The following is an 88,020-nucleotide window of genomic DNA, read 5'->3' as shown; positions in this document are numbered from 1 at the left end:
CAGGGTGGACGACGGACGTATCGCCGGCACGATCGTCGAGATCGTGCTCACCGAGTCGGAGCCGGACGCCATCGTGATGCACCTCAATCTGCCCGCCATCGTGCCGTTCGCGAACGAGATAGGCGTCGACCTGCTGGACAATCTCATCCGGTCGGCACTCGACGCCGTGTCCGCGCACCGGAAGAACACCCACTTCGTCTTGGTCCTCCGATCGAACGGACATCCCGACATCGACCGGCGAAAACTCGACGAGCGACAGCGTGCCGCGGACCTGGGCATCCCGGTCTTCGACGAATACACGAATGCCGCCAGAGCGCTCGCGGCGCTGGGAACCTACGAGGCACGTCGACAGCTGCTCGACACCGGAACAGCGGAACAGCAATGAACGACCACCCGAGGGCCGCGGTCGAATGAGAGCGACCTACGACTACTCGGGCGCCGTGGTCTTCGTGACCGGCAGCACGTCGGGAATCGGATACGAGATCGCCCGAGGCTTCGCCGCCAGCGGAGCCTCGGGTCGTGATCAACGGTCGCGACGAGGACCGCCTCGACCAGGCGGCGCGCTCTCTCCGGGACACCGGCGCCGAGATCCTGCGGCTGCGAGGGGACGTCCGCGACTGGGCGCAGGTGACCACGATGGTCGCCTCGATCGACGAGTGCTACGGCACACTGGACGTACTCGTGAACAACGCCGGCGGCCACTTCGCCAGCCCGCTCGAGGAAATCAGCCCGAACGGCTGGCATGCGGTGGTCGATCTCAACCTCACCAGCGTCTTCTACTGCTCGAAGGCCTGCCTGCCCGTTTTCAGGAAGCAAGGTCGTGGCGCCATCCTGAACATCGGTTCCATCGCAGCTTTCGGTGCCCACCCGCACCGGGCACACGCGGGTGCAGCGAAGGGTGCCGTGGTATCGCTGACGATGACGATGGCCTACGAATGGGCACCGTACGGCGTCAGGGTGAACTGCATAGCCCCGGGCGCGATATTGACGGATGCCTCCCCCACCTCCAACGACGCGAAGCGAAGCGCAGAGGTAGAGGAACGAGTCCCGATGGGACGCGCAGGTCGCCCCGAGGAAGTGGCCCAGGCATGCCTGTTCCTGGCCTCGGACAGCGCGACCTACATCACCGGGGAGACGATCCGGGTCGACGGCGGTCCCCGTCGGGCGGTGTAGTCGCACGACGACAGCGGGCTGGATGTGACTCGAAAGCTGGCCGGCACAGAAAGGAAGAAGAGTGGCGGATGTCGAAGTGCTGTCGGAGATTACGGGCTCGGTCTGGAAGATCGAGGTCCAGGTGGGCTCCGAGGTGACGGAGGAAGACCCAGTCGCCGTCCTGGAGACCATGAAGATGGAGATCCCCGTGTTGGCTCCGCAGCCAGGCACGGTGAAGGAACTCCGTGTCGAGCACGGCCAATCCGTCGCGGAGGGGGACGTGCTCATGGTCTTGGCTACGTAACGCCCGCCCGAAGAGCAGCGATTCCGCGGCATTTGCGCTGGTGAAGGGCGCGTGCCTTGTGGTCGATACGACCGTCGGACGCCCACGCTCATGGCGACGCTTTCGGCGACCCCGCTTGTCATTGGTGAGGCTGGCCTCCATCCGGCCCGGAGGTCGCCGGCACCCGTACCACGGCACGGGCGGTTACCTCGCGCGGCGTAGTGGTCGACCTAGCGGTCCATTGACACGTTTCAGAAATCGATTACTGTGGCGCTCTGGGACGTGCACTGGAGCGCGGGTGACCCGGTCCATGCACAACTCTGTCGACCTCGGGAGTTGTACGGATGAGCCACCACAGCAGTGACGTCTCAGCAGTCAGCAGGCGCAGCTTCCTTGCGCTTACCGGCGGTCTCGGCGCCGCCGTGGCCGGCCTGGCCGGTTGCGATACCGGGTACCGCGATCGCTCCGGTGCAGAGGGCACGTTCCACATCCCGGATCCCAGGAAGTCGCTGCCTAGCAAGGACGTCACGTTCCGTCTGGTCGACAGCGGTGACACCAAGAAGCCCTTCTGGGACGCGTTCTTCGAGGCCTACCAGAAGAAGCACCAGAACGTCACCGTCAAGTACGACGGCATGCTGGTGAACCGGATGGACGAGGCGATCCCGCTCGGCATCCGCAACGGCACGGCCCACGACGTGTTCCAGCTGCCGCCGTCGATCACCATCCAGAAGGCCGTCGCCGAGGGGTGGGTAGCGCCGTTCGACGACCTGGTGCCGGACGTCGAGGCGTGGAAGAAGAAGTTCCCCGACGGCACCTTCGCCGAGGGACAACAGATCTACGCCGGCAAGCTCTACATGGTGCCGCTCGGCACCGAGCAGCGCCACTTCTGCCTCCTGCACTACAACAAGCAGCTGATGGACGAGGCCGGCTACGACCCGGCGGAGAAACCGCTCACCGTCGACGAGTACCGCGACGCGGCACGGAAGATGACGAAGAAGATCGATCAGGTCTACGGCGTGGTGCTCGAGATCGGCCAACCCAACCGGCTGACGAGCTCGGTCGAGTACATGGCACGAAAGGCCGGCCTCGGCATCGACACCGGCGACGGCATCGATGGCCGCACCGGGGAGTTCTTCTTCACCAAGCCTGAGGTGCTCGAGGCGATCGACGTGGTACTCGCGCTACGTAAGGACGGCAGCCTGTTCCCAGGTTCGAACTCGCTGTCCGCGCCGGAAGCATGGCCACGCGTGGTGCGCGGCGGTGCCGGCATGGTGTCCGGTGGGCCGTGGGTCGCCGCCCAGTGGCAGAACGACAACCCGGACTTCGAGTTCGGCGTCGCTGACCATCCGACACCGGTCGAAGACCCACTCCCGCTCGGTTACACCCGCTTCGGCTCAGACTCCGTGTGCATCTACGCGAAGAGCGAGCTCAAAGGCGGTGGCCGGCGACGTGCTGTCGTACGTGCTCAGCGACGAAGGCCAGACCCGCTGGGGAGAGATCGTCAACTGCGGGAACCCGCCGATCTTCGAGAAGGCCAGAGCGACGGCCGCCAAGGACTACACCGCCGAGGGGAAGCGGTGCGTGGAGATCGCCGACGCGATGGTCGCCAACCCGCAGCCGGTTGTCGCGAACCCCGATGTCGCGCTGGCCAACCAGGAGCTGAAAACGCCGGTGGTGGAGGACTTCGGCGCGGTCATCCAGGCGATCATGGTCGGCGAGGAGACGAACCCGAAGAAGGCGCTCGCCGACCTGGCCGGTAGGCGCAACCAGATGCTCGACGACGCGATCGCCGCGGTGCAGAAGAAGGGTGCGAAGGTCAGCCGCGAGGACTGGGTGTTCGAGAACTGGGACCCACGCAAGGACTACCTGCCGGCCGACTACAAGGGCCGGTGATCCGTGGCGGTCGTCGGACAGGCCGCCCGCCTGGGAGGCACCGGGCAGGAGCACGGCGCCACGTTGCGCGCGCGGTTGTGGAATGCGCGCTGGTGCTACGTTTTCATGTTGCCGACCCTCGTGCTCGGTACGGTGTTCACGTTCTACCCGATGGTCGCGTCGTGGCACATCTCGCTGCTCGACTGGTCGGGACTCGACACCGACCGCATCTTCGTCGGCCTGGCCAACTACCGCGAGGCGGTCACCGATCCCGCGTTCTGGGACGCGTTCGGGCGCACCTTCCTCTTCACCGCGGCGGCGGTGCCGGTGATGCTGGTGCTCGCGCTGCTCGCCGCGATCGTCCTCAACGACCAGGCACTGCGGATGCGTGCGGTGTTCCGCACCATGTTCTTCCTGCCTGTGGTGACGACCACGGCGATCGTCGGTGTCGTGATGTCGATGATCATGAACCCATTCGACGGTCCGCTGAACCAGGCGCTGCTCGACGTCGGCGCAGTGAACCAGCCGATCGACTTCCTCGGCGATCCCAACCTCTCCCTGTGGTCGGTCGCCGGTGTGTTCGTGTGGAAGTGGATGGGCATGGCCATGATCTACTGGCTCGTCGCCCTGCAGACCGTGCCCCACGACCTGTACGAGGCAGCGCGCGTCGACGGCGCCGGGTGGTGGGCCTTACAGCGACACATCACGCTGCCGATGATCACGCCGTTCGCTGTCATCATCGTGCTGGTGACGTTCGTCGGTGCGCTGCAGACGTTCCCGCTCGTGCAGTCGATGACCCAGGGTGGACCGGCGTATTCGTCCGAGCTCGTCGAGCTCTATATCTACCGGCTCGCGTTCGCCAGCCAGGGTACGCCCCGGCTGGGCTACGCGTCGGCGGTCGCCGTCTTCTTCGGCATCACGGTACTCGCGCTCACCCTGGTACAGGCGTGGGGCGTCCGCAGGGCGGGCGCGTTCCGGCGGGACGTCAGGGATGCCCGATGACCGTCGGCACCGGCATCGCCGTACCGGACGCGGAGCCAGCGGTGACCACACGCCGGCTGCGCCCGCGCACCTCGGTCCGCGGCTGGACCCGCGAGATCGTGGTGAGCCTGGTGCTCCTGCCGATCTGCCTGCTGTGGATCTATCCGTTCCTGTGGATGGTCGGTGCCTCACTCAAGTCGGAGACGGAGATCTACGGCAGCGTCGGCATCCTGCCAGAACAACCTGTCTGGGAGAACTACGCGCGGGCGTGGTACGAGGCCAACATCGGGCCCTACTTCTGGAATACGTTGATCGTGACGGCTGCGACCGTCGCGATCGTCACCATCACCACGGCGATGATCGGCTACGTGATCGGCCGGTACGCGTTCCCCGGCAAGAAGGTGCTGGTTGCCGTGTTCGTCGCGTCGCTGTTCCTGCCGGAGGGCTACACGATCATCCCGATCTTCGACGTCGTCGACTCGCTCGGGCTCGCCGGCTCGCTGTGGGGCATCATCCTCGCCGAGTCAGGCGGCGCACACGTCATCCAGATCATGTTGTTCGCCGGCTACTTCAGACAGCTGCCCAGGGAGCTCGAGGAAGCCGCGCGGATCGACGGCGCCGGCTTCGTCCGCACGTTCTGGCAGGTGATGCTGCCGCTGGCCAAACCCGCGATCGCGACGGCGATCATCATGACGCTGATGCGGGTGTGGAACAGCTTCCTGATCCCGCTGGTGCTGACCCTCCCCGCCCGGAGCTGCGCACCCTGGCCGTCGGCATCTACTCCTTCCAGGGCGAGAACTTCACCGACTGGCCCGGCATGGCCGCGGCGTCGACCATCGCGTTGCTGCCGATCATCGTCGTGTTCCTGGCGCTGCAGCGCTACTTCGTCGAAGGCGTAGCCGGAGCCGTGCGCGCCTGACCTGACCGCCCAACCAGCCAACCGACCCATACCTGGAGTGTTTGCGCGTGCTGTTCGGAGTCTCCTACTACCACGAGTACCAGCCGTACGACCGGCTCGACGAGGACGTCAGGCTGATGCGGGAAGCAGGCATCAACTACGCCAGGGTCGGCGACTCGATCTGGTCGCTGTGCGAGCCGACCGAAGGCCGATTCGAGCTGGACTGGCTGCAACGGGTGCTCGACGCATTGCACGAGGCGCGGATCCGCGTCGTGCTGGTGACGCCGACGTACGCCATCCCGCCGTGGCTGGCCAGACGGTACCGGGAGGTGATGGCACAGACCGCCGGCGGCGCACCGCGGCCGTTCGGCGCACGGCAGAACACCGACGTCACCAACCCGACCTACCGGTTCTACGCCGAGCGGATCACCCGCAAGGTGCTCGAGCGGTACGCCGACCACCCGAGCGTCGTCGGGTTCCAGGTGGACAACGAGACGGGCAACGTAGACGCGCACAACCGGAGCGTCTTCGACGCGTTCGTCGCGTGGTTGCAGGCGAAGTACGGGTCGGTGGCGGCAGTCAACGAGACCTGGGGACTCGCCTACTGGTCGCATCGGATCACCGAATGGGCCGACCTGTGGCCGCCGGTGGGCAACACCAACCCCGGGTACGACCTGGACTGGCGGCGGTTCCAGGCAGCCACGGTCACGGAGTTCCTCACCTGGCAGGCCGGCATCGTCCGCGAGTACGCGCGGGAGGGACAGTTCGTCACCCACGACGTGGTGGGCTCGCACGGCCGTGCGCACGCCGACAGGTACCGGATCGCGGCCGCGATGGACGTGCACGCGGAGAACCTCCCCCATGCGCCCCAGGACGGCCTGCTGCACCCGCCGGTGGAGCGGACGGCGATGAATCCCTACACCAGGTCGGGCGCGGGGCCGGCGCAGCTGTACCAGCGCTGCGACATGGCGTACGGCGCGAAGCGGTCGAACTTCCTCATCACGGAGATGAACCCGCTGAGCGTCGGCGGCTCGGACAACAACTTCCCCCAGTACGACGGCCAGTGGCGGATGGCTGCGTTCGCCACCATCTCCCGCGGCGCCGACATGGTCGCCTACTGGCACTGGCACAGCCTGCACTACGGCAACGAGACCTACTCACACGGCATCCTCAACCACGACCTGGAGCCCAACAGGTGCTACGCCGAGCTGGCCACCGTCGGTGCCGACCTGCGCGACCACGGCGACCGGCTCACCGGGCTCACCCCGGACGCCGACGTGGCGTTCGTGTACTCGTACGACAGCAAGTACGCGCTGGAGTTCCAGCCGTGTCTGAAGACGCCCGACGCGCGGCCGGACCGGGAAGCGTACGCACGGATCTTCGACGCCTGCTACCGGGGCTTCTTCGACGCCCGTGCGCAGGCGGTGGTGCTCGACGCGGGTAGCGACGTCACGGACTTCCCCGTCGCCGTGGCACCCGCGCTCTACGCCGCAGACGAGGAGACGTTGCACACGCTGACCCGGTACGCGGAGCACGGTGGCCACCTGGTGCTCACCTTCCGGTCGGGGTACGCGGACGAGTTCGCACGGGCCCGCTGGCAACGGGCACCCGGTCCGCTGCGGGCGGCCGCAGGTATCGGCTACCAGCTCTACTCCAACCTGGCGACACCGCTGGGTGTGCGAGCCGACGAGGCCGACCTCGAGCTGCCCACGGAAGCGCGGGCGACCGGTTGGGCGGACGAGCTGGTGCTCGAGGGTGCCCAACCGTTGGTGACCTACGACCACCCACACTTCGGGCGGTTCCCCGCGATCACCAGCCACCGGTTCGGTTCCGGGCGCGTCACGTACGTCGGCACGTTGCCGAACCCGGCCATGGTCGAGGCGATCGCCGCCTGGGTGTTGCGGCAAGCTGACATCGAGCCGCCGGGCGTGGGTCAGCCGGATGCGGTGCGGATCACTACCGCTCGGACGTCGACCGGACTGCGGCTTGCGTTTGCCAGCAACTGGTCCTTCGAGGAGCACACGGTCAGCGACCCCGCTCTCGCCGGGCACGACCTGCTCGCCGGCGCCGCGGTGCCGGCCGACGGTGTGCGCCTAGGGCCCTGGGACATCAAGGTGATCGCCGGCGACTGACCCCACGCATGTCGGCAGTCGGCTGAACTGTCGACACTCGTACGGACGTTCGACCTGCTGAATCCTAAGCTTTGAGATTGCGCCATTGACTGCCGGAACCGGATCGGCCTATCGTCACAGCGACTTGCGGTATATCGACCACTGTGCGGTGTACCGAACGGGAGCGCAGCATGACGTACACCGGGGCAGCGGCCGAACGGGGTCGGTCCATCTCGACCTCGAGGTCGGCAGGTACGCGGAAGTCGAGCGCTAGCAACTGTCATTGCACCGGATCAGCCAAGGCAGCGTAGTGGCGATGGCCACTGCATTGCGTACGCGCGAGCGGCCAGCTGTCGGCCGAACTCCGGGTGCAGGCGTCGCCGGTGTCGAGCCCGCGATGGACGTCCCCTAGGAGAGATGCCGATGAACCCGACGGACGAAGTTGTCTTCGAAGTACGTGACCGCGTCGCCTACGTGACCATCGACAGACCGGAACGCCGTAACGCGCTCAGCCAGGCGGTCACCGCCTCCCTGATCGACTACTTCTGCAAAGCACAGGAAGACCCCGACGTCTGGGCCGTCGCCCTCACCGGCAGCGGCGACCGAGCCTTCTGCGCGGGAGCCGACCTGAAGGAGTTCGACGAGATGGCCCGCCGGGGCGAGCAGATCCCGGTCCCGATGCGCGGCCCGCAACGCAACCTCTTCGAGGTCGTACTCGAGACGTACAAACCCACGATCGCCGTGCTCAACGGGCCCGCAGTCGCAGGCGGTTGCGAGCTCGCGCTCGCCTGCGACATCAGGATCGCCGCCGAACACGCGTCACTCGGCATGCCCGAGGCCAAGCGCGGCATGGGCGCGAACTTCGCCACCGCCATGCTGCCGCGGCTCATCCCCCGCAACATCGCACTCGAGATGCTCTACACCGGAGAGCCGCTGACCGCCGAAGAGGCGCTACGCCTTCGCCTGTACAACCACGTCGTACCGGCGGCGGAGCTGCCTGAAGCAGCGGAAAAGCTCGTCCGTTCGATCGTCGCCAACGCGCCGTTGTCGCTCCGCCGATACAAGGAGATGACCACCAAGGGTTGGGAGCTGCCCGTGCAGTCCGCAGTGCGCCTCGACGTCGGCCCGAACCCCTACCTCACCGAGGACCGCGCGGAAGGCATCCGCGCCTACCTGGAGAAGCGTCCGCCCGAGTGGAAGGGGCGCTGACGAGCAACCGGAAGCTGTCGGACCACAAGACCCACAACTCGATGGGAGGCGGCCGGATGACCGGCATCCCTGGCGAGCTCACAGCCGACCAGTTGGCCATCAAGGAGGCCGTGAGCGAACTCTGTGCGTCGTACCCGCCGGAGTACTGGCGAGAGAAGGACGCCGAGCTCGCGTACCCGGAGGAGTTCGTCGACGCGCTCGCGAAAGCTGGCTGGCTGGCCGTACTCATTCCCGCGGAGTACGGCGGTGGCGGAGGTACCGTCGCGGATGCTTCGCTCGTCCTCGAGACCATCAACAGGTCGGGTTGCTCCGGAGTGCCCGCCCACGCGCAGATGTACACGATGGGCACCGTGCTCCGACACGGCAGCGACGAGCAGAAGCGACAGCTACTGCCGCTCATCGCCTCGAACGAGGTCCGGCTCCAGGCTTTCGGGGTCACCGAGCCCGACGCCGGGTCCGACACGACCCGCATCCGCACCTTCGCCGAGCGAGACGGCGACGAGTACGTCGTCAACGGGTCGAAGATCTGGACATCGCGATTCCAGCACTCCGACTACATGCTGCTACTGTGCCGCACCACGCGGTACGAAGACGTCGCCAAGAAGTCCGACGGGCTGTCGATCCTGCTCGTCGACCTGCGCAAGGCCGGCGACTCGATCACCCATCGACCGATCAGGACGATGACCAGCCACGAGACCAACGAGGTGCACTTCAACAACGCGCGAGTGCCGGTGGCGAACCGTGTCGGTGAGGAAGGCAAGGGTTTCCGTTACATCCTCTCCGGGATGAACGCCGAGCGGATACTCGTCGCGTCGGAGGTGCTCGGTGACGGGTTCTGGTTCATCGACAAGGCATCCGCGTACGCCAGTCAGCGGGAGGTGTTCGGTCGGCCGATCGGCGTCAACCAAGGGGTTCAGTTCCCACTCGCCCAGGCGTACGCGGATCTGCACGCGGCAAGTCTCGTGCGGTGGCAGGCAGCGGCGAAGTTCGACGCGGGTGAGCAACCGGGATTCGAGGCCAATGCAGCGAAACTGCTGGCGTCGAAGGCAACGTGGGCGGCCGCCAACGCCGCCATGGACTCCTTCGGCGGCTACGGCCTCGCGGCAGAGTTCGACGTGGAGCGGAAGTTCCGGGAAGCTCGCCTGCCGCTCGTCGCACCAGTAAACAACAACCTGATCCTCGCGTACATAGGTCACCAGGTGCTCGGCATGCCCAAGTCCTACTGAGCGGTGCGCCAAGGCTACGAGAAAGGTGAGTGCCCGATGGTCGGCTCGCTGTCTGGCATCAGAGTCATCGACGTGACCACCAGCGTGGCCGGTCCGTTCGCCACGCAGATCCTCGCCGACCTCGGTGCCGACGTGATCAAGGTGGAGCGTCCGGGTACCGGCGACGACACCAGGCGATGGGGACCGCCGTTCTGGGAAGGCGCGAACGGGCGCGAAGGCTGTACGTTCACCGCGCTGAACCGTAACAAGCGTAGCTGCGTGCTCGACCTGAAGGACGCGACCGACGCAGCGCGGTTCCGTGAGCTGCTCGACTCCGCCGACGTGCTCGTGCAGAACCTGCGACCGGGAACACTCGCGAACCTGGGGTTCGGGTACGAGGAGGTGTTCGCGACTAACCCGGGCATCATCTACTGCGACATGACCGGGTACGGACCGGACGGCTCGTTGGCCGACTCCCCCGCGTACGACCCGCTCATGCAGGCGTTCGGCGGGTTGATGAGCCTCAACGGTGAGACTGGACGACCACCTGTCCGAGTACCCGCATCGATCCTCGACCAAGGCACCGGCATGTGGACGGTGATCGCTGCACTGGACGCGCTGCGCGCCCGGGAGAAGACCGGCAGCGGAGCTCACGTCCACACGTCGTTGCTCAACACGGCGTTGATGTGGCTGCCCACCCAGTTCCTCGGCTACTTCGCCGACGGTTCCGTCCCACCGCGGTTCGGTTCAGGCGCCATCGGCATCTACCCGTACGCTGCGTTCCCGACTGCGGACCGGTACATCATCATCGCGGCAGGCAACCAGAACCTCTGGACGCGTCTCTGCAAGGCGATCGGGCGGGAAGACCTGCTCGACGACCCGCGTTTCGCGCAGAACCCGGACCGGGTCACCCACCGCGACGAGCTCGCCGAGGAGCTTTCCGCCACATTGCGCGAGGTGCCGAGCCGGGAATGGCTCGTGCGGCTCGAGGAGGTTGGCGTGCCGAGCACGCCGATCCAGACCATCGACGAGGTCGTCGTACACGACCAAGTGCAGGCGATCGGCGGCTTCGCCGACGTACCGCACCCCAGGATCGACGACTTTCGGGTGATCAACCTGCCTATCCAGATCGACGGAGCCTATCCATCGACCCGCCTGGTGCCACCCGAGCTCGGCGAGCACACCGCGGAGATCTTCGCCGAGCTGGACGCACACCGGGAGTCGCAAGCAACCTAGGAGGCTGTCGAATGACCGTGAGCGAACACACGACATCGACCATGCCGCAGGTGGCACACGGCCCGCCCGGATACCCGGCCGTAGCCCTCGTCGAGGAAGGCATGCGGGAAGGCCTGCAGATCGAAGACGCCGACATTCCCGTAGACGACAAGGTGCGGCTGCTCGACGCGCTGTCGAACACCGGCCTGCGTCGGATCGTCGTCGGCAGCTTCGTCAGCCCCAAGTGGACGCCGCAGATGCGGCACATCGACGAGATCGTAGAGAAGTTCACCCCGAGTCCGAACGTGATCTACACGGCGCTCGCGTTGAACCAGAAGGGGGTCGAGCGGCGCGCCGCGCACATCCCTCCGCTGTCGACCGATGGTGCACTGCCCGCGACGCTCGTCCACCTCTGCGACGTCTTCGTCCGCCGCAACACCAACCGTTCCCAGCAGGACGAGATCGACAGCTGGGAACGGGTGGTGCGGCAGGCGGTGGTCAATGGCGCCGAGCAGGCGCAGATCGGGGTGAACGCCGCCTGGGGTTCGAACTGGCTCGGTCCGTTCGACCACCAGGCCCGGATGGACCTGCTCGACCGGCAGATCAGGCTCTGGGAAGAAGCCGAGATCCCGGTGACGAAGGTCTTCATGGGCGATCCGATGGGCTGGCACATGCCGGACCAGGTAGAGGAGGATCTCACCGAGATCCAACGGCGCTGGCCGGGGATCACGACGTTCCACCTGCACCTGCACAACACGCGCGGCACAGCGCCGATCACCGCGTACTCGGCACTGCGAGTGCTCCGCGAGGAGCACACGCTGGTGCTCGACTCCAGCATCGGCGGCATGGCCGGCTGTCCGTACTGCGGCAACGGCCGGGCGGCGAACCTGATGCCGACCGAGGATCTCGTCTACCTGCTGGAGGAACTCGGCTTCGACACCGGCGTCGATCTGCGCGCGCTCGTCGACACCGTCGCGCTCGCCGAGGAGATCCTCGGCCACCGCCTGTACGGGCACGTGTCGAAGGCGGGTGGCCGACCACGGGGAGACGACCTGTACCCGATGGACCTGCCGTTCATCGAGACGCTCGACCAGGCGCAGCACTTCCGACTCGGCCCAACGGCGTACGAAGGCGCCATGTCGCCGTGGAAGGAGCCGATTCAGTCACCGGCCAGGCGGCAGCCCTGATGAGTGGGTACGGCGCTACCGAGACGGGCACGGTCCACGCAGTGGACGCGGTGCGCACCATGCTCAATGCGCGCTCGGTAGCGCTCGTCGGCGCCAGCGCGGACGAGTCCAAGTTCTCCGGACAACCGCTGCGGAACCTGCGAAACGCCGGCTACGGCGGGGACATCCACGTCGTGAACAAGAGCGGCGGTGAGGTGCTCGGCGTCCGTGCGCTGTCGTCGGCCACCGAGCTGCCGACCGGCGTGGACGTCGGTTTCGTCATGGTGCCCGCACGCCATGTCGCGGACACCGTGGCAGATCTCGGCCGAGCAGGCGTACCAACCGCGGTCGTCGCGGTCAGCGGCTTCGCCGAGATGGGCACCGCAGAGAGCACCGAGCTGCAGGACCGGCTGGCGGAGACGGCGCGGACGCATGGTGTCCGCGTGCTCGGCCCGAACTGCAACGGCATCTACAACGCCACCGCCGGTCTGCCGCTCGGTTACAACTACACGCACTCGCGGCGGCTTGCCCCCGGGTCGGTGGGGCTCGTCTCGCACAGTGGCGCGATGCTCGGTGGGTTCGCCCCGAGACTGCAGGAGTACGGGCAGGGCCTCAGCTGCTTCGCCTCCACGGGCAACGAAGTCGACCTCACCTTGGTGGACGTCCTCGAGTACCTCGTCGACGACCCGGCCACGGACGTGATCGCGCTCATCCTCGACAGTGTCGGTGACGGCGCACGGTTCCGCGAGCTCGTGCGTGCGGCGAGGAAGCGCGGGAAGCAGGTAGCAGCGCTCAAGCTCGGCAACTCGCCCGGCGGAGTGAGCGCCACCGAGGCGCACTCGTCCCGGCTGGCCGGGTCGAGATCCGCCTACCGCGCCGTCTTCGCCGCGGATGGCGTCGTGGACGTACCGTCGTTGGAGACGCTGGCACTCACCTGCGCGCTGCTCGGTGCGGGCCGGTCACCGCGCCACGACGGAGTCGTCGTGACAAGTACGTCGGGAGCGGGCGGGATACTCGCGGCCGACGCGCTGTCCGAGGTCGGCATCCCGCCGCCCGCGCTCACCGAACGGACCGTAACCGGCATGCGCCCGACGGCTGGGTTCGCTCGGGTGCAGAACCCGTTCGATATCGGTGCAGCGGGCAACGCCACCATCGACGTGAACCTCCGTGCCCTCGCCGGCGACCCGGCAGCGGGCAGTCTCGTCGCTTACCTGACGCCGGCGCCCACGTCGTCATGGCGGCTCGCGCTCGCCCGTGCCACGGCCGACGTCGCCGACGAGCACCCGGCGACGCCCATCGTCGTGGTGAGTCCGGCTCTACCGGACGAAGACGAACGGCACGTCTATGCTGCCGCCGGCGTTCCGGTGGTCGGCTCACTGCTCGACGCGGTCGCGGTCGTCCGGGCCATCAGCGACGTGAGCCCGCGATACGAACGGTCAGCGGCCGTCGACCCACCGACCGATCCGGCACCGCACGTCCGTAGCCTCTCCGAGCCGGCGAGCAAACGGCTGCTCGCCGGCTACGGGATCACGTTCCCCGACGAGGTGCTGGCGCACGACGTCGACGACGCGGTCGCCGCAGCACGCGACCTCGGCTACCCGGTCGTGCTCAAGGCGGCGGGCTCCGACTTCGTGCACAAGACCGACCAGGAGCTAGTCGTACTCGACGTACCCGACCACGACTCGCTGCGCCAGCACTACCTCGACCTGGCGGAACGGGCGCGTCGACTCGGCGACCTCGAAGGTGTACTCGTCGCGCAGCAGGTCCCCGAGGGGGTGGACGTGATGCTGGGAGTCACCGTCGACCCCGAGTTCGGGCCGCTCGTGGTCTGCGGCGTCGGAGGGACGATGACCGAGCTGGTCGCCGACGTCGCAGCCGCGCCGGTCCCCCTCGCTCGACCGGACGCCGAGCGGCTGCTCGACTCCACGCGCGTAGGTCGGCTGCTCGGCGGGTATCGGGGAAGGCCGAACCACGACAGGGACGCGCTCGTCACCCAGCTGTTGCGTCTCTCCGCAGCCGCCGGCGACCTGCCCGACGAAGTGACTGCCGTAGACCTGAACCCCGTGCGGGTCCTGCCGGGACGAGGCGGCACGGTCGCACTCGACGCGGTCGTGATGCGGAGTCCGTCCCCCGCACGCCCTGCTACCTGGAGGTGAACCGATGTCCGATACCGAGTCAGTCGCGGTGACGAGGTCTCTCGCGGAGTATGCAAGCTCAGCGGACCTCTGCGACATGCCCGAGGACGTGGCCGAGATCGCACGTCGGTCGCTGGTGGACACCGTCGGCGTCACCATCGCCGCGCGCGGCGACGACGCGGTCGGCATCCTGCGCACCACCCTCGGCGGCGAGCTGCCACCGGGAGACGCCACAGTCCTCACCGACGGCACCCTGACGAACGCGCGGACCGCCGCTCTGGTCAATGCCACGGCCGGTCACGCGCTCGACTACGACGACGTCACCGACCTCACCTACGGGCATCCGAGCGTCGTGCTCTGGCCGGCGTTGCTCGCTGCCGCGGAAACCGGCCGGCGCACCGGTCGCGAGCTGCTCGAAGCGTTCGTGATCGGCTTCCAGGTGCAGTGCGCGGTCGCATCGGGCATGGCAGTGCGCACGCACTACGGTCGCGGCTGGCACTCGACGGCGACGATCGGCGTGCTCGGCGCAGCCGCCGGCGTGGCCAGGTTGCACGGGCTCGACGTCGACCAGACCAGGTGCGCGCTCGGCCTCGCCGCGTCGATGGCCGGCGGCAGCCGACAGAACTTCGGCACCATGACCAAGCCACTGCACCCCGGCCTTGCCGCGCGCGACGCCGTCTTCGCGGCCGACCTGGCCGGCAACGGTTTCACCGCGGATCCCGACCAGCTGGAGTCGGCACTCGGCTACTTCGCGATGTTCGGCGACAGCAACGATCTGACAGCAGTCGAGAAGACCCTGCAGACACCGTGGGCGCTGACTGCTGAAGGGCTCAGCGTGAAGAAGTACGCCTGTTGCTACTGCACGCACCGCACCGCGGACGCGACCATCGACCTCGTTCACGAGGACGGCGTCGACGCGGGCGAAGTGCGCAGCGTGCAGCTCACCCTCGAACCCGCCGGCTTCGACCCGCTCATCCACCACCGGCCGACGACCGGCCTGCAAGGCAAGTTCAGCGCGGAGTACGTGATCGCCGCGGCACTGCTCGACAAGCGAGTCACCCTGGCCACGTTCACCGACGACGCGGTACAACGTCCCGAGGCGCAGCAGTTGTTGCGGAAGGTGGAGGTAGACGAGCAAGAGCGCCCACCGGTAGGGCCAGCGCAGTGGGAGCAGGCGTACGCCGTCGTCCAGGTCGACACGGCGCGCGGACCTGTGACCAAACGCGTCGACGTACCTCGCGGAGACCGGCGTGCGCCGCTGGACCGCGACGGCATCGAGGTGAAGTTCAGGGACTGCGTCGAGTTCTCCGGGTCCGGCATCGACGCGGATGCCCTACTGACCCAACTCTGGAACTTCGACACCTCGACCGCGTTCCGCGGCTTCGACGCGGTCCGGTCCGCCGGGACGGCAGCGTGAGCGGCGACATCAGCACGAAGAACGACGCCGCCGAGTCAGTCAAGTTCGGTATCGCCCTGACCAACCAGCATCCCGTCGGGCGAGACCAGCGGGAGGCACTCGACGAGCAGCTGCAGCTGCTGCGCAGCGCCCGCGATTCTGGGTGGGACTCGGTATTCGCGGCGCAACACTACCTATCCGACCCGCTCACCCACATCCAGCCGTTGCCGTACCTCGCGCGGCTGGCTGCGGAGGCCGGCGAGATGGAGGTGGGCATCGGCATCCTGCTGCTCGCGTTGCACAACCCGATCGAGGTGGCCGAGAACTACGCATCGCTCGACGTGGTGTGCGGCGGCAGGCTCATCTTCGGGGTCGGCCTCGGCTACCGACAGGAGGAGTACGACGCGTTCGGGATCTCGGTTCGAGAGCGGGTGCGGCGGCTGGAGCACAACCTGGACCTGGTGCGACGGCTGTGGGCGGGTGAAACGGTCGACGCGGACCTGCCGTGGTGTCGACTGCGCGGCGCGCGGCTGACGCTGCGCCCGGTCAACGAATCCGGCCCGCCCGTGTGGATGGCGGCGAACAACGACGGCGCGGTGGAACGAGCCGGTCGCCTGGCCGACACCTGGATGATCAACCCGCACGCGACCGCGGCGACGATCGAGCGGCAGATCGCGTTGTTCAGGCAGGCCCGAAGGGACGCCTGCCGCCCCGAGCACGTCGGGCTGCCGCTGTCCCGCGAGATCTTCTGCGCGCCGACCAGAGCGGAGGCCACGGAGCGCGCACGGCCCTTCCTGCAGCGCAAGTACGAGACGTACAGCGCCTGGGGGCAGGACCAGGTGATGCCGGCCAACGAGTCGTTCGACCTGCCGTTCGAGCAACTGGCGGACGACCGGTTCGTCATCGGTACGCCCGACGACTGCATCCGACTGCTGTTGCCCTGGCGACAGCTCGGTGTCGACCACTTCGTGTTGCGCACCTGCTGGTCGGGGATGCCGGTTGCCGATGCACTGCATTCGATCGACCTGCTCACCCGCGAGGTCCTCCCGGCCCTCCGCTACGGCTAGACCGGGGTTTGCGCATCGACTGGGCGGGCAGATAACTTGTCCGCAACACGGCACATTTGACTCCTGAGCCGAAGGTGCATGCCGATATCGGGAGATAACCTGGCTTGCAGAATGTGATCAACTGCTTTCGTGTGCTCGAGGCGGTCGCAGAACACCAGCCGGTCGGTGTATCCGAGCTAGCGCGGCTCCTCGGCATGCCCCGCACGAGCGTCTTCCGCTGCCTGCAGACACTTCAACAGGCCGAGTGGCTGGCGCCCCTGGGGCATGACGACACGCGATGGCGTGTCACGGCGCGAGCACTGACGATCGCCCGGGCCTCTCCGGAGCGAGGACTGCGGGAGGCCGCCCTGCCCGTGTTGCAGCGCCTCCGTGACGAAACCGACGAGACCGTCTACCTCACCGTTCGAGATGGGTACGGCGCGGTGCTCGTCGAACGACTCGACAGCAACAGGTCGGTACGAACGTTCTACCCGCTCTACGGCCGGATGCCGCTGCACGGCCCGTCCAACGCCAAGGCAATCCTTGCCCATCTCAGCGAGGAAGAGATCGACGAAGTCATGACCGCAGGCCTGGATCGGTACACCGACACTACCCAGTGCCAACCTGATGCGCTCCGCGCCGACATCACCGCCACCCGCGAGCGCGGCTACTCCATCAATCTCGCCGAGTGGCGACCCGAGGTTTGCGGAATCGGCGCCGCCATCCTGGACCCGACCATGCGTCCTGTCGGCGGCACCAGCATCTCCATGCCTGCCTTCCGGTTCGACGAAGACGACATCGCCCGGTACGGCAGCCTGGTCGCAGCGGCCGCGGCGGAAATCGCCCACCGCCTGTACAGCGTATGACGACCGGCCCTCATCTGCCGACCAGACTCAGCGCGATGTCCGGGATGTAGGTCACGAGTGCGAGCGCGAGCAGCAGCACGCATGCCCAGGGGACCGCGGCACGCGCGACACGGAGAACCGGCATTCCCGATATCCCGCTGGCCACGAAGAGGTTGATTCCCAGCGGCGGGGTAATGGCGCCGATCTCGAAGTTCATGACGATGATGATTCCGAAGTGGACGGGGTCGACTCCCAACTTCATGGCTATCGGGTACAGGATCGGCGCAAGGATCAGGATGGCACCGATGGCATCCATGAAGACACCCACCGCAATGAACAGCAGGTTGACCATCAGGAGGAAGAGCCAGGGCGAGAGGTCGAGGTCGATCAGAAATGCCGCTATCTTGCCCGGGATCCGCTCGAGCGACAGCACGAACGTGAACAGGATGGCGTTCGCTATGATGAACATGACCATGGCCGACATGCGGGCCGAACGCACCAGAATCGCGCCGACGTCCTTGAAGCTGATCTCCCGGTAAACGAACTTCGATACCACGAAGGTGTAGCAGACAGCCATCGCCGCAGCCTCGGTCGGCGTGAAGATGCCTCCATAGATCCCGCCGAGCACGAAGATCGGGAGCAGCATCCCGAGAAAGGCGTCACGCAGTGCCTTCACCCGCTCCGATCTGCTGATCGAGAGTGTGTCGGCGGCCAGCTTGCGTCTCCACGCCAGGAATATGACAAGCGCGATGAGCAAGACACCAGTGAGGAGCCCAGGCACCACCCCGGCCAGGAAGAGGTCCCCGATACTCGTCTCGGTGACGACGCCGTACACGATCAAGGGCACGGAAGGCGGGATCAGGATGCCGAGCCCGCCGCTGGTGGCGACGAGTCCGGTCGAGAAAGGCTTGGGGTAGCCGGCTCGGATCATGCTCGGTATGAGGAGCGTACCGACGGCCACCACCGTCGCAGCGCTGGAGCCCGAGATGGCAGCGAAAAAGATGCAGCTCGCAACCGCTGTTACGCCGAGGCCGCCGGGAAAGCGACCGACCACAGCGTTCGCCGCTGCCACCAATCGTCGCGCGATCCCACCTTCGACCATCAGGTTGGCGGCCAGGATGAAGAACGGTATCGCCATCAGCGGAAACGAGTTGATCCCATTGAACAACGTGTCGCTGATCTGCGGCATCGGCAGCGTCGTGAAGTAGAAGATGTAAAGGAGCGTGGTGAGTCCCAGCGCAATGGAGATGGGCACCGAGGTCAGGAGGAGGAGAAAGAGAGTCACGAACAGCGCGATCGCGGAGAACTCCATCAGCGCACGTCCTCCCCGTGCTCCTCCTTCTCCGCTTCGGGCCTACCTCGCCCGTATCGGAGGACGCGGTACACCATCTCCAGCGCGCGTGCGAACATCAGCGTGAGACCAACTGGCAACGCCAGCTGAACGACCCAGATCGGCATCTTCATCGCAGGCGTGACCAGATTCTGCGACGAAGTCTCAGTGATCATCGACCAGCCGAGCACTGCGAACACTCCACAGTAGAGAGCCACGAGCAGACCGGCCACGGCGGCCAGAACCCTTCTTCCACGCTCCTTGAGAATCACCGTGAAGAGGTTCACGCCCACGTGTTCATTGTGGCGCAGCGCTACGACGGCTCCGACAAATGTGGAGAGAATGACCAGATAGATGACCACCTCCTCCGACCAGAAGATGATCTCGTTGAATCCGTAACGCAGAACCACTTGTACTATCGCTACGACGGCGGCGCCCCCGATCGCCCCTCCGGCAATGCCGTTCTCGATCCACGTCAAGACCCGATCGAACCGGGACATGGCGCCTCCATTGCAGTGCAGTACACCGCTCGCTCGGGTTGAGCGAGGCCCTAGCTCTACCGGCTCAGCAGCTCATCGATGATGTCTTCACCTATGACGTCGGCAAACTCGTTCCAGACGCTGGGAACGACGGCGTCCTTGAAGACCTTCCGTTCCTCGGCCGACAGCTCGATGATCTCAGTGGTGCCAGCGTCTTCGATGTCTTTCCTGGCCTTTTCGTTCACCTTGTCCGCTATCTCCCGGTTGTAGGTGGAAGCCTCGGCCGCGGCGTCCACGACTGCCTTCTGAAGATCGTCGGGCAGCTTCTCGAAGAACTTGTTGTTGATCGCGAGTGGATAGGTCAGATAACCGTGCTCCGACACCGTCAGATACTTCTGGACCTCGTGGAATCGCTCGGCCTCGATGTTGGAGTAAGGGTTGAACTGCCCGTCCACGGTCCCTTGCTGCAAAGCGGTGAACACCTCTGCGAAGTCCATGGGTGTGGTCTTTGCTCCCCACTTCTTCCAGCATGCCTGGATGAGGTCCGAGGGGGTGATGCGGATGCGCTGTCCACGCAGATCGTCCGGGGTTCGTACAGCCTTGTTCGAGGTTATCTGGTACAGGCCGTTGTCCCAGAGGCCCAGTACCTTGATGTTGTTGTCGGCGAGATCCTTGTTCGTGTAGATGCTCTTGCCCACCGAAGAGTCCCGCGCCGTTATCTTTGGTACGTCGGCGCTGCCGTCGACGAGGAAGGGCAAGTCGAGCACCAGGAGCTGCGGTGCGATGTCCGTGAGCTTCGAGCTCGCCGGCGCGATCATCTCCACGCCCCCGCTCTTCAGCGCCTTCAGCTCGTCCGGGTCACCGTAGAGCTCCGAGTTGGGGTGTACCTCGACGGTAATCCGCCCGTCTGTGCTCTTTTCGAGGACTTCCTTGAACTTCAGGGATGCCTTGCCTTTGGGCGTCTTCGGTGTGACGACGTGGGACAGCCGAATGGTGAACTCGCCGGCGGCGTCCTGGCCCGCGCCCCGAGCACCACATCCTGTCGTGCCAAGTAGCGCCGCCCCGGCAGCCCCGGCGCCGAGCTTCAGGAAGTCTTGGCGGGTGAGACGGGCTGGATTCCTCTTCATACTTCCTCCAAGCAAGCTTGTCCGCTAGCTGCTCGCCCCCGCCGCCGCGCTCAAAGCAGCCAATGCGGCCGCTGGGATGACCTGACAGGCCGGGCGGTGAGCGCGGTGGGCATGCGACGAACTCCTCTCCGCTCCAACCATGTCGTCGACTCATGTCGCTGACATCGCCGGTGCTCTGCCGTCGCCTCTCGCTGCCGCGAAACGCTTCACCCGTACCAGGTCCCGTCCGCTATACGGAACAGACATCTACGCTACGGACGGGGTACATGCTGTCTTGAGTACGGCGGAACCGTCAAGACCTCCTTCGCAGTGATGCACGAAGTGTCGACAGCACTGCGATGGCAGGTCCATAATGGTCCTGGCACAGCCTCTGCTGGTGGCACTAGACAGTGCGCGCCAGTGCCACCGCATGGTCGACGACGCGGTCCAGGGAGTCTGCGGCGAAGCGGCCGGGCAGGCCGTAGAAGCGGTGCGCCTCCTGCACCTCGTAACCGCCGTAGGTGTACTCCTCGCGGGCGGGTAGGTAGCCGGGGCAGCCACCGGAGTAGCCGACGACGAAGATTACCCCGGTGTCGGCCAGCGCGGCGCGTACGGACAGCGCGGCCGCGGCGAACGGTTCGCCCGGCAGGGCCACCACACGCAGCTCGCCCCAGCGCAGTACCGTCACGGGGCCGGTCCAGTCCGAGTACGTGTCGACGCCGCGTGCCCAGCTCAGCCAGTGCTCGAGCAGCACCGCGCGGGTGGGCTCACAGCGCGCCAGCTCCGCCTCCCACCGTTGCGCCGCCCCCTGCAACTGCGCGGATGTGAACACATCGAGATCCAGCCGGACGTCGCCGCTCGCCGCGCGCACCTCACCAGGCAGGTGCCGGCACGGCGCGCTGGCTACTGTCGCCGCCACCAGGCGGCCGACCCGGCTCGCCTCGGCGAAGGTGCGGGTCGGCGACGCTGCCGTGCTGACCGACGCCTGTGCCGAGTGGCCGTGGTTGGCATCGCCGGCGCAGCCGGTGACGAACAGTGCGACCGCACCCGGATGGCAGGCCTCCAGCTCGGCACGCACGACACCCGGGTAGTCGGCTGTCCAGGAGGTGTTGTCCGCGCCGAGCACCACCGGATGGCAGGCGTACGACGCGACGGCCGCGAGTACATCGCCTGACTCGCTCGTGAACCAGGCAACCGGAACCAGCCCGTCCACCGGACCGTCGGGTCGCCGGCGGTTGCGGGCCACGCTGGGGTCGGCGCCGTACCCGGCCCGCAGCGTCGCCGGTTGCTGCCGCTCCAGTGCCCGTGCTAGCGCGGCGATGCACGTATCCACGACATCCGTCAGCCAGCCGGGGTCGGGGTCGTGCCCCAGCCGGCCTGGCATGCTGGCCGGACCGCCGTGGGTGTGGGTGGCGTGCACGACCACGCGGTCGGCCGGCAGTGGGCAACAGCGGCGCACCTCGGCGCACGTGTCCTCGTGCAGGCCGACGACGTCCACCGTGACGAGTGCGGTGTCGTCGACGCACACCGCGCGCACGGTGAGCGGGTCGTGCGTCCCTGTCGCCGGCGACGTACGGGCGGCGAATCCCGCCATCGGCGGTCCGGCAGGCGGCGTGACGTCCACGACCGCGGCGCCGACCCTCACGTGACCAGCCGCCCACTGCGCACTACGTCGACGAGAGCGAGCGTCTCTTCGCTCGGCGACCAGGTGAACCTGACCAGGTCGGCCGGGTCGCCGGGTCGCAACGTACCGCGCCCGCCCGCGAACCGGCCGGGCAGCGACGTCGCCATCCGGACGGCGTCGGCAAGGCCCAACCTGCCGAGACGCACGGCGCCTGCGACTCCGTCCGCGAGCGTACGGGCCGCGCCGGCGAGGTACGGCGTACCGGCGACGGCGAGTCGACCGTCCGCGGAGAGCTCGACGGTCCCGCCCACTGGCGTCGAGTACGTGCCGGGCGCCAGCCCGCCGAGCGCGGCGGAGTCGGACACCAGGAAGCTGCGCTCGACGCCCTTCGCGCGCACCATGGCGGTCAGCGTGTCCGCCGGAAGGTGGTGGCCGTCGGCGATGAACCCGGCGGACAGCCGGTCGTCCGCGAGCTGGGTCCAGAGGTGGTTCGGGTGCCGCGCCAGCACGCCGTCCGCACCGTTCCCGAGGTGCGTCGACAGCACCGCGCCTGCGTCGGCGACCGCGGTGACCTGATGCGGTTCCGCGCGGGTGTGCCCGATCGACACCCACACACCCGCGGCGGTCAGTGCCCGCGTGTACGCAACCGCACCGTCGTAATGCGGCGACAGCGTCACCATCCCCACGACACCGGAGGCCGCCTGCTGCCACCGCTCGAACTCCGCGACGTCGGGCGGCCTGACGTGCTCGACCGGATGTGCGCCGCGCGGGCCGTCCTCCGGGCTGATGTGCGGCCCCTCGACGTGCGCGTACGGGATGGCCCGCGCGGTGTCCGGGTCGGCGGCGCGGGCGGCGGCGATGGCGCGCAACGACCTCACGATGGTGCTCGGACGCCGTGATCACCGTGGGGACGAACGTGGTGGTGCCGGCCCTGGCGAGGACGCGGCCGAGCTCGACGACCGTCTCCGCGGTGACGTCGACGCCGTTCACGTCGAACCCGCCGTATCCGTTGACCTGCAGGTCGACGAGCCCCGGTGCCAGCCAGCACTCCGCCGCGCTTGAGTCGGGCAAGGAACGGACGGCGGCGACGCGACCGTCGTCGACGGTCACCTCGCACAACCGGCCGGTCGCCGGGTCGCGGCCCCTTGTCCTCACAGCGTCCTGATCCTCGACCTGAACCCGTCCACGAACCTCGCGTTCGCCTCGTCGCCGCCTGGCGCGTTGCCGCTGCGCCACACCGGCGGCTGCACGCCGCGGCGCAGCAGCTCTTCCACCGTACGGATGAGCAGACAGTTCAGCGTGAACGCGTTCGTGAACGTTGACACCGCGGCGACCCGCTCCGTCATGCCGGGCACTTCCACGACGGCGTCGCCGACCGGCACCTTGCAGTCGACGGCTACGTCGACGAGGTCGTGCAGGTCGTGCCGCTGCGGGTGTCGCGCCGGGTGGTCGAGCGCGGTCTGCTCCGCATGCGCGTGCGAGCTGATGCCGATGAGCCGCACGCCGCGCTCCCGCGCCGTCAGGGCGGCGTCGATCAGCGCGGCGTTGATGCCGTACGCGTTGACGAGCACGAGCAGGTCGCCTTCGCCGAGGTCCCAGTCCTCGACGACGACACGGCCGTACTCCGGCGTCCGCTCGACGGCCATCGACCGCAGCGCACCGTTCGACAACAACGTGCCCTCGTCGAGGATTTGCCGCGAAGTGTATCAAACCGCCGGCGCGGAAGAACACCTCCTGCGCGGCGAGGTTGGAGTGCCCACCTGGCCCGTACACGTGCACCAGCCGGTCTGCGGCAACCTGGTCGGCGATGACCTCGGCCGCGCGCGCGAGCGCGTCCCGCTCCTCGCCTGCGATGCGGGCAAGGAGCGCGTGCACCGTCTCCAGGTACTGGTCGCACAGCTGGTCGGCGTCAGACGTCATCGGGTGCCGCCTCCTCGTCCAGGTACAGCATGCAGTCGGGATGGGTACGCAGCGCCGTGGCCGGGCACTGCGCACCGATCGGGCCGGTGAGAGCCTGCCGCACAGCATGCCGTTTGCCGCGACCTGGCACCATGCAGAACAGCCGGTCCGCCGCGAGCAGTCGCGGGACGGTGAGCGTGACCGCGGCGTGCGGCACCTCGTCGAGCGTGTCGAAGCACTCGTCGGTCACCTGCTGCATCCGGCACTCGTGGTCGAGCTCCACGACCTTCACGTCCAGCGGGTCGGCGAGGTCGGCGACCGGCGGGTCGTTGAACGCGAGGTGCCCGTTGACGCCGATGCCGATGCATACCACGTCGATCGGCGCCTCGGCGAGCAGCTCCGCGTACCGCCGCGCGCAACCGTCCGGGTCGGTGCCTGGCTCGATCAGATGCGCGGCGCGCAGCGGCACGTGGTCGAAGAACGTGTGGCGCAGCCAGTTGCCGAACCGTTCCGGGGCCTCGGGCGACAGCTCGAGGTACTCGTCCATGTGGAACGAGGTGACCCGGGTCCAGTCGATACCCGGCTCGTCGCGCAGTCGCAGCAGCGTCTCCTGCTGGCTTGGCGCAGCGGCGAGCACCATGCGCACCTGCTCCTGGCCGGCGAGCCGCTGCCTGATCTCGGCGGCGACGTCGTGCGCCGCGACCCTGCCGAGCTCGTCCCTGTCGGCGAGCACCCGCACTCGCGGGGACTGCAGGGTGGCTTCCCCCGTCATCGAACCTCCGTCGTCTCGTCGTGCAACATCTGGACGAGCAGCAGCAGTGCCCTCGCCACGTGGAACGGGTCCTTCACCGGCAGCGCCACGGTCTCCGCCAACGGCTCTCCCCTGCGGTTCCTGATCTGCACCCACTCCTGCCCCGGGCCCGCCGGGAAGGTGCCGAACGTGTACGCGCGCAGCCGCTCGTGCCACTCCCACAGGCCAAGCAGGGCGGTGGTGTAGAGCGCTTCGGCGTGCGGCCACCACAGCTTGATGTCCCAGGTACGAATCACCAGGGCCTCGTACCCGTCATCGGTCCTGGCACCGCGCGGCTCGCCACCGTCGCGGTCTGTGTACCTCAGCAGGCCGCCGTGTGTGGTGTCCCAGCCGAGTGTCAGGGCGTGCGCGGCGACGTCGGCCAGGTCCGCCGGTAGCCAGCCGTCGACCAGGTCACCGGCGTGGTGCAGGAACCACAGCGCTTCGAGCACGTGCCCCGGCGTGCGGTGCCTGGTGAGCAGGCCACCGGCCGGTCCTGGCATCTCCACGATGTCGGCGCCGTCGCGGAACGTACGGGCGACCTCGGCCGCCGCGTCGCGCACCACGTCCGCGGACGCTGCGGAGCCGGTGGCGCGGTGCACGTTCTCGCCGACACCGACGAGGATCATCGGCAGTGCGAACGACCGGTGTCCCTGCGGCACCGGGTACGGCTCGGCACGGTAGCTGCCCGCACGGATCCGCTCCGCCGCCGAGGCAAGCACGTCGTCGGCGAGCTCACCCCACGCCGGGTCGCCGAGCCGTGCGACCCCGGCGAAGCCGAGCGCGGCGAACAGGTCGGCGAACACACTCAGGTGCTCACCCGGCGTGCCCTGCCTGTCAGTCACGTACGCGCTGGTGCCGTCGGGCAGCAACGCGTGCCGCATGACGAACTCGGCGGTACGCACCGCCGTGTCGCGGTACGGCTGCGGGTCGACGTCCAGCACACCCTCGTCCGCAGCGCGTGCCACCGCGGTCGCGAGCCACGCCCACCGGCCCTGCGACCAGGTGTACTTGTCCGTCGAGACCAGTCGCTCGCCGGCGTTGTCCCAGCAGGTGAGCACGCCACCATGGTCGGGGTCAGGACCGTTCGCGAGCCACCACGCGAGCACGTCGTCGCACAGGTGCCGCTGGTACGTCTCCCGCAGCGCGCGGAGGTCAGCCACTCGTCGCAGCCTCGACCGGTTCCGGCTTCGCGGCGGCGGCCTCGTCGCTCGACAGGGCGTCCACGATCGCGTCGGAGTCCGCGTCGTGCCACGGCCGCACTGCGCCGAGCACGACGAAGACCACGAGCGCCACGAGGACCGGCCCTGCGACGGAGATGGCCGTCACCATGTCCGGCGCGAGCGCGGCGATCGCACCCTTGAGCACGAAGTTGATGAGCACGAACACCGCCACACCGGCCGCCCAGGACGAGATCGCCGCGCTCGGACCGCACCGGCGGAACACCGGCAGCATGCCGAACAGCATCGGCACCGCGATCGGCCCGACGAGGCCGCCGAACCACAGGATGATCAGGCCGAGCACACCGCCGAAGCTGTCCGCCGTCAACGCGATCACCATGCTCGCCGCGATGAACGTGAACACCGAGACCCGGCCGAGGATCAGCTCGGCACGCGACGTCATCCGCTTCGCACCCTTCCACAGCGCGGGCACGATGTCCCTCGTCACCACCGACGAGATGGCGTTCGCGTCGGACCCCGTCATCGCCATCGTGTGCGAGAAGAGGCCGGCGAGCACGAGTCCGACCAGACCGTCGGGCAGCAGGTCCTGGGTCAGCAACGCGTAGGACTGCTCCGGGTCGTCCAGGTTCGGCAGCAGCAGCGGCGCCGCCCACATCGGGAAGAACATCACCAGCGGCCACACCAGGTAGAGACCCGCGGAGAACAGCGCCGCCCGCTTGGCGGCCGAGCCGGTCGGCGCGGCGATGAAGCGCTGCGCGAGGTTCCAGGTGCCGCCGTTGTACGAGAGCGTGTTGATGATCAGGTAGGCGCCGACGAACAGCACCGTGTACTGGCCGTTGAACGGCGCCGCGTGCCCTTCAGGCAGCCGGTCCCACACCGTCCACAGCGACGAAACGCCGCCGAGCGTGGTGAGCGTCGCGACGAACAGCACGATGCCGGCGACGAGCTGGATGAGGAACTGCCCCAGGTCGGTGAGCGCGTCCGCCCACAGGCCGCCGATGGTCGAGTAGACAAGCGTGACGCCGCCGGTCAGCAGTACGCCCCACACCAACGGCACACCGGCGAACACGTTCAACAGCAACGCGATGGCGGTCCACTTCGCGCCGACGTCGAACACCTTCAGCACCGTCCCGCTCCAGGCGAGCAGCTGCTGCGTCGGCAATCCGTACCTCACCCGCAGGTACTCGAGCGGCGAGATGATGCCGAGCCGCTGCCGCAGCCGCGGCCAGCGGGGCGCGAACAGGAACGACCCGGCGATCATCGCGAACGTGATGCCGATCGCCCACCACACGTAGAGCACGAACCCTTCGGTGTACGCGATCGCCGCGTAGCCGACGAAGACGGCCGAGCTGTACCCGGACATGTGGTGGGAGATCCCGGACAGCCACCACGGCATCTTGCCGCCGGCGGTGAAGAAGTCGCTCGCGTCGCGGATCCGTGCCTTGGCCCACAGCCCGATACCGAGCATGACCAGGAAGTACCCACCGACGACCGACCAGTCGAGTGTGCTCATCTCATCGCTCCCGCACCCGCGAAGGTGGCACCCCGCCTGCTAGCGGCGCGCCGGACTGGAGCCAGAGACTGGTGTGCAACCGGTTGCATGTCAACCACCACTCCCCTGCCGCCAGTTTCGTTGCGGAGGCGGATGTGCACACACTCGGGCGGTCCAGGCGCCTGATCGGCTAACCTCGGCGTGCAACCGCTTGCACCACCGAGGAGCACGATGGGCCGCCCGACGATCTACTCCATCGCGAAGGCGTGCGGGGTCTCCGCGTCCACGGTGTCGCGCGCCTTCAACAAGCCGCACGTGATCAGCGACGCGGTACGTGCGCGCATCCTCGCCGTCGCCGCGGAGATGGACTACCGGCCGAACCCGGCGGCCCGCGGCCTGGTCACCGGACGCACCGACATGCTCGGGTTGTTGGTCCCCGACATCACCAACCCGTTCTTCCCGCCGATCGTGCGCGCCATCCAGCAGACCGCCTGGGAGATCGGCTACTCGGTGCTGCTCGTCCACGCGGACGAGTCGACGGTGGCCGAGCCGCGACTGATGCGCCGGCTCCGCGGTCACGTGGACGGGCTCATCCTCTGCTCGCCGCGAACCCCGCCCAAGGCACTGCGCGAGGCGACCGAGGGCATCCCGACCGTGCTGATCAACCGGGTGCTGCCCGGCCTGCCCGCGGTGGTGTGCGACGACAGCACCGCGTTCGTCGAGGGTGGCCGGCACCTGCAGGAGCTCGGCCACCGTACGGTCGCGCTGCTGCGCGGCCCCGCTGCGTCCTGGGTCGCAGCACAGCGGGCGAACGCCGTACGGGGCTGGGCCGGCGAGTCTGGCACGGAGCTGATCGAGCTCGGCCCGTTCACCGCGTCGTTCGACGGCGGCGTGACGGCGGCGCAGGCCCTGCTCGACACACCCGCGACCGCGGCGTTCGCGTTCGACGACCTGATGGCCTGCGGTCTGCTCGCCGAGCTGGCCAGGCACGGCCTGACCGTCCCCGGCCACACCAGCGTCATCGGCTGCGACGACGTGCTGCTCGCCAGCACGGCGACCCCGAGCCTCACCACGGTCACCGCCATGCCGGAGGAGATCGGCGCGACCACCGTGACACTGCTGCGCCGTGAGATCACCGGCGCAACCCGGGCGGCGAAGGTCGTCAGGTACGACGGTGAGTTCACCGTCCGTGCGTCTACCGGGCCGCCTGCCCCGGCCCGCGTCCGTCGGTGAGGCGGTAGAGCAGCTCGCCGGCCTTGGGGATCACGAGCGTGTCCGGGTCGCCGGTCAGCGCGCCCACGTCGGACAGCGGACGCCACGACAGGTTCACCGCCTCGCACTCCTCGCGGCCGATGCCGGTGGCGAGGGTGACCGCGATCCGGCAGCGTTCCACGCCCGCCGCTGCGTCGTACGTGCCGGCGCCGCGCAGGTGCGTGGAGTGGGCGAGCACACCGCGCGGGACGTCGGCGAACGACGGCAGCTGCGCCAGGAAGTAGTCGCGACAGTGGTAGCCGATGCGACGCAGGTGCTCGTCGTGCGTCACGGAGAACGTGGCGATGTGCGGTGCGACGATGACGACCTCGCCGCCGTCGGCGACGACGGGCTCCACCTTGTACATGCCCTTCGCCGCGGTCCAGATGTCGTCGTACATCGACGGCATGACCGACACCACCCGGTGCACGGGACGGTCGAGGTAGCGCACGTGCACGTGTGCCGACAGCTCGGCTGCCGCGGCCCACGCGTCGTCGCAGCCGCCGACGTAGACACCGTGCACGCCCATGCCCGCGCCGTGGTGGTCCGGCGCGACCACCGTGGCAGCGCACAGCCGGCGCAGTGGGAGGTACGCGGCGGCACGGTCGACGAGCGCGCGAACCGGTGTGGTTCCCGGGGTTCCGATGATCTCCGCGGACGTCAGCAGCGCGCCGAGCCAGTGCGACACGTCGATGACCTCGGGCCCGGAGATGCCGGGGAAGAAGTACTTGTTGCCGCCGGAGAAGCCGACCACCTCGTGCGGGAACACCGGGCCGAGCACGAGCGCTGCGTCGTACTCGGTCACCAGCCGGTTGACCCGGACGGGGACGTCCGCGGCGAGCATGCCGTTCGACAGCGCCGCGAGCTCGTCCGCGGGGATCCTGCCGAGGTCGACGAATGCCGCGGGATCCGCCCACTCGTGGTTGTGGAAGGTCACGTCCGGATAGCGCCCGGCGAGTGCGGACGCGTCGGCGAAACCGAACCTGGCGGCGATCTGGCCGGGCGTCATCGGCTGGTGCGTACCGAGCGCGACGAGGACGTCGACCGTGGCGGCGCGGCCGGCGAGCGTGTCGTGGACGGTGGCGAACAGCTCGCCGAGCGGCACCGACCTGGTGGCGTCCGGCACGACCACGAGGACGCGCTCGCCGTCGAGACCGAGCTTGACGACGCCGTCGGCCAGCGTGTCGAGCACGAGCTCGTCGGCGAGCGGCGCGCTGCGGTCGCCGGCGCCGATCACCGCGCCTCCACGCGCTCGCACGCGTCGGCGACTGCGGCGACCAGATCGGTGTCGTCGGCGAGGTCGGACGCGATGACACCCAGGACACCGCGTGCGGCTGCGTCGGTGGCACCACCGGCGTCGGCTGCCAACTGCGACGCCAACGGGTCGACGACGTCCCCACCGGCACCGCGCAGGTGTGCGAGCCAGGCGCCGACAGCGAACACGGCGCCTGTCGGCAGCCGGCCGGCCGCACGCTCGGCGCGTACGACGGGCAGCACGCGGATCGGCAGCTTCTGCGAGCCGTCCATGGCCACCTGCTGCAGCAGGTGGCGTAGCGCAGGATTCGCGAAGCGCGACAGCAGTGCCTCGGTGTACGTGGCCAGCTCCGCCGCCGGCAGCGGCAGCTGGCCGCTCGCCTCGGCCCACCACCGCTCGACGTGCTCGCGGAGACCGTCCTCGGCCACCGCCTCCGCCATCGTGGCGTGGCCGTGCGCGAGGCCGGCGTACGCGAGCATGCTGTGTGCGCCGTTGAGCAGGTACAGCTTGCGCTGCTCGAACGGTTCGACGTCGGCGACGAACCGCGCGCCTGCCGCCTCCCAGCCCGGCCGACCCGCGGGGAACTCGCCGGCGAGCACCCACTCGGTGAACGGCTCGGTGACCACGGCGGCCTCGTCGACGAGGCCGAGACGCTCGCCGACGGCGTGCTTGTCGGCGTCGATGGTGGCGGGGGTGATCCGGTCGACGGTCGTCGAGACGAACCGGACCGACTCGTCCAGGTAGCTGGCGAGCGCCGGGTCGACCAGGTCGGCGAGCTCACGCATTACGGCATGCACCGTGGGCCCGTTCGCCGGCAGGTTGTCGCACGGCACGACCGCGATCGGTCCCGCGTCGGCGGCCCGCCTTGCCCGCAGGGCGGCGAGCAGCCGCGCCGGCGCCGTGTGCAGTGCGTCGCCACCGCTGCGCATGGTCTCGATGTCCGCGGCTACGGCGTCGTCAGCGACGTCGAGACCGCCGCCGGCGGCGCGCCGGTAGCCGGCCTCGGTGACGGTGAGCGTGACGACGCCGACCTGCGGGTCGGCCAGGTACCTGACCATCTCGTCCACGCGGCTGCCGTCATGCGCGGCGCTGATGCTGGTGACGACCTCGACCTCGTCGCCGTCCGCACCGCGTACGAGCAACCCGTACAAGCCGTTCTGCTCGGTGAGCCGGCGTCCGGCGTCGGGCCGGCGCCCGGTGAACGCCGCGATGCCGGCCTGCTCGGCGCCGGCGAGGTTGGCCCGGTGCGTGTACCAGGCCTGATGGGCCCGGTGGAACGCGCCGAGCCCGAGATGCACGACCCGGACGGGAGCCGGCGGCCCCGCCGCCGGCCAGGACGAACGGCTCAGCCCACGCAGCACGGTCGGTACCTCCTCGGCCGGTCGTACGGAATCCGCGTCGGTGGGTCGAGGCGGCCCGGCCATAGCCTAGACACTCGCCGGAGCACCCATGCCGTCGGCCGGGCGGCGACTAGCCGTGCAGGTCGGCGGCCACCCGGCGCCAGGCGTCCAGTGCGGTGTCGACGTCCGCGGGGGCTACGTCCCTGTGGGTGAGCATGCGCAGCTTGCCGGTCACGGTCGTCACCAGGACCCCCGCGTCGGCGAGCGCGTCGACCCAGTCCGCGAGCGGGCGGGCGGTGGCGGAGATGTCGACGAACACGATGTTCGTGCGCACACCGTCGAGGTCGACGGCGCTGGGCAGGATCTCCGCGACACCAACGGCTAGGCGGCGGGCGTTGGCGTGGTCCTCGTGCAATCGGCCCGGTCCTTCGTCGAGAGCGACCAGGCCGGCGGCGGCGAGCACACCGGCCTGCCGCCAGCCGGCGCCTAGGAGCACCTTGAGCCGGCGTGCCTCGGCGATGAAGTAGGTGTCGCCGACCAGCATCGAGCCGACCGGGGCGCCGAGCCCCTTGGACAGGCAGAACATCATCGCGTCGGCAGCAGCTGCGTAGTCGGCGACGGTCGTGCCGGTGACGGTGCACGCGTTGAAGATCCGCGCGCCGTCCAAGTAGAGCGGCACGTCATCGCCCGCGCACACCTTGGCGATCGCGCGCAGGTCGTCGAGGGCCATCGGCGTGCCACCGCCGACCTGGTGGGTGTTCTCCACGGTCACCAGGTCGACGACGGTCATGCCGTAAGGGTCGGGCACCAGTGCGTCCGCGACCTGCGCCGCCGTGAGCAGCCCGCGCGACGCGCCGCGCACCTTGCGGAACGCGACACCGGAGATGAGCGCCGTCGACGCCATCTCGTGGTCACCGGTGTGCGCCGTCTCCTCGCAGACGACGACGTGCCCGGACCGCGCGTACACGTGCATGGCGATCTGGTTGCACAGCGACCCGGTCGGCAGGAACAGCGCCGCCTGCTTGCCGGTGAGCTCGGCGACCCGTTCCTGCAGCCGAATGACCGTCGGGTCGTCCCCGAACAGGTCGTCCCCCACCTCGGCGTCGGCCATCGCCTGCCGCATCGCCGGTGACGGTCGCGTCACCGTGTCCGACCGCAGGTCCACGTGCCGTCCAGTCACGATCCGAGCTCCTCTTCAGCCGACTTCGGCGACAGTACCGTGACGACGCTGGAGTCGTCGGCCGCACCGAGGCCCGCGCGCTCGCCGAGCAGGTAGAGCTGCTGCGCAGCCGAGGCGAGCGGCAACGGGAGGTGCGCGTCCCTCGCGATGTCGGTGACGATGCCCAGGTCCTTGACGAAGATGTCCAGCCGGGAGCGGACCTCAGCGCCTGCACCGTAGGTCTCGGCCATGCGCGGGCCACGGTCGGCCAGCATGAACGAGGCGGCGGCGCCCTGCGAGAGCACATCCACCACGGTTGCCGGGTCGAGCTCCAGGCTGCGCGCCATCGCCACCGCCTCCGCGGCCGCGGCGATGTGCACCCCGGCGAGCAGCTGGTTGATGGCCTTGAGCGCCTGCCCGTCGCCGGGGCGCGGGCCGACCACCGTGATGTTGGACGCCAGCCGGTCCAACACCGGACGGACCGCGTCGAGCACCGCTGGGTCGCCACCGACGATAGCCAGCAGGTCGCCCGTGTCGGCACGGCCGGGGCCGCCGCTGATCGGCGCGTCCACGAGCACGAGCTCGCGCTCGGCCAGCTCCGCGGCCGTCTGCGTCGCCGCGGCCGGCCCAATGGTGCTGGTGAGTACGACGATGGCGCCCGGACGCAGCTGGCCGGCCGCGCCGTCGGCACCGAACAGCGCGTCCTCGACCTGCGCGTGGTCGCGTACGGCCAGCAGCACGATGTCCGCGTTCGCCGCCGCGGCGGCCGGGGTGTCAGCCGCAGTGACGCCCACGCTCGCGCTGCGCACGCGATCGACGTCGAACACCGTTACGGGGAACGTCTCGGCGAGGCGGCGGGCCATCGGCAGGCCCATCGCGCCGAGCCCGAGCACGGCGATCTTGGTTTGCTCGTCAGCGACAACGTGTTCCGGCATGTTCGTCCTCACGGGGTCGGGGTACCTGGGCCTCGCCCTCAGGCGTCCAGGACGATATCGGTGGTAGGGGTTGCGCAACAGGTGAGGCAGATGCCGTCGTCCACGTCGTCGGTGGCGGTGTGGTGGACGGAGCCTGACCTCAGGGGCACCGCGCAGCTCTCGCACTGCCCGACTCGGCATCCGCTCGGCAGCCGCAGGCCTACGCGCTGGGCGGCGTCGAGGAGGTAGCCGTCCTCGGCGTGCCAGGTCACGGCCTTCCCCGACTTGGCGAACCGCACCTGGTGGCTGCCCGCCACTGCCGGCGGTGCCGCCGCGGAGAACGCCTCGGTGAAGATGTCGAAGCCGGGGACGCCCCGCTCGCGCAGCCCCGTACGCAGGTCGCGCACCATCGCGTCCGGCCCGCACAGGTAGAACCTGGCGCGCTGGTCGAGCAGCTCGGCCGGGATCGACTCGGCAGTGATCCGGCCGTGGTGGTCGTAGTCGCGGCCGAGCACGTCGTCGGCGGCGGGACGGCTGTAGTACGTGACCACCTCGAGGCCGTCCACCTGCGCGGCCAGCTCGGCGAGCCGTCGCGCGAACAGGTGCCGCGCCCCGTTGCGCACGCCGTAGTACAGCGTGACCCGCGTCGGCTTCCCGGCCTCCCGCAACGCCTCGAGGAACGAGAGGAACGGTGTGCTGCCGACGCCACCCGCGACGAGCACCACCGGCAGGTCGGCGTCGACCGGGAGCGTGAAGCGGCCGGTCGGAGCACTCAGGTAGACGGTGTCGCCGACGTCGAGCGTGTCGTGCACATGTCCGGAGAACGCGCCGGCCGCCAACCGCTGGATGGTCACCCGGTACTCGTCGCCGTGCGGCGCGTCGGAGAGGGAGTAGTTGCGCTCCAGCGTGAGATCTCCGGCGTCGGAAGGGAGGCTCACCGTCACGTACTGGCCAGGCCGGTAGGCGGGCAGTCGACCACCGTCGGCAGCCCGCAGTGTCAGCGACAGAGCGTCGACCGCCTCGTCGTCGATGTCGACGACGGTGAACGCGCGTTGGCCGTCCCACCGGCTCTCCTCGTCGGGTGGTACGTCGAGACGCAGTTGGCAGGCGAACGACCGCAGTGGCTCCGAGCCGCTCACCGGGTCGACGTGGTCGGCGGCGATCAGGCCGTTGTAGTTCGAGCCGTCGCGCGACAGCGGGTCGTAGCCCGGCAGGCCGAGGTCGGGCTGCTCCTGCCACCAGCCGTGCTCCGCCATCACCACACCGGGGTGCAGGGTCTCGTCGAGCACCGCCTGGAACCGCGCGGAGCCGTGCCGCGTGGACACGCGCACCCAGTCGCCGTCGGCGACGTTCCTCGCCTCGGCGAGCACGGGGCTCAGCTCTACAGTGGGCTCAGGCGACTTGCGCCGCAGCGACGACACGCCGCGGTGCTGTGAGTGGCAGTATCGGCCGCTCTTCGCGCTACTGAGGACGAGCGGGAACGCGTCGCCAGGCGCGTCCGGTGGCTCGACGTACTCGGGCACCGCCGGGTAGCCGTGCCTGGCGAGCAGCGCCGAGTAGACCTCCACCCGCCCGGTCTCGGTGTCGAACCCGCGCACGGCGCCGTGCTCGTCGACGGCGGCGAACCCGCGTTCGCGCTGCGGCTGCGGGAAGGAGATGCCCTGCGGCGCCGCCCGCAGGTCGTCCACGTCGATGCCGAGCGGTGCGAGCATGTGGTTCCAGCCCGCCTCGATGTCGCCGTCGAAGAACGCGCCGCCCATGCCCAGCCGTTCGGCCAGACCGACGACGATCTCGGCGTCGGAACGCGCGTCGCCGACCGGCGGGATCATCCGCGGTCGGTGCTGTGCCAGCTCGCCGGCCGCCGCACTGATGTCGAAGCCGACGCGCACCGCCTCACGCTCCCACGGGGTGGTCACGGGGAGCACGATGTCCGCGTACTGTGCGCTGGGGTTCAGGTAGAGGTCGGCGTGCACGGCGAACTCGACCCGTTCCAACGCCTGCCGGCTCTGCTGCGGATCCGCGTGCGAGAGCAGCAGGTTCGTCCCGAAGCTCAGCAACGCGCGCACGGGGTACGGGCGGTGCTCGAGGATGGCCAGGCTCAGGTCGTTCACCGTCACCCAGCCGTGCCGCGCCGGTCCGAGCGGACGCTCGTCGAGCCCGAGTGCCAAGGCCTGCTGCTCGGGTGCCAGCTGGTCGAAGCTGGTCAGCGGGTTCACCGGCGGTCTCGCATAGTTGCGGTTCCCGCCGACCGCGTCGTAGGCGCCGGTCAACGCGTACAGCAGCGAGATCGCGCGATCGGTCTGGGTGGCGCCGGTGTGCTGGCCGACGCCTGACCACGAGTAGTACGCGACGCTACCCGCCTCGGCCAGGTCGCGCGCGAGTCCGCGCACCTCCGACCGCGGCACCCAGGTGACCTGCTCGACCCGCTCCGGCGTCCACGGCTCGCACGCGGCGGCGTAGTGGTCGAACGCCGGCCGACACGCCACCGTGCCGTCGTCGGACGAGACCTCCACGGTGCCGCGCAGGCGCAGGGCGTCCGGCCGCACCGAGCCCGGATGGCGCGGGTCGTAGCCGACCGCGCCGAGCGTCTCGTCGTACACGACGAACGCACCGGCGGGATCGCGCAGGAACTCCCCTGTGTCGCAGCGCACCAGGTACGCGGCGTTCGTCCAGCGCCTGAGGAAGTCGTCGTCCTGGCCACCGATGGCGAGCAGCTCCCGTGCCACCCCGAGGGCCAGCGCGGCGTCGGTGCCGGGCCGCACCCGCAACCAGCGGTCCGCGCCGAGCCCCGACCCCGCGTTGCGGGGGTCGACGACCGCGACCCGCGCACCCCGCAGCTTCGCCTCCGCGATCGCCGTCGACTGCGACAGCCACACCCTCGCCGGGTTGTGGCCCCAGAGCAGCACCAGGTCGGTGTGCGCGTAGTCGGGCGTGGCCAGCGCCTGGCCGAACGTGAACGCGTGCGCGAAGTCCTTGTGCCAGTTGCAGATCTCCGTGGCGTACGCGATGTTCGGGCTGCCGTAGAGCCGGATGAACCGCTCCACCCAGTCGATCGAGTCCGACATGGAGGTGCCGCTCGGGCTGGTCAACGCGAACGCGACGGACTCAGGCCCGTCCTCCCTGCCGATCCGGTCGAGCCGGCCGGCGATCTCCGCCAGCGCGGTGTCCCAGTCGACCTCCACCCAGCCAGGATCGGCGGCGCTCTTGGGCGCGGTACGGCGCATCGGCCTGCGCAGCCGTCGCGGACCGTGCGCGATCTCCGGCGCCGCTCGGCCCTTCGGGCACAGCGCACCACCGGTCGGATGCCACGGCGCGGGCTCGACGCCCACCAGCCGGTCGCCTGCGACCTCGTACACCGCACCACAACGGGACCTACACAGCGTGCAGTACCCGTTCCGCTTCTCCACCGGCATCCCGCCTCCGTCCACCAACTCCCGGCCTATCACAACCCGACCATCCCGCGGTAGAACGGACGGATGAGTGAAGCCACGGACACGTACACCCACGGCGCGGTCGAGTTCGCCGACCGGATCACCGCCGACCCGCGTAGCACCTGGCCGGTGGAGGCCGGTCGGTACCGGTTGGTGGCGTCGCTGGCGTGCCCGTGGGCGAGCCGAGCGGTGATCGTGCGCCGGCTGCTCGGCCTGGAGGACGCGCTCGGCCTCGCGGTCGTCGACCCCATCCAGGACGAGCGGAGCTGGCGGTTCACCCTCGACCCCGGCGGCCGCGACCCCGTTCTCGGCATCGGTTTCCTGCACGAGGCGTACGACGCGACCGGCGTCGACTACGTCAACGGCGTCAGCGTGCCGGCAGTCGTCGACGTACCGTCCGGGCGGCTGGTGACGAACGACTTCCACCGCATCACCCTCGACCTGCAGACCGAATGGACGGCACACCACCGCGCCGGCGCACCGGACCTCTGGCCGCAGCCGTTGCGGGACGAGATGGACCAGGTGATGTCGCGGCTCTACCACGAGCTGAACGACGCCGTCTACGGCGCGGGCTTCGGTGCCGGCCAGTCGGCGTACGAAGCGGCGTACGAGAAGGTCTTCGGCTGCCTCGACTGGCTGAGCGACCGCCTGCGCGAGCGGCGATACCTGGTCGGCGACCACATCACGGAGGCGGACGTCCGGCTGTTCACCACCCTCGTCAGGTTCGACCCCGTCTACCACGGCCACTTCAAGTGCAACCGCAACAAGATCGCCGAAGACCCCGTGCTCTGGGCGTACCTGCGTGACCTCTACCAGACCCCCGGTTTCGGCGACACGGTCAACATGACCCACATCAAGCGGCACTACCACGAGGTACTCGACACCATCAACCCGAGCCGCATCGTGCCACGAGGTCCGCAACTCGCCTGGAACGCGCCACACGGTCGTGCAGAGCTCGGCGGCACCCCATTCGGGGGCGGCAGCCCGCCCACGCGACCCAGCGACCTCGCCACCTACCCCGACCTACCGCAGGCCTGACTGGCCGTGCGTCGCTCGCGCACGGGTGGCGCGGGGGTGGCCGCGGGTGTTCGGGAGAAGCGGGGTGCCGGGCTCGCCTGTGGCACACCGGCCAGCTCTTGCAGGGTGGCGCGTGCGGCGAGATGCTCGTCGGCTACCGCCTCGGCGAACGTCAGCACGGGGGTGACGCAGGCATCGGTACCGGCGAAGACGGCGTCCCACTCGGCGCGCGTGCGGGTGGCGAACACCTCGGTGAACCGCTGCCGCAGGACGGGCCAGCCGTCGCGGTCCATCTGCTCCGGAAGTTCTTCTACCACGAGACCGAGGCCGTCGAGCAGCTGCGCGTAGAACTTCGGTTCGAGTGCACCGACAGCGACCCAGCGCCCGTCCGCGCAGGCGTACGTGTCGTAGAACGGCGCTCCCCCGTCGAGCAGGTTCGCTGCCCGGTCGTCGCGCCAGGCGCCGGCGCCGCGGAACGCCCAGACGAGTTGTGCGAGCACGCTGGTGCCGTCGACGATGGCGGCATCGACGACCTGCCCCTGACCGGAGCGCTCCCGCTCCCAGAGCGCGGCCAGGACGCCGGTGACGAGGAACATCGATCCGCCGCCGAAGTCGCCCAAGAGGTTCAGTGGCACTGCCGGTCGCTCGGCGGCGTGCCCGATCGCGTGCAACACGCCGGTACGCGCGATGTAGTTGATGTCGTGCCCGGCCCGTTGCGCCAGCGGCCCGTCCTGTCCCCAACCGGTCATCCGGCCGTACACCAGTCTCGGGTTGTGGGCAAGGCATTCCGCCGGGCCGAGGCCGAGCCGCTCGGTGACTCCCGGACGGTGCCCTTCCAGCAGTACATCGGCCCGCGCTACGAGAGACATCACATGCGCGCGGTCGTCGGCTGTCTTGAGATCCGCGACGACCACGGAGCTTCGCCCGCGCAGCAGGTGGTCCGGGTGCTCACCGGTGGGGTCGGGCCGCTCGACCCGTACGACGTCTGCACCGAGGTCGGCGAGCACCATCGCGGCGTGCGGGCAGGGACCGATCCCCGCCAGCTCGACGACGCGTAGGCCCGCGAGGGGTCCGAACACACTGCCTCCTCCGTCAGCTGGGGCTGCGCAGCTGCACCCGCTGCAGCTTGCCGACCTCGTTGCGGGGCAGGGCGTCCACGTAGTCGAACAGCCGTGGGCTGGCGTGTTTGCCGACGCGGTGAGCTACCTCGGCACGCAGTTGCCGTTCGAGCTCGCCGACGTCGCCGCTGCCGTCGCCGCGCACGACGACAGCACGAACCACGGTGCCGCCGCGGTCGCCGGATCCTGCGACCGCGGCGGCTTCGAGCACGCCCGGGTGTTCGGAGAGCACTCGTTCGACCTCCACCGGACTGACGTTGTATCCGGACGTGATGATCATGTCGTCCTCGCGGCCGAGGAAGCACCATCGTCCGTCGGGCCGGGCGCGTGCGCGGTCGTCGGTGACGAACAGGTCGCCACGCCAGCGCGCCTGCCATTCCGCAGGACGATTCTCGTACCCGTTGCTCAGCTGGTATCTCGGGCTGTGAACCGCGATGAGCCCGCTCTCCCCGGCACCGACGGGGTTTCCTTCACGGTCGACGAGCTCCACGTCGAACCCGGGGACCGGACCGGCGAGGCTGCCAGGTTCGGGCTCCGCGCCGACTGCCGGGTCGGCGAGCACCATGCCGACCTCGCTGAGCCCGTAGCCGTCGCGAATGGCCGGCGCACCCGCCTCCGACCACCGGCTGGTCGTGTCGGCGTCGAGTGGCTCACCGGCCGCTGCCACGCGTCGGAGCTCCGCGGGTGGCCCGTTGCGTAACAGCGGCGCGAGGAGCTTGCGGTACGCGCTGGGCGCCGTGGCGATGCAGCTGACACCCTCCTCGTCCAGCACCTGCCACCATGCGTTCGTGTCGAAGTCGCCGCTGTAGATGACCCGCGGCACACCGAGCGCCATGGGCACGGCGCCCGTTGTGTAGAGGCCGTAAGCCCATCCCGGGTCGGCGGTGTTGAACAACAGGTCCGCCGTCGTCACCGCCAACGAGTACTCCACGAACGGGATCAGCGACAGCAGACCGGAGTGCGGCATCACGCACGACTTCGGCTCCCCCGTGGTGCCACTGGTGAACAGCAGCGTGGCCGCGTCGCTGCCGCTGGTGTACGCCTCCGGCCCGTCGGGTGCGCTGCGCTCCCACTCGGCCCAGAAGCTGTGGTCCCCGGCGATCAAACCGGTCCCGCCCGGCCCGGTCACCGTGACCACCGTCAGATCGCCGGCGTCGAGCTCGGACAGGGCGCCATCGAGGGTGTCCCGCCAGCTGTGGTCGACGACGACCAGCCGGGCATGCGAGGAACGCAGCCGGTATCGCAGGGCGTCGGTGCCGAACCCGCAGAACAGCGGCACGTAGACGAGCCCGCTGCGCCAGGCAGCGAGTGCCACGATCCAGCTCTCCACCTGACGGGACAACAGCCCGGCCACCCGGTCGCCGCGCCTCAGCCCGGCGCGGGCGAACATGCGGGCGGCCTTGGCCGCCGCCTTGTCCAGCTCGTAGTACGTCCACCGCTGGCTGCTGCCGTCCGGATGGCGGACCACCAAGGCGAGCCTGCCACGGTCGGCCGCGTACCGACCGCACACCTCGGTCGCAGTGTTGAGACCCGCTGCGGGATCTCGCGACAAGCTCGCCTCGACCCGCGCCCAGACATCGTCCGCCGGCACCGCCGGCTCGTTCACCGCGGGGCTTCCTTCCCGCCGAGCAGCGCGACGAAGGTGACCAGGCAGCCGAGAACGATGTACGCGGAGATCGCCCACGAGCCGCCGGTGGCCGCCAGCAGGGCCGCGGCGATGAACGGCGCGGTGCCGCCGGTGATCGCGCCACCGACCTGGTAGGTGACCGAAGCTCCCGTGTAGCGCAGGTTGGCCGGGAACAGCTCGGCCAGGTAGCCGGCGACAGCGCTGTAGGTGACGGCGTGGCCGATGGGGATGGCCAGGATCATCGCGACCACGATCAGCCACGGCGTTCCGGTGTCGAACAGCCAGAAGAAGGGGAAGGCGATCGCACCCATGTAGACGGAACCGACCAGCAACACGTTGCGCCGGCCGAACTTGTCGGCCAGCACTGCAGCTGCCGGCAGGGTCACCAAGTCCAGCGTGAACCCTGCGATCACCGCCAGCAGGATCACGTTGCCGGAGATACCCAGCTGCTGCGGCCCGTACGAGAGGACGAACACCGTGACCAGGTAGAACGGGATGAAGGCGGCGGCCTGGGTGCAGGCACCGATCACCAGCGGCCGCTTGGCGCCGCGCAGCACATCGGCCAACGGGAACCTCGACACCGACTTGGCCTCGCGGACGGCACGGAAGTCCGGAGACTCGATGACCTGCAGGCGAATGTAGAGCCCGACGGCCAGCAGGACCGCACTGGCGAGGAACGGCACGCGCCAACCCCACGACAGCATCTGTGCCTCGGGCAGCTGTCCGACGAGGAAGAACGCGCCAGTAGAGAGAATCATGCCCACCGGCACGCCGGCCTGCGGCCAGCTCCCGTAGAAGGCGCGCCGTCCTGGCGGTGCGTGTTCGACCGCCATCAGCACGGCACCACCCCACTCGCCGCCGACCGCGAAGCCCTGCGTCAACCGGGCCAGCACGAGGAGGATCGGCGCGAGGATGCCGACCTGGTCATAAGTGGGCAGCAGCCCGATGGCGACGGTGCCGGCTCCCATCGTCATCAGGGAGAACACCAGCATGTTCTTGCGGCCGATTCGATCACCGAAGTGGCCGAACACGATACCGCCGAACGGGCGCGCTACGAACGCCACGCCGAACGTGGCGAACGCGGCCAACGTCCCGGCGACGGGGCTCAGCGAGGGAAAGAACTTGCCGCTGAACACCAGCGCAGCGGCCGTACCGAAGATGAAGAAGTCGTACCACTCGATCGCGGTACCGATGAAGCTGGCCAACGCGACCTTGACCGGGCTCATGGGCCTGGCGGCGACGTCGGCAGGTGAAGTCAGATTTTCGCTACTCACGGTCGCTCCCAACGGCAGTGGTGGGTAGTCGAATCCTGCACACGAACGCGGCAAACGCGGCTCCTGTGCGCTTGGTCACACAGCAAACCATGCGTCGACTCGATGCACAAGGTTTTGTGTACCGATCGTTCCAATTGCCATCACCGTCCAGCTATGGCTCTCTACCCAGCTTCGTGGACCGACCGGTACAGTCAGGGCATGACGACAATTCCCCGCTGCCAGCAAGGTTCGGCACGTCGGACGGTGCTCGTCACAGGGGGTGCCAGGGGCATCGGCGCGGGCATCACGCGGCAACTCGAGGCCAGAGGGCGCAACGTCGCGTGCGGCTACCGGCGTAGCCGAACGGCAGCGCAGAGACTCGCCGCCGAAGCGCCCGAGCGTGTCCTACCCGTCCATTACGACTCCGGTTCGGCAGCGACGGCGGACGCCGCGGTCGGAGCCGTTCTCGCGCGCTGGGGCCGGCTCGACGCACTGATCCTGAACGCCGGCAGCTGGGACGGCGGCCGGCTCACGGCGATGGACCCGGCTGCCTGGTGGCAGGTCGTCGAGCTCAATCTCAGAGGCGTCGCCGACCTGGTCAGAGCCGCCCTTCCCGTGGTCGCGAGGTCGGCGGATCCGAGTATCGTTCTCGTCTCTTCGGTGGTCGGTGTCATCGGCCACGCCGGTGACACCGCCTACGCCAGCGCGAAAGCCGGGATGATCGGCTTCGCCCGGTCCCTCGCCAAGGAAGCCAGCCGCGACGGCGTACGGGTCAACGTGCTCGCGCCTGGATTCGTCGACACGGACATGACTGCCGCCGTCCCCGCCAAGGCACGCGCACACATCGCGGACGCCTCGCTGCTCGGCCGGTTCGGCACGGTCGACGAGATCGCCAGAGCGGCCGTCTTCCTCGCCGAGGACGCCACGTACTGCACCGGATCGGTGCTGGCCGCCGACGGCGGCTGGTCGTTGTGACCGCGGCCCCACGCTGCTGTGCCAGCAGAAGGAGGACATCGTGACCGCAGGCATGAACGACGCCGAGTACCGGAGGCTGCGCGACCGCATCACCACCGCGATCTGGGACGAGCTCGACCCGCTGGAGCAACAGATCGAGGACTCCGAGCGGATTCCCTACGACATCGTACTCCCCGTGCTCCGCGAGTGCGGCGCGTTCGGACTGCTCGTCCCCCGCGAGTACGGCGGCGCCGGCCTGTCCGTCCGACAGTACCTACCCATCATCGCCGAGTTCGCGAAGATCCAGGGCGGGATCCGGGTCATCGTGCACGTCCACAACTCGTTCGCCCACGCGCTGTCGGAGATCGGGGACGACCAACAGCGGCGCGCGTTGTTGCCCGGTGCCGCGACCGGCGAGCGATCACTGGCCTTCGCCCTCACCGAACCCGACTACGGAACGGGCGCCGACCTCGGCACCACTGCAGAACGCAACGGCACCAGCTACGTCCTCAGCGGCCGCAAGTGGCTGATCACGAACTCCGACATCGCCAGCCACTTCCTGGTCTTCGCCAAGACCGACGCCAGGCAGGTCTCCGCCTTCCTCGTCGAGCGGGAGGCCGCCGGGCTCAGTATCGAGCCGCTGCCCGAGACGATGGGCTGCAAGGGTGGCGAGCACGGGGTCATCACGTTGACCGACGTGACCGTCGCACCGTCCGCACTCGTCGGGGCCGAGGGAGACGGCAACGCACATCTGGAGCGGGCGCTGGAGGTCAGCCGCGTGTTCATCGCTGCCAGCTCGCTCGGCACGTCGGAACGTTGCCTCGACCTCTCGTTGGCGCATGCTCGGCAGCGGGTCACCTTCGGCAAGCCCATCGCTCACCGCCAGGCCGTTCAGCGCTACCTCGCCGAGATGGCGACCGACATCCACGCACTACGCGGGATGTTGGCCGATGCCGCGGAGAAGTGGGATGCCGGCCAACGCATTCCCGCGGAGTCCGCCATGTGCAAACAGTTCGGCCTGGAAGCCGTCGGCCGCGTCACCGATCGGGCTCTACTCGTCCACGGTGGCATAGGCTACACGCGTAAGCACTCCATCGAACGGCTTTACCGCGACGCACGCCTGAACTGGCTCGAAGAGGGCACACCCACCATCCAGTACCTCGTCACCAGCCGGGAGCTTCTCGACGGCTACCGCTTCGCCGACCGCTTCGATCCGACCCAACAACTGACCACGACGTCCTGAGACAGAAGCAAGACCCATGAGCACGACGACCGCCAACGCCAAGCACGGGCGCCGCGAGGTGAACCGCGAGCGCGTCGCCAAGTTGGCCGCCGAACTCTGGGCTCGCAACAGCTATCACGGTACCGGCATCGCGGAACTCTCCGACGCCGTCGGCCTCGGCCGAGGCGCGCTCTACCACTACATCGGGAGTAAGGAGAGTCTCCTCTACCGCATCAGCAAGACCCAGGTCGACCGGATGAACGACCATGCAGAAGAGCTACTCCACGCCGATCTACCCACCGAGGACCTGCTACGCGGAATGGCTCGCGGCCTGATCCGTAACATCGCCAGCCATCGCGCCGAGTGGACCGTGTTCTTCCGCGAGTACACGGCACTGACCGGCGATAAGCGCGATCGGGTCGTCGGCGCGCGCGAGCGCTACGAGGGCTACTGGCGGCAGGCGCTCGACCGCGGTGTCGCCGACGGCACACTCAAGCCGCACCCTCGGCTCCTCATCAAGGGCATCCTCGGCATGCTCAACTACACCTACCTGTGGTTCGACGCCGACGGCGCGGTGAGCCCTGAGGAGCTCGCCGACGACTTCCTCGCCGCCCTTCTCGACGGCATGCGGGGTCCTTCAGCGTCGTCAGCGTGACGACTCGGGTCCGTCAGCCCACCGAGGGGCCCATGCCGAGCGACTGTGGTGTGCTGGCGTCCGGGGACGGTTGGTGCAGGCCCTCGTCGAGGGGGCCGAACTCGGTCATCAGCGCTCTGCTGCCTCCCCACGGAGTCTGCTCCTCGGCGATCAGCGCGTTCGTGGTGAGCAACAGGCCGGCCACCGACGCCCCGTTCTGCAGCGCCGACCTGCTTACGCGCAGCGGGTCGATGATGCCCAGCTCGACCAGGTTGCCGAAGTGCCCGTGCAGGGCATCGAACCCCTCGTCGTCGCCGAGTGGCCTGGTCTGCTCGACGACGTCGGCCGCCGGATGTCCGGCGTTCGCCGCGATCAGGAACGCCGGCTCGCTCAGTGCCTTGCCGACGATCTCGACGCCGTCGGCGAAGTCCCCCTCCACCCCGAGGTCGGCGAGGACCGGCTCCGCGTGCAGCAGCGAGGCACCGCCGCCGGCGACGACTCCCTCTGCCATTGCCGCTCTCGTCGCCGAGAGTGCGTCCTCCACCCGGTGCTGCAGCTCCTTCAGCTCCGCCGGTGTAGCGGCGCCGACCCGGATCACCGCGACCCGGCCGGTCAGCGCGCCGAGCCGTTCGGTGAGCACGTCCTCGTCCACGCCGAACTGCGCGCGGTCGAGCTCGGAGCGCAGCTGTTTGACGCGGAACTCCACGTCGCCGGCCGTCCCCGCTCCGTCGATGATGGTGGTGCTGTTCTCGGTGACACGAACCTGGCGCGCACGCCCGAGGTGCTCGAGGGTCATCGTCTCCATGCTGAACCCGGACTGGCGCGACAGCACAGATCCGCCGACGACCGCGGCGATGTCCTCGAGCTTGTGCAGCCGTCTGTCACCGAACCCGGGCGCGCGCACCGCGACGGCTTGGAAGGTACCGTTGGTGTGGTTGTGCACGAGCATGCTCAGTGCGGTGCCTTCCACCGTCTCGGCGATGAGCACCAGCGGCCTCGGCGCGCGCATGATCTTGTCGAGCACCGGCATCAGCTGCTGCACCTGCGACACCTTCTCGCTGCACAGCAGGATGTACGGGTCGTCGACCACGGACTCCAACCGGCCGGGGTCGGTCACCAGGTACGGCGACAGGTAGCCGTTGTCGAACTCGAAGCCCTCGACGAACTCGACGGACATGCCAATCCGTGGCGACTCCTCGACCGTGACCACGCCGCCCTCACCGACCGCGTGCAGCGCCTTGCCGACCACGGCGCCGACCGCGTCGTCGTCGTTCGCGGAGATGGCCGCGACGCGCGCCAGGTCACGTTCTTCTGTGACGGGATGCGCCACCTTCTCCAGGTGCTCGACGAGCCGGCCGACCGCCATGTCGATGCCGCGTTTGATCAGCACCGGGTTGCCGCCCCTGGTGATCTTCTGCATCCCTTCCCTGATGACCGCCTGCGCGATGACCGTCGCCGTGGTCGTGCCGTCGCCGACCACGTCGTTGGTCTTTATCGCTGCCTCTTTCACCAGTTGCGCGCCCATGTTCTCGAACTGGTCCGGCAGGTGGATCTCGCGAGCGATCGTCACGCCGTCGTTGGTGACGACGGGCGAACCGGTGATCTTCTCGATGATGACGTTGCGCCCCTTCGGGCCCAGCGTCGACTTCACCGTGTCGGCGAGCTTGTCGACGCCCACGAGCAACAGGTCGCGGGCGTCCGATCCGAACCGCAGTTCCTTCGCCATGACTGTGCTCCTCGTGCTCGTCGTTCAGGGGATGAGGATCGCGCGGCCGCGTACCCGGCCCGCGTCCAGATCGGCCAACGCGTCCAGCGCGGCGTCCAACGGGTACGCCCTTGTATGCAGCGTGACCTTGCCCGCCTGGGCAAGGACCATCAGCTCTGCCAGATCGTTGTAGGTACCGACAAGGTTGCCGATCACGTTGCGCTCCGTGGAGATGATGTCGATGGTCGGGACGTCGATGTTGCTGCCGTAGCCGATGACGTAGTGCGAGCCGCCGCGACGCGTCATAGCGAACGCGTCCTGCTGCGCACCCTGCTCCGCGACGAAGTCGAGCACGACCTCGGCGCCGTTGCCTCCGGTCAGGTCGAGCACAGCGTCCACCTGCTTGCCGTCGGCGAGCACCGTGTAGTCCGCGCCGAGTGTGGCGGCCAGTTCGAGCGCGTCCGGGTTGCGGTCGATGGCTACGACGGTCGTCGCGGTCAGTGCGGACAACACCTGGAGGCCGACGTGGCCGAGGCCGCCGACGCCGTTCACCACACACACGGTGCCGGGGAACAGCGACGGCACCGCCTTGCGCACTGCGTGGTACGCGGTAATGCCCGCGTCCGCCAATGCGGCCACGTCAGCCGGCTTTGTGCTCGGGTTCAGCAGGATGCAGGCGCGGGCCGAGGTCAGCAGGTACTCGGCCATGCCGCCGTCGCTGTTGATGCCTGGGAACGTGCTTGCGGCGCAATGCATGTCGTCGCCGGCCCGACAGGCGCGGCACAGGCCGCAGGTCGGCGTCGGATGCAGGATCACCGTGTCGCCGACGGCGACGTTGGTGACGGCGCTGCCCGTCTCGTGCACCCAGCCCGCGTTCTCGTGCCCGATCGTGTACGGCAGGCGCACACCGGACTTCTCCGCCCACTGCTCCTCGATGATGTGCAGGTCGGTACGGCAGACCCCGGCACCGCCGACCTTCACCACGACGTCGAACGGCTCCAGTGCCTTCGGCTCGGGCACGTCCTCGACGACCGGCTGACGGTGGTACTCATGCAGCCGAACGGCCTTCATGTCGTCACCTCGTTCCCGTAGCGAGCCCGCAGCATGCCGATGCACACTCCGGTGTTCGCCTCCTGACTCACCCTGGTCAACCTGGCCCGGCCCAGATACGTACGCAGCTCCGCCGCCTCTACCGCCGCACCTGTCGTGGCGTCGACGAGCAACGGATCGGTGTCCGCCGCAGGCAGTCCGAGCTCGGTCCTGCGTGCGCGCAGGCGGTCGGTGTCCGGGCCGGCGGGAGCGTCACCGAGGGTCAGGTCTGCGAGCCGGGACGGGTCGGTGCCCGCGGCCACCATCGCCCTGGACACCCGGTCGGCCCCTGCCAGCACCGCCTTGCGCAGGAAGTCGGCCCGCAGCTCGTCCAGCTCGCCCGCCGCCTCGTCGGCGAAGGACGCAACGAAGCCGGACCGTGCCGCGACTCCCGCGTTGATCACGTCGGCGGCGAAGTGGTCCACGAGCTGGACGTCCGCGCCCGTCACCTCGGGTACTCCGCGCACCGCGTCGTCGGCATCCGCCACCATCAGGAAGGCGAAGTTCGGCGCGCAGAAGTACGTGGGCAGGCGCAGGCGCACCCGTGCCACACCGGTTTCCGTCACCGTGCAGTGCGCGACGAACCCGAGCTCGGTCACCGGGCGGTCCAGCTCCGGATCGCGCACTGCGGCCAGGGCCGACAGGACGGCGTGCGCAACCGCCGCCCTGTCAGCCTGGGGCCGGACCGCCGAGGTGTTCGTCACTGCCCTGGAACGCCGACCGGCGTCTCCGTCGGTACCGCCTCGGGGCGGAGCTCTGCCGGGATCTCGATGTCGTAGAGGCGCGCGGCGTTCAGACCGAGGATCTTCTTCTTCGCCGTAACACTCAACGGCGAATAGTCGGCGAACTCCTCACTGTCCGGCATCTGCCAGTCCACGAAGCCCTCGACCTGCCAGCGTGGCTCCCAGATGGCGTAGTCCGCGCCGAACACCAGCTTGTCCTCCCCCAGCCAGAACATCAGCTCACCCATGACCTTGGCGAAGAACCGCGGCCTGGCGTGCATCAGCCCACCGACCACGACGGCGAGACCGGCATAGACGTTGGGCTCCTGGGTCGCCATGAAGCAGAAGTCCTCGATCCTCGGCAGACCGACGTGCTCGACGACGAAGTTCAGCTCAGGGAAGTTCGTCGCCGCGAAGTCGATGTCCGACACGTCGAAGGCATCCTTGTCGAGCGGCCAGATCGTCGGACCCTTGTGCACGTGGATGTTCGTCACCCCGAGCGCCTGGCACTTCGCCAGGTAACGGGCGGACTCGTCGCTCTTCAGGCTCCAGCCACGTGAGTCGCCCTTCCACTCCGCCGTGTAGAGCTTGACGCCCTTGCAACCCCAACGCTCGACGTTCTCCTCCAGCACGTCCAGGCCGCGGTCGCCGTCGCGCGGGTCCCACGTGGTGTTCACGACGAACCGGCCGGGGTGCTTCTCGGCCAGTGCGCCATCGACCTCCGTCGTGTTGAACCCGTTCTTGTACCACTGCCTTAGGTTCGTCGGCTGGAAGATGGCGACGTCGACGTGCCCGTCCTCGAAGACGTCCTTCATCATCCTTTCTTCCGAGTACTTCTGGAACTCCTCCAGCGACCAGTGCGTCTCGGGCGGACCGAGACCCTGGTAGGCGTGGAAGCACTCGATCCAGCCCTTCGCGTATTGCTCCTGGCCGGGGATCCAGTTGGCCGGGCTGGCGTCCCAGAAGTGGGTGTGGCCGTCGACCACGAAGTACTTCTCGCCGTCCTTCTCGTACACGGCAACCTCCCTGCTACGAGCGAGCCACGAGATCGAAGTCGAGGAACTCGGCGGCGTCTTCGGGGTTCGCGAACATGATGGTGCGGTCGTCCTGGTGGATCATGCGCCCGTAGTGGGTGGACATGCTCTCCTCGAACTCCGCCGCGTTGAACCAGCCGTCCTCCTCGCCCGCAGCCTCGTCGATCTCGCTGTAGACGACGTCCATCCGGCCCTTGGCGTCGACCCTGATCATCGACGGCAACGGCGTGATGGTGACGTTCTCCTTGCGTCCCATCACCTCGGCGACGATCACGCCGACCTGGTTGTTCATCAGGGTGAAGCCACACTTGTTGGAGGCGGTGTTGTTGCGCTCGAACGGGCTCTCTGCCGTCTTGAAAGTCGTCACTGGGCCAGCTCCTTCGGTGTCTGCAGATCCAGTTCGGACAAGATGCCGACGAAGCGGCTCTTGGCACGGTCGAGGCCGTCCTCGAAGCGCGGTGGCTTCGCGTCCGGCAGTGACCACAGCGACTGCAGCGTCCTCGCCGCGGTGATGCACCGCGGCACCCAGTCCGCCAGCCAGCGCTGCATGATCTTCCTGTTGTGGTCGGCGAACTCCTTGTCGTCGATCAGCAGCCGGAACATCGGCTTCGTGTAGCGCAGGTCGCGTTCCGCGTAGTCGTACTCCTCCGCGCCCACCAGCGTCGGTGTGACGAAGTCCCCGTTCGCCGGTGCCGCCTGCTGGACCATGTTGCTGCGGAACAGCTCCCCGACGAGCGGCTCGAAGACGATGTTCGCGGCGAACACGGCCTCGCACCAGTCCCAGATCGTGGTCAGCTGTTCGGCCGTCTCCCTTACGCCCTGCCAGGCCGGGTCCTCGTTCCAGGTCTCGACGTGCGCCGTACCGTCGAACTCCGAGATCTCCTCGCTGAGGGTCAGGTTGTACAGCGCGAGGTCCTGGGCGGCGCGGATCCTGTGCATGCTGTTCACGGAGATCGCGTTGTTGTGCATGTTCGTCGGAGCTCTGCGGTTGGCGTTGGCGAACAGGTAGAGCCCGAGCCCGTGGTCGACGTGCATCCACGCACCGACGTGGTGCGCGACGAACTGCACCCAGTTCGGGTTCCACTGGTCGAACGCCTTGGCCTGCCGTGCCGCGTCGACGTTCTGGTTGAGCTGACGTACCACGTTGGAGTTGTAGCGGTACAGCGTCAGCTCCCACTCCTCGTTGGGGTCACGGAACTCGTGCCAGCCGAGCGCGGGCCACTCGTACCCCTGGCCACCCGAGCCCGGCGACCGCTTCGGTACCGGCCGGTCGGACCCCCAGGCCTTCAGCTCAGTCCACTCCAGCGGGTACCCGCCCTTGCCGTCGGAGAACCCGTAGAGCCAACCCTGGGCGAGGTAGTGCCTCGGGTCGGGTTGCACTTCGACGGTCACGTCCTCGTAGTGGCTCTGCTTGCGTTTCTGTGCCGTGAAGTAGTTGAACCGGCGGGCGTCCGAGTCGGGGAAGACCTTCGCGCCGGCCTCGGCGTCCGTGAAGACGGGCTTCGGCACACTTCGTTGTGTTGTCGTTGTCATCCGCTTCTTCCTTCGGTGCTAGCTCTCGTCGGCGTCACCGGTGGTGGTGAACTTGTCGTAGAAGATCCGCTTCTCCGCGACCCCGAGCGTGGGCAGCAGAGCCAGCGCGGCTTCCACCATGGGCGGCGGTCCGCACACGTAGGCGTCGGCACCGGAGAGGTCCCCCGTCATCCGCTCCAACACGTCGGTGATCAGCCCGACCTCGCCGTCCCATGCCTCCTCGTTCGCCGGCTCGGACAGGGCGGGGACGTACCGGAAGGCGGGCAGCGTCTCCGCCAGGGTGGCCAGTTCGTCCTCGAAGCACAGGTCCTGCCGGCGCCTGGCGCCGTAGTAGAACGAGGCCGGCCGGTCGATACCGCGTTCCGCCATGGAACGCAGCAGCGACAGGATCGGCGCCATCCCGGCACCCCCGCCGAGGAAGATCAGCTCCGTTTCCGGGTTGTCCCGCAACGTGAACACGCCGAAAGGCCCGGTGATCTCCAACCGGTCGCCGACGGCCAGCTGGGTGTCGAGGAAGTTGGAGAACATGCCGTCCGGGTAGATCTTTATGACGAACTCCAGCAGGCCGGTGTCCGCGCTGGATGTGTTCGCCATGGAGAACGAACGCGTTGCGTCGTGGCCGGGCACGGTGAAGTCCACGTACTGGCCGGGGAAGAACTTCAACGTCGACGGCTCCACGAGGCGCACCACGAGGTGCCTGATGTCGTGCGTCACATTGTCCTTGCTCACGACCTCCACGTCGGCGTGCTGGATGGGCAGGCCGGACTTGATCATCTCCTCGTCGTAGTTGAGCAGCTCGACGACGAGGTCCTCGTACGCGTGCGTCCGGCACAGCAGGGTGTAGCCCTCCTCCTTCTCGAAGTCGGGCAGCGCGAAGGTGGAGTACCGGTCGAGCTCGATGTCGTCACCGTCGAGTACGAACGACTTGCACGACGCGCACTGGCCCTCCTTGCAGCCGTGCATGAGCATCACGCCCTGCTCCGCGGCCGCGCGCAGGATCGTCTGCTCCTCGTCGACCTCGATGTCGATCCCGACCGGTTCGAAGGTCACCTTGTGCTTCTCGCCCATGGTCATCTCTCTACGGTCGGGATCGACGGTCGAACGGTCAGGACTTGGCCGAAGATGGTCGGCCAGCGGGGCCCTGTCGGTTGTAGTCGGCGACGAACGCGTCCCGCTCCGCGTCGGTCATCTGGTTCAGCAGGACGTTGGGGCTCTGCAGCGGCGGGCAGCGGCGCAGGTGGTCCAGCGTCCACATCTTCTTCGGGTCGAGGTCGAGGTGCGGCTGCGCGACCAGCGTCTTGCCGTCGTCACGCACGAACCCCATGTCCGAGACCACGTCCGCCCAGTTCCAGCCGTGGTAGAGCGTCTCCCACTCACGCGAACCGATGAGCTGGCCCATGTTCGGCGTCTGCCGGCCCTGGTACATCGGCCGGAACGCCTCTGCGTCGGTCCACCGGCAGGCCTCGTGGCAGTAGGTACGCCACTGCCCCTGGACCTTGTCGACGACCATGTCCTCCCGCACCAGGCACGGCACCATGCAGGTCCAGCACCTGTGTGGGTAGACGTAGTCGACGTCCTCGAGCGCGATCGGGTTGTGCCCGTTCGGATAGGACAGGCGGTTGTAGTTCTCCCACCACTTGCCGTACTTGTCGTACCAGCCCGGATACTTCTCCTCGAACCACTCGAAGTCCTTGTCCGTCATCGGGTCGATGCGCCAGTAGTTGGCGAGCCACCCGGTGGCGAAGAACTGCGCGACCTCGTGCACGTAGCCCTTGTTCCAGATCTGGTTCCACGACTCCTCGATGAGGTCGTGCGGGATGGTGAGACCGTACTTCTCCAGGGGGACGAGATAGCTGCGGTAGTAGTCGTCGTAGATCCACCGTCGCCACATCTCGGCGTAGCTCTCCCGGTCCTTGCGGCGGTCCTTCGTGCCGTACTCGATGAAGGTGCCGATCGCCGCGTCGACGACCCGGTGGTTGTTCCACCACGCGTAGCGCAGGTCCCGCTCGAGCAGCTGGTGGTTGCCCTCGTCGGACAACGCCATCAGGAGGGTGGCGTAGCCGTTGCTGATGTGCCGGGACTCGTCGGACTGCACGGAGTGGAATACCGTGGGCAGCAGGTAGTCGCCGTTGGCCGCGGCCTCGGCCGGCATGGCGACGAACAGCGTGTTGGTGAACGCGGTCTCCGCGACGATCGTCAGGTAGATGCTCGCGGCAGTGATCGCGTCACCGGTGATGAAGCCCTCCGCGAACTGGCGCCCGATGGTGCCGCAGTAGTCGTTCTGGAAGTTGCGGAGACTGCTGTTGAACCCCGCGGGGTCGATGTAGTTGTTCATGTACAGACGCTTCAGGTTCTGCTGAATCGTCGAGTGTCGGACCTCGTCGATCATCTGGATCGCTTGTCCGTTGTGCAGCTCTGGGTTCGGCACCGTACGGAACAGCAGTGGCATCGCACGTGCCGCCGAGATCTCCGGCAGCGGGATGATGCTCAGGAACAGCTTCTGCCACTCCAGCCATCGCTCCTGGACCTGCCGGAACATGTTGCCGCGGATCGCGCCGTCCTCGGCGCCGTACACCCGGTGGTCCTTCTCCTCCTGCATAGGGAAGTACGACCGCAGGACCTGCTTGAGTGGGTCCTTCTTGCTGGCCTTCTGGAACGTGTAGTCGGTCCCGTAGTGCGACACCGGCTCGTGGTACGCCGGCTCCCAGGACAGTTCTTGAATCTTCTGATGCGCTCTCGCCACGCTTTGGCGGCTCATGATGACTCCTTACCGGCCGGTTCCGGCGACCCGTACCGGTGATTACAACCCGGAACCGACCGTGCATCGGTCTCAATATGAGACAGGTTCGGATGCGCTCACGGCTCGTCGAACATGCTTGCGCGCAGGTCAGCGAGCTAGCGGTCGCGTCTGGCACGCGCGGCCTGCGCGCCGGCCTCGACGGTCGGCTGGACCCCCAGTGCGCGCAGCAGGGCCGCGGCGGGTTCGCCGGGATCGCCCGGGTCGCCGAGGGTCGGATGGCGCCCGTGCGCCACCAGGTGGTGGAACACGAGGTTGACGATGGTCCACGGGTTGTACGTCTCCGCTGACGGTTCCTCGGTCACCATCGGAGCTCCTCACGGCTCGAGGTGTTACTAACCATCAGACGGCCGTCACGGTCCGCCGGGTGTCTCAATCTGAGACACCCGGCTGCCGTCACCGCTATAGGCTGGTGTCGAGGACGACCGGTGTCCGCAGGCCGAGCTGTCCTCCGTCGGGGGTGGGAGGCCCTATGAACGACGCTTCGTTGGTCCGCGGTGACGACCCTGACCTCGCTCGGAACCGCATCCGGTTCCTCACCTCGGAACGCGTCGAGCAGGGCACGGTGCGTGACACGATCGTCGCCTCCTGGCAGCGGTCACGCGAGTTCCAGGTGCCGGCCGACCGGATCGAGCTGCCGTACGTACCCGACCAGGACCTGGAGACTCCCCTGGTTCGCGCCGCCGGCCCGGTGCTGACGAGGCTCGGCGACACGCTGGGCGGTCAGTCGATCAGCCTGATCCTCACCGACCAGACGGGGCTGGTGCTGAGCCGGCAGAGCGGCGACCCAGACCTCAACCGACATCTCGAGAGCGTCGAGCTGGCACCCGGCTTCAGCTACGGCGAACGATTCGTCGGCACCAACGGCATCGGCACCGCACTCGAGGAGGGGCGGCCGACCCACGTGTTCGGCCACGAGCACTACGCGGAGAACCTGGAGAACCTCGCCTGCGCGGGTGCGCCCATTCGGCATCCGATCACCGGCAAGACGCTCGGCGCGGTCGACTTCACCTGCTGGCGGAAGGACGCCGGGGAGCTGCTCGTGGTGCTGGCGAGGACGGCGGCCGAACAGATCCGGCAGGGCCTGTTGGCCCACACCCACGACCACGAGCTCGCCCTGTTCGAGGGGTACCTGCGGGCATGCCAGCGCAGCACCGGAGCCGTGATCGCGTTCAGCGACGACCTCGTGATGATGAACGACCGGGCACGAAAGCTGCTCGACGCCGCCGACCAGGCCGTCGTGCTCTCCCACGCGGAGCAGGCGTTGACCACGGGTGACAGTACGACGACCCGCGTCTCGCTGCCCACCGGCGGCAAGGCCCGGCTGCACTGTCGCCAGCTGCACAGCGACCGATCCGACCGGCTGCACGGTGGCGTCTTGCACGTCGACCTGATCGACGCGGACGACGTGCCTTCGGGCGCCGTGGTCGGCGGCTCGCCACCGATGTTCCTCCCCGGCGTGGTCGGGTCGACGCCGCTGTGGCTGCGGTGCTGCCGTGACGTCGACGCTGCGTACGCCCGGGGCGAATGGGTGATCCTGGCCGGCGAGCACGGCACCGGCCGCTACACGTTGGCCCGTTGCGCGCAGCAGCGACACCAGCCGACAGGGCGGCTACGGGCCGTGGACGCCGACGAGGGCGACGGCGACTGGGCGTTGCGGCTGCAGCAGGAGCTGGTCGATGACCCGGTGGACGCCTTCGTCATCAGGAACGCGGACCGGCTGTCGGGCGACCGGCTCGACGCCGTCACCACGGTCCTCGAACAGATGGTCAACGGGCACGGCGAGCACGCACCCTGGGTGGCCCTGACGCTCTCCAAGGAGGCCACGACGGACACCCGGCTGGCCGGCCTCCTCGCGCTCTTCCCCTGGACCGTCCACGTCCCGCCGCTGCGCCAGCGCTCCGAGGATCTCCGCGAGCTCGTACCGCTGCTGCTCAGCAAGCTCGGCTACGGCGGCCGGTTGACGTACTCCCCGGCCGCCATGCACCTGCTGATGCGCGCGAGCTGGCCGGGGAACGTCGCGCAGCTCTACGACCTGCTCAAGGACGTCGCGCGACGCCGGCGTGCCGGCACCATCCGCCCGACCGACCTCCCGGCCGAGTACCGAGTGTTGAACAAACGTCCACTCAACCGGCTGGAGTCCGCAGAACGCGACGCGATCGTCCAGAGCCTCGACGACGCCGAAGGCAACAAGCTCCGCGCCGCCACGCTGCTCGGCATATCCAGGGCCACCCTGTACCGCAAGATCCACGAGTACGACATCGTCCTCCCAAGTCGCTGACACCACCGCGCGCCCTCGGCACCTCGGTGGTGCTTGCGCCGACGAAGCTCCGTACCCCGGTAACGAGGACGTTGGCAGGTTGTCAGCGTGAGCAGCACGCCGACGACGAGGACCGCGCACTGGGTTCAACGGCACCCGGTGGTCAGCTTCGTCGTCCTCGCCTACGGCATCTCGTGGACCCTCTGGACGGTCGCGGCAGTGGGCGGAGGCGACGTCCCCTTCCTCTTCGGCGCGCTTGGGCCGGCGGTTGCCGCCGGCGTCGTGACCCGCCTGCGGGGAGATCGGCTGGTCGACTGGCTGCGTCCGACGTGGCGCCCTGCGAGTGGCACCAGGCTGGTGGCTCTACGCCCTGGGCCCGCCGGGGTGCTCCAGGTGCTCGGCGAGCCGGTCGACTGGAATCTCGCCGTCGAGCGCCTGCCGCGGTACGCCGGCACATCCTCTTCGTGCTCGTGCTCGGCGGGGCGCTGGAGGACCCGGGCTGGCGAGGCTTCGGGCTGCCGATGCTGCAACAGCGGTACTCACCGGTCGTCGCGACCCTCATCATCGGCCTTGCCTGGGGAGTCTGGCACGTGCCGATCTACGGCCCGGCCGGCTTCGTCGTCCCGATGGTCCTGGCCTTCCCCTACACCCTGCTGTGGAACCGGACCAGGAGCGTCGGTCTGTGCATCCTCATGCACGCAAGCTTCACACCGGCGCAGGATTACCTGATCCTCCTTGCCAGAGAGCGGGCGTACACCACGGCCTTGGACACGCCGGACTGGGCCATCCTCGGCGTCTACCTGGTGACTGCCCTGGCCCTCGTCGTGGGCACGAAAGGCCGGTTGGGACACCCGTGACCGGCACGATACGCGGCGACCGGTGGCTGGATGGTGCATTGATCGCGCTGGGTGCGGTCATCGCAGCAAGCTCGGTGCTCGGCCCGCTGGTCACCGGCGTGATCCGGTACCACACCTCGGCGACCGAGGCTGAATCAGCTCGTCGGAGGTGACGCAGCCGCGGTCGCGGTCGGGGCGCACGCTCGACGTCGACGGTTTGGCGCCCGCCTCCAGGCTGGTCGACAGGCTCGCTGCCGGGACGCTGCTCGCGGTGGCAGCGTTCCTCGTCGTCGGCCTGCACCTCGGCTCGTACCTGGACGCGCTGCGGAGCGAACCCACGCGGGTCGAATACGTATCCAGCCCCAGCGCGTTCTGGATCGTCAAGCACCGGCCAGGTCCTCGGTGAGCCCAGTCACAGACGGGGCGACAGCCGCGGGAGACGCTCGTAGTCGTGACAGTGCAGTGATGTGCCATGGCTACCCACGTAGGCCCGGCCGTCGACCTCCCGGTACCGGAGCGTACGGCAGCTCGACGGTGGTGGGAGGCGCTGCGATATGCAGCGCATGGCTGGCGAGCCAGGTGCGCAGCCCGGCCCCGGTACGCCGGTTGGCGGAGCTCGCGCCGGGTGAGCGGGTGCTGACCTACGCCTGCGATGTCGACGAGGCGTCCGTCGTCGCCACCGACGCTGCGCTGCATCGCCTCACCGGCCCGGACGGCGCCGCGGGCTGGTCGCGCTGGGGTTGGGAGCAGGTCGCCCGGGTCGACTGGGACGACCGCCACGGTGCACTCACCGTTGTCGGGCTGCTGCCGTGGCTGCCCCGCCGTACTGTGCTGCGTTTCACCGACCGGGTACCGCTGGTCGACCTGGCGGTCGAGCGGGTGGCCTGGACCCGGCAGCTGGCTACCCGGCTGATACTCACCGACGGTGTCGTCGACGTCGTGGTACGCCGGCAGCCGGGCTCCGACCGGCTCTACTGGATCGTGCAGCCGGACGGGACCGTCGACACCGACGACCCGAAGGTACGGGCGGAGCTGCACGACGAGCTGACCCGGCTGCGCCTCGACGCCGGCCTTTGACGCAGGGATGTGTGCTCGATCACTGACGGGTGCTCCGGGCGGTCCTAGGCTTGGCACCCAGGTGCGTCGATTGGGGCAGCCATGGACTTCGAGGACTTCCGCACGTCGTTCTACTACGGTGAGCACGCCGACATGCAGTTCAAGTTCCTCAAGTCGATGTCGGACGAGCTGGCGGCGGATGCTATCGCGGAGATCCTGCAGCGACTCGGGGAAGCCTTCGACACCGGTGACTACGCGCCCGTCAGGGAAGCCGTCTACGCCGCGCAGGTCGCCGCGTACGAGAAGGACGACGGGCCGACGGTGGAGGACGCGCCCTTCACCGTCGTGGACGGCGATCTTGCCGACCTGCGGCTCGCGTTGATCACCGCCGGCGGTGTCTTCCGGGTCGGCGACGACCCGATGGGTCCTGATGGTCCGACCCAGGCGGAGTCGCTGGCCCTCATCAAGCAGTTCCTGCGCGGATCGCCGACATTGTCGGAGATCCCCCGCGACACGCCGGACGCCCAGCTGACCGCGCGGCATCCCGGCTACGACGCCCTGACCGCGCAGCGCGACCCCGGCACCGTCTTTCCGCTGGCCGTCCTGCGCGACCTCGAGGCCGAGGGTCGGGTGCAGCTCGCGGACACCCACTTCGCGTTCACCGGTGCCACCTCGCAGGTCCGGCTGCGGGAGCAGACGGCCCCCGCCTGGGCGGAGCGGCTCGTCGCCGACGAGGTCGACGTGTGCCTGCTCGTCGGCACGTGACCGGTCTGTCACGAGTCGGTCGGGCTCGTCGCGAGGGCACTCGAGGCCGCAGGTATCGCCACCGTGTCGGTGTACGTACGCGCGTTCCGGCACACCGCAGGACGCCTGCGGGTTCCCCGCGTGCTCGTCACCCCGCACCTGATGGGCCGCACGATCGGTCCGGTCGGGGACACGAAGCGGCATCGGCAGGTCGTGGAGACCGCTCTGCAGCTGCTGCGCTCCGCGGAGGCGCCGGAAACCCGCTGGGACCTGTAATGCCGCGTTAGGTTGGACGACCGAGTGTTGTCAGAGGCGACGGGCACCATGAGCTCATGGCCCGCCAACGGTTGAGGTGGTCCGCATGACGACCGCCGAGCTGCTGCACACCTACGCCGACGTGCACGGCTACGTGAAGCGCATCTGCTTCAAGACCGGTCCCCCGACGTACGTCGGCGCCGAGTTGGAATGGCTCGTCGCCGATCTGGCGCAACCGCACCGACCGGTTCCGCTCGACCAGCTCAGGACACTCCTCGCAGATCACGCACCGCCACCGGCGGGCAGCACAATCACCTTCGAACCCGGCGGGCAGCTGGAGCTCAGTTCGCCGCCCACGGTAGGCCTCACCGCCTGTTGGCAGGCTCTCGCCGCCGACGTCTCGCACATCGCCGGACAGCTCCGGCCACTCGGCCTCACCCTCCTCCCCACCGCGATAGACCCGCACCGCACGCCGCGGCGGCAGCTGCGTGCGCCCCGCTACGACGCCATGGAGGCGTACTACGACCGGCTGGGCAGCACCGGCCGGCTGATGATGTGCAGCACTGCGGCGGTGCAGGTCAACCTGGACGCCGGAAGCGACGCTGCCGACGTGCGACGGCGGTGGCGGCTGCTGAACGCCGTCGGCCCGGTCTTCGTCGCGGCGTTCGCCAACTCACCGGTACATGCGGGCCGGCACACCGGGTGGAAGTCCGCCAGGCAGGCGGTCTGGCAGCGGCTCGACCCGCCGCGGACCTCCGCGCCCGTGCCGGGCGCCGACCCCGTCGTGGGCTGGGCGGAGTACGCGCTCGACGCGCCGGTGATGGTGCGCAGGCGGCCTGGCGCCTGGCGCTGCGAGCCTGAGCTCACCTTCAGGCAGTGGCTCGACAGCCGCGCACCGCCGACCACGGACGACCTGGCGTACCACCTGACCACCCTGTTCCCGCCGGTACGGCCACGAGGTTGGTTCGAGGTGCGCTACGTGGACGCACAGTCGCAGACCTGGTGGCCGGTACCGATCGCCGTGCTCACCGCCCTCGTCGACGACCCGAGGGCCGGCGACCTGGCCATGGCCGCGGCGGAGCCGGTGGCGGGCGCCTGGCAGGTCGCCGCACGCCGCGGGCTAGCCGACCCCCGACTCGCGCGCGCCGCCGCCGACTGCTTCGACGCCGCACTTGGCGCACTGTCCGCTGGGCGCGTGCATCCGCAGCTGCTCACCCTCGTCGACCGCTACCTGCACACCTACGTACGCCACGGGCGCTGCCCGGCCGACGACGTGACCACACGGGCCCAACCACTCGAGGAGGCACGGTGACAGAAGAACACGCACTCAAGACGATGGTCGCGGACGAGCTGGAACGGGTGCGGCAGCGCAGTCTCGGCCTCACCACGGAGGTGCTTGACGACGGTGAGCTGGTGGCACAGCACTCCCGGCTGATGTCGCCGCTGGTGTGGGATCTCGCGCACGTCGGCAACTACGAGGAGCTGTGGTTGCTCCGCGCCGCCGCGGGGATCGAACCCATGCGCCCTGAGATCGACGACATCTACGACGCGTTCGAGCATCCCCGCACCGAACGCCCCACGCTGCCGCTGCTCTCGCCGCGGGAGGCCGGTGACTACATCGGCCTGGTACGCCGCAAGGTGCTCGACTCGCTCGACACCGTACGGCTCACCCAGGAGAGCTCGCTGCTCGACGGCGGCTTCGTCTACCGGATGGTGGTGCAGCACGAGCACCAGCACGACGAGACGATGCTCGCCACCCACCAGCTGCGGCGCGGTCAGCCGGCGCTGCCGAGCACCGACGACCTGCCGGCGCCGCGCACGGCCCAACCCGCAGCGGAGGTGCTGGTCGAGGGTGGGCCGTTCACCATGGGCACCTCGACCGACGCGTGGGCGTACGACAACGAGCGCCCCGCACACACCGTCGACCTACCCGCGTTCTGGCTCGACACCACTCCGGTGAGCAACGAGGCGTACCGGCACTTCGTCGAGGACGGCGGTTACGACGATCGCCGCTGGTGGACCGAGCTGGGCTGGGACTGGCGCTGCCGTTCCGGCAAGCGGACACCGGCGTTCTGGGTGCACGAGGGTGGGCAGCTGCTGCGCCGCAGGTTCGGCCGCCCCGAGCCGCTGCCGATGGACGAACCGGTACAGCACGTCTGCTGGTACGAGGCGGACGCCTACGCGCGATGGGCCGGCAAGCGGCTGCCCACGGAGACGGAATGGGAGAAGGCCGCGTCGTGGGACCAGCACACCGGCACCAAGCGCAGGTTCCCGTGGGGCGACCAGCCCGGCACCGACGACACGGTCAACCTCGGCCAGCGCCGCTACCGGCCGACGCCGGCGGGTTCCTTCCCGCTCGGCGCCTCGCCCTACGGTGCACACCAGATGCTCGGCGACGTGTGGGAGTGGACGTCCACCGAGTTCACCGGCCACCCCGGCTTCTGCGTGTTCCCCTACCAGGAGTACTCGGAGGTCTTCTTCGACGGCGGTTACAAGGTGCTGCGCGGCGGTTCCTGGGCGACCGACCCGACCGCGTGCCGCGCGACCTTCCGCAACTGGGACCTGCCGATCCGGCGGCAGATCTTCGCCGGCTTCCGCTGCGCACGAGACGCTTGATCGGAGCTCACGCATGTGCCGCCATTTCGCCTACCTGGGCCCACGAGCGCCGCTGCAACAACTGGTGTTCGACGCACCGCACTCGCTCGCGATGCAGTCGTACGCGCCGCGCCGGCAAGGACACGGCACCGTCAACGTGGACGGCTTCGGCGCCGGCTGGTACGTCGACGGACACCGCCGACCGGTCAGATACCGGCGCGCACAACCGATCTGGAGCGACCAGTCGTTCGCGAGCCTCGCCCCGACCGTCGAGTCCGGCTGTGTGCTCGCGGCCGTGCGATCGGCCACGCCCGGCTACCCGGCCGACGAGTCGTGCGCGGCACCGTTCACGCACGAGGGTTGGCTGTTCAGCCACAACGGCTGTGTCTTCGACTCGCAGGCGTTGCGCAAGACGCTCCAGGACCGGGTGAGCTGGGTGCCCGACGCGCTGGCCGCAGTCGACTCCGCGTTCATGTTCGGCCTCGCCGTCACGCACTGGTCCGGCGGGGCGTCGCTCGGCGCGGGGCTGGCAAGCACCGTCACCGACGTCGCTGCCGCAGCCGACGGGCGGCTCACCACGCTGGCCACCGACGGCTCCCTGCTCGCCGGCACCACCTGGGGCGAGCCGCTCTACGTACGGCGGACGACCGACGCGGTCGTGCTCGCCGCCGAGCCCGACGACGACGGAGCCGACTGGGAGGAGGTGCCCGACCGCACACTCGTCGAAGCCGACCGCACCGGCGTGCACCTGACGTCCTTGTAGAAGGGATCCCATGAACGACTCCACGGCGACCGTGACCGTAAGCCGCTACCTCACCGACGAGCACAGCACGGCGGCACTCGCCGACGACGTCAGGTCGGGACTCACCGGCCGGCCGAAAGTGCTGCCGCCGAAACACTTCTACGACGCGCGCGGCAGCGAGCTCTTCGAATACATCACCCGACTCCCCGAGTACTACCCGACCCGCGCGGAGCGCACCATCCTCGAGGAGCACGCGGTGGAGATCGCGCGGCTGTCCGCGGCCGACACGGTCGTCGAGCTGGGCTCCGGGTCGTCGGCGAAGACCCGGCTGCTGCTCGACGGCCTGCGATCGGCGGACGGCCTGCGCCGCTACATCCCTGTGGACGTCAGCGAGAGTGCTCTCGTCGACGCGGTCCGCGCACTGCACGGCGAGTACCCGGAGCTCACCATGCACGGGGTGGTCGCGGACTTCGCGCAACAGCTGCACCTGCTGCCGCGCGAGGGTAATCGGCTGCTGGCGTTCCTCGGCGGCACGATCGGCAACCTCACCCCGGCCGAACGTGCGGACTTCCTCCGCCAGACCCGCGCACACCTGGCACCGGGCGAGACCCTGCTACTCGGCACCGACCTGGTGAAGGACACGACGCGGTTGCTCGCGGCGTACGACGACGCTGCCGGGGTCACCGCGCAGTTCAACAAGAACGTGCTGCACGTGATCAACCGCGAGCTGGACGGCCACTTCGACCCCGAGACGTTCACCCACGTCGCCGCCTGGGACGAGGAGCTCGAGCAGGTCGAGATGCGGCTGCGGTCCACCACCGACCAGACCGTGCCGATCGACGATCTCGACCTCGTTGTGCCGTTCGCCGCCGGCGAGGAGATGCGCACGGAGATCTCCGCCAAGTTCCGCAAGGAACGCGTCGCCGCCGAGTTGCGGTCCGCCGGCATGACCCTCGCACAGTGGTGGACCGACCCCGCAGGCGACTTCGCCGTGTCGCTGTCGGTCGCCACCTAGCCGAAGAGCGTCTGGCCCCAGTACTCCCCGTCGCGCCTGACACCGGGTGGGCAGGCGAAGATGCCGCTGCTCGTGTGGCGGATGTACTCGTTCAGCAGGTCGACGGACAGGCTGCGCTGTACGGGGATGAACCCGTCGGCAGGGTCGCGCTGGTAGGCGATGAAGAACAGTCCCGCGTCGAGGCGGCCGAGCTGATCCGAGCCGTCGATGAAGTTGTAGCCGCGGCGCAGGATGCGCGCACCGCCGTTGCGGGGCGAGCCCACCATCCCGGACGTGCGCCACGTCCGGGATGGTGGGCTCGCCGTCGCCGTTCTTCGCGTCGAAGTCCAGTGCGTCGAACTCGGTGTCGCCGGTCAGTGGTGCGCCCGTGCCCTTGGCCCGGCCGATGATCGTCTCCTGCTCGTCGAGCGGCGCGCGGTCCCAGGTCTCGATCATCATCCGGATCCTGCGGGTCACCAGGTAGCTGCCGCCGGCGAGCCACTCCTGGTCGTCGCCCGGCCGGACCCACAGGTGCTCGCGCAGTAGGTCGGCGTCCTCGAGCTTGAGGTTGTTCGTGCCGTCCTTGAAGCCGATCAGGTTACGTAGCGTCTGCTGCTCGCGGCTGGTCGACGAGGTCCGCCCGAAGCCCAGCTGTGACCACCGTACGGCGACCGCGCCGAACCCGATGCGCGCGAGGTTGCGGATCGCGTGCACGGCGACCTGCGGGTCGTTGGCACAGGCCTGGATCGCGATGTCGCCGCCGCAGATCGCCGGGTCGATCTCGTCGCCGACGAACCGCGGCAGGTCCTGCAGGGCGCTCGGCCTGCGGTCCGCGATGCCGAACCGGTCCCCGTCCTCCGGGTCGCGGAACAGCGTGGGGCCGAACCCGATGGTGACGGTCAGCTGGCTGGGTGGCAGGCCGAGTGCCTCGCCGGTGTCGTCGGGCGGGGCCTGCGGGAGTCCACCCACCGCCCCGCGCGGCCCGGCAGGCCGGCCCCCGGTCATCCGCTCCGCCGCCCTGGTCCACTCCTTCAGCAGCTCGACCAGCTCGTCGCGGCTGTCGGTGAGCACGTCGAACGCGACGAAGTGCAGCCGGTCCTGGGCAGGCGTGGTGATCCCCGCCTGGTGGCGACCCCGGAACGGTACGGCCCGGTCCAACCGGTCGCTCGCCGCGGTGTGCTCGGCTTCCGCGAGGTCGTGGGCCACCGCGCCGACGGCGGCCGCCCCCACGACCCCCGTGCCGGCGAACCCGAGCAGTCGGCGGCGCGACACCCGGCCGCGCTTCGTATCGGCCGAGCGCTCGCCGTCGGCCGGCTGCCCACTCATGGTCGCCCCGCTTACTTCGCGATCGCTACCGCGACCTGGCTCACCGACTCGCTCAGCGCGTTGATCGCGTTCGACATCTCCTTCAGCTCGGCGCGAGTGAGCTCGGTGTGCAGCTCGTACCCGTCGCCGGCACGGTGCTCGGCGAGGGTCTTCTCGACCTTGGCGAACTGCCTGTCGAGCTTGGTGAGCAGTTCCGGGTCACGTTCCTTCAGCGCCGGGCGCAGCGCGTCGATGGCCGCCTCCGAGCCCTCTACGTTCGCGGCGAAGTCCCACAGGTCCGTGTGTGAGTAACGGTCCTCCTCGCCGGTGATCTTCGTGGTGGCCACCTCGTCGAGCAGCGCCTTCGACCCGTTCGCGAGCTGGAGCGGCTGCAGCTCCTCGTTCTTCGCGCGCTTCACGATCGTGCGTACGTCCGCGAGCAGCTGGTCGACGACGGGACCGGACGAGGAGATGTCCTTCGTCTTCCAGAGATCCTTCTCCAGCTTGTGGAAGCCGGTGAACTTCGTACCGGGCTCGACGTCGTTCGCGCGCGCGTCGATCTTCGGGTCGAGGTCACCGAAGATCTCGGCCACCGGCTCGATCCGCTCCCAGTGCGTACGGGCCCTCGGGTACAGCCGCTTCGCCTGCTCGGCCTTCCCTGCCTTGACCAACCGGACGAACTTCTCCGTCGCGCCGACCAGCTCGTCCGCCTCCGTCGCGATGTACTTCTCGTACTCGGTAGTCGCCTCGACGAGCTTCGGGTCGGTCTTCGCCTTCGCCTTGCCCGTCACCTTTATGTCACTGCGAATGCCGTACCCCTTCATGCCTGGCTTGCACGCGCCCTCGTAGTCACCGCTGGTGAGCTCGACGGTGAGGTCGCGCGTGGTGCCGGGCGCGATGTTCTCCACCTCGCTGACCACCTTGTTGCCCGAGTAGACGTAGAACTCGGTGACCTCCTCGCCGTCGTTCGTCACGGCGAACGTGTGCGTGCCCGCCTTCAGGTCGGTGTCGGCGATGTCGCACGAGTCGTCGGTCGCGGAGACCGCGATCTTCCTGTCGTCCCCGTTGCCGTCGGACGACGAGCAGCTGGCGAGGGCGAGCAGCCCCACGGCGACGGCTGCGATCAGGCGGTGCGAGCGCATGGGTCTCCCGTTCGCTGGTGGTAGTTGGTCTAGGACTGGGCCGGCGTCTCGACCTGGCCGCCGTCGGTGCGTGCGGGGCTGCCGGCGGCCCGGCGGGGCCAGAGGAACAGCAGCAGCACCGGGACCAGGTACGCCAGGTACCCGATCACCTCCAGCCACGACGGCGCCGCGACGAAGTTGAACATCCCGGTGATCAACGAGCCGTACCAGGACTGCTCGTCGTAGTACGCGGAGACGTCGAACGCGACGGCGTTCATGCCGCCGAGCACCCCGGCTTCCTGGAAGTCGTGAATGCCGTACCGCAGGATCCCTGCGGCGACGAAGATCAGCAGCACGCCGGTCCAGGTGAAGAAGTGCCCGAGGTTGACCCGCAGTGCGCCCAGGTAGAGCAGGACCCCGAGGCCGATCGCGGTCGCCACGCCAAGCGCCAGCCCGGCAAGCGGAGCGGGCGAGTTGCCGGCTCCCTGGGCCGCGCCGAGGAACAGCACCGCCGTCTCCAGGCCCTCGCGTGCGACGGCAACGAAGCCGACCACCGCCACCGCGACCGGGCCGATCGCGACGGCCTCGTCGAGCTTGGCCTGCAGCTCGTTCTTTATGGTGCGGGCCGCCCGGCGCATCCAGAAGATCATCCACGTCACGAACGCCACCGCGACCAGCGAGATGATCGCCTCGAACAGCTCCTGCTGTCGGAACGTGTCGAGGTTGGCCCAGACGTACGTGAGCCCGGCCGCCACCAGCAAGCTGGCCAGGACCGCCACTGCCACGCCGACCCAGACCAGGCGCAACAGGTGCCGGCGGCCCGACTTCACGAGGAAGGCCACGAGGATGGTCACCACGAGCGTCGCTTCCAGGCCCTCGCGTAGACCGATGAGATAGCTGGCGAACACGGTGAACTCCCGGCGTGGGCGGCGAGATTGCTCGAGCGAGGTGTTTAGGTTAGGCAAACCTTAGCCACGACACAAGAGGGTTGCGCCGCCCGATGCGGACCGCGCCGGCCGAGCCGGCGACACAGTGCGTGCAGCCGTCTACCGTCCGCGCAAATGCCCGGAATGTACCTGTCTACGGCAGTGCCTCGACCTAGGCTCGAGACCGGGAGGCACAGTCGTGGCGGTCACCGGTGAACCTGGGCTCGTAGTGGATCGCCGCTACCTGCTCCGCGAGCAGCTAGCCCGTGAGGGGCCGGCCACCCGTTGGCGCGCCACCGACACGATCCTCGCCCACGAGGTCACCCTGTGGCTGCTGCCGGCCACCTCGGCCGAGGCACCTGCCGTGCTCGCCGCCGCGCGCCGCGCCGCCAGGGTCCAGGACGGCCGGCTGCCACAGGTCCTCGACATGGCAACGGCGGGCGACCTGACGTTCGTGGTCACCGAGTGGGTGGACGGCCCGACGCTCTCGGAGCTGGTGACGCAGGCGGGCCCACTGCGCCCGAGGCAGGCCGCCAGCCTGGTCAGGGAGGCGGCCGAGGCACTGACCGCCGCGCACCGCCAGGCCGTCTGGCACCTGCGTCTGGAGCCCGAGCACGTGGTCTCGACTCCCGATGGCGTGAAGGTGCTCGGGGTGGGCCTGGACGCAGCGCTCGCGGGTGCGCACAGCGACGACCCGACACGCACCGACGCCGAGGGACTCGGCTGGCTGTTGCAGGTGGCACTCACCGGTGCGAGCCAACGGTCCGGCATGCCCGCGGAGCTCGACGAGATCACCGTGCGCGCACTCGAGCAGCGGACCCAAGGCGGCCGGCCCGCGCTGGCGACGCCCGCGGCGGTGGCGGAAGCGCTGGCCAGGTACGGGCGCCGGCGGCCGGCGCCCGTCGCGGGGATCGCCGGCGCGCCACCGCGCCACGGCACGCGGCGGACGACGCGGCGGCGCGCGGCCGTCGCCCTGACCACCGCGGTCGTCGCGGTCGCGGCCGGCGTGGTCGGGTTGTGGGCCGGGTTGCCGACCTCGGAACAGGGGGCGTCGGCGACGCTCTCCCCCACACCGCCCCGGTCACCGTCCACGCCGTCGTCGGCATCGTCGACGGTGACGCCGTCGTCGCGGTCCACACCGGCCACGTCGAGCAGCTCGGCCACCCCGGTGGCGAAGCGGCAGGTCCCCGTCGTCGCGGCGCGCGCGTTCGACCCGGGCGGTGACGGCCACGAGCACGACGCGGAGGTGTCCAAGGCCATCGACGGCATCGCCCGTACGGCGTGGCGCAGCGACGGGTACACCACGGCGAAGCTCGGCAACCTCAAGCCCGGCGTCGGCGTCGTCCTCGACCTCGGCAAGAGCACGCAGGTCGAGAGCGTCGAGCTGCGGCTGCCCACCGGCGGCGCGGACCTGGAACTGCGGGCGGCCACCCTCCGACCCGAGGCACTGGACGACACGAAGAAGGTCGCCACCATGTCCGACGCCGGCCGCAAGGTCGAGCTCCGCCCGGACGGCGAACACGCCGCGCGCTACTGGGTCGTCTGGTTCACCTACCTCCCCCGCAACGGCGACGGCCACCGGGCCGGCCTCGCCGACGTCGCCTTCCGCCCAGCGTCCTGACGGCAGATCACCGCGCGTCGGTGCGGGTGCAGGGATGCTGGCAGGCCTGGTTGACCGCGGGCAGGGTGTGCGTAGCCACCGGTGTGACCTTCTCGACGGTGACCGCGGCGGTCCGGCCACCGACGCCGCACAGCGCGGCCGAGATGAACATGGCAGTGGCGAACCCGTCGCCGAGCGGACCGCCGCTTGTGGTGTCGAGCCCGGCGACCAGCGGCAGCACGGCGACGGAGAGCAGGCCGGCGAGCCGCGAGATCGCGTTGTTCACCCCTGAGGCCGCGCCCACGTGCCGCTCGTCGACCGCGGCGAGGACCGCGGAGGTCAGCGGTGCCACGGTGATCGCGAGCCCGAGCCCGAAGACCGTCACCCCGGGGAACACGCCGCCGAGGTACGTGGCGCCCGGCCTGGCCAGGGCCAGCAGAGCCAGCCCGGCGCCGGCCACGAGCGGCCCGACGGTCATCGGCAACCGCGGCCCGGTGCGTTGGGCGAGGCCGCCGATCCGGCCGGAGAGCAGCAGCATGATGACCGTGGTCGGTAGCGTGGCCAGCCCGGCCGCGACGGGCGAGTAGCCCATGGACAGCTGGAGCTGCAGCGCCAGCAGGAACAGCGCGCCACCGAGCGCCGCGTAGACCGTCAGCGTGGTGACGTTCGCGCCCGTGAACTGGACCGAGCGGAACAATGCGAGCGGCAGCAGCGGCGCCCGCTGCCGCAGTTCCAGCCACGGGAACGCCACCAGCGCGACCGCACCGACGACCGCCGCAGTGACGGGCAGCGCCGTCCAGCCGTGTGCCGGACCCTGGATGAGCGCGAACACGACGCCGGCGAGGCCGACGGTGATGGTCACCGCACCCGCGATGTCCGGCCGGCCGGTCGTCGTGGTGTCGCGGCTCTCCGGCACGTACCGCAGCGTCGCCGCGACCGCCACGACGGCGATCGGCACGTTGATGAAGAACACCAGCCGCCACGACACCGCGTCCACGAGCCAGCCGCCGAGGAACGGCCCGATGGCCGAGGCGACGCCGGTCAGCCCTGCCCAGGTGCCGATCGCGCGGCCACGGTCGTCCGCACGGATGGTGGCGTCGATCATCGCCAGGCTGCCAGGCACCAGCAGTGCGCCACCGACGCCCTGGGCGAGACGGGCCAGGATCAGCCCGAACGCGCTCGGTGCCAGCCCGCAGGCCAGCGACGCGACTGTGAACACCACCAGGCCGATGAGGAAGACGCGGCGCCTCCCGTACCGGTCGCCGAGCGCACCGCCGAGCAGCAGCAGCGCGCTCAGCGTGAGCAGGTAACCGTCGAGCACCCACTGCAGCACGGCGAAACCGCCGCCGACGTCGCGGCCGATGGTGGGCAGCGCGACGTTCACCACCGACCCGTCGAGGAACGCGACACCGGACCCGAGGATCGCCGCGGCGATCAGACCCCGCCCCGGCGGCGAGGCGAACGCGACCGCGGTACCGAAGGGACTGCCGGCTGGTTCGGTCACCGCATCCTCACCCGCCGCACGCGCAGGGTCACCGTAGACGGCACACGATACGCACCAGGCGCCGACGACCTAGCTGCGCCGGTACAGCGAGGCGAGGGCACTGAGGTCGGCGTCGCCCATGCCGGCGTCGAGCGCCGCCTGCACAGCCGCGCGGTTCGTCGCGAGCTGGGGCATGCGTGCCCCCACCCGCTCGGCGAGCGCGGACGCCAGGTCGAGGTCCTTCGCGACCAGGTCGAGGGCGAAGGCCACCTCGGTGTCGTCCGGGTGCTCGAAGGCCTGGCGTTTGTAGTGCACGTAGGGCGCGGCCACGGCGCTCGCTGCGATCACCTCGTACGCGGCGGCGCGGTCGACACCGGCCTTCTCGGCGAGGACGAGCGCCTCGCTCAACGCGGCGTTCAGCGCGTGCACGATGCTGTTCGCGACGAGCTTCATGGTGGCGCCGGCCCCAAGCGGTCCCAACGGGATCACCCGCGCACCGAACGCGTCGAGCGCCGGGCGCGCACGCGCCAACGCCGACTCCTCTCCCCCGGCCAGCACGAGCAGCTGACCGGACTCCACACTCGCGACGCTGCCCGACACGGGCGCGTCGACCAGCGTTGCGCCCGTGCGCGCCACTTCCGCCCCGAGCTCGCGGACGGTGGCCGGGTCGACGGTGCTGGTGTCGGTGACGACCACCCCGGGCCGGAGGCCGGCGACCAACCCGTCGCCGCCGAGGTACACCGCCCGCACGGCCGCGTCGTCGGCCAGCGAGACGAGCACCACGTCGGCCGCTGCCGCCTCCCGCGGCGTACCCGCGACGCCGAGCCCGTACCGCTTCGCCACCGCCGCTGCGCGCGACCGGGTGCGGTTGTAGACGACCACGTCATGCCCGGCGTCGACCAGCCGGCCCACCATCGCCGACCCCATCCGTCCGGCGCCCACGACGGCCACCGAGAACACCGCGCTCATGTCAGCAGCCAGCCGCCGTCCACGTACAGCTGCATCGCGTTGACCGACCGGTTGCGGAGCAGGAAGTCCACCGCGTCCACGATGTCGGCCATACTGGCCAGCCGCCCGGTGGGAGTGCGGGTGCGGTACCCCTCGAGCACCTCCGCGGGCTTGCCGGCCCAGAACGGGCTGTCGCCCACGATCCCGGGGTGGATCGCGTTCACGCGGATCGGCGCGAGCTCGTGCGCCAGCGTGTTCACCATGCCGATCACCCCGCCGTTGACGGTCGACACGGTCGTCGACCCCGGGTACGGCCGGTCCTTGGCCCGCCCGCCGAACAGCACGACGGCCGAGTCGTCGTGCATGGCCGGCAGCAGGGCGTGGACCACCTCCGTGTAGCCCACCAGCTTGACGGTCGCCAGCTCGACGGCCCGGTCCACGTCGTACGCGCGGGCGCTGTTGGTGTCGCGGTCGATCGCCGCGACCACGAGCTGGTCGACCCGCTCGATGCCGGCGAGCGCGCCCGCGATCCCGTGCGGGTCGCTCAGGTCGAGCCCGACGCCGCGCGCCTGGCCACCGAGCGACGCGGCCACCTCGGCGGCGCGGGCCCTGTCGCGCCCGGTGAGCACGACCTCGTCGCCGTGCTTGCTGCAGTTCCTCGCGATCTCGAGCCCGAGCCCGCGCGTGCCGCCGACGATCGCGCTGATCATGTGGCGCTCCCTGCGTCCAGTCGCGCGCGCAGGTAGTCCCAGTCGCGCGCGCGAAACGGTACGAGTGCGGGCCGGGTGGCTGCGGCGCCTGCGTCTCCAGCCACCGCACCGAGCCGCCACCGGCGGCGCGGAACGAGTGCACGCTGCCGGCACCGGCCCACGCGACGTCACCCGGGCCGAGTACGTACGAGGTGCCGTCGAAGGTCGCCTCCACCGAGCCGTCGAGGATGAGGTAGGTCTCCTCGAACGGGTGGTCGTGCGCGCCCGCCATGCCGCCCGGCTCGTACTGCACCATGAACATCGTGGACAGCACCGACCCCAGGTCGGAGTCGACCATCATCTTCACCGTGATGCCGCTGTACACGAGCAGCGCTGTGCGCATGCTCGCCGACACCGCGAGCAGGTCCTGCGTCTGAAGTGCAGGGTCCATGTTCGCCGGGTCGATGTGCCCGTACCGCCGGGTGCGCGGGTCCCGCGCGTCCACGCGCACCGGGTCGGTCTCGACCAGCTCGGGCACGACGTACGTGTCAAGGTCGTGCTCGGGCCGCGGCGTGGGCGCGGACATCCGCGCCCAGCGGACCTCGCCGGTGCCCGCGTTGCGCAGTGCGTGCGGCACACCGACCGGGATCCAGCCGTAGTCACCGGCGCCGAGCAGCGCCGCACCGTCGGGTGTCTGCACGACCACCTCGCCGTCGAGGACGTAGAGGCTCTCCTCGTACGAGTGGACGTGTGCCGGCAACCGGCCTCCGGGGTCGAGTGCCACCACGCCGAACCCGGTGTGCACGGCGGCGCTCGTCGCGTCCACCACCGACCAGCCCCGGTAACCCGTCGCCGCAGAAAGCGGTCCGGCCGCGGGCGCCCAGACGGCGTCGGTCTCTCGGCGGACGAGATGGTGCGTGCTCATCCGGCGGCGGCCTTCGCCTTCGCCACCGACTCGACGAGGTGGTCGCGTGCGTTCTCGACCAGGGTGCGGGCGCGCCCGACGTCGGCGAGCAGCCTGCCGTCGCGCTTGCGGAACACGCCGTCGACGAGCACGTGCTCGACGTTCGAAACGTCCGCCGAGAGCGTCACCGCGGCAGCCGGGTCGTGCACGGGAGCGACGTTGAGCGCCGTGGCGTCGATGACCACGACGTCCGCCTGCTTCCCCGGGGTGAGTGACCCGGTGCGGTCCTCGAGCCCGGCGACGTGGGCGCCGTTGCTGGTCGCCATGCTCAGCATCCGCCGCGCGGTCAGCATCGTGTCGGGGACGGTGACGTCCTGCTGCCAGCACGTCGCGTTCACCTGTGCCCGCTCGGCTGCGAACGCCGCGCGGATCTGGGTGAACATGTCGCCCGGCACGGTGGTGACGACGTCGATGGACAGGCTGGGACGCAGGCCGAACTGGTAGCTCTTGTTCACCGGCGGCCAGCCGTGACCCATCTGCAGTTCGACCTGTGCGGCGATGGAGACCGTGCCACCCGTGTCGGCCACCCGCTTCCACTCGTGGTCGCTGAAGTAGCAGCAGTGGACGTACGTGGTGTCCGGGCCGAGGAGCCCGAGCCGGTCCAGCTGCTCGACCATCGCGTACCTGCCGGCGAGCCTGCCCATCCCGACGTGGACGGTGATAGGGATGCCGAGCTCGCGTGCCAGCCCCCACTCGCTCTGCACCACCTGGTCCTGGCAGAAGCCGGGGCCGCGGGTGGCCAGCGCCATGGTGAGCAGCCCGTCCCCGGACGAGAAGTACTTGTCACGCACTCGGCGCACGTCGTCGCCGGGCACCGCCTCCGCGCTGAAGAACCAGTACTTCTCCAGCGACGTGTTGGCGCTGCCGTAGGCGTACTGCGCCCTGATCCCGGTCTCCTGCAACGCCTGGATCGCCGCGTCCGGGTGGTCGGGTGTGTTGTTGATGTGCGACCAGTCGACGAGCGTGGTGATGCCGGCGTCGAGGCACTCCAGCGAGCCGGCGAGGTTGCTGGCGTAGACGTCCTCGGCCCGGTACACGGGCGCGAACGTGTCGAGCACCTCGACGAAGTAGTCGTCGAGCGTGGCGTCGGGCGCGCAGTTGCGGAGGGCGGCTTCCCAGGTGTGCCTGTGCGTGTCGACGAAGCCGGGGATGACGATCTTCCCGGTGCAGTCCACGACCTCCGCGTCCGCTTCGATGCTGGGTTCGACGGCGACGATGTGGTCGTCCTCGATCAGCACGTCGCCCGGCGCGAGGTCGCCGACGCGTTCGTCCACCCTGATGACGGTGCCGCCCTTGAGGAGGAGCTTGCCCATGAGTGTGGTCCCTTCCGGTGTGGCTGAGGAGCCGCCTAGGCGGCGAGTTGGGGTGCCGCGCCGGCGCTCACGGCGCACCGCGTCCGAGGTCGGTGTTGAGGTGCGACTGCGACTCGCGGACCGTCGGCAGCGCGCCGCCGACCGACCAGTACCGCTGTCCCGCCACGAGCAGGTCCTCGGCGGGGAACTTCGTGATCACCTCGCACCCGTCGGCGGTGACCACGACCTCTTCCTCGATCCGCGCCGCAGACCAGCCGTCCGCCGCCGGCCAGTACGTCTCCAGCGCGAAGACCATGCCCTCCTCGAGGGTCTCCGGGTGGTCGAGCGACACCAGCCGGCTGAAGATCGGCTTCTCCCAGATCGCCAGCCCGACGCCGTGGCCGTACTGCAGCGCGAACGCCGCCTCCTCGTCCGGGAAGCCGAACTCCTCGGCGCGTGGCCACAGCGAGACGACGTCGGCCGTCGTGGCGCCCGGCCGCACCACCGCGATCGCGGCGTCCATGTACTCGCGGCAACGCACGTACGCGTCGCGCATCGCCGGCGACGCACTGCCGACCGCGAAGCACCGGTAGTAGCAGGTGCGGTAGCCGAGGTGGCTGTGCAGGATGTCGAAGAACGCCGGGTCGCCGGGCCGCACCACGCGGTCGCTGTAGACGTGCGGGTGCGGGGCGCAACGCTCCCCCGAGATCGCGTTCACACCCTCGACGTACTCGCTGCCGAGGTCGTAGAGCGCCTTGCTCACCAGGCCGACGCACTCGTTCTCGCGTACGCCGGGACGCAGGAACGTGAAGAGCTCCTCGTACGCGGCGTCCACCATCGAGCAGGCCTGGGTGAGCAGCGCGATCTCGTCGGATGTCTTGATCCGCCTGGCTTCGAGGAACACCTGCTGTCCGTCGACGACGTCGAGCCCCTCCGTCCGCAGCGCCGCGAGGATCGGCATCTCGGCCAGGTCGACGCCGAGCGGCTCGTTCGCCAGGTCGTGCTCGCGGAGCACGGCGGCCACCTTCCTGGCCACCTCCTCGGCGATGCCCGCGTCCGGGTGGAACGCACCGCGAAGCGTGGAGATGCCGGCGCGGGCGCGCTTGTCGCCGTCGAGCCAGGGGTTGAACAGCTGGTGGTGACGCGCCGCGGAGCCGAAGTCCCAGAGCACCGGGTCGCCGCCGCGCGGCAACACCGCGAACCGGATCAACTTGTCCATCGCCCACGTGCCGATGTGGGTCGCGGTGAGGTAGCGGATGTTGGAGAAGTCGAAGGCGAGCACCGCGCCGAGCGAGGACGACTCGAGTGTGGCCCGCAACCTGGCCAGCCGATCCTGGCGCAGCCGGTCGAGGTCGATCCGCTGTTCCCAGTCCACCGCATTCGGCCCGTACGTACGAATCGCCATACGCCACCGTCCTTGGTCACGCAGCCCACGTGTGAGTCAAGCAACAGTTGGGGTGGGTGTCAAGCAATACTGAACAACCATCTGTGCGCTATACCTGTACGCTCTGTCGAGGAGGTGACCACGTGGCCCCAGCCCCTGTGCCGTACGTCGGCGAGCGGCTCCGCGAGGAGCGGCTGCGCCGCGGCATCAGCGTCCGCAGCCTCGCGCGGGACCTCGGCGTCTCGGCGAGCCTGATCTCCCAGATCGAGACGGGCAAGAGCCAACCGTCGGTCAGCACCCTCTACGCGATCACCAGCGCGCTCGGCATCTCCATCGAGGACGTCTTCGACCCGCCGGACCAACCGGTTGCTGCACCGGCCGGCCCTGCCGCCGCGCCCACGACCGTACTGGAAGCGCTGGCGACGCACCGCGGCGAGCGCCTCGGGCCGCTCGTCACCCGCGCCGACCGGCAGGCGCTGCAGCTCGACTCCGGGGTCACCTGGGAGCGGCTCGGGCACCTCCCGAGCACCCACGTCGACTTCCTGCGCATCACCTACGAGCCCGGCGGTACGTCGTCGAGCACCGGCCGGCTGATGCGGCACCCCGGCACCGAGTACGGCCACCTGACCAGCGGCGAGCTGACCGTGACCGTCGGCTTCGAGGAGTACCAACTGCACCCCGGCGACTCCGTCTCGTTCCCGTCGACCACGCCGCACCGCTACCGCAACGACGGCACCGAGCCCGCGGTAGGCATCTGGTTCGTAACCGGCGGCGACTAGACCGGTACGGGCGCAGGGGTCGCCAGGCGTTGCAGCTGGCGTAGGTGCACGAAGCGCCGGAGGTCGTCGGTGGTGATGATGCCGACGAGTACGCCGGCGTCGACGACTACCGCGACCAGTGCTCCCGCCAGGGGCGGGCGGCCGACCAACGATGCCACCGGGGTGTCCGGGGCCACGGTGTGCTCAGGTGCCAGGGTGACCGCCACCGCGTCGATGCGATCGTAGGCGCGTTGGGCGGGTAGCCGGGCCAGCAGCTCGAGGGTGACGACACCCTGTGGTTCGCCGCTGAAACCGACCACGGGGAAGACCGCCTGCCGCGACCTGGTGGCCACGGTCGCGAACGCGCGCACCGTGTGCCACGCGGCCGCCACCTCGGGATGGGGCGTCATCACGTCGCCGGCGACCGCTCCCGCGGCCGCGCTGCGGACGCCGATCGCCCGCTGCTCCGTGCCCGCGGCCTGCACCAGGAACCAGCCGATGAGCATCAGCCACAACCCGTCCAACCGGCCCACGACGGCCAGCTCGAGCACGCCGAGACCAACCAGCACGACGCCGGTTACCGTGCCGGCCGTGGTGGCCGTACGGGCGGCGCGGGCGCGGTCGCCCTGGACCCGCCAGAGCACCGCGCGCAGCACGCGGCCACCGTCGAGCGGCGCCCCGGGCAGCAGGTTGAAAACGCCGAGGAGCACGTTCATCAGACCGGTCCACAACAGCGCCATGTGACGATGCCCGGCGCACCCAGCGCGTTCGCGCCCCACGCCGCGGCGAGGAACGTGCTGCCGACGGCGACGCTGGTGAGCGGGCCGGCGATGGCGATCGCCAGGTCCGCGCGCGGGCTGGGCGGTTCGTCCTCCAGCTCGGCGACGCCGCCGAGCATCCACAGCGTGATCGACCGCACGCTCATGCCCTTGCGGTGGGCGACCAGAGCGTGCGCGAGCTCGTGGGCGAGCAATGAAGCGAGGAACAGGACAGCGGTGGGCACCGCGACGAGCACGTAAACCGCCGACGGAGTGCCCGGCGCCGCCGCGGGCAGCACCGACGCGCCGAGGACCCCAGCGATCAGCGCCGTGATCACGACCACCGACCAGTGCACACCCACAGGGATCCCGGCGACCCGGCCGAGCCGAAGGCTCTGCTTCATCGCGACCCCCTCGACTCCAGTCTTGCTCGCGCTGCTCACAGCTGCAGCCGCAGCCGCCTCACTCGCGGTGTCCGTGGACCACGACCACCGGGCAGGTCGCGTGGTGCACACACCGGTAGCTCACCGACCCGAGCAGTGCACCGAAGAACGCGCCGTGCCCACGGTTGCCGACGACCAGCAGGTCCGCCCCCGCCGAGGACTCCAGCAGCGCCGTAGCCGGCTCGGCACGCAACACCCGCTGGCGCGCCTCGACGGCCGATGCGCTGCCGAGCACCTCCTCGACCCTCTTCGCCAGCGTGGTAGCCGCCTGTTCCCGTAGTGGCGCAACACCCTCGCCGGGCGCCCACCCCCAGTACATCTCCGGGTACGCCCACGCGACGACGGCGTCCAGGTCTGTTCCGACCAGCGCCGCCTGCCGGGCGGCCCAGCGCAACGCCTCCTTCGACGGCTCGGAACCGTCCACACCGACGACGATCCGCGGGTTCTTCGCACCGCTCATGATGCATCCCCTCCTCCCCAGAGCGTCGCCCGTGCGACGGGCGGCAGGCAGAGGCGCGCGGCCCACCAGGTCGGGACCTACGCCCCTGTGCAGCGGTCGCCGGCCGGGATGCACTGAAGGTGTGTCCAGACAGATCGGTCCCGAATACCAGCGACCGCCCGCAGCGGCGCTCGAGGACCGCATACGCGCGCTCGAACTGCGGATCGAGACGCTCAACGACGCCGTCACCGCCCTGCAGGAGGAGTTGTCCAGCCGACGCGAGAGCCGGCAGGTCGCCGACATCGCGAGCCGCCGCGGAGCAGTGCGTGACCGTCACTGACGGCACCGACGAACACGTCCCTGCGACCGACACCAACGTCGAAGCGGTCGTCGTCGACGTCGACAGCGTGGTGACCGACACCCAGCGGATCCACGCTGAGGCCTGGAAGGGGGTTCTCGACTCGTTCCTACGGGCGCGGGCCGGCAGACAGCGCGCCAGCTACCGCCCGTTCGACATGGGCGGCGACTACCTCGCCCACCTCGCCGGCAGACCGTCCGCGGACGGGATCCGCAGCTTCCTCGCCTCCCGCGGGATCCCGCTCACGTCCGACGACCGTGACACCGCCGGGCGACACGTCACAGAACGGCTCGGCGAGCTCAAGGACCGCTACCTGGCGTCCCAGTTGCAGCGCCGCCACGTGATCCCGTATCCGTCGACCGTGCGGTTCCTTCGCGAGCTGCGCGACCGCGGCTGCCAACTCGTCGCCGCGCCTTCCGACCGGCTGGGGCAGGCGATCGTGCGAGCCACCGGCCTCGGTGAGCTGTTCGACATCGAGGTGGCCGGACTGCGGTCACCGTCGGGGCTGCTGACGGCGGCGCTCGACCACCTCGGCCAGCTCGGTCTGCCGCCCGCCGCGGTCGCCGCGGTCTCGGCGACGCCCGAGCACGTCCGGGCGGCGCGCCAGCTCGACTTCGGCCTCGTGGTCGGCGTCGACCGCAGCGGCGTGGCCGGTACCGAGCTACGGGGATGCGGCGCCGACGTGGTCGTGCGCAGTCTCACCGACGTGCACATCGCCACCGGCGGTCGTCGAGCCATACCGTGAGTCGGTCGCTACGAGTGGTGTTCGTGCTCACCGAGCGTTCCGCCTTGCCGCGTTCTCCTCCACCTGGCTCCCCCGCGGGGCAGATTGTAAGTCCCTGCCGCGACGCCGCCGACTGGACGAATTCTGGGGCCCACGAATGCCAGGCGAGATTCTTCCGCGGGTTACCGCGGCAATCGAAGACGTCGACGGCCTATGGCTGCACGAGTCCGGCAGCAGTCGGACGATGCAACTCAAGGTACGGGCGACGAAACCGGCCTCAGTGACGGTCTCCGAGCTGATCGACCGGATATCGGACAAGGGACTGCATGTTGCGTACATGGTGCACGGCACTACGCCGTACCCATGGACGAGCATCCGGCTGTACGACGAGGATCCGCAGGAGCACTTCATCGTCACGGTGCGCTACGCCCCGGAGATCTGGCCGGTGTCGGACACCTGACCGCGGCGGTCACGACGCGAAGCGCTTGAAGGTCGCGGTGAAGGCGTAGTCGCGCTGCGGTACGCCACTGCAGGTGCTGACCGCTCGCCTGGCCCGACACGAGCCGTTGTCCCTCGCTACCGACCAGAACGCGAGGAAGCCGATGCGCTCGGACCGCGCGAACGCGAGCAGTGTCCGCGCGTCACGCAATGTGGTGATCATGCCGCTGTCGTTGCGGCCGATCATCGGCGTCAACCCCAGCATCCGGCGGATCTCGGCGGCGCCCTTGCCGGGCCAGACGGTCTCGAGCTGCCCGACGACGGCTTCCGCGGCATCCGTCATCGCGTTCCCCCAGTCGCCGGTGTGACCGAAGTTCATCACCATCGCGTTGACCGTCACGTCCAGGCGGTGCCGCGCCGCGCCGTGCAGGACGGCCATGGCGCTCGAGGTGAGTCCGGTTCGCTGGTCCTGCACCGGCAGCGTGAGGGTGATGCTCGTGCCCCGGCTGCGCTGCAGCCCGCGCAGCGCGGTGCCGACCCGCCCCATCGGCACGTCGGCCTCCAGGTCGACGTCCAGGTGGTTCGACCGCACCGCGTCGAGCGCCTGCTCGTACGCGCTCCGCAGCGCACCGGCACCGTCGCACGCGTTCTCCAGGTACGGCCCGTCCGCTCCCCCGGACGAGACGACGACCTCCCCACCCGCTGCCCGCAACGCCGCCACCTCACCGAGGATCTCGCGGTCGTCGAGCGGATGGGCGTTCCCCCACGTCGGCTCACAGCGGCGGCCATCGGCCAGGATGAACGCGAGCGTGAACGCCCGCTGCTCCGTCGCCTCCGCCACGTCGCTCAGTGCAGGCTCGCGCATGGTGACGTCGACGTAGGGGGCGAAGCGAGGCGGGTCGGCCGACGGTCTCGACGGTCGCGGCTGCGGCCCGTCCGCACATGCGGACACGGATAGTGCAGTCAGTGCCGCAGTCAGCAAAGGTACGACCACTCTCGGCACCTTCGGTACTCGCAGCACAGCGAAATTCTCCTACAGCACACCGGTGATCGGCCCCGCGACCGTCCACGGTCGAACGGCTCGCACAGTGCGTCGAACCCGACGCGGACGCATTGACACAACGTGCCGAGGAGTGCGGCATACGTCCAGTTGCCCGTGGTCCGGCGAAACTCACCGGCAGCCCACCTACGCTGGCATCCCCCGGGGGACTGCAGGCTGCAATCTGTACGGGGGCACCAATGACGGGCAATGACAAACGTGCGGTCGACGCGCCTGCGCCCGCGCAGGTGTTCGTGGACGTCACGGGCACCAGGCGACGCAGGCTCAGGCGCGCCGCCTACGCGTTCACCGTGCTCGCCGTCGGCTACGTCATGCTCCTCGCCGTCAGCCTCGGTAGCGACCCGATGACACCGCAGTCGCCGCCGTTCGCTCTGGCGAGCGAGCCGCCGGACGCGACCGAGCCCAGCAATGCCGACGCCGTCGAGCAGACGATGGAGCCCCGTGGGCTCGCCACGACCACCCAGCAGGCGTCCCGTACACCTGCGAAGAAACCGGCCGAACGCTCACCGAGCGCGCGACCGTCGACCCCGCGGTCGACCGCCCAGGACACCGGCAGCAGCCGGGCCGGCGAGCCGACCCAGGAACGGGCCAAGCGGCCGGCACGCGACACCGGTAGCGCAGCACCCACGCGGGAACGATCGGGCACCAGCTCGGCGCCGAGCACGCGGTCCACGGGTTCCGCCGAGGAACCCGACGACGAACAGGACCCGTCGCCCGAGGCGTCCCGCGACGGTGTACTCAGGCGGCTGCTCGACCGGCTGGGCGGCTCGTGACCGGACACCCCACGTCGCGTCGTTCCCTGGTCCAGCCGCGCTGGACGCTCATCACCACTGGCCTGCTCGGCCTGCTCAGCCTGTTGCTGGTCAACGGTCTGGCCCACGGGACGTTCAGTGCGGACGCTCGGGTGGCGCCGCCCGCCAGCGTGAGCCACGTTCCCGACGTCGTGCACAACGGTGGCCCGATCGTCGACACGACAGGAGGTGAGGTGCGGACGCACCACATCCCGCGCAAGACCATGATCCTCACCTTCGACGACGGCCCCGATCCCGAGTGGACGCCGCGGATCCTCGAGGTGCTGCACGACCACCACGTGCCGGGGACCTTCTTCGTCGTGGGCTCCCTCGCTTCCCGCTATCCGGGCGTCCTGGCGGACATCAGGGAGTCCGGCAGCGAGCTCGGTGTACACACCTTCTCCCACCCGGATCTCGCCTACGCCGCCAGATGGCGGATCCAGCTGGAGCTCGCCGAGACCCAGCTCGCCATCGCCGGCGGCGCAGGCGTCACCACGTCGCTGATGCGCCCGCCGTACTCGTCCGAGGCGAACGCGATCGACAACCGCGGCTGGCCGTCGATCAGGGAGATCGGGCGGCAGGGCTACACGACGGTGCTGAGCACCCTGGACACCCAGGACTGGCGGCGTCCCGGCGTGCGGGAGATCGTGCGCAGCGGCACGCCGAGGAACGGCAACGGCGAGAGCATCCTGTTGCACGACGGAGGCGGGAACCGGGCGCAGACCGTCGCGGCGCTCGAGATCCTGATCCCGCGACTGTTGCGCCAGGGCTACCGGTTCACGACGCTCGGCGAGCTGATGCACGACCAGACGGCGAACCCGGCCGCCGGCGCGCTCGAACGGCTGCGCGGCGAGGCGCTCCTGACGGTGGTCCAGGTCGCCAAGGTGATGACGAAGGCGCTGGCCGGTTTCCTCCTGGTCGCCGGTGTCCTCGTCGTCGCCCGGTTGCTCGCGATGCTCGTGCTCGCCAGGCGACATGCCGCCAGCGCGCGTCGCCGGGCGTTACGCCCGCCCACCGAGGCACCCCGCCGGACCGTCTCGGTGGTCGTGCCGGCCTACAACGAGCGCGAGTGCATCGCCGCCACCGTCCGATCGATCGTCGCGAGCGAGCACCCGGTGGAGGTGATCGTCGTGGACGACGGCTCGACCGACGGCACGGCCGAGGTCGCCGAACGGCTCGGTCTCGGCAACGTCCGGGTGATCCGCAGGGCGAACGGCGGCAAGCCGTCCGCCCTGAACGCCGGCATCGCAGCGGCGAGCAGCGATCTCATCGTGATGGTGGACGGTGACACCACCTTCGCGCCGCAGACCGTGAGCAACCTTGTACGACCGTTCGCCGACCCGCGGATCGGCGCGGTGGCGGGAAACGTCAAGGTCGGCGACCGGCGGAACATGGTCGGGCTCTGGCAACACATCGAGTACGTCATCGGCTTCAACATCGACCGCCGGGTGTACGACGTGCTGCACGCATGCCCACCGTCCCCGGCGCGGTGGGTGCCTTCAGGCGGCAGGCCCTGCTGCAGGTCGGTGGTCTCAGCGACGACACCCTCGCCGAGGACACCGACCTCACCATGGCGATCTGCCGGGCCGGCTGGCGGATCTCGTACGTCGCCGGTGCTGTGGCCCGCACCGAGGCGCCGCGCACCATGGGCCAGCTGTGGCGGCAGCGCTACCGATGGAGCTACGGCACCATGCAGTCGATGTGGAAGCACCGGCGTGCTGTGCTGGAGCGCGGCCCTTCGGGACGGTTCGGACGGTTCGGTTTGCTCAACCTCGCGCTGTTCCAGGTCATGCTGCCCGCGTTCGCACCGTTGGTGGACATCTTCCTGCTGTACGGCATCGTCTTCCTCGACCCGGCACGCACCGTGGCCGCGTGGCTGGCCGTGCTGCTCGTGCAGACGCTCGGCGGGCTGTACGCCTTCCATCTCGACAACGAACGGATGCGCTACCTGCTGGTGCTGCCGCTGCAGCAGGTGGTGTACCGACAGCTGATGTACGCGGTCATCATCCAGTCGATCGTCGCGGCGGTCGGCGGCATCCGGCTGCGTTGGCAGAAACTCGAGCGAAACGGCGACCTGGGCACACTGACCCTGGCGGACGCGCAGAGTCGCTAGCCGTGCCAACACCTGCCGGCCACCGCGAGCGGTACCTGGACGTGCTCCGCGCCGTCGCGCTGCTGCGAGTGGTCGTGTACCACACGTACGGCTATGCGTGGCTCACGTTCGTCTTCCCGTCGATGGGTGTGATGTTCGCGCTCGCGGGCTCGCTCACCGCGGCGTCGATGGAGCGGTACGCGGCCTACCGCGTGGTGTATTCGCGGGTTCGCCGCCTGCTGCCGTCCCTCTGGCTGCTCGCGCTCATCGTCGTGCCGGTCATGTTCTGGCACGGCTGGCCGCTGCTCACCGAAGGCCGCCCGTTCGACTGGCTGAACCTGGCGTACTGGATCCTCCCCGTCCTCGATCCACCGGCCAGCGCCTGGGGCGCCGCCACGACGCAGGTGCTCTGGTACGTGCGCGCCTACCTGTGGTTCGTCCTGCTGTCGCCGGCCGGACTGCTGCTGTTCCGCAGGTGGCCGGTCGCGACGACGGTGGCGCCGTTGGCGGTGGTCGTCGCGACCGCACTGCCGGTGCTGAACGTGGAGCGCCTCGGCTCCACGGGTCCCGCGCTCCTCGACTTCGGCACGTACGGCGCGTGCTGGATGCTCGGGTTCGCGCACCGCGCCGGCATGATCCGCCGCATCCCACTACCGGCGCTGTTCGGGCTCGCCGCCGGCGCGATGCTGCTCGGCGCCTCCTGGGCCCTGACCCATCCGGATCCGGTCTTCGGCTACGACCTCAACGAGATCCCGCTCGCCCAGGCACTCTGGTGCCCAGGCGCTGTACTGGTGTTGTTGCGTTGGTCGCCGGGCCTGACCTGGCTCGACCGCGTGCCCGTGCTCGGCCGACTGGTCACCGTGGTCAACGCCAGGGCGCTCACCGTCTACCTCTGGCACAACATCGCCATCGAGCTTGCGGTGCCGGTCAACGACCGGCTCGGCCTCTACGACCCCTGGCAGCTGTTCGCGACCGCCTGGGCTCTCATCGCCGTCGCGGTGCTAGCGTTCGGCTGGGTCGAGGACATCGCTGCCAGGCGCCGGCCCCGGCTACTGCCCGGCCACGGCCGCCCCGACCGGACGGTCGACCGGCGGCTCCGCCGTACCGGCGGCCTCCGGCTGGAGATGCAGGGTACATACGGTGCCACCGCCGGAGCGGCCGGCGACGGTGAACGTCCCGCCGTGCAGCCGGGCCGCCCACAGGCACATCGATAGGCCGCGTCCGACCCCGGGCGACGCCGTGCGGGCGACGCCGTAGTACAGGGCGGCGGTCACCTCCCGACCGACGCCCTGGCCCCGGTCGGAGACGGACACCCGCCCGTCCCCGTGCACCTCCACGTCGACCCGCGGCCGGCCGTGCCGCAACGCGTTCACCACCAGATGTCGTACCGCATGCTCGACGAGCGCTTCGTCCACCACCACCGTGCACGGCCGGGTGGCCAGGTCGACCTCGCCCGCGCCCAGGGAGGTGGCGATCCGGGTTACCAGGACGTCGAGGCGTACCGGCTTGCGTACCAGCCGGTACGTGCCGGCGTCGAGACGCGAGCTCAGCATGATGTCGTCGATGGTGAAGTCCAGCTGCGCGCAGACGACGACGGTCCGCGCGGGCAGCGCGTCCCGCCTCGCGGGATCACTCAACGCCGCCAGGGCAGACCGCCGCAGCTCCACGACGACGGTCCGCAGCGACCGCTCCGCACCACCGGCGAGCCGGTGCTGGCGGCGCAGTGCGTCGCGGAGCACGCGGGTGCTGCGGCGGGTCAGCAGGTACGAGCTCACGGACGCGACCAGCAACAGACCCGCACCGCCGAGGACGAGCGCGGCCAACAACCGGTTACGGCCCGCCGCGACTGCGGCCGGATCGCCGACCACCACCACGGCGCCGGCCACTTCGCCGCCGTTGTCGTAGAACGGTGTGGCCAACAACCGGCGCTCGCCGCCGTCCTCGGCCACCGCCGTACCCCGCGCCTCGGTGCTCTCGCCGACGGCGTCGGCGGCCAGCGGGAGCAGCTCGCTGTCGGCCACACGTACACCGGGGCGCTTCGTCGCGAACACGCGCCGCACCGGCGGCGTGCCGCGATACACGACGACCTGTGGGCGTCCGGACGCCACCGGGTCGGCGGCGAGCTCGGCGAGCTCGAGCCGGTTCCTCTCGAAGTAGACGAGGGCGGCCGCCGCCTCCGCCGTCGTCCGCATCGAGGCGTCCAGCCGGGCCGCCCGCTCGTCCGCGTCCGCGCGTGCGACGAGAGTGACCATCGTGCCGAAGGCCAGCACGCTCACGAACAGGTACACCACGGTCTGCTGCAGGCGCATCCGGCGAAGGGGCCTGGCGTGGTCAACCGGCGTGCTGCGCATACTCGCGGTCCCCGACCGCTGAGCCGTTCACCGCCTCGGCGTGGCTGATCGCCACGGTGTACTCGGCGAGCGGCTCGTCGACGTGGTAGACGCGCATCCTCGTCCACGGCTGGGGCGCCGCTCCGTGCACGGCGAAGACGACCCTGAGGGTGCCGGCCGCCATGATGTCCACCAGCTCGGTCACGACGTCCGTCGCCCGGCGGGGGGATATCAGCTGCACGTGCGCAGGCTCGTCGAGCTCGCACGCCTGCATCTCGACTTCGTCGAGGCGTCCCACTACGGATGCGAGGTAGTCGTAGATCTCGTCCGCCAGCGGCGCGGGCCCCAGCCTACGTCTGCTCTTCTCGGTCCGCATGCGACTCCCCCCGATGACGTTGTGCACGGACTCCCCCCGATGCAGTACCCCACAGGACGCGTCGTAACCGGTAGTTACCTACGTCCATGCACGCTTGGGACCTAAGTCCCTAGCCGGGTGACGGACACGGAGGTGGCGGTCGCGATCGTCTGGAGCACGACGCAGTAGCGCTCGGTGAGCCGCACGAGGGTGGCCAGCTCGTCCGCGGACGCGTCGGTGTCCAGGATGAAGCCGACCCGGATGCTGCGGAAGCCGACCGGCGCGTCGCGGTCGACGGCGAGCGTGCCCGTGAAGTCCAGGTCGCCCGCCACGTGCACCGCACCTGCGCGGACGTCGAGGTCCAGCGCGGTCGCGACGGCGCGCAGCGTCACTCCCGCGCACGCCGCGAGTGCCTCGAGCAGCATGTCGCCGGAGCAGACCGAGCCGCCGTCGCCGCCGGTCGCGGGATGCAGCCCCGCGTCGACCAGTGCCCTGCCGGTCGCGACCGAGCAGGTGAGGTCGTCGCCGAGTGTCCCCGTGGCCCGCAGCGTGACGACGGCCGCCGCCGGGTCGTCGCGGTACCGCGCCTTAAGTGGAGCCTGGACCTCCTGTAGTTCGGCACGCCTCACCTGGATCACCGACTACGGCTCGATGTTCTGGTTCAGGTGGAACAGGTTGCCAGGGTCGTAACTCCGCTTCACCTCGACCAGCCGGTCGTAGTTGGCGCCGTAGTTGACCCGCACCCGGTTCGCGTCGTCCGCGGCCATGAAGTTGACGTACCCGCTGTCCTCCGAGTGCGGCGCCGTGGCGGCGTAGTAGTCACGCACCCAGGAGATGGCGGCCTCGTCGTCGGCGGCATCCGGCCACATCCCGGCGATCACCGTGGCGAAGTTGGCGTCCCGCGCGGCGAACGCGGTCTCGTCCTGAGCCACCCGGTGGCACGCGCCGTTGATCGGGTAGATGTGCATCGTCGACTGCATCGCCGGCAGCTTCGGCCCGTGTTCCAGGTGCGCCGCGATGGCGTCGTCGGTGAGCTCCATGACGAAGTTGGCCTTCCAGTAATGCCGCAACCCCGGCGGCAGCAGTGCGTCGAACGCACTGTTCAGCACGGGGTACGGCATCGCTGCGACGTGCTCGGCCACGGTCGGCGCGACGTCGCGCAACGGCTTGAGCGCCTCCTCGCCCTCGTCGACCGGCCCGGACCAGCACGCGACGAACAGGGCGAACGGCTCACCCACGCGGTCCTCGGGAATGAACGGCAACGGCGGCGCGATCTGGAACGCGGGGAAACCACCCAGCTGCTCCGGGGCCGTCGCGATGAACTCGCGGTAGAACGCCAGCAGGTCCGACGCAGCGTCCAGCTCGAACACCAGCGGGCCACCATAGACGGTAGCGACGGGATGGAGCGCGAACTCCATCGAGACCACGACACCGAAGTTCCCCGTCCCCCCGCGCAGCGCCCAGTAGAGGTCGGCGTGCTCGTCGCTGCTCGCGGTGACGAACCGACCGTCGGCCGTCACGATGTCGGCCGCGAGCAGGTTGTCGCACGACAGGCCGCAGCTACGCGCAAGATGGCCGATCCCGCCGCCGAGGGTCAGACCGCCGACGCCCGTGGTGGAGATGATGCCGCCGGTGGCGGCAAGCCCGAAGGCGTGGGTCGCGCCGTCGAAGTCGCCCCAGGTGGCGCCGCCTTCGACGCGCGCACGGCGCGCGACAGGGTCGACGCGGACACCGCGCATGGCCGACAGGTCGATGACGACACCGTCGTCACACGTGCCGAACCCTGGCACGCTGTGACCACCGCCGCGTACGGCGAGGTCGAGCTCGTTCTCCCTGGCGAAGTCCACCGCGGCCATCACGTCCCCGGCGTTCACCGGCCGGACCACCACCCGGGGACGGCGATCGACCATCGCGTTGTACACCGCGCGCGCCTGGTCGTACTCGCTCATCTCGGCCGTGATCACGGCACCACGCGTTCGCTCGCGCAACCCCTCGACGGTCATGCCACCCATGTCGCCCTCCATCGGCCATCGCACCGGTACCCAGCCTCGTACCCGCGGCAGGGGCGGGCCACCGACAGCGCCCGTACGTTCGCCTGACAGCGCCCTGACAACGCGGCAGTTCAGCGGCGGGTGAGCTCGCCGTGCACGACGAGTCGCTGCGCGGCCGAGTACTCCGGGTGGCACGTGGTCAGCGTGATGAGCGCCCTGCCAGGTACGGGATGGGTGACGCCGATCTCGTCGGGTGCCACGACGCGCCTCGCGTACACCGCGTACCGGTACCGCCGGCCGTCCGCGCGGATCACGATGGCGTCGCCGCGGCGGAGCTCGTCGAGGCGGTTGAACGGTGCGCCGTAGGTGGTGCGGTGCCCGCGACGACGAAGTTGCCGGTCTGCCCCGGCAGTGCGGACCCGCGGTAGTGGCCGGGGCCGTTGCGTAGCTCCTCCGCGGACGTGCCCTCGACGATCACGTACCGGTAGTCGGCGCCGAGCGCGGGGATCCGGATCTCCGCGGTCGCATGTCCTGGACGCGGCGGCTCGGGGTGCGCTGGTTCGGGGCGGTGTAGCTCCTGGGCGAGACGCTGCTGGGCACTGTCGGTGTGGAAACCCGTTCCCCAGAGGCTGTCGCACGAATGTTGTGCCTGCTGGCTGGCCGGTCGAGGTCGGTCCGCGATTCGGGTGAGCGGTGGGGCTGTCAGGCCGTCCGGTAGGTCTTCAGCAGGTTGTGGGTGGCGTAGATGAGCTTCCATTCGCTGTCCGCCGCTGCGAGCCCTCGACGGAAGAGACTTCGGATCCTGCGGTTGTGCTTGAT

The 88,020-nt window shown here is 69.4% G+C and carries 75 protein-coding genes and 7 pseudogenes; 38 read left to right on the top strand and 44 right to left on the bottom strand.

Features of this window, described 5'->3' with window-relative positions; all coding sequences use genetic code 11:
- Positions 1–43 precede the first annotated feature (43 nt).
- The 16 genes and pseudogenes from GEV07_12030 to GEV07_11955 all read left to right on the top strand — a co-directional run bounded on the left by GEV07_12030 (position 44) and on the right by GEV07_11955 (position 17,535).
- The gene (locus tag GEV07_12030; GenBank protein ID MQA03410.1) at positions 44–385 is read left to right on the top strand and encodes a hypothetical protein; all 342 of its coding nucleotides are present in this window, start codon (positions 44–46) and stop codon (positions 383–385) included.
- Between the two features lie 134 nt (positions 386–519).
- The gene (locus tag GEV07_12025; protein ID MQA03409.1) at positions 520–1,173 is read left to right on the top strand and encodes an SDR family oxidoreductase; all 654 of its coding nucleotides are present in this window, start codon (positions 520–522) and stop codon (positions 1,171–1,173) included.
- A 61-nt stretch (positions 1,174–1,234) separates the two neighbouring features.
- The gene (locus GEV07_12020) at positions 1,235–1,456 is read left to right on the top strand and encodes a biotin/lipoyl-binding protein (GenBank protein MQA03408.1); all 222 of its coding nucleotides are present in this window, start codon (positions 1,235–1,237) and stop codon (positions 1,454–1,456) included.
- A gap of 323 nt (positions 1,457–1,779) precedes the next feature.
- Entirely contained in the window at positions 1,780–3,195 is a 1,416-nt protein-coding gene (locus tag GEV07_12015) for an extracellular solute-binding protein (GenBank protein ID MQA03407.1), read from the top strand.
- A complete protein-coding gene (locus tag GEV07_12010) occupies positions 3,107–3,328 on the top strand; it encodes a hypothetical protein (GenBank protein MQA03406.1) in 222 nt (73 codons plus the stop codon). The genes GEV07_12015 and GEV07_12010 overlap by 89 nt, the downstream gene beginning before the upstream one ends.
- 105 nt (positions 3,329–3,433) lie before the next feature.
- Positions 3,434–4,309 (top strand): ABC transporter permease subunit, encoded by an 876-nt coding sequence (locus GEV07_12005; GenBank protein ID MQA03405.1) that lies wholly within the window; start codon positions 3,434–3,436, stop codon positions 4,307–4,309.
- Positions 4,306–5,207: pseudogene (locus GEV07_12000) on the top strand (ABC transporter permease subunit). The gene GEV07_12005 and the pseudogene GEV07_12000 overlap by 4 nt, the downstream one beginning before the upstream one ends.
- A 47-nt stretch (positions 5,208–5,254) precedes the next feature.
- Positions 5,255–7,318: a beta-galactosidase gene (locus GEV07_11995; GenBank protein ID MQA03404.1), complete on the top strand. Its 2,064-nt coding sequence runs from the start codon at positions 5,255–5,257 to the stop codon at positions 7,316–7,318.
- A 402-nt stretch (positions 7,319–7,720) separates the two neighbouring features.
- A complete protein-coding gene (locus tag GEV07_11990; GenBank protein MQA03403.1) occupies positions 7,721–8,506 on the top strand; it encodes an enoyl-CoA hydratase/isomerase family protein in 786 nt (261 codons plus the stop codon).
- Positions 8,507–8,562: 56 nt separating this feature from the next.
- Complete coding sequence (locus GEV07_11985; protein ID MQA03402.1) at positions 8,563–9,732, top strand: acyl-CoA dehydrogenase; 1,170 nt, start codon at positions 8,563–8,565, stop codon at positions 9,730–9,732.
- Between the two features lie 36 nt (positions 9,733–9,768).
- Positions 9,769–10,947, top strand: a complete 1,179-nt coding sequence (locus GEV07_11980; GenBank protein MQA03401.1) for a CoA transferase — start codon at positions 9,769–9,771, stop codon at positions 10,945–10,947.
- A gap of 41 nt (positions 10,948–10,988) precedes the next feature.
- Positions 10,989–12,113: a citramalate synthase gene (locus GEV07_11975; GenBank protein MQA03400.1), complete on the top strand. Its 1,125-nt coding sequence runs from the start codon at positions 10,989–10,991 to the stop codon at positions 12,111–12,113.
- Complete coding sequence (locus tag GEV07_11970; GenBank protein MQA03399.1) at positions 12,113–14,248, top strand: hypothetical protein; 2,136 nt, start codon at positions 12,113–12,115, stop codon at positions 14,246–14,248. Before GEV07_11975 ends, GEV07_11970 begins: the two co-directional genes overlap by 1 nt.
- A gap of 4 nt (positions 14,249–14,252) precedes the next feature.
- Positions 14,253–15,644, top strand: coding sequence for an MmgE/PrpD family protein (locus tag GEV07_11965; protein ID MQA03398.1), 1,392 nt, complete (start codon positions 14,253–14,255; stop codon positions 15,642–15,644).
- Positions 15,645–15,652: 8 nt separating this feature from the next.
- Complete coding sequence (locus tag GEV07_11960) at positions 15,653–16,690, top strand: LLM class flavin-dependent oxidoreductase (protein ID MQA03397.1); 1,038 nt, start codon at positions 15,653–15,655, stop codon at positions 16,688–16,690.
- 104 nt (positions 16,691–16,794) lie between these two features.
- A complete protein-coding gene (locus tag GEV07_11955; GenBank protein MQA03396.1) occupies positions 16,795–17,535 on the top strand; it encodes a helix-turn-helix domain-containing protein in 741 nt (246 codons plus the stop codon).
- A gap of 10 nt (positions 17,536–17,545) precedes the next feature.
- Here the strand turns inward: GEV07_11955 and GEV07_11950 are convergent, their stop codons facing one another.
- From GEV07_11950 to GEV07_11910, 9 genes and pseudogenes are all read right to left on the bottom strand, one after another.
- On the bottom strand, positions 17,546–18,826 hold the full coding sequence (locus GEV07_11950) for a TRAP transporter large permease subunit (protein ID MQA03395.1): 1,281 nt from the start codon (positions 18,824–18,826) through the stop codon (positions 17,546–17,548).
- Positions 18,826–19,344 carry a TRAP transporter small permease subunit gene (locus GEV07_11945; protein MQA03394.1) on the bottom strand — a complete coding sequence of 173 codons (519 nt, stop codon included), beginning with the start codon at positions 19,342–19,344 and terminating at the stop codon, positions 18,826–18,828. The genes GEV07_11950 and GEV07_11945 overlap by 1 nt, the downstream gene beginning before the upstream one ends.
- A gap of 56 nt (positions 19,345–19,400) precedes the next feature.
- Positions 19,401–20,450 (bottom strand): DctP family TRAP transporter solute-binding subunit, encoded by a 1,050-nt coding sequence (locus tag GEV07_11940; protein MQA03393.1) that lies wholly within the window; start codon positions 20,448–20,450, stop codon positions 19,401–19,403.
- 382 nt (positions 20,451–20,832) lie between these two features.
- Positions 20,833–22,074, bottom strand: coding sequence for an alkaline ceramidase (locus GEV07_11935; GenBank protein ID MQA03392.1), 1,242 nt, complete (start codon positions 22,072–22,074; stop codon positions 20,833–20,835).
- Positions 22,071–23,208: pseudogene (locus GEV07_11930) on the bottom strand (N-acetylglucosamine-6-phosphate deacetylase). The gene GEV07_11935 and the pseudogene GEV07_11930 overlap by 4 nt, the downstream one beginning before the upstream one ends.
- Positions 23,205–23,973: pseudogene (locus GEV07_11925) on the bottom strand (sugar isomerase domain-containing protein). The pseudogenes GEV07_11930 and GEV07_11925 overlap by 4 nt, the downstream one beginning before the upstream one ends.
- A complete protein-coding gene (locus GEV07_11920; protein MQA03391.1) occupies positions 23,963–24,724 on the bottom strand; it encodes a glucosamine-6-phosphate deaminase in 762 nt (253 codons plus the stop codon). The pseudogene GEV07_11925 and the gene GEV07_11920 overlap by 11 nt, the downstream one beginning before the upstream one ends.
- A complete protein-coding gene (locus GEV07_11915; GenBank protein MQA03390.1) occupies positions 24,721–25,887 on the bottom strand; it encodes an N-acylglucosamine 2-epimerase in 1,167 nt (388 codons plus the stop codon). Before GEV07_11915 ends, GEV07_11920 begins: the two co-directional genes overlap by 4 nt.
- A gap of 10 nt (positions 25,888–25,897) precedes the next feature.
- Positions 25,898–27,436 (bottom strand): Na+:solute symporter, encoded by a 1,539-nt coding sequence (locus GEV07_11910; GenBank protein ID MQA03389.1) that lies wholly within the window; start codon positions 27,434–27,436, stop codon positions 25,898–25,900.
- Between the two features lie 210 nt (positions 27,437–27,646).
- Between GEV07_11910 and GEV07_11905 the strand changes: the two genes are divergently transcribed.
- Positions 27,647–28,648, top strand: coding sequence for a LacI family DNA-binding transcriptional regulator (locus GEV07_11905; GenBank protein MQA03388.1), 1,002 nt, complete (start codon positions 27,647–27,649; stop codon positions 28,646–28,648).
- Here the strand turns inward: GEV07_11905 and GEV07_11900 are convergent.
- From GEV07_11900 to GEV07_11880, 5 genes are read right to left on the bottom strand one after another with little or no spacing between them, the layout of a single operon-like run.
- Complete coding sequence (locus tag GEV07_11900) at positions 28,611–29,924, bottom strand: DUF2088 domain-containing protein (GenBank protein ID MQA03387.1); 1,314 nt, start codon at positions 29,922–29,924, stop codon at positions 28,611–28,613. The two genes, GEV07_11905 and GEV07_11900, sit on opposite strands and share 38 nt — an antisense overlap.
- Positions 29,900–31,345 (bottom strand): mannitol dehydrogenase family protein, encoded by a 1,446-nt coding sequence (locus GEV07_11895; protein ID MQA03386.1) that lies wholly within the window; start codon positions 31,343–31,345, stop codon positions 29,900–29,902. Before GEV07_11895 ends, GEV07_11900 begins: the two co-directional genes overlap by 25 nt.
- A 46-nt stretch (positions 31,346–31,391) precedes the next feature.
- Positions 31,392–32,384 carry a low specificity L-threonine aldolase gene (locus tag GEV07_11890; GenBank protein MQA03385.1) on the bottom strand — a complete coding sequence of 331 codons (993 nt, stop codon included), beginning with the start codon at positions 32,382–32,384 and terminating at the stop codon, positions 31,392–31,394.
- 53 nt (positions 32,385–32,437) lie between these two features.
- Entirely contained in the window at positions 32,438–33,355 is a 918-nt protein-coding gene (locus GEV07_11885) for an NAD-binding protein (protein ID MQA03384.1), read from the bottom strand.
- 38 nt (positions 33,356–33,393) lie between these two features.
- Positions 33,394–36,747 (bottom strand): molybdopterin-dependent oxidoreductase, encoded by a 3,354-nt coding sequence (locus tag GEV07_11880; protein MQA03383.1) that lies wholly within the window; start codon positions 36,745–36,747, stop codon positions 33,394–33,396.
- Between the two features lie 63 nt (positions 36,748–36,810).
- Between GEV07_11880 and GEV07_11875 the strand changes: the two genes are divergently transcribed.
- Entirely contained in the window at positions 36,811–37,803 is a 993-nt protein-coding gene (locus GEV07_11875) for a glutathione S-transferase family protein (protein MQA03382.1), read from the top strand.
- On the opposite strand, the gene GEV07_11870 is transcribed toward GEV07_11875, so the two are convergent.
- The 3 genes from GEV07_11870 to GEV07_11860 are packed head-to-tail and all read right to left on the bottom strand — an operon-like array spanning position 37,779 to position 41,753.
- Positions 37,779–38,861, bottom strand: a complete 1,083-nt coding sequence (locus tag GEV07_11870) for a CoA transferase (GenBank protein MQA03381.1) — start codon at positions 38,859–38,861, stop codon at positions 37,779–37,781. The genes GEV07_11875 and GEV07_11870 overlap by 25 nt on opposite strands.
- Positions 38,862–38,874: 13 nt before the next feature.
- Positions 38,875–40,506 (bottom strand): AMP-binding protein, encoded by a 1,632-nt coding sequence (locus GEV07_11865; GenBank protein ID MQA03380.1) that lies wholly within the window; start codon positions 40,504–40,506, stop codon positions 38,875–38,877.
- A complete protein-coding gene (locus tag GEV07_11860; protein ID MQA03379.1) occupies positions 40,503–41,753 on the bottom strand; it encodes an MFS transporter in 1,251 nt (416 codons plus the stop codon). The genes GEV07_11865 and GEV07_11860 overlap by 4 nt, the downstream gene beginning before the upstream one ends.
- A 246-nt stretch (positions 41,754–41,999) precedes the next feature.
- On the opposite strand from GEV07_11860, the gene GEV07_11855 reads away from it, so the two are divergent.
- The 3 genes from GEV07_11855 to GEV07_11845 are packed head-to-tail and all read left to right on the top strand — an operon-like array spanning position 42,000 to position 44,611.
- A complete protein-coding gene (locus GEV07_11855) occupies positions 42,000–42,755 on the top strand; it encodes an SDR family oxidoreductase (protein MQA03378.1) in 756 nt (251 codons plus the stop codon).
- 52 nt (positions 42,756–42,807) lie between these two features.
- Positions 42,808–43,977 carry an acyl-CoA dehydrogenase gene (locus GEV07_11850; GenBank protein ID MQA03377.1) on the top strand — a complete coding sequence of 390 codons (1,170 nt, stop codon included), beginning with the start codon at positions 42,808–42,810 and terminating at the stop codon, positions 43,975–43,977.
- A gap of 16 nt (positions 43,978–43,993) precedes the next feature.
- Complete coding sequence (locus GEV07_11845) at positions 43,994–44,611, top strand: TetR family transcriptional regulator (GenBank protein MQA03376.1); 618 nt, start codon at positions 43,994–43,996, stop codon at positions 44,609–44,611.
- 13 nt (positions 44,612–44,624) lie between these two features.
- Here GEV07_11845 and groL read toward each other — a convergent pair whose 3' ends face one another.
- The 9 genes from groL to GEV07_11800 all read right to left on the bottom strand — a co-directional run bounded on the left by groL (position 44,625) and on the right by GEV07_11800 (position 53,778).
- Positions 44,625–46,316 (bottom strand): chaperonin GroEL, encoded by a 1,692-nt coding sequence (groL, locus tag GEV07_11840; GenBank protein MQA03375.1) that lies wholly within the window; start codon positions 46,314–46,316, stop codon positions 44,625–44,627.
- A 24-nt stretch (positions 46,317–46,340) separates the two neighbouring features.
- Entirely contained in the window at positions 46,341–47,366 is a 1,026-nt protein-coding gene (locus GEV07_11835; GenBank protein ID MQA03374.1) for an alcohol dehydrogenase catalytic domain-containing protein, read from the bottom strand.
- On the bottom strand, positions 47,363–48,088 hold the full coding sequence (locus tag GEV07_11830) for a DUF59 domain-containing protein (protein ID MQA03373.1): 726 nt from the start codon (positions 48,086–48,088) through the stop codon (positions 47,363–47,365). Before GEV07_11830 ends, GEV07_11835 begins: the two co-directional genes overlap by 4 nt.
- Positions 48,085–49,122, bottom strand: coding sequence for an amidohydrolase family protein (locus GEV07_11825; GenBank protein ID MQA03372.1), 1,038 nt, complete (start codon positions 49,120–49,122; stop codon positions 48,085–48,087). Before GEV07_11825 ends, GEV07_11830 begins: the two co-directional genes overlap by 4 nt.
- A gap of 13 nt (positions 49,123–49,135) precedes the next feature.
- Entirely contained in the window at positions 49,136–49,507 is a 372-nt protein-coding gene (locus GEV07_11820; GenBank protein MQA03371.1) for a monooxygenase, read from the bottom strand.
- Positions 49,504–50,673, bottom strand: a complete 1,170-nt coding sequence (locus GEV07_11815) for a toluene hydroxylase (GenBank protein ID MQA03370.1) — start codon at positions 50,671–50,673, stop codon at positions 49,504–49,506. Before GEV07_11815 ends, GEV07_11820 begins: the two co-directional genes overlap by 4 nt.
- An 18-nt stretch (positions 50,674–50,691) precedes the next feature.
- Positions 50,692–51,741, bottom strand: coding sequence for a 2Fe-2S iron-sulfur cluster binding domain-containing protein (locus GEV07_11810; protein ID MQA03369.1), 1,050 nt, complete (start codon positions 51,739–51,741; stop codon positions 50,692–50,694).
- Between the two features lie 37 nt (positions 51,742–51,778).
- Positions 51,779–53,431 carry a methane monooxygenase gene (locus GEV07_11805; GenBank protein MQA03368.1) on the bottom strand — a complete coding sequence of 551 codons (1,653 nt, stop codon included), beginning with the start codon at positions 53,429–53,431 and terminating at the stop codon, positions 51,779–51,781.
- A gap of 137 nt (positions 53,432–53,568) precedes the next feature.
- Positions 53,569–53,778, bottom strand: coding sequence for a hypothetical protein (locus GEV07_11800; protein ID MQA03367.1), 210 nt, complete (start codon positions 53,776–53,778; stop codon positions 53,569–53,571).
- A 164-nt stretch (positions 53,779–53,942) separates the two neighbouring features.
- Between GEV07_11800 and GEV07_11795 the strand changes: the two genes are divergently transcribed.
- The 10 genes and pseudogenes from GEV07_11795 (at position 53,943) to egtD (ending at position 62,973) form a co-directional block, all read left to right on the top strand.
- A complete protein-coding gene (locus tag GEV07_11795) occupies positions 53,943–55,751 on the top strand; it encodes a GAF domain-containing protein (GenBank protein ID MQA03366.1) in 1,809 nt (602 codons plus the stop codon).
- Between the two features lie 87 nt (positions 55,752–55,838).
- Positions 55,839–56,587: pseudogene (locus GEV07_11790) on the top strand (CPBP family intramembrane metalloprotease).
- 148 nt (positions 56,588–56,735) lie between these two features.
- Positions 56,736–56,972, top strand: coding sequence for a hypothetical protein (locus GEV07_11785; GenBank protein ID MQA03365.1), 237 nt, complete (start codon positions 56,736–56,738; stop codon positions 56,970–56,972).
- 173 nt (positions 56,973–57,145) lie between these two features.
- Positions 57,146–57,643 carry a hypothetical protein gene (locus GEV07_11780; protein MQA03364.1) on the top strand — a complete coding sequence of 166 codons (498 nt, stop codon included), beginning with the start codon at positions 57,146–57,148 and terminating at the stop codon, positions 57,641–57,643.
- An 81-nt stretch (positions 57,644–57,724) separates the two neighbouring features.
- A complete protein-coding gene (locus GEV07_11775) occupies positions 57,725–58,387 on the top strand; it encodes a hypothetical protein (GenBank protein MQA03363.1) in 663 nt (220 codons plus the stop codon).
- A 63-nt stretch (positions 58,388–58,450) separates the two neighbouring features.
- On the top strand, positions 58,451–58,642 hold the full coding sequence (locus tag GEV07_11770) for a hypothetical protein (protein MQA03362.1): 192 nt from the start codon (positions 58,451–58,453) through the stop codon (positions 58,640–58,642).
- An 85-nt stretch (positions 58,643–58,727) separates the two neighbouring features.
- Positions 58,728–59,933: an ergothioneine biosynthesis glutamate--cysteine ligase EgtA gene (gene egtA / locus GEV07_11765; protein MQA03361.1), complete on the top strand. Its 1,206-nt coding sequence runs from the start codon at positions 58,728–58,730 to the stop codon at positions 59,931–59,933.
- 23 nt (positions 59,934–59,956) lie between these two features.
- Entirely contained in the window at positions 59,957–61,237 is a 1,281-nt protein-coding gene (gene egtB / locus GEV07_11760) for an ergothioneine biosynthesis protein EgtB (GenBank protein MQA03360.1), read from the top strand.
- A gap of 13 nt (positions 61,238–61,250) precedes the next feature.
- Positions 61,251–61,979 (top strand): ergothioneine biosynthesis protein EgtC, encoded by a 729-nt coding sequence (egtC, locus tag GEV07_11755; protein MQA03359.1) that lies wholly within the window; start codon positions 61,251–61,253, stop codon positions 61,977–61,979.
- 10 nt (positions 61,980–61,989) lie between these two features.
- Positions 61,990–62,973 carry an L-histidine N(alpha)-methyltransferase gene (gene egtD, locus GEV07_11750; protein ID MQA03358.1) on the top strand — a complete coding sequence of 328 codons (984 nt, stop codon included), beginning with the start codon at positions 61,990–61,992 and terminating at the stop codon, positions 62,971–62,973.
- Here egtD and efeB read toward each other — a convergent pair.
- From efeB to GEV07_11735, 3 genes and pseudogenes are all read right to left on the bottom strand, one after another.
- Positions 62,970–64,278, bottom strand: a pseudogene (efeB, locus tag GEV07_11745) (deferrochelatase/peroxidase EfeB). The gene egtD and the pseudogene efeB overlap by 4 nt on opposite strands.
- Before the next feature lie 11 nt (positions 64,279–64,289).
- Positions 64,290–65,399 carry an iron uptake system protein EfeO gene (gene efeO / locus GEV07_11740; protein MQA03357.1) on the bottom strand — a complete coding sequence of 370 codons (1,110 nt, stop codon included), beginning with the start codon at positions 65,397–65,399 and terminating at the stop codon, positions 64,290–64,292.
- Positions 65,400–65,428: 29 nt separating this feature from the next.
- Entirely contained in the window at positions 65,429–66,286 is an 858-nt protein-coding gene (locus GEV07_11735) for an iron transporter (GenBank protein MQA03356.1), read from the bottom strand.
- Positions 66,287–66,503: 217 nt separating this feature from the next.
- Between GEV07_11735 and GEV07_11730 the strand changes: the two genes are divergently transcribed.
- The gene (locus tag GEV07_11730; GenBank protein MQA03355.1) at positions 66,504–67,925 is read left to right on the top strand and encodes a hypothetical protein; all 1,422 of its coding nucleotides are present in this window, start codon (positions 66,504–66,506) and stop codon (positions 67,923–67,925) included.
- Positions 67,926–67,932: 7 nt separating this feature from the next.
- Here the strand turns inward: GEV07_11730 and GEV07_11725 are convergent, their stop codons facing one another.
- The 6 genes and pseudogenes from GEV07_11725 to GEV07_11700 form a co-directional block, all read right to left on the bottom strand.
- The gene (locus GEV07_11725; GenBank protein ID MQA03354.1) at positions 67,933–69,408 is read right to left on the bottom strand and encodes a DHA2 family efflux MFS transporter permease subunit; all 1,476 of its coding nucleotides are present in this window, start codon (positions 69,406–69,408) and stop codon (positions 67,933–67,935) included.
- Between the two features lie 69 nt (positions 69,409–69,477).
- On the bottom strand, positions 69,478–70,356 hold the full coding sequence (locus GEV07_11720) for an NAD-binding protein (protein MQA03353.1): 879 nt from the start codon (positions 70,354–70,356) through the stop codon (positions 69,478–69,480).
- Positions 70,353–71,045: an SDR family oxidoreductase gene (locus GEV07_11715; GenBank protein MQA03352.1), complete on the bottom strand. Its 693-nt coding sequence runs from the start codon at positions 71,043–71,045 to the stop codon at positions 70,353–70,355. The genes GEV07_11720 and GEV07_11715 overlap by 4 nt, the downstream gene beginning before the upstream one ends.
- Positions 71,042–71,949: pseudogene (locus GEV07_11710) on the bottom strand (cupin domain-containing protein). Before GEV07_11710 ends, GEV07_11715 begins: the two are co-directional and overlap by 4 nt.
- A complete protein-coding gene (locus tag GEV07_11705) occupies positions 71,946–73,301 on the bottom strand; it encodes an amidohydrolase family protein (GenBank protein MQA03351.1) in 1,356 nt (451 codons plus the stop codon). The pseudogene GEV07_11710 and the gene GEV07_11705 overlap by 4 nt, the downstream one beginning before the upstream one ends.
- A gap of 67 nt (positions 73,302–73,368) precedes the next feature.
- On the bottom strand, positions 73,369–74,685 hold the full coding sequence (locus GEV07_11700; GenBank protein MQA03350.1) for a M24 family metallopeptidase: 1,317 nt from the start codon (positions 74,683–74,685) through the stop codon (positions 73,369–73,371).
- Between the two features lie 122 nt (positions 74,686–74,807).
- On the opposite strand from GEV07_11700, the gene GEV07_11695 reads away from it, so the two are divergent.
- A complete protein-coding gene (locus GEV07_11695; GenBank protein ID MQA03349.1) occupies positions 74,808–75,443 on the top strand; it encodes a cupin domain-containing protein in 636 nt (211 codons plus the stop codon).
- Here GEV07_11695 and GEV07_11690 read toward each other — a convergent pair.
- The 3 genes from GEV07_11690 to GEV07_11680 are packed head-to-tail and all read right to left on the bottom strand — an operon-like array spanning position 75,440 to position 77,083.
- Positions 75,440–76,162, bottom strand: coding sequence for a hypothetical protein (locus GEV07_11690; GenBank protein MQA03348.1), 723 nt, complete (start codon positions 76,160–76,162; stop codon positions 75,440–75,442). The genes GEV07_11695 and GEV07_11690 overlap by 4 nt on opposite strands.
- Positions 76,138–76,584, bottom strand: a complete 447-nt coding sequence (locus GEV07_11685; protein ID MQA03347.1) for a hypothetical protein — start codon at positions 76,582–76,584, stop codon at positions 76,138–76,140. Before GEV07_11685 ends, GEV07_11690 begins: the two co-directional genes overlap by 25 nt.
- Positions 76,585–76,642: 58 nt before the next feature.
- Entirely contained in the window at positions 76,643–77,083 is a 441-nt protein-coding gene (locus GEV07_11680; GenBank protein ID MQA03346.1) for a universal stress protein, read from the bottom strand.
- Positions 77,084–77,088: 5 nt separating this feature from the next.
- On the opposite strand from GEV07_11680, the gene GEV07_11675 reads away from it, so the two are divergent.
- A complete protein-coding gene (locus GEV07_11675) occupies positions 77,089–78,165 on the top strand; it encodes an HAD family hydrolase (protein MQA03345.1) in 1,077 nt (358 codons plus the stop codon).
- Between the two features lie 259 nt (positions 78,166–78,424).
- Positions 78,425–78,604 carry a hypothetical protein gene (locus GEV07_11670; GenBank protein ID MQA03344.1) on the top strand — a complete coding sequence of 60 codons (180 nt, stop codon included), beginning with the start codon at positions 78,425–78,427 and terminating at the stop codon, positions 78,602–78,604.
- Between the two features lie 9 nt (positions 78,605–78,613).
- Here the strand turns inward: GEV07_11670 and GEV07_11665 are convergent, their stop codons facing one another.
- Positions 78,614–79,423 carry a glycosyl hydrolase gene (locus tag GEV07_11665; protein MQA03343.1) on the bottom strand — a complete coding sequence of 270 codons (810 nt, stop codon included), beginning with the start codon at positions 79,421–79,423 and terminating at the stop codon, positions 78,614–78,616.
- A 398-nt stretch (positions 79,424–79,821) separates the two neighbouring features.
- On the opposite strand from GEV07_11665, the gene GEV07_11660 reads away from it, so the two are divergent.
- The 3 genes from GEV07_11660 to GEV07_11650 are packed head-to-tail and all read left to right on the top strand — an operon-like array spanning position 79,822 to position 83,739.
- Positions 79,822–80,415: a hypothetical protein gene (locus GEV07_11660; GenBank protein ID MQA03342.1), complete on the top strand. Its 594-nt coding sequence runs from the start codon at positions 79,822–79,824 to the stop codon at positions 80,413–80,415.
- On the top strand, positions 80,412–82,424 hold the full coding sequence (locus tag GEV07_11655) for a glycosyltransferase (protein MQA03341.1): 2,013 nt from the start codon (positions 80,412–80,414) through the stop codon (positions 82,422–82,424). The genes GEV07_11660 and GEV07_11655 overlap by 4 nt, the downstream gene beginning before the upstream one ends.
- Positions 82,108–83,739: an acyltransferase family protein gene (locus GEV07_11650; GenBank protein ID MQA03340.1), complete on the top strand. Its 1,632-nt coding sequence runs from the start codon at positions 82,108–82,110 to the stop codon at positions 83,737–83,739. Before GEV07_11655 ends, GEV07_11650 begins: the two co-directional genes overlap by 317 nt.
- On the opposite strand, the gene GEV07_11645 is transcribed toward GEV07_11650, so the two are convergent.
- From GEV07_11645 to GEV07_11625, 5 genes and pseudogenes are all read right to left on the bottom strand, one after another.
- Positions 83,575–84,876 (bottom strand): hypothetical protein, encoded by a 1,302-nt coding sequence (locus GEV07_11645; protein MQA03339.1) that lies wholly within the window; start codon positions 84,874–84,876, stop codon positions 83,575–83,577. The genes GEV07_11650 and GEV07_11645 overlap by 165 nt on opposite strands.
- Positions 84,857–85,231 (bottom strand): hypothetical protein, encoded by a 375-nt coding sequence (locus GEV07_11640; GenBank protein MQA03338.1) that lies wholly within the window; start codon positions 85,229–85,231, stop codon positions 84,857–84,859. Before GEV07_11640 ends, GEV07_11645 begins: the two co-directional genes overlap by 20 nt.
- A gap of 101 nt (positions 85,232–85,332) precedes the next feature.
- A complete protein-coding gene (locus tag GEV07_11635; GenBank protein ID MQA03337.1) occupies positions 85,333–85,839 on the bottom strand; it encodes an OsmC family peroxiredoxin in 507 nt (168 codons plus the stop codon).
- A gap of 12 nt (positions 85,840–85,851) precedes the next feature.
- A complete protein-coding gene (locus GEV07_11630) occupies positions 85,852–87,222 on the bottom strand; it encodes an FAD-binding protein (protein ID MQA03336.1) in 1,371 nt (456 codons plus the stop codon).
- 110 nt (positions 87,223–87,332) lie between these two features.
- A pseudogene (locus GEV07_11625) lies at positions 87,333–87,958 on the bottom strand (class E sortase).
- Positions 87,959–88,020 lie beyond the last annotated feature (62 nt).

The sequence above is a fragment of the Streptosporangiales bacterium genome (assembly GCA_009379825.1).
Lineage (GTDB): Bacteria > Actinomycetota > Actinomycetes > Streptosporangiales > WHST01 > WHST01.
This window is presented reverse-complemented; position numbering and strand designations above follow the sequence as displayed.

What these genes read in the sequence shown, in the direction of transcription:
- GEV07_11875 (MQA03382.1), top strand. Translation starts at nt 36,811, where the DNA reads ATGAGTGAAGCCACGGACACGTACACCCACGGCGCGGTCGAGTTCGCC.
- GEV07_11990 (MQA03403.1), top strand. Translation starts at nt 7,721, where the DNA reads ATGAACCCGACGGACGAAGTTGTCTTCGAAGTACGTGACCGCGTCGCC.
- GEV07_11910 (MQA03389.1), bottom strand. Translation starts at nt 27,436, where the DNA reads ATGAGCACACTCGACTGGTCGGTCGTCGGTGGGTACTTCCTGGTCATG.
- egtA (MQA03361.1), top strand. Translation starts at nt 58,728, where the DNA reads ATGACGACCGCCGAGCTGCTGCACACCTACGCCGACGTGCACGGCTAC.
- GEV07_11795 (MQA03366.1), top strand. Translation starts at nt 53,943, where the DNA reads ATGAACGACGCTTCGTTGGTCCGCGGTGACGACCCTGACCTCGCTCGG.
- egtC (MQA03359.1), top strand. Translation starts at nt 61,251, where the DNA reads ATGTGCCGCCATTTCGCCTACCTGGGCCCACGAGCGCCGCTGCAACAA.
- GEV07_11965 (MQA03398.1), top strand. Translation starts at nt 14,253, where the DNA reads ATGTCCGATACCGAGTCAGTCGCGGTGACGAGGTCTCTCGCGGAGTAT.
- GEV07_11855 (MQA03378.1), top strand. Translation starts at nt 42,000, where the DNA reads ATGACGACAATTCCCCGCTGCCAGCAAGGTTCGGCACGTCGGACGGTG.
- GEV07_11630 (MQA03336.1), bottom strand. Translation starts at nt 87,222, where the DNA reads ATGGGTGGCATGACCGTCGAGGGGTTGCGCGAGCGAACGCGTGGTGCC.
- GEV07_11980 (MQA03401.1), top strand. Translation starts at nt 9,769, where the DNA reads ATGGTCGGCTCGCTGTCTGGCATCAGAGTCATCGACGTGACCACCAGC.
- GEV07_11705 (MQA03351.1), bottom strand. Translation starts at nt 73,301, where the DNA reads ATGGGCAAGCTCCTCCTCAAGGGCGGCACCGTCATCAGGGTGGACGAA.
- GEV07_11970 (MQA03399.1), top strand. Translation starts at nt 12,113, where the DNA reads ATGAGTGGGTACGGCGCTACCGAGACGGGCACGGTCCACGCAGTGGAC.
- GEV07_11920 (MQA03391.1), bottom strand. Translation starts at nt 24,724, where the DNA reads ATGACGGGGGAAGCCACCCTGCAGTCCCCGCGAGTGCGGGTGCTCGCC.
- GEV07_11660 (MQA03342.1), top strand. Translation starts at nt 79,822, where the DNA reads ATGACGGGCAATGACAAACGTGCGGTCGACGCGCCTGCGCCCGCGCAG.
- GEV07_11975 (MQA03400.1), top strand. Translation starts at nt 10,989, where the DNA reads ATGCCGCAGGTGGCACACGGCCCGCCCGGATACCCGGCCGTAGCCCTC.
- GEV07_11985 (MQA03402.1), top strand. Translation starts at nt 8,563, where the DNA reads ATGACCGGCATCCCTGGCGAGCTCACAGCCGACCAGTTGGCCATCAAG.
- GEV07_11700 (MQA03350.1), bottom strand. Translation starts at nt 74,685, where the DNA reads ATGGCGATTCGTACGTACGGGCCGAATGCGGTGGACTGGGAACAGCGG.
- GEV07_11640 (MQA03338.1), bottom strand. Translation starts at nt 85,231, where the DNA reads ATGCGGACCGAGAAGAGCAGACGTAGGCTGGGGCCCGCGCCGCTGGCG.
- GEV07_11805 (MQA03368.1), bottom strand. Translation starts at nt 53,431, where the DNA reads ATGAGCCGCCAAAGCGTGGCGAGAGCGCATCAGAAGATTCAAGAACTG.
- groL (MQA03375.1), bottom strand. Translation starts at nt 46,316, where the DNA reads ATGGCGAAGGAACTGCGGTTCGGATCGGACGCCCGCGACCTGTTGCTC.
- GEV07_11880 (MQA03383.1), bottom strand. Translation starts at nt 36,747, where the DNA reads ATGCCGGTGGAGAAGCGGAACGGGTACTGCACGCTGTGTAGGTCCCGT.
- GEV07_11650 (MQA03340.1), top strand. Translation starts at nt 82,108, where the DNA reads ATGGAGCTACGGCACCATGCAGTCGATGTGGAAGCACCGGCGTGCTGT.
- GEV07_11895 (MQA03386.1), bottom strand. Translation starts at nt 31,345, where the DNA reads ATGGCCGGGCCGCCTCGACCCACCGACGCGGATTCCGTACGACCGGCC.
- GEV07_11835 (MQA03374.1), bottom strand. Translation starts at nt 47,366, where the DNA reads ATGAAGGCCGTTCGGCTGCATGAGTACCACCGTCAGCCGGTCGTCGAG.
- GEV07_11720 (MQA03353.1), bottom strand. Translation starts at nt 70,356, where the DNA reads ATGAGCGCGGTGTTCTCGGTGGCCGTCGTGGGCGCCGGACGGATGGGG.
- GEV07_11685 (MQA03347.1), bottom strand. Translation starts at nt 76,584, where the DNA reads ATGAAGCAGAGCCTTCGGCTCGGCCGGGTCGCCGGGATCCCTGTGGGT.
- GEV07_12015 (MQA03407.1), top strand. Translation starts at nt 1,780, where the DNA reads ATGAGCCACCACAGCAGTGACGTCTCAGCAGTCAGCAGGCGCAGCTTC.
- GEV07_11845 (MQA03376.1), top strand. Translation starts at nt 43,994, where the DNA reads ATGAGCACGACGACCGCCAACGCCAAGCACGGGCGCCGCGAGGTGAAC.
- GEV07_11850 (MQA03377.1), top strand. Translation starts at nt 42,808, where the DNA reads ATGAACGACGCCGAGTACCGGAGGCTGCGCGACCGCATCACCACCGCG.
- GEV07_11810 (MQA03369.1), bottom strand. Translation starts at nt 51,741, where the DNA reads ATGGGCGAGAAGCACAAGGTGACCTTCGAACCGGTCGGGATCGACATC.
- GEV07_11645 (MQA03339.1), bottom strand. Translation starts at nt 84,876, where the DNA reads ATGCGCAGCACGCCGGTTGACCACGCCAGGCCCCTTCGCCGGATGCGC.
- egtD (MQA03358.1), top strand. Translation starts at nt 61,990, where the DNA reads ATGAACGACTCCACGGCGACCGTGACCGTAAGCCGCTACCTCACCGAC.
- GEV07_11890 (MQA03385.1), bottom strand. Translation starts at nt 32,384, where the DNA reads ATGCGGCAGGCGATGGCCGACGCCGAGGTGGGGGACGACCTGTTCGGG.
- GEV07_11815 (MQA03370.1), bottom strand. Translation starts at nt 50,673, where the DNA reads ATGACAACGACAACACAACGAAGTGTGCCGAAGCCCGTCTTCACGGAC.
- GEV07_11885 (MQA03384.1), bottom strand. Translation starts at nt 33,355, where the DNA reads ATGCCGGAACACGTTGTCGCTGACGAGCAAACCAAGATCGCCGTGCTC.
- egtB (MQA03360.1), top strand. Translation starts at nt 59,957, where the DNA reads ATGGTCGCGGACGAGCTGGAACGGGTGCGGCAGCGCAGTCTCGGCCTC.
- GEV07_11680 (MQA03346.1), bottom strand. Translation starts at nt 77,083, where the DNA reads ATGAGCGGTGCGAAGAACCCGCGGATCGTCGTCGGTGTGGACGGTTCC.
- GEV07_11715 (MQA03352.1), bottom strand. Translation starts at nt 71,045, where the DNA reads ATGATCAGCGCGATCGTCGGCGGCACGCGCGGGCTCGGGCTCGAGATC.
- GEV07_11800 (MQA03367.1), bottom strand. Translation starts at nt 53,778, where the DNA reads ATGGTGACCGAGGAACCGTCAGCGGAGACGTACAACCCGTGGACCATC.
- GEV07_11905 (MQA03388.1), top strand. Translation starts at nt 27,647, where the DNA reads ATGGGCCGCCCGACGATCTACTCCATCGCGAAGGCGTGCGGGGTCTCC.
- GEV07_11950 (MQA03395.1), bottom strand. Translation starts at nt 18,826, where the DNA reads ATGGAGTTCTCCGCGATCGCGCTGTTCGTGACTCTCTTTCTCCTCCTC.
- GEV07_11775 (MQA03363.1), top strand. Translation starts at nt 57,725, where the DNA reads ATGGACTTCGAGGACTTCCGCACGTCGTTCTACTACGGTGAGCACGCC.
- GEV07_11945 (MQA03394.1), bottom strand. Translation starts at nt 19,344, where the DNA reads ATGTCCCGGTTCGATCGGGTCTTGACGTGGATCGAGAACGGCATTGCC.
- GEV07_11940 (MQA03393.1), bottom strand. Translation starts at nt 20,450, where the DNA reads ATGAAGAGGAATCCAGCCCGTCTCACCCGCCAAGACTTCCTGAAGCTC.
- GEV07_11690 (MQA03348.1), bottom strand. Translation starts at nt 76,162, where the DNA reads ATGGCGCTGTTGTGGACCGGTCTGATGAACGTGCTCCTCGGCGTTTTC.
- efeO (MQA03357.1), bottom strand. Translation starts at nt 65,399, where the DNA reads ATGCGCTCGCACCGCCTGATCGCAGCCGTCGCCGTGGGGCTGCTCGCC.
- GEV07_12005 (MQA03405.1), top strand. Translation starts at nt 3,434, where the DNA reads ATGTTGCCGACCCTCGTGCTCGGTACGGTGTTCACGTTCTACCCGATG.
- GEV07_11860 (MQA03379.1), bottom strand. Translation starts at nt 41,753, where the DNA reads ATGAGCCCGGTCAAGGTCGCGTTGGCCAGCTTCATCGGTACCGCGATC.